The sequence below is a fragment of the Bordetella bronchialis genome, assembly GCF_001676705.1.
Classification (GTDB): Bacteria; Pseudomonadota; Gammaproteobacteria; order Burkholderiales; family Burkholderiaceae_B; genus Bordetella_C; species Bordetella_C bronchialis.
The window spans coordinates 3,299,690-3,413,827 of sequence record NZ_CP016170.1 but is presented as its reverse complement, the minus strand read 5'-3'; the positions used below and the strand labels follow the sequence as shown (position 1 = coordinate 3,413,827).

The window sequence follows — 114,138 nt, the reverse complement described above, 5'->3', positions numbered from 1 at the left end:
TACTGCGTGCGCGACGACTTCGTGCGCATCGCGGAAGGGCAGGCCGCGCTTGACCAGGTAATCGGCCAGGTCGGTGGCGGTGGCGTATCCCTGCAGCGCGGCGGCGCGCATGTTGTCGGCCTTGACCTTGATGCCGCCCACCATGTCGGCGAAGATGGTCAGCGTGTCGCGCAGCGTGTCCGCCGTGTCGAACAGGCCTTCCTTGTCTTCCTGGTTGTCCTTGTTGTAGGCCAGCGGCTGGCCCTTCATCAAGGTAAGCAAGGCCACCAGGTGGCCGTTGACGCGCCCGGTCTTGCCCCGCGCCAGTTCCGGCACGTCCGGGTTTTTCTTCTGCGGCATGATGGAGCTGCCGGTGCAGAAGCGGTCGGCCAGGTCGATGAAACCCACCCGCGGGCTCATCCACAGGACGAGCTCTTCGGACAGCCGGGAAACGTGGGTCATCACCAGCGCCGCGGCCGCGCAGAACTCGATGGCGAAGTCGCGGTCGGAAACGGCGTCCAGCGAGTTGCGGCACACGCCCTCGAAGCCCAGCGTGGAGGCCACGCGTTCGCGGTCGATGGGAAAGCTGGTGCCGGCCAGCGCGGCCGCGCCCAGCGGCAGGCGGTTGACCCGGCGCCGGCAGTCCTGCAGGCGTTCGGCGTCGCGGCCGAACATTTCGGCATACGCCAGCAGGTGGTGGCCGAAGGTAACCGGTTGGGCCACCTGCAAATGGGTGAAGCCCGGCATGATGGTATCGGCGTGCGCGGCCGCGACGGTCGCCAGCGCGTGGCGCAACTGGCGCAGCAGGTCCAGCGCGAGGTCGATTTCGCCCCGCAGCCACAGGCGGATGTCGGTGGCGACCTGGTCGTTGCGCGAACGGCCGGTATGCAGCCGCTTGCCCGCGTCGCCGACCAGTTCCACCAGGCGCCTTTCGATATTCAGGTGCACGTCTTCCAGGTCCAGTTGCCACTGGAAGGCGCCGGCGTCGATTTCCGTCAGGATCTGCGCCATGCCGCGCTCGATGTCGGCCTTGTCCTGGGCCGAAATAATGCCCTGGGCGGCCAGCATGTCCGCATGGGCCAGCGAGCCCTGGATATCGTGGCGCGCCAGGCGGCGGTCGAAATCCACGGATGCCGTGTAGCGTTTGACCAGATCGGAGACCGGCTCGGAGAACCGGGCGGACCAGGCTTGCGCCTTGTTGGCGAACTGGTCCTGGGAGGGGGAGGAGGGCGTCGACATAGTGAAGCGGATTATAGAGCCCGGCGTGGAGGGCGGTGGGATAATGCGGGCCGCCGGGCGCGCCGGTTGCTCAACGCCGGCTGCCCGGTGATGAGATAATCGGATCACGTCCAGACGGTCCCGGGGCCGTCTGTCACTCTCTAAACGGAAGTATTCCCATGAGCGCTCCCCGCGTCGCCATCGCCCAGATCAATTCTTGTGTCGGAGACTTGTGCGGCAATGCCGAGCGCGTCCTGCAGGCGGCTCGCCAGGCGCACCGGATGGGCGCCGACGTCCTGCTGACGCCGGAACTCGTCCTGACCGGCTATCCGCCGGAAGACCTGCTGCTGCGGCCGCAGTTCGTCTGCGAGCAACAGCAGCAGCTGGACGAACTGCGCCGCGAGCTGGCCGCGCTGAAAGGCCTGCACGTGGTCGTGGGCCACGTCGATGGCGATACCTGCGGCGCCAAGGCCTATGCCTTTGCCGACCGCAACGGCCGCCATCTTCTGTACAACGCCGCTTCGGTGCTGCTGGAAGGCCGCCTGCTGGGCACCTACCACAAGCGTGAACTGCCCAACTATTCGGTGTTCGACGAGCAGCGCTATTTCACGCCCGGCGGCCAGCCCTTCACCTTCGAGGTCAAGGGCACGCGCTTCGGCGTTGCCATTTGCGAGGACATCTGGTTCCCGCATGCGCCGCAGGCGGCCCGGGATGCCGGCAGCCAGGTGCTGCTGGTGCCCAACGCCTCGCCCTACAACACGGGCAAGCAGGCCGAGCGCATGGAAGTCGTGGCCGAATGCGCGCGCCTGAGCGGCGGAGCGGTCATCTACGCCAATATGGTCGGCGGCCAGGACGAACTGGTCTTCGACGGCGCCAGCTTCGCGGTGGACGCCCAGGGCCGCCCCTGCGCCCGCCTGCCGGAGTTCGAAGCCTGCGTGCATGCGGTGGACATCGGCCCGGACGGCGGCATCGTCCCCGTGGGCCCGCAGGCCGACCTGCAACCCAGCGGGGCGGAAGAGCAGGTCTGGAAGGCCCTGGTCATGGGCGTGCGCGATTACCTGGGCAAGAACCGCTTCCCGGGCGCCATCATCGGGCTGTCCGGCGGCATCGATTCGGCCGTGGTGCTGGCGATCGCCGTCGATGCCCTGGGCGCCGACAACGTCCGCGCCGTGATGATGCCGTCCCGCTATACCGCGGACATCTCGCAGACCGACGCGGCGGATATGGCCAGGCGGCTGGGCGTGCGCTATGACGTCATCGCCATCGGCGAGGTGGTCGACGGCTTCGAAACGGCCCTGGCGCCGCATTTCGCCGGCATGGCGCCCGACGCCACGGAAGAGAACATCCAGGCCCGCGTGCGCGGCACGCTCTTGATGGCGCTTTCCAACAAGACCGGCCGGCTGGTGCTGACCACCGGCAACAAGTCGGAGATGACCACCGGTTACTGCACCCTTTACGGCGACATGGCCGGCGGCTTCGCCGTCATCAAGGACGTGCCCAAGACCCTGGTCTACCGGCTGGCCAACTGGCGCAACCGCCAGAAGGAGATCATCCCGGAACGCATCATCACCCGGCCGCCGTCCGCCGAACTCCGCCCGGACCAGAAAGACCAGGACAGCCTGCCGCCCTACGACATCCTGGACGGCATCATGGAACGCTATATGGAGCGCAATATGTCGGCGGCCGATATCGTGGCCGCGGGCTATCCGGAGGATGCCGTCGAGCAGGTGGTGCGACTGATCCGCATCAACGAGTACAAGCGGCGCCAGGCGCCCCCGGGCCCCCGTATTACCCCTCGGGCGTTCGGCAGGGATTGGCGCTATCCTGTCACCAACGGCTTCCGGGAAACGATCTGAACCGCCGCCGCGGCGCCGCATGGCGGCGCCGGCGCGCGTCATCCCCGGACCAAGGCTGCAACCCATCCCACATAAATAGAACCTGAGGACTGCACGTGAAACAAGTCACCGCCATCATCAAACCTTTCAAGCTGGACGAGGTCCGCGAAGCCCTGGCCGAAGTCGGCGTCAGCGGCCTGACCGTGACGGAAGTCAAGGGCTTCGGCCGGCAGAAGGGACACACCGAGCTCTATCGCGGCGCGGAATATGTCGTGGACTTCCTGCCCAAGATCCGCGTGGAAGTGGTCCTGCCGGATGAAATGGTCGAGAACGCCATCGAAGCCATCGTCAAGGCCTCCCGCACCGGCAAGATCGGCGACGGCAAGATCTTTGTTACCGCCGTCGAGCAGGCCATCCGCATCCGCACCGGCGAATCCGACAACGAAGCCCTGTAATCGCCCGGCGGGCCCGCGTGCGCCGCGCCCCGGCGTGGCGGGAGCGGCTGCCCTGGCATCCATTCTTATGGAGTACCGCCATGCGTGACCTGGACAGGATAGGCGCCGATCGCGCCGTGCGCGAATTGTCGGGATGGACCGCCGTCGCCGACCGCGACGCCATCGCCAAGACCTTTGTGTTCGGCGATTTCAGCGCGGCCTTCGCCTTCATGGCGCGCGTGGCGCTGATGGCGGAAAAAATGGACCACCATCCCGAATGGTCCAACATCTACAACCGCGTCGAGGTCACGCTGTCCACGCACGATGCCGGCGGGGTGACCTCCCTGGACGTGCAGATGGCGCGCTTCATGGACCTGGTCGTGGGCGCCTAGCGCGGCGTTTCGCGCGTCTCGTACAGCGCGGCGTACTCCTTGAAGATCGAAGCGGTCAACGCCTGGCGCGCATGTTCGCGCCGTTCGATCATCCCCACGGCGCGCACGATCGGGCCGCTGCCGGCCGCGCCGATATCCTCCGGCAGGTCGAGCACGCGCAGATCCGCGGCGGTGCGCCATTGCGCCCACATCAGCTGCGGCAGCAGGCTGACGCCGACTTCCTGGCGCACGAGTTCCACCACGGTTTCTATGGCATTGAGCTCCAGGAATTCGTGTACGTGCACGTTCATGCGCCGCAATACGCGGTCGATCTGCAGGCCGGTGCGCTGGGTGCGGTCGAAGCGCAGGAAGGGATTCTGTTCCAGGACTTCCCGTACGGTGCGGCCGGGGGCCGTGGGCGCGGCCAGCACGACCAGGGGTTCCTCGTGCAGCGGCGTCCAGCGCATGCTGGCCATGCGCCGGCCGGATTCCACCACCAGCGCGGCGTCCAGTTCGCCGCTTTCGACCTTGCTGGCCAGTTCACCCGACTTGCCGGTGAACAGCCGCACGTCCAGGCCGTCATGCCGGCGCTTGAGCTGGGAAACGACCTTGGACAAGGCGCCCATGCATGAGACGATGGCGCCGAAGGCCACCGAGCCGGCCAGCTCGCCGGGCCCCGGCCTTTGCGGCAGCCGTATGCGGTCGTACAGGTCCAGCAGGTGCTTGACCTCCGGCAGCAGCTCCCGGCCGGCGGCGTTCAGCAAGGCCAGCCGCCCGCTGCGGTCGAACAGCTCGCGGCCGAGCTCCTCTTCCAGGGCGCGCATCTGGAAGCTGACGGCCGCCTGGGTCAGGGCGACGCGTTCGGCGGCTTCGGAAAACGAGCCGTAGCGGGCGACGGCCATGAAGGTGCGCAGGAAACGGATGGTGCTCATGGGAAGGGGAATGCCGGACCAGGCCGCGAAAAGGCGCCGCCGCCGGGGAGCGGCTAGGGGAATGCCCTGAGACACCGGACCGGCGTTTCCGCTATCCAGGGGCGGCGCGGGCTTATATAAAAGATTCTTTTGTGACGCGAAAAAAATTCAAATTGATCTAATTAAACCACGCGTGTACCTTGCTCGGTTTGGCCCCCGCCCGACCCAAATAGAGTGCGACCGACACCATGAAGACCTTCAACTGGGAAAACCCGTACCCGACCATCCGCGCTCCCCAGTTCGCGCGCAATTTCGTTTCCACGTCCCATCCGCTGGCCGCCCAGGCGGGCCTGCGCATGCTGCTCAAGGGCGGCAGCGCCGTGGACGCCGCCATCGCCGCGGCCGCGACCATCACCCTGACCGAGCCGGTTTCCTGCGGCCTGGGCAGCGATTGCTTTGCCATCGTCTGGGACGGCAAGCAGCTGCAGGGCCTGAATTCCTCCGGCGTGGCGCCGGCCGCCTGGAGCGTCGAGTATTTCAAGAAGAAGTACGGTACCGGCGCGGACGGCCTGGCCAAGCAACCCAAGCGGGGCTGGGACAGCGTCACGGTGCCCGGCGCGGTGGCCGGTTGGGCCGCCCTGCATGAAAAATTCGGCAAGCTGCCGTTCGAGCAACTGTTCGACCCGGCGATCGAGATCGCCGAACGCGGCTACGCCGTGCCGCCCATCGTGGGCCGCAAATGGAGCGCCGCGGTACCGGAGCTGCAGGACCAGCCCGGCTTTGCCCAGGCCTTCATGCCCAACGGCCGCGCCCCCAAGGTGGGCGAGCACTTCCGCATCCCGGAAGCGGCCTGGACGCTGCGCCGCATCGCGGCCAGCAAGGGCCGGGACTATTACGAAGGCGAGATCGCCGAGAAAATCGCCGCCTTCAGCAAGGAATGCGGCGGCGCCATGACGCTGGACGATCTGCGCAATTACAAGCCTGACTGGGTCAAGCCCATCTCGCGCGCCTACCGCGGCTATGAGGTCCATGAGATTCCGCCCAACGGGCAGGGCATCGCCGCCCTGATGGCGCTGGGCATCCTGGAAAAATTCGACGTCGCCGGCCTGCCGCTGGATTCGGTGCGCTCGCAGCACCTGCAGATCGAAGCGATGAAGCTGGCATTCGCCGACCTGTACAAATACGTGGCCGACCCGCGCAGCATGGAAGTCACCCCGGAGCAGATGCTGGACGACGCCTACCTGGCGTCGCGCGCCAAGCTCATCAGCATGGACAAGGCCACCGCTTTCGCGGCCGGGCGTCCCCATGCCGGCGGCACCATCTATCTGTCGGCGGCCGACGAAAGCGGCATGATGATTTCCTTCATCATGTCCAACTACATGGGCTTCGGCTCGGGCATCGTCGTGCCGGGTACCGGCATCAGCCTGCAGAACCGCGGCGTGGGCTTCTCCATGGATCCCAAGGCGGCCAATGTGGTCAAGGGCGGCTATCGTCCCTTCCACACGATCATCCCGGGTTTCCTGACCCGTGGCGGCAAGCCCGTCATGAGTTTCGGCGTGATGGGCGGCGATATGCAGCCGCAGGGCCACCTGCAGACCGTCGTGCGCATGCTGGACTATCATCAGAACCCGCAGGCCGCCTGCGACGCGCCGCGCTGGAAGGTCAATCGCGACTTCACCGTGGACCTGGAGTCCACCATGCCGGCCAGCACGGTGGAAGGGCTCAAGACGCTGGGCCACACGCTCAAGAGCGTCAACGATCCTTATATGGACTTCGGTTCCGGCCAGTTCATCTGGCGCATGTCCGAGGACGACAACGAACTCGGCTACGTGGCGGCCAGCGACAGCCGCCGCGACGGGCAGGCGGTCGGCTTCTGATTCCAAATGCGTACAAGCCCAACCAATAAGGGGAATGCAATGAAGAAACTGGGTACCGCCATGGGCACCGTGCTGCTGGCGCTGGCCGCCGGGTCCGCCGTCGCGCAAGAGCTGCGCATCGGCCTGCAGGAAGACCCGGACGTGCTGGATCCGGCGCGCGCCCGCACCTATGTGGGCCGCATCGTTTTCACGTCGCTGTGCGACAAGCTGGTGGACATCGATCCCAAGCTGCACGTTGTGCCGCAACTGGCCACGTCCTGGTCCTGGAACGCCGACAACACCGAACTGACCATGAAGCTGCGGGCCGACGCGCTGTTCCATGACGGCACCAAGTTCGACGCCGCCGCGGCCAAGGCCAACCTGGACCGCGCGCGCACGCTGCCCGACAGCTTCCGCAAGGGCGAACTGGCCTCGGTGCAGGACGTGCAGGCGCCCGATGCCCAGACGCTGGTGCTCAAGCTGAAGCAACCCGACGCCACGCTGCTGTACCAGCTGACCGATCGCGCCGGGATGATGCTGTCGCCCGCCATCTTCAACGACAAGGACACCAACGCGGTGGGCCGCAAGCCCGTCTGCTCCGGGCCCTACAAGTTCGTCGAACGGGTGCAGAACGACCGCATCGTGCTGGAGAAATTCGACCAGTACTACGACGCCAAGAGCTACCACTTCAGCAAGATCACCTTCCTGCCCATCCCGGACACGACGGTGCGCCTGCAGAACCTGCGTTCGGGCGGGCTGGACATCCTGGAACGCCTGAATCCCTCGGATGCGCCGGACGTCAAGAAAGACGCCAATCTGCATTTCTCGTCCGTGGCGGGCCTGGGCTTCCAGGAAATCGTGTTCAACCAGAACAACGGCGATCGCGCCAAGACCAATCCCTTCCGCGATCAGCGCGTGCGCGAGGCGCTGAGCCTGTCCATCGACCGCGACGCCATCAACGAGGTGATCGGCGGCGGCATCTACGAGCCCGCGAACCAGGCCTTCCCGCCGGCCAGCCCCTATCACAGCGACAAGTTCCCGGTGCCCAAGCGCGACGTGGCCAAGGCCAAGGCGCTGCTGAAGCAGGCCGGCGTGACGGAGGTCAAGGCGGAACTGGCGTTCGGCAACAACACCACGACCGCGGCCATCGCCGAAATGATGCAGGCCATGGCGCGCGAGGCCGGCATCGAGCTGAGCCTGCGTCCCACGGACTACGCGGCCTTGCTTACGCAGATGCGCGCCGGCAATTTCGAGGTGGCGCTGCGCGGCTGGTCGGGCCGGCCGGATCCGGACGGCAACGTCTATCCCTTCATTACCTGCAAGGGCGCGCTGAACGACGGCCAGTACTGCAACCCCAAGGTTGACGAACTCCTGAACGAAGCGCGCAAGGTGCCCGACGAAGCCAAGCGCAAGGCGCTGTACGAGCAGGCCGAGGCCATCATCCAGAAAGAGATGCCCGATGCCTTCCTGTATTTCCAGCCGTGGCCCTTCGCGATGCAGAAGAAGGTCAAGGGTTTCCTGCCGTATCCTGACGGAATGATCCGCCTGAAGAACGTAAGCTTCTCGAACTAAGGCGCATCCGGCCGGGCGGGGCGCGCGGGGCACCGGCCCCGGCGCTTCGCTCTTTGTGTTTTCGCGGTTTTCCTGTTTTATTCATGTTCAAACTCATCCTACGCCGCGTGCTCGTGGCGATCCCGACCCTTATCCTGGTGTCGATGATCGTCTTCCTGCTGCAGAAAGTGCTGCCGGGCGACCCGGTATTGACCCTGGCCGGCGAAGAGCGCGATCCCGCCGTGCTGGATTACCTGCGCGAAAAATACCACCTGGACGATCCCTTGCCCGTGCAATACGTGGCCTGGGTCAGGCAGGTTGCCACCGGCGACCTGGGCAAATCGCTGCGCACCGATGTGCCGGTGACCTCGCTGATCGCGCAGAAGCTGCCGGTCACCCTGCAGCTGGCGGCCATGGCGATGATCATCGCCCTGCTAGTGGGGATACCCACGGGCATCCTGGCGGCGGTGCGCAAGGGCAAGCTGCTGGAATACGGCGCCAACGTGGCGGCGCTTTCCGGGATGTCGATACCCAACTTCTGGCTGGGCATCATCCTGATCATGATCGTCTCCGTGCAGCTGCGGTGGCTGCCGGCCTCCGGCTATGTGTCGCCGTCGGAGAATTTCTGGCTGTCCATGAAGACCATGATCATGCCGGCCATCGTACTGTCCACCTCGCTGGCGGCCTACCTGATGCGCCATACGCGCTCCGCCATGCTCGAGGCGCTGGGCGCCGACTACGTGCGCACCGCGCGCGCCAAGGGTGTGTCGCCGCGCACGGTCGTGCTGCGCCATGCCTTGCGCAATGCCCTGATGCCCATCGTGACCCTGGTCACGCTGCTGTTCGGCGAACTGCTGGCCGGCGCGGTGCTGACCGAGCAGGTGTTCACCATCCCGGGCTTCGGCAAGCTGGTGGTGGACGCCGTGTTCAACCGCGATTACGCGGTGGTGCAGGGCGTGGTGTTGTGCGTGGCGGTGGGCTTCATCGTGATGAACCTGCTGGCCGATATTCTCTACATCGTTGTCAATCCCCGACTGAGGCATTCATGAGCGCAGTGATTTCCAGCGGCGCGATGCCCCGACGCACCAATCGGGCCTGGGCCAAGTTCCGCCGCAACCGCATCGCGATGATAGGCGCGGCCATCGTGCTGTTCTTTGTCGTCGTGGCCATCTTCGCGCCGCTGCTGGCCAACCACGATCCTTTCCAGACCAGCTTCACCGCCATCCGCAAGGCGCCTTCCGCCCGCTTCTGGCTGGGCACCGACGAATTGGGACGGGACATCTACACCCGCATGCTGTTCGGCGCGCGGGCCTCGTTGATGGCCGGCCTGGCGTCGGTGATCATCGCCATGATCGTCGGCGTGCCTTTCGGCCTGCTCTCCGGCTATTTCGGCGGCTGGATCGACAGCGCGATTTCCCGGGTGACGGAAGCGCTGCTGGCGATTCCCTTCCTGATCCTGGCGATCGCCCTGGCGGCCTTCCTGGGGCCCAGCCTGATCAACGCCATGATCGCCATCGGCGTGTCGGCCGCGCCCAAGTTCGTACGGCTGGCCCGCGGCCAGGTGCTGGCGGTCAAGAACGAGGACTACGTCGCCAGCGCGCGGGCCCTGGGCGCATCGGATACCCGCATCATCGTGCGGCACATCCTGCCCAACATCATGCCGCCGCTGATCGTGCAGGCCACCATCACCATCGCCACGGCCATCATCGCCGAGGCCAGCCTGTCCTTCCTGGGCCTGGGCCTGCAGCCGCCCAACCCGTCCTGGGGCTCGATGCTGAATACGGCCAAGAACTTCATGACCCAGGCACCCTGGATGTCGATTTTTCCGGGCTCCGCCATTTTCCTGGCGGTGCTCGGTTTCAACCTGCTGGGCGACGGTCTGCGCGACGCCCTCGATCCGCGCCAGGAGAAGTAAGCGCAATGGGACCGATGGAAACCAACCGCGTCGTTGAAGTCAACGACCTGACCGTGCGCTTCCAGACGCACGACCGCACCGTCGAGGCCGTGCGCAATGTGTCCTTCCACGTGGACCGCGGCGAAACCCTGGCCATCGTCGGCGAATCCGGCTCCGGCAAGTCCGTGACATCCCTGGCGCTGATGCGGCTGGTGGAGTACGGCGGCGGCCGCATCGTCAACGGCTCGATACGCCTGCGCCGCCGCAACGGCGAAATGCTGGACATGACGGCGGCCGACGAGAACACGCTGCAGCGCGTGCGCGGCGCGGACGTCGCCATGATCTTCCAGGAGCCGATGACGTCGCTGAACCCCAGCTTCACGGCAGGGGTGCAGATCGCCGAGGCCCTGCGCCTGCACCAGGGGCTGGATGCCGCCGCCGCGCGCGCCGAGACCTTGCGCATGCTGGAGCGGGTGCGCATCCCGGAAGCGAAATCCGTGCTGGATCGCTATCCGCACCAGTTGTCCGGCGGCATGCGCCAGCGCGTGATGATCGCCATGGCGCTGTCCTGCAAGCCGCAGCTGCTGATCGCCGACGAACCGACCACGGCACTGGACGTGACCATCCAGGCGCAGATCCTGCAACTGATCCGCCAGCTGCAGGAAGAGATGAACATGGGCGTGATCTTCATCACGCACGATATGGGCGTGGTGGCGGAAGTCGCCGACCGCGTGCTGGTCATGTACCGCGGCGACAAGGTCGAGGAGGGCGGCTCGGACGAGGTCTTCGCCGATCCCCGCCATGCCTACACCCGCGCGCTGCTGTCGGCGGTGCCGCGCCTGGGCGCCATGCAGGGCACCGACGAGCCGGCGCCGTTCCCGCTGCTGACCATGAGCGAAGTGCAGCAGGGCCAGGCCCAGCCCGGGCCGGAGCGCCGCGTGGTGGAAAGCACCGTGCGCCGCGACAACGGTCCGGTGCTCAAAGTGCGCGACCTGATCACGCGTTACGACATCGCGGGCGGCATCCTGGGGCGTGTGCAGCGCCGCGTGCACGCGGTGGAAAAGGTCAGTTTCGATCTCTATCCCGGCGAGACGCTGTCGCTGGTCGGCGAGTCGGGCTGCGGCAAGACCACCACGGGTCGCTCCCTGCTGCAATTGGTGCACAGCCAGGGCGGCACCATCGAGTTCGACGGACGCAATATCGGCGCGCTGCGCGGCGCGGCCATGCAGACGCTGCGCCGGCACATCCAGTTCATCTTCCAGGATCCCTTCGGCTCGCTGGACCCGCGCATGACGGTGGGCGATTCCATCATGGAGCCCCTGCTGATCCACGGCGTGGCCAAGGGCGCGAAGGCGCAGGAACGGGTGCGCTGGCTGATGGACAAGTGCGGCCTGGTGCCGGAGATGATAGGGCGCTATCCGCACGAGTTTTCCGGCGGCCAGCGCCAGCGCGTGTGCATCGCGCGCGCCCTGGCGCTGAATCCCAAGGTGGTCATCGCGGATGAGTCGGTGTCGGCGTTGGACGTGTCCATCCAGGCGCAGATCGTCAACCTGCTGCTGGACCTGCAGCGCGAGCTGGGCGTGGCCTTCCTTTTCATCTCCCACGATATGGCGGTGGTCGAGCGTGTCAGCCATCGGGTCGCGGTGATGTACCTGGGGCAGATCGTCGAAATCGGCCCGCGCCGCGCGATCTTCGAGAACCCGCAGCATCCTTACACCAAGAAGCTGATGGCCGCCGTGCCCATCGCCGACCCGCAGCGCCGGCATCGGCAGCGGTCATTGCTGGTGGACGAGATTCCCAGCCCGGTGCGCAAGGTGGGCGACGAGCCCGTGGTCGCGCCGCTGGTGGAAGTGTCGGCGGGGCATTTCGTCGCGCGCCACGCGGTGGGGGCGTACCCGGCGATGGCATAGCGGCTGGCGGGAGCAGGCGTCAGCCGGGGCGGCGTACCGCTCAGGCCAGGGCCTGGGCCTGCCGCAGCGCTTCTTCCATGGCCTGCGCCCTGCGGTCGGCGCCCATCTGCAGGCCCTCGGCGACCACGACCTGGGGCTCGGCGATGCCGATAAAGCCAAGCGCCGCGCGCAGATAGGATTCCCCATGTTCGGCGGCCGCCGCGGGCGACCCCGGCCCGTACATGCCGCCGCGCGATACCGCCAGGATCGCGCGTTTGCCGCCCGCCAGCCCCTGGACCCCGTTCGCGCCGTAGGAAAAAGTCTGGCCGGGCACCAGGATGCGATCCACCCATGCCTTCAACTGGCTGGGGATGGTGAAGTTGTACATGGGCGCGCCGATTACCACGATGTCCGCGGCCAGGAATTCATCCAGCACCGCCTGGCTGTCGTCCATCGCAAGGCGGGCCTGGGCTCCGAGGGCCCCGGCCAGGGAGGCGGCGATCGGATGGCTGGCTGGCAGATTCGCCAGGGAGAGATGGGGCAGGGGAGCGGCGTCCAGGTCGCGGTAAACGATATCCAGCTCGGGTATCGTATCGCGCAGCCGCTGTACGATGGCGGCGGACAAGCCGCGGCTGGCCGATTGTTCGCCGGTGATACTGGCGTCGATATGCAGTAGCTTCATAATGCGGAACATTCCAGGGTTGGTGTGGCGGCATGTTGGACGCGCAGGCCCCGGCCGGCAAGAAGGCACTTTTTTTATACCGAGGTACACGCAAGTGACCGATACCCCCGCCAATCACGATCCCGGCACGTGCGAGAAGGTGTCCACCGTCTTCTCGCGCATCGGCGAGCGCTGGTCCATGACCGTCGTGATGCTGCTGCACCAGGGCCCGCGCCGCTTCAGCGAACTCAAGCGCGGGGCAGAGGGCATTTCCCAGCGCATGCTGACCCTGACGCTGCGCAACCTGGAACGCGACGGCCTGGTCAAGCGCACCGTCTATGCCGAGGTGCCGCCGCGGGTGGAATACCAGCTCACCGAACTGGGCCGGTCCCTGTTCGCGCGGGTGCGGGCGCTGGGCCACTGGACGGAAGACCACCTGCACGAGATCGAGGCGGCGCGCAGCGATTTCGACCAGCGCGGCGCCGGCGGCCAGGAATCCGAGGCGCCCGCTACGCCTTATGCATCCCGCATACACCGCATCCAATAACACCGTATTCGACATTTGCACATAGACCATGGCATTGCGCGCGACCATCTACAAGGCGGATTTGAACGTGGCGGACAACGACCGCCGCTACTACGGCAGCCACGCCATCACCGTGGCGCGCCATCCGTCGGAAACCGACGAGCGCATGATGGTGCGCATCCTGGCGTACGCCTTGAACGCGGACGAGGCACTGGCCTTCACCAAGGGCCTGAGCGAGACCGACGAGCCCGACGTATGGCGCAAGGACCTGACCGGCGCCATCGACCTGTGGGTGGAAGTCGGCCAGCCGGACGAGCGCCGCATCCTGAAGGCCTGCGGCCGCGCCGGCCAGGTCCTGATCTACTGCTACGGCGGCCATGCCAGCCGCATCTGGTGGGACGGCGTGCGCGACCGCGTGGCGCGGGCCCGCAACCTGAAGGTGATCAATCTGCCCGCGCAGGACACGCAGGCGCTGGGCGCCCTGGCGGAACGCACCATGTCGCTGGACGTTAACGTGCAGGACGGCGAGGCCTACATCACCGCCGAGGGCGGCAGCGTCGCCATCGTGCCGGAGATCTGGCGGGAATGAATGGGTGACGGCGGGAATTGCGTGCCATTCATCCCGCTATTCCGCCGGCTGGCGCCATCCCGGGCGCGTCTATCATCCTGGGCATAGATGAGCATCAGCGCCGGAGGGCCGCGCCGCGATCGCGTACCCCGGACTTGCTTTCCATGCAAGGAGAGGGAAATGAGCGGTTTCGGATTGCAGGGCATCGCCTATGTCGGCGGCTTGCCGGCCACCCGGCAGAACAACGGCGCGGATACCGGCGCGGTGGATGGAGCCTTCGACAAGATCTTCAGGCAGGCGGCCGGCACCGGGGCCGCTTCCAATGCGGCGGCTTCCAGCCCGGACGCCGCCCGGCGCAGCCTGGCGGACCCGGACCAATGGGCCGCCGCGCATGGCGCGCCAGCGGGCAGCCCCGGCGCCAAGTCGCCCGCGGCGCAGCAGCTGTCGGAGTATCTGTCCATGCCGCTGGGCAAGCGCATGTTCTACATGATGCTGGCCAGCATGGGCATCAGCCAGGAACAGTACGAGTCCATGTCGCCGGACGAACAGGCGAAAGTCGCTGCCCAGGTGGCCCAGCGCCTGAAGGAAAACGCGGAGGCGCAAAAGCAGGCCGTGCCGGGCAAGGAAGAGGCCGCCAGCGTCTGAGCTTTGGCGGACGCTAGCGGGGCCGCCGGTCTCCCGCCTTTTCCCAGAACGAGGCCAGGAAGCCCTCCGCGACGAGCAGGGGCTGGCCGTGGCGCCAGAACACGGAGCGGCGGGCCAGGATGCGCGCGTCCCGGCTGCCCTCGCCCGAAACCATCAGGGGAAGGGCCATGGCCGGGCGCGCGTCCAGCGCGCGGCGGATATCCACCACCTTGCCATCGTCCGCTTGCGCGCCCGATCCGCGCGCGCCCGTGACGGCCAGCGCCGTCGCATGGAAAGGCACGCCCGGCGCCAGCCGCCGGCATTCGAAGGCGGAGCGCTGCACGGTGCGGTCGTGATACAGCATGTCGGCCAGGGGCCGAGAGCGCAGCCGCCGCATGCCCTGCCAGGTGGCGCGCGAGGCCGGCAGGGGCGTAAGGCTGCGCGCGACCACGCCCTGCACGCCGTCGATGGACATCAGGACTTCACGCACCCACACGAGCGTGCCGGGGACCAGCCGCATGGCCTGGGCTTCCTCGGCAGGGGCGGCCTGCGCGTATTCGGCCAGCACGCGCAGGCTGAAACCGCCCAATTGGCGCAGGCCGGCCGTCAGGGCGCCGGGGCGCAGGAGCCAGAATTTCTGGGTTCGGGTGCAGGAGGGCGGGGGTACCGGCATCCAGCCGGCGCTGCGGGGATGGAAGATTCTCATGGTGCCGTATTATCCCGCAAGCGCTTCGCGCCCGATGCGCCGCCGCCGCATCCGCCCGGCGTCCGCACACGCAAGCCGCTAGAATGACGGCTTTCGCCACGCTTTCCATGGAAAAAGTACGCATCTCCAAGCTCATGTCGGAACGCGGCCTGTGTTCGCGGCGCGAGGCCGACAGCTATATCGAGCGCGGCTGGGTGCGCGTGGATGGCGAAGTCGTTTCCGAACTCGGCGCCAAGGCCTATCCCAGCCAGACCATCACGCTGGAACGCGCGGCGCAAGCCCGCCAGCGCGAGCGCGTCACCATCCTGATCCACAAGCCCATCGGCTACGTCTCCGGCCAGGCGGAAGACGGCTACCGGCCGGCGGCGGCCCTGATCGACGCGCGATCGCGCGCGGCGGGCGACCGTTCTCCCCTGCGTTTCGATCGCAGCCATTTGCGCGGCCTTGCCGTGGCCGGGCGGCTGGATATCGATTCCACCGGATTGCTCGTCCTGACACAGGACGGCCGCATCGCCAAACAGCTCATCGGCGAGGACTCCGGCATCGAAAAGGAATACCTGGTGCGCGTGCAGGGCCGTCTGGGCGAGCAGGGCCTGGCCTTGCTCAACCACGGCCTGTCGCTGGACGGCAAGCCCTTGCGTCCCGCCAAGGTGGCGTGGCAGAACGACGACCAGCTGCGCTTTATCCTGAAGGAAGGCAAGAAGCGGCAGATCCGCCGCATGTGCGAGCTGGTCGGGCTGAAGGTCGTGGGCTTGAAGCGGGTTCGCATCGGCCGCGTCATGCTGGGCGACCTTCCCGTGGGCCAATGGCGCTACCTGCGCGAGGGCGAGCGCTTCTAGCGCCCGCCCGGCGCGTCCTCAGGCGACCGACATGTCCTGCACGTGGCGCAGCAGGACGCGCAGGAAGGCGGATGCCGCCGCGCCGGGCGTCCTGCGGGGATGCGTGACGCAGACCACCTGCCGCGTCAACCGGGGCCGCACGATGGCGTGGCTGCGCACGCGGCCCAGCGATATCTCGCTGCGCACGGCGACCTGCGGCAGCACGGACGCGAAATCGCTGCCGTGCACCAGCTTCAGGATGGCGCTGATGGAATCGATCTCCACCGCCGGGGCCAGGTCCACGTCTTCGGCCTGCGCGAAACTTTCGAGGATGCCGCGCAGCCCGTGCTGGCGCGTGGGCAGCACGAGCTTGAGCCTGGCCATCTGGCGCAAGGGCACTTCCGGCGGCAGCTCGGCGTGGTGGTTGCCGCAGACCAGCACCAGGCTTTCTTCCGCGATGGGCTCGGTGGCCAGCGCCAGGGGGCGGCGCGGCTTGTTGATGACGGCCGCGTCCAGCTGGCCGCCGGCGACCGCGTCGATCAAGCCGCCGCTGTAGCCGTCGACCAGCGCCAGCGCCACCTTGGGATGCATCTGCGTGAAGGCCATCAGCGCATCCACCATCACGCCCTGGGCGATAGTGGCGATCATGCCCACGCGCACCTGGCCGCTGAGCTCGTCGTCGCGCTGCATGACCTGTTCGCGGGCGCGGGCGAAATCGGCCAGCACCGGCATGAAGATGCGGTACATCTGCCGCGCTTCCGGCGTGGGCTGCATGCCGCTGGAACTGCGCACGAAAAGCTGGCGCCCCGTTTCCTGTTCCAGCTTGGCGATCTGCATGCTCAGGGCCGGCTGCACGATGTTGAGCCGGCGCGCGGCGCGCGTTACCGAGCCTTCTTCGTAAAGGCAAACGAAATACTGGATCTGCCTGAATTCCATCCCGGCTCCCTCCTGGTCGCTGTATCAGTAAATCTGATAGAGACAATAATTTAATATTAATTGACCTGATGTTGCACGGTTCCTAAACTTTCTTCGACCGGCCCGTTCGAGGCCGCGACCGAGGAGACCAGGAATCATGCAGCCCCAGCCGCGCCTTCACGAGACGACCGATACAACGGCGCCGGCCGTGACCGACGTGCAGGCCTGGGCCGTGTCGTTTCCCGTTCCGCCCGCGCACAGCGTGCGGCTGGGCGTGGGGCGCGCGCTCAAGCGCGACGCCGTCATCGTCAAGGTGACGACCGCGGACGGGCTGGTGGGCTGGGGTGAATCGCACCACGGCCGCGCGCACTCCAGCATCGCCCATTTCGTCAATCACGCCCTGCGCCCGATGGTGGTGGGCATGCAGGCGGCCGACGTCAATGGGATCTGGCAGCGCATCTACGCGGCGCAACTGGCCAGCCACGGCATCGGCGCCGGTTGCGCGATCGCCATGAGCGGCATCGACATGGCGCTCTGGGACATCCGTGCCAAGGCGGTGGGCTGGCCCTTGTACCGGCTGCTCGGCGGGGCCAGCCGGCGCATTCCGGCCTATGCCGGCGGGGTGGCGCTGGGCTGGCAGGAACCGGCCTCGCTGGTGGAAGAAGCGGCCGCTCATGTCGGCGCGGGCTATAAGGCCGTGAAGTTGCGCCTTGGCGACTCCGTCGCGCGAGACCTGGCGCGCGTGCAAGCCGTGCGCGACGCCTTTGGCGACGATCTCGTCATCCTGGCCGATGCCAACGCGGCCTATACGCTGGGCGACGCGCGCCAGGCCATCCCGGCGCTCGATGCGTTGGGCGTGGGCTGGCTGGAGGAGCCGTTTCCCGCGCACGACTACCGAAATTATGAAAGCGCGCGCGCCTATGGGCGCATCGCCTTCGCCGCCGGCGAGAACCACTACACGCGCTTCGAGTTCAGCCGCCTGGTGGACGACCGCGTCGTGGACATCCTGCAGCCGGATCTTTCTAAGACCGGCGGGATCACAGAGACCTTGCGCATCGCCGCGCTGGGCTCGGCCTACAAGCTGCCCGTGCATCCCCACTCTTCGATGACGGGCATCAATATGGCGGCCACGCTGCATGTGCTGGCCGCCATCGACCAGGGCGGCTACTTCGAGGCCGATGTGTCGCGCGGCAATCTGTTCCGCGATGCGCTCGTGAGCACGCCTTTCACCATCGGCGAGGACGGTTGCGTCGCGCCACCGCAAGGGCCGGGCATCGGCGTCGAGGTGGACGAGGACTTCCTGGCCGCCCATCCGCCCATCGAGGGGCCGGCCTACGCCTGACGCGTCGGTTGGATCAAAAAAAGAGAGGAGACCAGGCATGTATGCATCCCGGCGCAGACTTGCGTTGACCGCGGCCGTCCTTGGCGCGGGCTTGGCCCTGGCCATGGGCACTGTCCAGGCACAGGAAGACACTTATCCCGCCAAGGCGGTGCGCATCGTCGTGCCGTATCCGGTGGGCGGGTTCAACGACACGCTGGGCAGGCTGGTGGCCGCCAAACTGGCGCCGAAATACAAACAGCCGGTGATCGTGGAGAACAAGCCCGGCGGCGGCACGGTGATCGGCACCCAGTCGGTGGCGATGTCGGCGCCCGACGGCTACACGCTGCTGGTGGTGCAGTTTCCCTTTGCCTCGAATCCCTCGCTTTACAAGCTGCCGTACGACACCGAGAAGGCCTTCACGCCGGTGGTGCTCGCGGGCCGCTCGCCCATGATGCTGGTGACGCATGCGGGCAGTCCGCTGCATACGCTGAAAGACGTGCTGGCCGCCGCCAAGGCGCGTCCCGGGGGACTGAACTACGGCTCGTCCGGGCCGGGCTCGTCCAACCATCTGGCCATGGCCCTGTTCGAAAGCATGTCGGGCACCCGCATGACGCAAGTGCCCTACAAGGGCAGCACGCCCATGCTAACGGACCTGGCCGGCGCGCAGGTGGACCTGGCCGTGGACCTGCTGCCCAATGCGCTGCCATTCCTGAAGTCCGGCAAGGTGCGGGCGCTGGCGGTGGCCAGCGCGGCGCGCTCGCCGCTGATGCCCGAACTGCCGACGGCGGCCGAGGCCGGGCTGCCGGGCTATGAGGTCGAGTCCTGGCACGGCTTCGTGGTGCCGGCCGGCACGCCGCCCGCCATCGTCGACAAGTTGAACCGCGACCTGAACGAGGTGCTGGCCATGCCGGACATCAAGGAAGCCTTCGCCCAGCAGGGCGTGGTGCCCGACGGCGGCACGCCGGAGGACTTCCGCCGCTTCATCGCCACGCAGGTGGCCTTGTGGAAAAAGGTCGTGCGCGACGGCCATATCACGGTCGAATAAGGCGCCGGAACGCATCATGGAACACACGCAGGCAAGCAATCTGATCGACGGGCAATGGCGCGCCGCGCACGACGGACAGTGGGGCGACAGCCGCAATCCCGCGGACGGCGGCGTGCTCGGGCGCTATGCCGCGTCCTCGCGCGCGGACGCCGACGCGGCGATCGCCGCCGCGCGGCGCGCCTTCGACGGGCCTTCGTGGGCCCGCGATCCGCGCCTGCGGCAGATGGCCATGCTGCGCTGGGCCGACGCCGTGGAAGCGCGCGCCGACGCGCTGGCGCGGCTGTTGACGCTGGAAAACGGCAAGGTGCTGGGGCAGTCGCGCGGCGAGATCGCCGCGGCGGTTTCCGAGATCCGCTACTACGCCGGCCTGTCGCGCTATATGCCCGGCCATGTGTTCGAGGTGGAGCCCGGCGCGTTCTCGACACTGCTGAAGGAGCCGGCCGGCGTGGCGGGCATCATCGTCCCGTGGAATGCGCCGGCGGTGCTGCTGATCCGCTCGCTGGCGCCAGCGCTCGCGGCGGGCTGCACGGCCGTCATCAAGCCCGCGCCGCAGACGGCGCTGGTAAGCGCGGCCCTGGTCGCCGCCTTGCATGAAACGCCTGGCTTGCCGCCCGGCGTGGTGAACCTGGTCAGCGAGACGGGCCACGAGGTGGCGTCGCGGCTGGTGGAATCGCCCGACGTGGACGTCATCAGCTTTACCGGATCGAACGCCGTCGGCCAGCGCATCATGGCCGCGGCGGCGCCCACGATGAAAAAACTGTCGCTGGAACTCGGCGGCAAATCGGCCTGCCTGGTGTTCGAGGACGCCGACGTCGCCGCCGCCGCGCCGGCACTGGCCGCGGCCGCGACCATCATCAGCGGCCAGCAATGCACGGCCGCGCGCCGTGTGCTGGTGCACGCGCGGCACTACGACGCCATGAAGCACGCGCTGGCCGAGGCGCTGCGCGCCCAGCGCGTCGGGCCCGGCCTGTCCGAAGGCGCCAGCATGGGGCCGCTGATCGACGCGGCCGCCGCCGACAGCGTGGGCGCGCGCATCGCGCAGGCCGTGGATGCGGCGGACGAAGTCCTGCTGCGCGGCGAGCGGCTGGGCGGCGCGCTGGCAAACGGCGCTTTTCTCAGCCCCACGCTGGTCGCGCATCGGGATACGCATGCCTTCTTCATCCAGGAAGAAATCTTCGGACCGCTGGTCGTGATCGAACGCTTCGAGGACGAGGCCGAGGCGATCGCGCGCGCCAATCATTCCGAATACGGCCTGTCGGCCAGCGTTTGGACGCGCGACGGCGCCCGCGCCATGCGCGTGGCGCGCGCCCTGAAGAACGGCACGGTATGGATCAACGACCACAACAAGCTGTTCGCGGAGGCCGAGACCGGCGGCTACCGCCGCAGCGGCCTGGGACGGCTGCACGGCTACGACGCCCTGATCGATTTCCAGGAAATCAAGCACATCTACCAGCAGGTGGGGGTCGCCTGAGTACGGGCGGAAAAAGGAAACATCGGGCATCCCGATGAACAGCCATAACAAGGAGGGACGAATGCAATACCAGAATATCGCGCGCCGCTGCGGCGCCTTACTTGCCACGGCGTGCATGGCCGCGGCGACCGCCACGGCGGCGGCGGCGCCCGCCGCCGATGGCGCGGGCACCTATCCGGACAATGCCATGCGCATCATCGTGCCGTATACGCCAGGCGGCTTCAACGACACCATGGCGCGGGTGCTGGGCAAGAAACTGACCGAGGCCTGGCACCAGCCCGTCATCGTGGAAAACCGGCCCGGCGCCGGCACGGTGGTCGGCACCGAAGCGGGCGCCCGCGCGGCCCCGGACGGCTATACGCTGGTCGTGGTGGGATTCCCGCTGGTGGTGAACCAGTACATCTACCCCAAGCTGCCCTACGACACGCAGCGCGACTTCGTGCCGGTACTGCTGGCGGGGCAGACGCCCAACGTGCTGCTGGTGCGCGCGGAATCGCCCATCAAGTCGCTGCCCGACCTGGTGGCCCGGGCCAAGGCGAGCCCCGGCAAGATGAACTACGCGTCGGCCGGCAACGGTACCTCGCTGCACCTGGCGATGGAGTACTTCAAGAACGTGACCGGCACGGACATGAACCAGATTCCGTACAAGGGCAGCGCGCCCATGGTCACCGCCTTGCTGGGTGGCCAGGTCGACGTCATGTTCGACAACCTGCCCAATGCCTTGCCGCAAATCAAGGCGGGCAAGATGCGCTCGCTCGGCATTACCACGGCCAAGCGGCTGCCCTCGGTACCGGACATCCCGACGGTGGCCGAGCAAGGCTACCCCGGCTTCGAGGTCGCGGTCTGGTACGGCCTGGCGGTGCCGCGCGGAACGCCCACGGCCATCGTCGAGAAGCTGAACGCCCAGTTGAACAAGGCCCTGCAGGACGAGGACGTGAAGTCCGTCTTCGCCGCGCAAGGCGTACAGGTATTGGGCGGTTCCACGGCGGATTTCGAGAAGTTCTTCCAGGCGCAGGACGCCAAATGGGCGCCGGTGATCAAGAAGGCCGGCATCCGGGCCGAGTGAGCGCATCTCCATGACGGTTACCACCCTCGATCCCATCGCCGCACCCGAGACGGCGCCGCGGCCGCGCCGGCACCTGGGGCGCGCCGCCGCGCGCGTCGAGGACCGGGCGCTGCTGACGGGCCGCGGCGGCTACGGCGACGATGCGGCCCTGCGGCCGGGCACGCTGCACGCGGCGGTGGTGCGGTCGCCCCACGCGCATGCCCGGCTTCGCGCGGTCCGCGCCGCGCGCGCCGAAGCGATGCCAGGCGTGCGCGCGGTGTTGACGGGGGCCGACGTGCAGCGCTGGTCCAAGCCCTTTATCGTCGGCGTCAAGCAGCCGATGGACCTGTGGGCGCTGGCGGTGGACAAGGTGCGCTACGTGGGCGAGCCGGTGGCCGTCGTGGTGGCGGAAAGCCGCTATCTGGCGGAAGACGCGGCCGAGCTGGTGGAGGCCGATTACGAGCCGCTGGCGCCGGTGACCGACATCGAAAGCGCGATCGCGCCGGATGCGCCGGTCCTGCACGAGCAGGTGGGCAGCAATGTGGTGAGCGACCGCGCTTTCCGCTACGGCGACCCGGACGCGGCATTCGCGGCCGCGCCCCGCCGTATCGGGCTGACCTTGCGCTATCCGCGCAATTCCTGCACGCCCATCGAGACCGCGGTGGTGGTGGCGCAGTTCATTTCCGAACAGGACGGCTACGACGTCCAGTCCAATTTCATGGGGCCGTTCTCGCTGCATACGGTGATGGCGATGGCCCTGAAAGTGCCGGGCAACCGGCTGCGCCATCGCACCTTCGCCGACTCCGGCGGCAGCTTCGGCGTGAAGCAGGCGGTGATGAGCCCCATCGTGCTGATGTGCCTGGCCTCGCGCAAGGCCGGCGCGCCCGTGAAGTGGGTGGAGGACCGCCTGGAGCACCTGACGGCGGCGACATCGGCCACCGCGCGCTTGTGCCACGCGGAGGCCGCGGTCGACCGGGACGGGCGCATCCTGGCCCTGTCGCTGGACCAGCTAGACGATTGCGGCGGCTACCTGCGGGCGCCGGAGCCCGCCACCTTCTACCGCATGCACGGCTGCCTGACCGGCGCTTATGCGATCGAACACCTGCGCGTGCGCAATCGCGTGGTGCTGACCAGCAAGACTCCCACCGGCCTGGTGCGCGGCTTCGGCGGGCCGCAGACGTATTTCGTGCTGGAACGCCTGGTGCAGCGCATCGCGGTCGAGCTGGGCATGGATCCGCTGGATGTGTACCGGCGCAACTTCATCCCGCGCGACGCCTTTCCTTATCGCGCCGCGGCCGGGGCATTGATCGATTCGGGCGATTACCACAAGGCCCTGGACATGGCCGTGCGCGAAGGCGGGCTGGACGAGCTGCGCGCGCGCCAGGCGGCCGCGCGCGCCCAGGGGCGGCTTTACGGCATCGGTTTCGCCGCCATCGTCGAGCCCTCGATCTCCAATATGGGCTATATCACCACCGCGCTGACGCGCGAGCAGCGCGCCAAGGCGGGGCCCAAGAACGGCGGCATCGCCGCGGCCACCGTGGCCATCGATCCCTTGGGCGGCATTACCGTTACCGTGGCGTCCTCGCCGGCGGGGCAGGGACACCGCACCGTCTGCGCGCAGGTCGCCGCCGACGTGTTCGGCGTCGCCGTGGAAGACGTCATGGTGAATGTGGAGTTCGACACGACCAAGGATGCGTGGTCGGTGGCCGCGGGCAATTACTCCAGCCGCTTCGCCGGCGCGGTGGCGGGCACGCTGCACATCGCCTGCCAGCGTCTGCGCGACAAGCTGGCGCGCATCGCCGCCGGGACGCTGGCTTGCCAGCCGGCCGAGATCATGTTCGAAGACGGCAAGGTGTTTTCGCGCCATGCGCCCGACCGCGCGCTGCCGTTCGCGCGCTTCGCCGCCGGGCCGCACTGGGCGCCGGGGCTGCTGCCCGCGGGGGAGGCGCCCGGCCTGCGGGAAACGGCCTTCTGGACACCGCCCGAACTCACCGCGCCGGACGACGACGATCGCGTCAATACGTCGGCGGCGTATGGCTTCGCCTTCGACATCTGCGCGGTCGAGGTGGACCGCGATACCGGCCGGGTCCGCATCGACCGCTACGTCACCACGCACGATGCCGGCACCTTGCTGAATCCCGCGCTGGCCGACGGGCAGATACGCGGCGCTTTCGCGCAAGGCCTGGGCGCCGCGCTCATGGAGGAGTTCCGCTACGGCGGCGACGGCAGCTTCCAGTCCGGCACCTTCGCCGACTATCTGGTCCCGACCACGTGCGAAGTGCCCGAGCCGCTGATCCTGCACCTGGAAACGCCCAGTCCCTACACCCCGCTGGGCGCCAAAGGCCTGGGCGAGGGCAACAACATGAGCACGCCGCCCTGTATCGCCAATGCCGTGGCCGATGCGCTGGGCTGCGCCGACATCGAGCTGCCCTTGACGCCGGCGCGAGTGATGGCGCTGATCGGCATACAGGAACCGCCGCCGTCGGCCGCGGTGGCGGCGTCGCTGGATGCGTCGATGGGCGCCGGCGCGGCGCGCACGCCGGGCGACCCGGCAAACATGGGCGATGCCGCCCAGGGAACGGGACGGCCCGGCGGCAAGGATGCCAAGGGGGGCAAGGCCTTGGCCGCTCGCGGGGAGATCTTCTTGTCCGCCACGCCGGAGGCCGTGTTCGATGTGTTGATGGATCCGGCGGCGCTGGCGCGCGTCATTCCCGGCTGCCACGCCCTGGAGGAAGTCGGGCCGCACCGCTACCGCGCGGACGTGACGGTGGGCGTGGGCATGATCAAGGCGCGCTACGCCGCCGAAGTGGCGCTGAGCGACCTGGAGCCGCCACATCGCCTGAGGCTGGCGGGTTCGGGCCTGTCCGGCATGGGGGCGGCCCAGGGCAGCGGCGTGGTGTCGCTGGAACCGCGCGATGGCGGCTGCCTGCTGCGCTACGACTACGAAGCCCAGGTCTCGGGCAAGGTCGCGGCGGTGGGAGGCCGCATGCTGGAGGGCGCCGCCAAAATCGTGCTGCGCCAGCTGTTCGAACAATTGGGCCGGCAGGCCGCCGGCGGTGGGACCGCGGCGGCGCCACGCCCGTCATGGCTGCGCCGGCTGTTGCGCCGCCTGGGAGTATCGCGATGAAGCCCCCCGCCTTCGACTACCTGCGCGCCGACAGCGCCGAAGAGGCCGTGGCGCTGCTGGGCAGGCTGGGCGAGGATGCCCGCGTCCTGGCCGGCGGGCAATCGCTGATGGCGGTGCTGAATATGCGCCTGGCGCAGCCGGCCGCGCTAATCGATATTTCGCGCACGGCGGACCTGGACTACGTGCGGACGGAGGGCGGCATGCTGGCGGTCGGCGCCGCCGCGACGCAGGCCAGTGTGGAATGGCGCGCGACCCTGGCCCGCGAGGTCCCGCTGCTGCACCAGGCCTTTCCGTATATCTCGCATTTCCAGATCCGCAATCGCGGGACGGTATGCGGGTCCGTGGCCCACGCCGACCCCAGCGCGGAGCTGCCGCTGGCCCTGCTGGCGCTGGGCGGCGAAATCGTGCTGCGGCGCGCGGCCAAGCGGCGCACCGTGGCGGCCGAGGACTTCTTCCAGGGCATGCTGATGACGGCGCGCGCCCCCGACGAGCTGGTGGAGGAGGTGCGCTTTCCGCTGGCCGCGCCGGGGCAGCGCTGTGCCTTTGCGGAGTTTTCCGCGCGCCACGGCGATTTCGCCATCGTCGCGGTGGCCGCCGTGGCCGGCGCCGACGGCTTGCGCCTTGCGGTGGGCGGCGTGGCGGACCGCCCGCGGCTGGCACGCTGGCCGGCGGCGCTGCGCGGCGCGGACCTGGAAACCGCGCTCAACGATTTCGCCTGGCAGCTGGACGCGCAGGGCGACGCGCATGCCAGCGCCGGCTTCCGCCGCCATCTGGTCCGGCGGCTGGGCGCACAGGTACTGCGCCAGGTCATGGAGACATCGCATACATGAAGCAGATCGCCCGCGACAGCCTGCACACGGTGCGGCTGCAATTGAACGGCGTCGAACGCGGCGCGCCCTGCGCGTCCCGCACGCTGCTGTCGGATTTCCTGCGCGAAGGGCTGGGCGCGACCGGCACCCACGTGGGCTGCGAACACGGTGTCTGCGGCGCCTGCACGGTGCAGATCGACGGCGTCGCCGCGCGTTCCTGCATGACGCTGGCGGTGCAGGCCGAAGGCCGGCGCGTCGATACGGTGGAAGGGCTGTGCGACGCCGACGGGCCGCTCTCGGACCTGCAGGCCGCTTTCCAGCGCCACCACGCGCTGCAGTGCGGCTTTTGTACGGCCGGCATCCTGATGTCCTGCGACGACTACCTGCGCCGGCGCCCCGATCCGACCGAGACGGAAGTGCGCGAGATGTTGTCGGGACATCTGTGCCGCTGCACCGGATACACGCCCATCGTGCGCGCGGTGCTGGAGACCGCCGCGCGGCGCGGCGCCGGCAGGAGTGCGCAGGCGGCCTCCACCGCTTCGATTTCCGCCCCGCCGCCGGCCGGTGCCGCCGCTTCCGGCGCCGCGGCGGGTGCATCCCCGGCGGCCGCGCCATCGGGGACATCTGTTACGTCGTCCACGGAATCCTGACATGCTCGATCTGGGAAGAACTTTTCTGCAAAGCGTGGAGCGCAGCCCGCGCGCGCTGGCGCTCGTCGACGGCGACCTGCGCCTGGACTACGCCGCCTGGCACGACTGCATCGCCCGCACTGCCGCCGGCCTGCGACAGTTGGGGCTGGGACGCGGCGACCGGCTGTTGTCCGTGCTGCAGAACCGGCACCAGGCCGCCACGCTGCACTGGGCCTGCCAATTCATGGGCATCACCATCGTGCCGCTGAACTGGCGCGCCAAGCCGGAGGAGGTCGATTACTGCGTGACCGACGCGGAAGCCAAGGCGGTATTTTTCGAGCCGGCCAGCCAGGACGCCGTGCGGGGCAGCGTGGCGGCGCGGCCGCTGCCGCGCATCGCCGTCGGGATATCCGACGCCGGTGGCGCCGCGCTGGACAACGCCGGTGCCGAACTCTCCTGGGACAGCCTGCTGGACAACGCCGGCATCGCGCTGGAGCCGCAAGCACGAGCCGAAGACTACTCCCTGATGCTGTATACGTCCGGCACCACCGGCAAGCCCAAGGGCGTGCCCCGGCGCCACCGCCAGGAACGCGCGGCCGCGCTCGCGCACGTGGCGCAGAACCTGTACGGGCGGGGCGAACGCACGCTGGGCGTGATGCCGCTGTACCACACCATGGGCGTGCGCTCCCTGCTGGCCATGGCCCTGGTCGATGGCGTTTTCGTCTGCATGCCGCGTTTCGATACCGCGGGGGCGCTGGCATTGATCGCGCGCGAACGCCTGACCTGCCTGTACCTGGTGCCGACGCTGTACCACGACATGATGGTGCAGCGCGAACGGCAGGGCGGCGGCACGGGTCCCGGTCCGGACCTGGCGTCCGTCACCAAGCTGGGCTTCGCCGGCGCGCCCATGCAGGACGCGCTGCTGCAGCGCCTGCAGCGCGCCTTCCAGCCCCGGCTTTTCGTCAACCACTACGGATCTTCCGAGGTCTACACCTTTTCCATCGACCAGGACGCCCTGCGCAAGCCCGGCAGCGCCGGGCGCGCCGGCATCAACACCCGCCTGCGGGTGGTGCGGCTGGACGCGCGCGGTCCGCATGACCTGGCTCCCGTGGGCGAGGAAGGACAGATCATCGTGGACTTGAGCGGCGACGAGGCCTTCGAAGGCTATTGGAAGCGGCCGGACGCCGACGCCAAATCCCTGCGCGACGGCTGGTACTACACCGGCGACATCGGCTACCTGGACGCGGACGGCGATCTCTTCGTGACCGGCCGGGTCGACGACATGATCATCAGCGGCGGCGAAAACATCTCCCCGGTGGATATCGAATCGGTGATCTCGCTGTGTCCCGGCGTGGCGGAAGTGGCCGTGGCCGGCCTGCCGGACGAACGCTGGGGCCAGCGCGTGGTGGCCTTCGTGACGCGCAGCGACGCGCGGCCGTCGCTGGACGCGCAGGCCCTGGATGCGCATTGCCGGCAGTCGGACCTGCCCAACTTCAAGCGGCCGCGCGAGTACGTCTTCGTCGCCGAGATTCCCAAGTCGCCCGTGGGCAAGATCCTGCGGCGCAAGCTGGCCGCTGGCGAATACCTGGCCCCAGGCACGCCGTGCGCGCAAGCCGGCACGGCGCCATCCAACCCTGCCCGAGAGACATCATGAGCACCCGCGCATCTTCCACTCCTTCTTCCGGCGCACCGTTCACGGACCTGCGCCAGTGGCTGGCACATCTGGCCGGTACCGGCCGCGTGGCGGTGATCCGCGAAGGCGTGCCGCTGGAACACCGCCTGGCCGCCATCGCCAAGCGCCTGGATGGCAAGCAGGCGGCCTTCTTTCCCAGGCCGGGCGGGCATGCGATGCCCGTGGTGTCCGGTTTCATGGCGCGCCGCGCCTGGATCGCGGAGGCCATCGGCGTGCCGGAATCGCAACTGCTGCAACGCTTCCGCCACGCGGCCGAGCATCCCGTGCCGTGGAAGGAGATCCCGCAGGACCAGGCGCCCTGCCAGCAGGTCGTACACCGCGACCGCGATGCGCGCGAGGTCCTGCCGATTCCCACGCACAGCGAGCACGACAACGGGCCCTACATCACGGCCGGCCTGGTCATCGCGCGCAATCCGGTCACGGGCGTGCAGAATGTCTCCATCCACCGCATCCAGGTCCATGCCCCGGCGCGCATGGCGATCCTGATGCTGCCGCGCCACCTGTGGGCGTTCTACAAGGAAGCGGAGGCGCGCAAGCAGCCGCTGGAAGTGGCGGTCGCCATCGGGATCGATCCCCTGACCCTGCTGGCCTCGCAGGCCATCGCGCCGCTGGACAGCGACGAGATGGAAATCGCCGGGGCGCTGCACGGGGCGCCGCTGCGCATGGTCAAGTGCCGGACCAACGAGGTACGCGTGCCGGCGGACAGCGAGATCGTCATCGAAGGCCGCATCGTGCCGGGCGAACTGGAGCCCGAAGGCCCGTTCGGCGAGTTCCCCAAGTACTACAGCGCGCGCGAGGAGCGCGAAGTCATCACGGTGGATGCCATCACGCATCGCCGGGATCCCATCTACCACACCATCGTTCCCGCGGAAATGGAACACCTGCTGCTGGGCTCGATCCCGCGCGAGGCGACCTTGCTGGCCCATCTGCAGCGCAGTTTCCCCAATGTGCTGGACGTACACCTGGCCATCGGCGGAGTAGGGCGCTACCACCTGTATGTGAAGCTGCGCAAGACGCACGAGGGCCAGCCCAAGAACGTGATCTGCGCGGCCTTCGGCGCGCACTACGACATCAAGCAGGTCATCGTGGTGGACGACGATGTGGAGGTGCACGACCCGCAGCAGGTCGAATGGGCGGTAGCCACGCGTTTCCAGGCCGACCGCGACCTGGTGGTGATCCCGGGCGCGCAGGGTTCGGTGCTGGATCCTTCCACCACGGTCGGCTGGGACTACGCCGATGGCGAGACGGCGCCCGCGCACCAGCAGGGCATCAGCGCCAAGATGGGACTGGACGCCACGCGGCCGGTGGCCTACCACGAGCACGTGTTCACCAAGGTGCGCGTGCCCGGCGAAGACGACGTGGACCTGGCGGTGGAGATCGATGCGTCGGCGCGCGTGGACTTCGCCGCACCCGGGACGCGGCAATGACGAAGCGGCTGATCGTCGCGATCACGGGCGCCAGCGGGGCCGTCTATGGCGTGCGCCTGCTGCGGGTGCTGAAGGCGATGCCCGGCTGGGAGACCCACCTGGTGATGTCCGCCTCCGGCGCGCTGACGGCCGCCCAGGAGCTGGACATGCGGCGTGGCGAGATCGAAGCCCTGGCCGACGTCGTCCACAACGTGAAGAACATCGGCGCCGCGGTTTCCAGCGGATCTTTCCGCACGGCGGGCATGGTGGTGGCGCCGTGCTCCATGAAGACACTGGCCAGCATCGCGCATGGGCTGGCGGACAACCTGGTCAGCCGCGCGGCCGACGTCGTGCTGAAGGAACGGCGCCGCCTGGTGCTGATGGTGCGCGAGACGCCGCTGAACCTGGCCCACCTGCAGAACATGACCGCGGTCACGACCATGGGCGGGATCATCGTGCCGCCCGTGCCCGCCTTCTATGCGCGTCCCGCGTCGATCGACGATATGGTCGACCACACCGTCGGACGCGTGCTGGACCTTTTCGATATCGAACCCGCCGGCCTGGTGCGGCGCTGGGAAGGATTGCATCCTTCAGGCGCCGGCGACGCCACGGATACGGCCCTTTGAACACCTTGCCGAACCAGGAGACCGCTCCAATGCCGCAAATCAACCATCCCGCCCATGCGCTGCTCGAGGAATACGACGGCTTCCATGTCCACATCGATGCCGCCAGGGCGCGCGCCGACATCGTGCTGGAGCGGCCGCCTTTCAACATCATCTCCATGCGCGAACGCGACCAGCTGCGGCTGGTCTTCGAGGCCCTGGATGACGACGACCGCGTGCGCGTCATCGTGCTGCGCGCAGCGGGCGAGCATTTTTCCAGCGGCGGCGACATCAAGGGCTTCCTGGAAGCCTCGCCCGAGCACGTGTCCAAACTGGCCTGGAACATCGCCGCGCCGGCGCGCTGCGCCAAGCCGGTGATCGCCGCCAACCGCGGCTATTGCTTCGGCGTCGGCTTCGAGATCTCGCTGGCCTGCGACTTCCGCCTGGCGACCGAAACGACCCAGTACGCGCTGCCCGAACAGAAGCTGGGCCAGATTCCCGGCTCCGGCGGTTCGGCGCGCCTGCAGAAGATGGTGGGCATCACGCGGACCAAGGACGTGGTGATGCGCTCGCGCCGCATTTCCGGCCAGCAGGCCTATGACTGGGGCATCGCCACGGAGATCGTGCCCGACGGCGAACTGGAAGCGGCCACCGACCGCCTGGTGGCCGAGCTGGTGGGCTTTTCGCCCCTGGCGCAACGCACGGCCAAGAAGCTGCTGAACGACACGGAGGACGCCTCGCTGTCGGCGTCCATCGAGCTCGAAGGCCATTGCTATAGCCGGCTGCGCAGCAGCGACGATTTCCGCGAAGGCGTCGAGGCCTTCCACGGCAAGCGCGCGCCGGCCTTCCGCGGCAGCTGAACCGGCGCAGCGCGCCGTGCAAAGAGGAACTCGCATGCCCGTGGAATCGGCCCTGTCCATCGCCGACCTGGCGGACGCCGCCCGGCGCCGCCTGCCGCCCAGCATCTACGGCTACGTCAGCGGCGCCAGCGAGGATCACGCCTCGCTGCGCGCCAATCGCGATGCCTACGACCGCTGGCGCTTCCTGCCCCGACCGCTGGTCGACGTGTCGGTCCGCACCCAGGCGGTGGAGCTGTTCGGCGTGCGCTACGCGTCGCCCATCGGCATCAGCCCCATGGGCGTGGTCGGCCTGTGCGCTTTCGACGGCGACGTGGCGCTGGCCCAGGCGGCGCGCGCCGCGCAGGTCCCCTTCGTGCTCAGCGCGGCGTCCACGACGCCCCTGGAGCGGGTCGCCGCCGCCAATCCGGACATGTGGTACCAAGGCTACCTGCCCGCGCGCCGCGAGGTCATCGCGCCCTTGCTGCAAAGGCTGGAGCGGGCTGGCGTCCCGGTTCTGGTGGTGACGGTGGATGTACCCATCGCCTCCACCCGTGAGAACGAGCTGCGCAATGGCTTCAGCATCCCGCTGCGCCTGAGCCCGCGCCTGCTGTGGGGAGGCGCCATCCGTCCGCGCTGGGCGCTGCGGACCTTCGCGCGTACGCTGCTGCGCCAGGGTATCCCGCATTTCGAGAACTTCACGGCGGAGCGGGGCGGGCCCATCATCACCGCCGCGCGCGGCGACCACCGCGCCGGACGTGCCGCGATGACATGGCAGGAGATCGCCTGGATCCGCGATCGATGGCGCGGCCGCCTGCTGGTCAAGGGCGTGCTGCGCGCGCAGGACGCGGCCACAGCCCGCGCCCTGGGCCTGGACGGCATCTTCGTGTCCAACCACGGCGGCCGCCAACTGGACGGCAGCATCGCGTCGCTGGACGCGCTTCCCGCCATCGCCGCCGCCGCGCCGGGGCTGACGCTGATCCTGGACGGTGGCGTGCGGCGCGGGACGGACGTGTTGAAGGCCCTGGCCCTGGGCGCCGATGCGGCTTTCGTCGGCAGGCCCGCCCTTTACGGCCTGGCCGCCGGCGGGCAACGCGGCGTCGCCCACGCCCTGGAACTGCTGCGGCGCGAGATCGACGTCGACCTGGCCTTGCTGGGTTGCCCGGACGTGGCTGGCCTGGGGCAGGATTTCCTGTGCCGCGCCGATGTTCCGGCCTGGGCACCGGCACTGGGACCGGCATCGGCGCCGGCGCCGGCGCCCGCTTCCGCGCCGCATGGCGTCAGCCTGTCAGGGCCGCCGGCGGTCAGCCGCGACAATGCCGGCCATGCCGGCGCATCCAGTCTCGCCGACGGCCGCGACGCAAGCATGGCCCGCGACATCGCGGATAGCATCGAATGCGGCAGGCACCGCGGCAGCTCGGCGCACGACGCCGCGGATCCTGCATACGGCCGCACTGACTATTGAATGGAGAAGACGCAATGACTCCCACCTCGCCCGTATCCCGCACCGGCGGCCAGATCCTGATCGATGCGCTGCGCATCCATGGCGTCGACACGGCGTTCTGCGTGCCGGGCGAAAGTTTCCTGGCGGCCATCGACGCCTTCCACGACGCGCGCGATGCCATCCGGCTGGTGGTGTGCCGCCAGGAGGGTGGGGCGGCCCATATGGCGGAGGCGCACGGCAAGCTGACCGGCAAGCCCGGCATCTGCTTCGTCACGCGCGGCCCGGGCGCCACCAACGCGAGCATCGGCGTGCACACCGCGCGGCAGGACTCGACGCCGCTGATCCTGTTCATCGGCCAGGTCGCGCGCGACTGCATGGGCCGCGAGGCGTGGCAGGAGATCGACTACCGTCATATGTACGGCCACATCGCCAAGTGGGTGGACCAGATCGACAGCGCGGCGCGCATCCCGGAATACATCAATCGTGCATTCCATGTGGCGACTTCCGGTCGGCCCGGTCCGGTGGTGCTGGCCTTGCCTGAGGACATGCTGGCGGAAAGCGCGACCGTCGCCGACAGCCTGCCATTCCGTCGGGCGCAGGCCTGCCCGTCCGCCGAGGCGATGGGAGAGATGCGCGAGCGGCTGGCCCGAGCCCGGCGGCCCCTGGCCATCCTGGGCGGAGGCGGATGGACACGCCAGGCCAGCGAGGACCTGGCCACCTTCGCCACGGCCTACGACCTGCCGGTGGCCTGCGCCTTCCGGCGCCAGGACCTGCTGGACAACCGCCACGCGAACTACGTGGGAGAAGCGGGACTCGGCATGGATCCGCGTTTGGCGCAGCGCATCAAGGATGCCGATCTTATCCTGGCGATCGGCGCCCGGCTGGGGGAGACCACCACCAACGGCTATACCCTGCTGGACGTGCCCCGGCCCGCGCAAACGCTGGTCCATATTCATGCCGATGCGGAAGAACTGGGCCATGTCTACCATGCCGACGTCATCATGAACGCCGCGATGCCGGCATTCGCGGCTGCCGCGGCGGCGCTGCCGGCGCCCGCTTCGCCGGCGCCGTGGCGCGATTGGACGCGGCAGGCGCGCGAAGACTACCTGGACAATCTGCGGCCGGGACCGATGCCGGGGCCCGTCGATATGGGGCAGGTCATGGTCTTCCTGCGCGAGCAATTGCCGCCCGACACTATCGTGACCAACGGCGCCGGCAATTACACGCTATGGGTGCAGCGCTTCTACCAGTATCGCGGGTTACGGACGCAGCTGGCTCCGACGAGCGGAACGATGGGCTATGGCATGCCGGCGGCGGTGGCGGCCAAGCTGGCCCATCCTGACCGCACCGTGGTGTGCTTCGCGGGCGACGGGTGCTTCCTGATGAACGGGCAGGAGCTGGCGACCGCCGTGCAGTATGGGCTGAACATCCTGGTCATCGTGGTGAACAACGGGATGTACGGCAGCATCCGGATGCACCAGGAACGGCACTATCCGGGCAGGGTGTGCGCCACCGAACTGCAGAATCCGGATTTCGCGGCGATGGCGCGGGCCTATGGGGCACATGGAGAAGTCGTCGAGCGGACCGAGGACTTTCCTGCCGCCTTCGAACGTGCGCGGGGCGCGGGCAAGCCGGCTCTGCTGGAGCTGCGGGTCAGCCAGGATGCATTGTCGCCACGGCTGACGATTTCGGGATTGCGGGGGAAATAAGGCGGCGGTCGTGCTGATGCAGTGGCAGTGCGTTTCGGATTGCGGCCGGGCGGGGGGCGATGCTGATCCATTGGGGGCGTTGGGCAGGCAACGTTGCGTACTTATGGCGTCGGTTCGGGCTCTGTCGGCTGGCTAGGGTTTTTCGTGCTCGTGGTGTCCGTTTCTGGTCGTTGGCAGGCGATGGTTTTCGTGCTGGTGGCGTGTGTTCTGGTCGTTGGCAGGCGATGATTTTCGTGCTGGTGGCGTGTGTTTCTGGTCGTTGGCAGGCGACGGTTTTCGTGCTGGTGGCGTCCGGCGGAGGTGATGCCTGTCCGCGCCGGCCCGGTCAGTCGGTCCGGCCCGCCGGGGCCGGACACCGCGTCGCTCACCTCGTCCGCCGGGCGTTCGCCGGTAGTGGTTCTGGCCGATGGCGTCCGCGCCACGGCTCCCTTCGGTATCCGCTCGCTCTCCTTCCGACGGGCCGTCACGGACAGGCATCACCTCCGCCGGACTCCGCGGTGCCTTAATCGCGGATGCCGGGGCGGGTTGGGTTCTTGGCGCTACGTAGGATGGGGCGTTCGCCGATGGAAGGTCTTGCCTTGCCCGTCGTTTTTTGGCCGCCCTGCGCGGCCCAAAAACGTCTACGCAGGAGGAGCATGCGGTGGTTGCTGGTAAGGCCTCGGTTGCTGGTCAGGCCACGGTTGCTCGTAAGGCCACGGTTTCTGGTAATGCGGTGGCCGGGGAATCGGAGTGGAACCTAGGCCCGCGCGGGGGAGGGGTAACAAGTCGGTGTGGCGGGCCGCCAGCCGGCCCGCCACACCGTAGGCACCGTGCCTTGCCACGGATGCTGGCATGGGAAGGGCGTCGGAAATTTCGTTTGTTCCCTGGCCGCGTCGGTCATCGGACTGATGGTCTCTGGTGAAACCTGGATGCCGGACTGCTCAACCACGAAGCCCTGGATTGCGGCACCGTCATCTTGCGAGCCTCCAGCGCGATGGTCTTGCCATCGAAGCCAGTGACGCGAGGCTTGCGATTCGGAATCATGAGGAGCGCAAAACACAGGATTACTGACAGGCTCACAGGCTCACAGGCTCACAGGTCCACAGGCTCCGGCACCTCACCACAGACTCACGATCTCACAGACTCACACAGCCTCAGGCCTCAGGCTTCAGGTCTCAGGTTTCAGGCCTCAGGTCTCAGGTCTCAGGTTTCAGGTTTCGGGTCTCGGGTCTCAGGTCTCAGGTTTCGGGTCTCAGGTCTCAGGTTTCAGGTTTCAGGTTTCAGGTTTCAGGTTCCAGGTCTCAGATCCCAGGTCCCAGGTCTCAGGCCTCAGGTCTCAGGTCCCAGGTCTACGCTATCAAACTCTGGCGGACGCGCGTGATATCGACACAGCACATTGAAGCGGCGTAGGCGCGATACCGTTGCCGTATTGCTGATACACCCACGTCGGCACGACCGATTCGTCGATATGACGGAGTACGGCTCGTACCTAGCTCTCGGCCGCACCTATCCGGCATCCGTGGCAAGGCACGGTGCCTACGGTGTGGCGGGCCGGCTGGCGGCCCGCCACACCGACTTGTTACCCCTCCCCGCGCGGGCCTAGGTTCCACTCCGATTCCCCGGCCACCGCATTACCAGAAACCGTGGCCTTACCAGCAACCAAGGCCTTACCAGCAACCACCGCATGCTCCGCCTGTGTAGGCGTTTTTGGGCCGCGCAGGGCGGCCCGAAAACGACGGGCAAGGCAAGACCTTCCATCGGCGAACGCCCCATCCTACGTAGCGCCAAGAACCCAACCCGCCCCGGCATCCGTGATTAAGGCACCGCGGAGTCCGGCGGAGGTGATGCCTGTCCGTGACGGCCCGTCGGAAGGAGAGCGAGCGGATACCGAAGGGAGCCGTGGCGCGGATGCCGTCGGCCAGAACCACTACCGGCGAACGCCCGGCGGACGAGGTGAGCGAGGCGGTGTCCGGCCCCGGCGGGCCGGACCGACTGACCGGGCCGGCGCGGACAGGCATCACCTCCGACGGACGCCACCAGCACGAAAACCCTCGCCTGCCAACGACCAGAAACACACGCCACCAGCACGAAAACCATCGCCTGCCAACAACCAGAACGGACACCACGAGCCCAGAACCCACCGCTGGCTGACGCACTCGCCATCCATCCCCTGCACCCGCCGCCTCATTCAGGCAACGGCAGCGCCGTCTGATACTTCACCTGCTTCAGCGCGAACCCGGACCGGATGTTCTTGACGCCCGGTATCCGCGATAAATGGCTGACGATGAACCGCTCCAGCCCCCGCATATCCGGCACCACGACCCGCAGCAGATAATCCGCGTCCCCCGTCATCAGGTAGCACTCCATCACCTCCGGATAACCCGCCATCGCCTGCTGGAACCGCTCCAGCTCGGATTCGATTTGCTTCTCCAGGCTCACCTGGATGAACACATTCAGGCTAAGACCAAGCGTCAACGGATCCGCCAGGGCGACGTAGCCGCGGATCACGCCGGCCGCCTCCAGCGCCTTGACGCGCGCCAGGCACGGGGAGGGCGACAGGTGCACCCGCCGGGCCAGTTCCACATTCGTGATGCTGGCGTCGGTCTGGAGCACCTCCAGAATGCGCCGATCGGTGGCATCCAAAGCAGGTGACGGCATAGTGTGCCTCAGCTAGAAGAAGGTACAGCATTTTATGCTGTATCCACGCCCCGTACACGGATATTTCGAAGCCCTATGCCGGAGCCTCCGGTCTACGATGGCATGGGTAATTTAGTCCTACAACGAGCGACCTGGAGGCTGGCATGTTCGACACCGATACCGCGCCGAGCGCGAAATCCGCCGATTCGGACGGCACGGCCCGCTCAGCCGCTGCATCGGCGTCCGTTCCGGCCGGCGCCGCCACTCCCGCCCATGCCGGCATCAGCGCCGACAACAGCCCCGGTGCCGCTATTCCGCCGGACATCGACCCCGTCGAAACCGCCGAATGGCGCGACGCGCTTGCCTCCCTGGTCGGGGCAGAGGGCCCGGACCGCGCCGCCTTCGTGCTCGACGAACTCTTGCGGCATGCCGCCCGGCTGGGGGTGCGCGGCCACGGTCCCACCGCGTCCGCCTACCTGAACACCATTCCCGCCGAGCAGGAGCCGCCTTTTCCCGGCGACCTTCGCATCGAGGAACGCATCGCCTCCGTCAACCGGTGGAACGCGCTTGCCATGGTCGTGCGCGCCAATCAGGCGCATGGCGAACTGGGTGGGCACATCGCCAGCTATGCCTCCGCCGCCGACCTGTTCGAGGTCGGCTTCAACCATTTCTGGCGCGCGCCCACCGCCACCCATGGCGGCGACCTGGTCTACATGCAGCCCCATTCCGCCCCGGGCGTCTACGCGCGGGCCTTCCTGGAAGGCTTCCTGGGAGAGGCCGACCTGGCGCACTTCCGGCGCGAGATCACCGCGGCCGAACACGGCCTGCGCGGCTTGTCCTCGTATCCGCATCCGTGGCTGATGCCGGACTTCTGGCAGTTTCCCACCGGCTCCATGGGCATCGGGCCCATCAACGCCATCTACCAGGCGCGCTTCATGCGCTACCTGGAACATCGCGGCCTGGCCGCGCCCTCCGATCGCAAGGTATGGGGGATTTTCGGCGACGGCGAAATGGACGAACCCGAGTCCGTCGCCGCGCTGACCCTGGCCGCGCGCGAGCGGCTGGACAATCTGGTGTTCGTCGTCAATTGCAACCTGCAGCGCCTGGACGGGCCCGTGCGCGGCAACGGCCGCATCATCGACGAACTGGAAACCCTGTACGCCGGCGCGGGCTGGAACGTCATCAAACTGCTTTGGGGCAGCGACTGGGACCCCTTGCTGCGGCGCGATGCCGACGGCGCGCTCGCCCGTGCGTTTGCCCATACCGTGGATGGGCAGTTCCAGACCTTCGCCGCCAAGGACGGGGCATATAACCGCCGCCGCTTCTTCGGCCGGGACCCGGCGCTGGCGGCGCTGGTGGCCGACTGGTCGGACGAGGCCATAGACCGGCTGCGGCGCGGCGGACATGACATCGTCAAGATCCACGCCGCCTATCATCGCGCCGTCCGCCATGCCGGGCAGCCTACCGTCATCCTGGCGCAGACCAAAAAGGGCTATGGCATGGGCGAGGCCGGCCAGGGCAAGATGACCACGCACCAGCAGAAGAAGCTTGACGTACAGGCGCTGCTCGCGTTCCGCGACCGCTTCGCGCTGCCCATCGGCGATGCCGAGTGCGCCGCGCTGGCCTTCTACCGTCCGGATCCGGACAGCGCGGAAATGCGCTACCTGCGCGAGCGCCGCGCCGCCCTGGGCGGCTGTGTGCCGCGCCGGCGCGCCACGGCGCCTGTCCTCGATACGCCGCCCGCATCCGCCTGGGCCGCCTTCGCGCTCGCGCCGGGCGGCAAGGAAATGTCCAGCACCATGGCCATCGTGCGGATGCTGACCGGCTTGCTCAAGGACGCCGGCATCGGGCCGCGCATCGTCCCCATCGTGGCGGACGAAGCGCGCACCTTCGGCATGGCCAACCTGTTTCGCCAGGTGGGGATTTATTCCTCGCAGGGCCAGCTGTACGAGCCAGAGGACATCGGTTCGGTCCTGCACTATCGGGAAGCGCGCGACGGGCAGATCCTGGAAGAGGGCATCACCGAAGCCGGCGCCTTGTCGTCGTGGATCGCGGCGGGCACCAGCTACTCCGTGAACGGCCTGCCCATGCTGCCCTTCTACATCTACTACTCGATGTTCGGTTTCCAGCGGGTGGGCGACCTGATCTGGGCGGCCGCCGACCAGCGCACGCGCGGCTTCCTGGTGGGCGCCACGTCCGGCCGTACCACCCTGGGCGGGGAAGGGCTGCAGCACCAGGACGGCAGCAGCCACCTGGTGGCCGCCACCATACCCAACTGCCGGGCCTACGATCCCGCCTATGCCTACGAAGTGGCGGTCATCGTGGAGGCCGGCCTGCGGCGCATGCTGCACGAACAGCGCGACGAGTTCTACTACCTGACCGTCACCAACGAGAACCTGCCGCAGCCCGACATGCCGGCCGATGCCGATGCGCGCGCCGGCATCCTGCGCGGCATGTACCGGCTGCGCGCCGCGCACGGCAAGGCGGCGCTGCGCCTGGTCGCCGCCGGCCCCATCGTGCCGGAAGCCCTGGCGGCGGCCGAGCGCCTGCGGGCCGAGCATGGCATCGCCGCGGAGGTCTGGAGCGTGACCAGCTTCTCCGAACTGGCGCGCGATGCCCGCACGGTGGAGCGGTCGCGCCTGCTGGGCCAGGATCCGGCGCCTTCATGGATCGAGCAGCAGTGGGGCGCCGAGCCGCTGCCGGTGGTCGCGGCCAGCGACTACGTGCGGGCCGTGCCCGAACAGATACGGCCCTGGGCGGGCGGCCCCTACCGCACGCTGGGCACGGACGGCTTCGGCCGCAGCGACACGCGCGCGCGCCTGCGCGACTTCTTCGAGGTGGGCGCGGATTGGCAGGTCTTGACCGCGCTGGACATGCTGGGACACGAGCAGGCCGCGCGCGCATTGCGCGAACGGCTGGTCAGCCAGTACCGCGCGATCCCGCCCTGGGAGCACTAAGGCCTTGCCCAAGGCCATAACCCTGCGATAGCCAGGGGCGCGCGGGTTATTTCACTCGGTTTCAATGGCCGAGGCGGTGACGGCTTCCGCGCTATCCTTGCCCTGGCGCGACCATGCGTGTTGCAGGCGCTCGGTCAGGAACTCGACGAATATGCGGGTCTTGACCGGCAGCAGACGGGTTTCGGTCACCGCGTAGACAGGGAAGGGCCCGACCTCCCAATCCGGCAGCACGCGCTGCAGCCGGCCGGCCGCCACTTCCTGCGACGCGCTGACGTCGCTCAGCACCGCGATACCGGCGCCCAGCGTGGCCAGCCGCCGTATCATGCTGGCGCTGTTCAGCGAAAAGCGCTTCCCTGGATGAAATTCGATACGTTCGCCGTTCTTGTGCAGCGGCCAGGGCGTCACGCGGGCCCCCAGCGTCGCGCGGAACTCCATGCATTCGTGTGCCGTCAAATCGTGCGGGTGTCGCGGCACGCCGTATGCCGCCAGGTACGCCGGCGCGGCATACAGGTAGGCGGATATGGAGCCGAGCTGGCGCGCGATACGGGTGGCGGACCGCAGTTCGCCGATTTCGATCGCCACGTCGCAGGACTGGAACACCTTGCCCGCGTGCTCCGGCGCCGCCATGTCCAGGTGGAAGGTCACGGCCGGATGGCGGCGCGAAAACGCCATCAGCGATTCGGCCAGGAAATCGGTGCCGAAATCCACCGGCATGTTGACGCGCAGCGGCCCGGCGGGCGTGCTGGCCAGCCCCTGGATTTCCTCGTCGGCGATCTGCGCTTCCGCGACGATATGCTGGCAGCGCTCGAAGTAGTGCGAGCCGGCGTCGGTCAGCTCGACCTTGCGGGTGGTGCGGCTAAGCAGTTGCACGCCCAGGGACCGCTCCAGTTCGGCCACCTGGCGCGACACCGTGGATTTGGGGATGCCGAGCACGAGCGCCGCGCGGCTGAAGCTCTTGGCCCGCGCGACCTCGACGAACAGCTCCATAGTTTGGAGGCGCTTTGTCATGCCGTAATTGTCTCACCAATGGAACTATGTTTTTCGCCGCCCCGGTCTTTGTTACGCCGATGGAATAGTGCAAAATCTGGGCTTTTGCAATGCAGCAACGCGCGTCGGACGCCAGGCGCGGCGCGTCGCTGATCGCGACCTCGGTCGGCACGGCCGGCCCGTCCCTCTGTTTGGAATCAGGAAATGCACCCTATGAATAAGAAGACCGCCGGGCGCGCGGCCGCGGCGGCTGTCGTCGGCCTGCTCGTGCTTACGCTGGCCGCTTGCGGCAAGAAGGACAATGCGGCGCCGGCCGCGTCCAAGCCCACCGTCGGCGTGGTGACCCTGAACACCCAGCCGGTATCGCTGACCACCGAACTGCCGGGCCGGACCTCGCCTTACCGCGTGGCGGAGGTCCGGCCGCAGGTCAATGGCATCGTGCTCAAGCGCCTTTTCACGGAAGGCGGCACCGTCAAGGCCGGCCAGCAGCTGTACCAGATCGATCCGTCGCTGTACCAGGCCACGCTGGATAGCCAGCGCGCCGCGCTGGCGCGGGCCGAAGCCCAGGTCAAGAGCGCGTCCTTGCTGGCCGAGCGCTACAAGCCGCTGACCGAAACGCGCGCCATCAGCCGCCAGACCTATGACGACGCCGTCGCCGCGCGGGACCAGGCCAAGGCCGACGTCCTGGCCGCCAAGGCCGCGGTCGATACGGCCCGCATCAACCTGGTCTATACCAAGGTGCTGTCGCCCATCGACGGCATCATCGGCCGCTCCACCGTGACCGAAGGCGCCCTGGTGACCGCCAACCAGACGGCCGCGCTGGCGTCCATCCAGCAGATCGATCCCATCTACGTCGACGTGGTCCAGTCCAGCGTGCAGCTGCTGCGCCTGCAGGACCAGCTGGCCAAGGGCGAAATCAAGCGGGCGGCCGGCGAGCAGGCCGCGCAGGTCACGCTTACGCTGGAAGACGGCACGCAGTACAACCACGAGGGCAAGCTGCAGTTTTCCGAGGTGACCGTGGACCAGAGCACCGGTTCGGTCACCTTGCGGGCGGTGTTCCCCAATCCCGAGCACCGCTTGCTGCCGGGCATGTTCGTGCGCGCCAAGCTGGTCGACGGTGTCGCCACCGAAGGCCTGCTGGTGCCCCAGCGCGGCGTGGTGCGCAACCAGCGCGGCACGCCGACCGCCTACGTGGTCGACGCGCAGGGCAAGATCCAGGTGCGCGACCTGGTCACGGACCGGGCCATCGGCTCGAACTGGCTGGTCACCAGCGGCCTGAAGGCCGGCGACAAAGTCGTCGTAGAGGGCCTGCAGACGATACGGCCGGGCATGGAAGTGACGGCCAACGAGGCCGCGCCGCAACCGGCCTCCACCGCGTCGGCGCCGGCCGCTACGGTCCAGTAACGCCGGCAAGGAGTATCAAGCATGGCCAAGTTTTTTATCGAAAGGCCGGTGTTCGCCTGGGTGATCGCCATCGTCATGATGCTGGCGGGCGCCTTGTCCATCCTGCGCCTGCCGGTGTCCCAGTATCCCGCCATCGCGCCGCCGTCGATCAGCATCCAGGTCAACTACCCGGGCGCTTCGGCGCAGACCGTGCAGGACACGGTCGTGCAGGTGATCGAGCAGCAGATGAACGGCCTGGACGGCCTGGAATACCTGAATTCCGAAAGCGCGGCCGACGGCAGCGTGACCATCACGCTGACCTTCACGCAAGGGACGAATCCCGATACCGCCCAGGTCCAGGTGCAGAACAAGCTGTCGCTCGCGCAGCCGCTGCTGCCGCAGGAAGTGCAGCAGCAGGGCATACGGGTGACCAAGGCCACCAAGAACTTCCTGCTGGTGGCGGCGTTCATCTCCACCGACGGCAGCATGTCGCGCGCCGACCTGGCCGACTATGTCGCTTCCTATGTGCAGGACCCCATCAGCCGCACCAACGGCGTGGGCGACTTCCAGCTCTTCGGCTCGCAATACGCGATGCGCATCTGGCTGGACCCGGCCAAGCTGCTTAACTACAACCTGACCACGATCGATGTGGTCAACGCCATCGAGCAGCAGAACGTGCAGGTGTCCACCGGGCAACTGGGCGGCCTGCCGGCCGTGCGCGGCCAGGACCTGACCGCCACCATCATCGGCCCGAGCCGCCTGCAGACGCCGGAGCAGTTCGCCAATATCCTGCTCAAGGTCAACCCGGATGGTTCGCAGGTAAGGCTGCGCGACGTGGGCAGCGTGGGGCTGGGGGCGCAGGTGTACACCATCGACAGCCTCTACAACGGCAAGCCGGCGGCCGGCCTGGCCATCAAGCTGGCCAGCGGCGCCAACGCGCTGGACACCGCCGACGCCGTGCGGCATACCATCGACGGCCTGAAGCCCTTCTTCCCGCCGGGCATGGACGTGGTGTATCCGTATGACACCACGCCCTTCGTCAAGCTCTCCATCGAGGACGTCTTCAAGACCCTGGGCGAAGCCATCGTGCTGGTGTTCCTGGTCATGTACCTGTTCCTGCAGAACCTGCGCGCCACGCTGATTCCCACCCTGGCGGTGCCCGTGGTGCTGCTGGGCACCTTCGGGGTGCTGGCAGCCTTCGGCTATTCCATCAATACGCTGACCATGTTCGGCATGGTGCTGGCCATCGGCCTGCTGGTGGACGATGCCATCGTGGTGGTGGAAAACGTCGAACGCGTCATGGCCGAAGAGGGCCTGACGCCACGCCAGGCCACGCGCAAATCGATGGAGCAGATCACCGGCGCGCTGGTGGGCATCGCCATGGTGCTGGCTGCCGTGTTCATTCCCATGGCTTTCTTCGGCGGCTCCACCGGGGTGATCTACCGGCAGTTCTCGATCACCATCGTCTCGTCGATGGCGCTGTCCGTGCTGGTGGCGCTGGTCTTCACGCCGGCGCTGTGCGCCACGCTGCTCAAGCCCGTCTCCAAGGACCATCACGAAGCCAAGACCGGTTTCTTCGGCTGGTTCAACCGCGTCTTCAACCGCGGCAGCCACGGCTATGCCAACGTGGTCTCGCGGCTACTGAACCGCACGCCGCGGCTGATGCTGATCTATGCGTTGATCGTGGCGGGCATGGTGGTGCTGTTCACGCGCATCCCCACGTCCTTCCTGCCGGACGAGGACCAGGGCATTCTGTTCGTGCAGGTGGCCACGCCTTCGGGCGCCACCGCCGAGCGCACGCAGGTGGTGCTGGACGCCGCCACCAAGTATTTCCTGGAAGACGAAAAGGACACGGTGGCCTCGGTCTTCGCGATCAACGGCTTCAATTTCGGCGGCCGCGGCCAGAACGCCGGCCTGATGTTCGTCAAGCTCAAGGACTGGGGCGACCGTCCCAAGGCGTCGCAGAAGGTGGCCGCGCTGGCGCAGCGGGCGTCGGGGCATTTCGCCAAGACCATACGCGATGCCCAGGTGATCGCTTTCGCGCCGCCCGCGGTGCTGGAGCTGGGCAACGCCACCGGCTTCGACTTCCAGCTGATGGACCGCGCCGGCCTGGGCCACCAGGCGCTGCTGGACGCCCGCAACAAACTGCTGGGCGAGGCCGCCAAAAGCCCCATCCTGGCGGCCGTGCGGCCCAACACGGTGGAAGACGCGCCGCAGTATCGCCTGAACATCGACCGCGAAAAGGCCCGCGTGCTCGGGGTGTCCATCCAGGACTTGAACAGCGTGCTGACCACGGCCTGGGGCTCCACCTACGTCAACGACTTCATCGACCGCGGCCGCGTGAAGAAGGTCTACGTGCAGGGCATGCCCAGTTCGCGCATGCTGCCGGACGACCTGAACAAGTGGTACGTGCGCAATGCCCAGGGCGACATGGTGCCGTTCTCGGCCTTCGCATCGGCGGAGTGGAGCTACGGCCCGCAAAAGCTGAACCGCTACAACGGCGTGCCCGCCTACGAAATCCTGGGCCAGCCGGCGCCCGGCTACAGTACCGGCCAGGCCATGGCCGAAATGGAGCGCATCGCGGCCACCATGCCGACCGGCATCGGCTACGAATGGACGGGGCTGTCGTACGAGGAACGCCTGTCGGGTTCGCAGGCGCCGGCGCTGTACGCGATATCGTTGATCGTCGTGTTCCTGTGCCTGGCGGCGCTGTACGAAAGCTGGTCCATTCCCACGGCGGTGATGATGGTGGTCCCGCTGGGGATCATCGGCGCCCTGGCTGCCACGCTGTTGCGGGGCCTGTCCAATGACGTGTATTTCCAGGTGGGGCTGCTGACCACGGTCGGCCTGGCGGCGAAGAACGCCATCCTGATCGTGGAGTTCGCCAAGGAGCACTACGAATCCGGGGCCAGCCTGACGGAAGCCGCCATCCATGCCGCGCGCCAGCGCTTGCGGCCCATCCTGATGACGTCCATGGCCTTCATCCTGGGCGTGGTGCCGCTGGCCATCGCCAATGGCGCGGGCTCGGGCAGCCAGAACGCCATCGGTACGGGCGTGATCGGCGGCATGCTGACGGCGACCTTCCTCGCTATCTTCTTCGTGCCCACGTTCTTCGTGGCGATGCTGCGCCTGTTCAAGGTCAAGCGCCACAGCGAACGCGGCGACCCGCACGATCCCAACGATCCGAAACACGGCTCGGCGCAGTCCGCCCCGGCGGGGGGACATGCCGAATGACGACTTCCACAATGAGAACAATGCTGCGTTTTCCGCTGTCGGCCGCGTTTGTCGCGGTGCTGGCCGGGTGCACGCTGATGCCCGACTATGAACGTCCGGCGGCCCCCATCGATGCCGCCTATCCCAGCGGCCCGGCCTATCGGTCCGCCAACCAGGCCGCCGTTCCCCCGGGCGGCGTGCCGGCCGCCGACGTGGGCTGGCGCGATTTCTTCACGGATCCGGTGCTGCAGCGCGTGATCATGCTGTCGCTGCAGAACAACCGCGATCTGCGCGTGGCGGCGCTGAACGTGGAGGCGGCGCGGGCGCAGTATCGTATCCAGCGCTCCGAGCTGTTCCCCTCGGTGGCGGCCGGCGCGCAGGAATCGGCGCAACGCACGCCGGCGGACCTGTCGCCCAGCGGGCGGGCTTCCACCAGCCGCAGCTACCAGGTCGGCGCCAGCGTGGCGTCCTGGGAACTGGACTTCTTCGGCCGCATCCGCAGCCTGAACGAACAGGCCCTGCAGCTTTACCTGGCGCAGGACGAAACCCGCGTCGCCACCCAGCTTTCGCTGGTGTCGGAGGTGGCCACCGCCTACCTGACCCTGCGCAGCGACCAGGAACTGCTGCAGCTGACGCGCGATACCCTGAAAAGCCAGCGCGATTCCTACGAGCTGACCAAGCAGAGCTACGACAACGACATCGCGACCGCCCTGGACCTGAGCCAGGCCGAGGTCTCGGTACGGACGGCCGAGCGCAATCTGTCGCAGTTCGAGCGCCAGGTCGCGCAGGACATGAACGCGCTGGTGCTGCTGCTGGGCGACCCCTTGCCGCAGGACGTGCGCGCCATGCTGGAATCGCCGTCGGCCCTGAACGATTCCATGATGCCCACGACCTTGCCGGCCGGCCTGCCGTCCGAGCTGCTGGAGCGCCGCCCCGACATCCGCGCGGCCGAACACCAGTTGGAAGCGGCCAACGCGAATATCGGCGCGGCGCGCGCGGCGTTCTTTCCCATCATCTCGCTCACGGCCTCGGCGGGTACGGCCAGCGCCAGCCTGGGACGACTGTTCGACGGCGGACAGGGCGCCTGGAGTTTCGCGCCCCAAATCAGCATTCCGATCTTCACGGGCGGTTCGCTGCAGGCCAACCTGGATCTTGCCAAGGTGCAGAAGCGGATCGAGATCGCCAACTACGAGCGTTCTATCCAGTCGGCCTTTCGCGACGTTGCCGATGCCTTGGCCGGCCGCGGCACGCTGGACGACCAGATCCGTTCCCAGCAGTTGCTGGTCCAGGCCAACCAGCGGGCCTACGATCTATCGGAGCAACGCTTCCGCCAGGGCGTGGACAGCTATCTGAACGTGCTGGACTCGCAACGCGCCCTGTACGAATCGCAGCAGATCCTCGTGCAGACGCGGCTGGCGCGCCTGGTCAACCTGGTGGACCTGTACAAGGCGCTGGGCGGCGGCTGGACGGAGCACACCGTACAGGCGCAGCCCGCCGGGCAGCCGCAACCGGTCTCGGCCCCGGCGTCGATGTCCGGCGCCGCGGCGGCGCCGCGGCAAACCGCCGCGCAATAGGGCAGTGCGGGTCCGGCGCGCCGGGAGCGTACCGGCGCGCGGCGGATATCGGGGGACGTGGCCCCGCGGGGCCTTCTTGCCGCCGGCGTCCGGCAGGCGACGATCGGGATGTGGTACTTCAGGCTGCCGTGGAAAAACACGGGATCCGGGGCACGGGCATCCTCGTTCAGTCGGCCACGGCGTCCAGGGTGTAGCGGGCCCGTTCGTCCTGCGCCAGCCTTGCGGTCAGCCAGGGCAGGGCTTCCTTCAATTGCGCGGCCAGCGTCCATGGCGGATTGACCAGGAACATCCCGCTGCCGTGCAGGCCGTAGCCGTCGGCCGCGGGCTTCTTCACGGAAAGCGACACGTGCAGCCAGCGCTTGCCGGCCTTTTCGAGCTGGCGCGCCAGTTCCAGGGATTCGCGCCGCTGTACCTGCGGATACCAGACGGCGTAGATGCCGGTGGCGAAGCGCTTCAGGCCTTCTTTCAGCGCCTGCGCCACCCGCCGGTAGTCCTGCTTGTCTTCGTAGGAAGGATCGATCAGCACCAGCCCGCGGCGCGGTGGCGGCGGCAGTAAGGCCTTCATGCCCTCGAAGCCGTCGGTGTCGAAAATGGTGGTCTGGCGCAGGGCCAGGCCGCCGTGTTTTTCCAGGTTGCCCACCAGCACCTCGGCTTCCGTCGGATGCGCCTCGAAGAGCCGCAGGCGATCGTGTTCGCGCAACGCGTCCAGCGCCAGCCATGGCGAACCGGGATAGTGGCGCAGCCGGCCGTCGCGGTTGTAGTCGCGTATCCGTTCGACATAGCGGGCCACCAGGGCGGGCACGGCGGTTCCCGCAGCATCCCCGTCATCCCACAGGCGCCCGATGCCATCGGCGAATTCCGCATTCTTGCCGGCCCAGTCGCTATCCAGGCGGTACAGGCCGGCGCCGGCATGCGTGTCGATGACCCAATACGGGGTGTCTTTCTGCCCCAGGTAATCCAGCACGTGGATCAGGATGGCGTGCTTGAGCACGTCGGCGTGATTGCCGGCGTGGAAGGCGTGTCGATAGCTGAACAAGCGGGCTCTCCAGGCGGGCGGGCGCTCAAGCGTCCGGCCGGATGGCGGCCAGCTCGTCGGTGAAAATGCCGTCCACGCCCCAGTCCAGCAACTGGCGCGCGCGCGCCGGGTCGTTCACCGTCCAGGCCGACAGCCGGTAGCCGGCGCCATGCACCGCCTTGACCAGCTCCGGTGTGACGTCCTTCTGATTGACGTTGAAGCCGATGCAATCGTGCTGCACCAGGCGGTCGCGCCAGTCGCTGGGAATCTTGTCCACCAGCAGGGCGCGCGGCAGCTTGGGCGCCGCCACGTGCGCGGCGGCCAGGGCCTCTTCCGAGAAGGACGACAGCAGCGGCGGCACCGCGGCGCCTTGCCAGAGTTCGCGCGCCGCCAGGGCCACGGCGGTGCCGGTTTCGGTTTCCCGGCCGGGGCAGGGCTTGATCTCGACATTGCTGGCGATGCCGTTCGCCAGCGTGAATCGCGCGACTTCCTCCAGGGTAGGGATGCGCGCGCCGGCGAACGCCGGGGAATGCCAGGCGCCGGCATCCAGTGCCGTCAACTCGGCGAAGGTCATGCCACGCGCGGGGCCCTTGCCATTGGTGGTGCGGTCGACGTCGTCGTCGTGCAGCAGGACCAGGACGTTGTCCTTGCTGAGCTTGACGTCGTACTCGAACATCCGGTAGCCGTGCTCCGCGCCGGCGCGCATGCCGGCCATGGTGTTTTCGGGGGCCAGCCTGCCGCCGCCGCGATGGGCGATCAAGCGGGGGTAGGGCCAGGCGGGAAGAGGGGTATCCATGAATGCGATCCTGTGCGGTCTGGGTGCGCGATACGCCAAGGATACCGCAGCGTCTCGGCCCTTCCGGGAAGTGTTAAACTCCAGCGCGCTGATCCGGTCTAACCACTAAGAAAGCGAGGCGAATCCGGTTCGCTTTTTTTTTGGCGCCGGCCATGCGGTTTCTCGCGTGTCCGCCGCTACAGGGACTCCATGTTCGATTTCATCCGCAACCATCAGCGATGGATGCAGTTCATCCTGCTGATCCTCATCGTTCCGACGTTCGCGTTCTTCGGCGTGCAAAGCTACAGCAGCTTCATGTCGGAAGAGCCCAAAATGGCCACCGTGAACGGCAAGCCGATCACGCAGCGTGAATACGACCAGGCCCGGCGGGACCAGCTGGACCAGTATCGCCAGATGATGGGCGCGCAGTTCGACCCCGCCCTGTTCGATACGCCGGCCATGCGCCAGCGCCTGCTGGACCAGATGATAGACCAGCGCCTGCTGGCCGCCGCGGCCGCCGACAACCGTTTCTCGGTATCGGACGAGACGCTGCGCAATACCATTGCCTCCAACCCCGCGGTGCAGGACAACGGCAAGTTCTCGCCGGAACGCTATCGCGCGGTGCTGGCCGCCCAGGGGCTGTCGCCCGCGGCGTTCGAGGCCGGCCTGCGCCGCGACCTGGCGGTGGCCCGCGTGCTGAACCCGATTTCGGAGTCCGCTCGCCTGCCCGCCACCGTGGCCGGCGCCATCGAGCACGCGCTGACCGAAACGCGCCATGTGCTGACGCGGCGTTTTGCCGCGGCCGACTACAAGAAACAGGTGCAGGTCGCCGACGCGGACATCCAGCAGTGGTACGACGCCAATAAGCAGCAGTACCAGGTGCCGGACCAGGTGCAGGCGCAATACCTGGTGCTGGACGAGGCCGCCGCCAGCGCCGGCATCCAGGTCAGCGACGCCGACGTCGCCAGCTATTACGAACAGAACAAAAGCCGCTTCGGCCAGCCCGAGCGCCGCCGCGCCAGCCACATCATGATCAAGCTGGCGGCCGATGCCACGGACGCGCAGCGCAAGGCGGCGCGCGCCAAGGCCGAGGACGTCGCGCGCCAGGCGCAGGCCAATCCCGCTGCCTTCGCCGACCTCGCCAAGAAATATTCCGAGGACGCCGGCTCCAGCAACCGCGGCGGCGACCTGGGCTGGATCGGGCCCGGCATGCTCACCCCCGCCTTGCAGAAGGCGGTGGACGGACTGAACAAAGGCCAGGTCTCCGGCGTGGTGGAAAGTCCCTACGGCCTGCACATCGTGCAGCTGACCGACCTGCAGCCGGCCCAGACCAAGCCGCTGGCCGAAGTCCGCGACCAGATCGTCGCGGAAATCCGCAAGCAGATCGCCTCCTCGCGCTTCTCGGACATGGCCACCAAGCTGACCTCGCTGGTCTACGACCAGCGCGACAGCCTGCAGCCTGCCGCCGACGCCCTGGGCCTGAAAATACGCCAGGCCGGCGGCATCACGCGCACGGGCCTGCTGCCGCAGGAGCAGGCGGGCGCCGGCGCGGCCGCCGCCAGTCCCGATTCCGCGCTGCTGGACAATCCGCGCGTGCGCCAGGCGCTGTTCAGCCCGGAAGTCCTGCGCGACAAGCAGAATTCCGGCGTGATCGAGCTGGCGCCCGACACCATGGTGGTCGTGCGCGTGGCGGCCAATACGCCGGCCCACGTGCCCCCGCTGGATCAACTGAAGGACAAAATCCGCGAACGGCTGGTCGAAACGCGCGCCGCCGACGCGGCCGCCAAGGCCGGCGAACAGGCCCTGGAGGCCCTGCGCAAGAATCCCGCGGCGCCGGCCGAAGGCTTCGGCGGCGCGGTGGACGTATCGCGCCAGAATCCGCAGAACATGTCGCGTCCCGTGCTGGATGCCGTGATGCGCGCCCCCGCGGCGCCCCTGCCTTCCTACGCCGGCGCCCGCGACGGCAACGACTACGTGCTCGCGCGTATCGACAAGGTGGAGCCGGGCAAGGCCGATCCCGAAGCGCTGGCCAGCCTGACCCAGCAGTTGTCCGGCGCCTGGGGCCAGGCCGAGGACGAAGCCGTGCTGAAGACGCTGCGCCAGCAGTACAAGGTGGAAATCGCCCCCGAGGCCACGCGCGTCCTGCAAGGCGGCGACACGGAACAGCAGACGGGCTAAGGCCACGGCGCGCCGTGGCCGACGGGCCAGGGTCGCCGCGCCCCATCGCCGCATCCCATCATCGCAATCGCTGGCCGGATCGACGATCCGGCCAGTTCATTTTGGAAGCGGGCCAGGCGGCCGATCGATTCCTCATGCCGGTAACCCGCGCCGCGCCGGACGTCCGCGTCCGGCCTGGCCGCCGGTACGGCCCGCCGGCGATCAGTTCAGCATCGGCTTCAGGCCCGCCCACACGTTGTCCAGCAGCCGCGGCTGGCCTTGTTCATTGGGATGGATCCCATCGGGCTGGAACAGCGCGCGGTCGGTGGCGATGCCCTCCATCAGGAAGGGCACCAGGCCGGTGTTCTCGGCCTTGGCCACCTTGCCGAACAGGTCGCGGAATTGATCGGTATAGGCGCGGCCGTAGTTCGGCGGAATCTGCATGCCGACCAGCAGCACGGCGGCGCCGGCCTGCCTGGCCTGCCGTGCCATCGCGGTCAGGTTCTGCTGGGTCATCGCCAGCGGCAGGCCGCGCAGGGCATCGTTGGAGCCCAATTCCAGGATCACGATGGCGGGGCGGTGCTGCCGCAGCAGGGCGGGCAGGCGCGTCAGCCCGCCGCTGCTAGTATCTCCGCTGATGCTGGCATTGATCACGGTCCAGCCCGGATACTCCTGGGCCAGGCGCCGGCCCAGCAGCGGCACCCAGCCGGTCCCGCGGACGATGCCATATTCCGCGGATAGACTGTCGCCCACCACAAGTATCGTTTTGCCGCTGGTGGAACCCGCCGCGGCGGAGGCGGTCTGAGCGTAGGCGGCGGTGGCGGCCAGCAGGGTCAGTACAGTCGCGAACAATAAACGGATGAGCGGGCGCATGGATACGGGAAACGCGATAGAGGTGCGGGGGTTGGGCAAACGGGTTGCCGACGCGGGTGGCACACTGGCCATTCTGGATGGTATCGATTTTACGGTGCCGGCCGGCACGGCCCTGGCCATCACGGGCAGCTCCGGCTCCGGCAAATCGACCTTGCTGGGACTGCTGGCGGGCCTGGATGTTCCCAGCGCCGGCTCGGTGACGCTGGCGGGGCGCGACCTGTTCGCCCTGGACGAGGACGGCCGCGCGCGGCTGCGGGCCAATCACGTGGGCTTCGTGTTCCAGTCCTTCCAACTGCTGCCCAACCTGACCGCGCTGGAAAACGTCATGCTGCCCCTGGAGCTGGCGGGACTGCCGGCCCGCGACGCGGCGCGGGGCATGCTGGAACGCGTGGGCCTGGGCGACCGGCTGCACCATTACCCGCGGACCTTGTCCGGCGGCGAGCAGCAACGGGTATCGCTGGCGCGCGCCTTCGTGGTCAAGCCGGACCTGCTGTTCGCCGACGAGCCCACGGGCAGTCTGGACGCCGCCACCGGCGAGCGCGTCATCGACCTGATCTTCGAACTGCACCGCGAGCACGGCGCCACGCTGGTGCTGGTCACCCATGATCCCGGGCTGGCCGCCCGCTGCGAACGCCAACTGGTCCTGGCTGCCGGCAAGGTCATATCGGCGGCCTAAGGCCCGGCCCCGGGGCCGATCCCGGCTCGGGCGCGGGGCTGTCGGGCGCCGGGCTACCGGGCGCCGGGCTTCCGGGCGTCCGACTGCCGGGCGTCCGACTGCCGGGCACGGGGCCACCGTGGCCGGCGACGTCAGGCCGACGGCCGGATATTCTGGTTGTGGCGGAACAGGTTGTGCGGATCGTAACGGCTCTTGATCGCCACCAGCCGCGTGTAGTTCGCCCCGTAGGCCGCATTGATGCGCGTGGACTCTTCCTCCGTCATGAAGTTGACGTAAACGCTGCCCAGCGAGAATGGCGCCGCCGCGTCGAAGAAATCCCGCGCCCACCCGATGCAGGCCGCGTCGTCCGAGGCATCCTCCCAGCGTGAATGCACGTTGACGATGTAGCGGGCATTGCGATTGGGGTAGGCCATCGCGTCCGGCGCCACGCGTCCGGCCTGGCCGCCCAGTTGTCCCAGGAAGATCTCGCATTGGGGCGAGGGCAGCCGCGACGCCGCGTCCAGCAGCGCATCGAACAGATCGTCCGACAGTTCGCCGAAATCGTGGGATTTCCAGTAGTTCCGCGAGCCGGGCGCCAGCAGGGGGTCGAAGGCCTTCTGCCAGGCGGTGTAGGGCATGACGCCCAGGTGTTCGCCATGCGGTGTGCCGAACTGGCGTATGGGCTCCACCACCAGCGGACCGTTTTCCACCGGGCCGCTGTAGCACACGGCGAACACCGCCACGCCGCGGCCGTGCACCGCCGGCGGCAGGAAGGGCAGCGGCGGCGCCTGGCGCAGGACGGCCCAGACGGTCAGCTCCTCCGGCATGGCCTTGGCGGCCTCGCGATAGGCCTGCAGGGCCTCGCGCGCCTGCTCGATCGGCAGTACGACGAGCCCGCCGTAGATCTGCGGCCCGACCGCGTGCAACTGGAATTCGAACAGCGTGACCGCGCCGAAGTTGCCGCCGCCACCGCGGATCGCCCAGAACAGGTCTTCATGCGTGCCCGGGCTGGCGTGGACCAATTCGCCGTCCGCCATGGCGACGTCGGCGGATCGCAGATTGTCGATGGTCATGCCGAAGCGGCGGCTCAGCCAGCCGAAGCCGCCGCCCAGCGTCAGGCCCGCGATACCGGTGGTGGAATTGATGCCCACCGGCGTGGCCAGCCCGAAGGCCTGCGCTTCGTGGTCGAAATCTGCCAGCGTGGCGCCGGGTTCTACCCAGGCGCGCTGCGTCGCCGGATCGATATGGACGGACCGCATCAGCGACAGGTCCATCATGATGCCGTCGTCGCAGACGGCGCTGCCCGCGATATTGTGGCCCGCGCCGCGGATCGTCAGTGGAACGCCGTGCTCGCGCGCGAACAGGATGGCGCAGCGGATGTCGGCGACGCCCGCGCAGCGCACGATGGCCGCCGGGCGCCGGTCGATCATGGCGTTCCATACCTTGCGCACTTCGTTGTAGTCGGGATCGGCGGGCAGCACGACGCGCCCCCGCGTATTGGCCTTCAGGTCGTCTATGGCGGTGCTGGACAACGTGAACATGGAACCCCCTAGGCGGGGGCATGGATGGCCCTCGCCGGCGACAGGTGCCGGTGGCAGGCGCGTGGGCGAACGGCAAGCCTGGCGCCGGTGAAAGACGCGGCCACGCCGGCAGGGCCGCGCCGTAAAGGCCCGGTTGTCCGGGCGCGCGTATCAGGCGCGGGGCGGCGCTTCGGCCGGCGGCGTGCCGTCGTGGAACAGCGTGCGGATCTGCTGGCGCAGCTCCGGCGTATCGGTGTGGTGGTGTACGGTGCAGGCGTGCTGCACGGCCGCCTCCAGCAGTTCTTCGTCGTTGTCCGCCGATAGGGCGACGGTGCAATTCATTTCGCTGGGGAACTCGCGGCAATCGATGTATTTGCGCGTCATGGTCTGCTCCTCCGTGCGGGCGCCGTGCTTGGCGGCGTGTCGCGGGCGCCGGGCCAGGGTGCGGCGCGGCCCGCGAGCGATTTCTAGAGCAGAGTATAGGCGGGTGCCCGGACGCCGGATGCGCTCGCGCGGGCGTTTACCGCAAAGGGAGCAAACCGGCGAGGTCGGCGGCGCGACGGCCGGCGATCAGCGGGGCTTTGTGAAATGGATTGGCGCTTTCGGATCGTCCTGCAGGTTGGTGACCTCCTGCGGATCTCCGCGCTGGCCTCCCGGGACCCCCTGCACGTAGTATGCTTCCTCGCCACCTGTGGTACAGACGATATACGCCCGTACCGAACCCTGCCCGTCGGTGACGAGGTCGGCCACCTTGGTGCAGCCCGGATCGCTATACACCTGCAAGGGCAGGGGATTGTGCCACCAGTTCTTCGTGAGATTCTGATCGTCCTTGGTGTAGAACCGGAGCGTCACGATCTCGTTGGCCACCGGTTCGTCCAGACCCACAGTGACCGCATGGAACTCGACCACGACGGGATGCTTGCCGTCGGCGGGTTGATAATCCGTGATGACTTCGGGATTCACGGCTACCGGGATAGATTCTGGCATGATGGCGCTCCTTCGTCGCATGCGACACATTGGGCGGCCATTATCCGAGCGGTGGTGACGGGTGCGGCATAACTTCCTGAAAGCGATTGCATCGGCCGTTGGCCCGGTCAGGTTTCCCCGCCTGCCTTGCGCCGCGCCCGGCGCCATTCCACGACGCCTATCGTGATGCCGCTGCCGCAGATGATGGCGATTCCCAGCCACGTCAGGGCATCCGGGAAGTGGCCCCAGATGAGCCAGCCCGTGGTGGTGGAACTGACGATCTGCAGGTACGTGAAGGGCGCCAGCGTCGACGCCGCCGCCTTCCGGTACGCGGCGATCTGCAGCAGATGGCCCAGGCAGCCGGTCACGCCGGTGGAAACCAGTACGCACCAGTGCAGGGGATCCAGTTCGCGCAAGACCGGCAGGGCCGCGGGCAGGACATAGGGCAGGCTGAGCGACAGCACCACCGTGCCGACGCCGCCGCTCCAGATGACCGAAGTGAGCGGATCGTCCGCCGCCACGCGCCGGCTGGCGATGTATTGCACCGAGAAGCAGAAGGCCCCGGCCAGGCCGAACATCGTTCCCGTCGGATCGAGTCCGCCGCCGGGGCGGATGACGACCAGCACGCCCAGGAAGGCCACCCCGGCGGCGATCCAGCGCGACAGCCGCGGCGGCTCGCGCAGTACCCAGGGCGCCAGCAGCAACACGATCAGCGGCGCCAGGAAATTGATGGCCGTGGCCTCCGCCTGCGGCAGATAGCTCAAGGTGGTGAAGAACAGCAGCGTGGCGCCCAGCATGGCGCCGCCGCGCAGCATCTGTTCGCGCGGGCGCCGGCTGGCCAGGATGCCCCAGCCGCGGGCCGGCACGATCAGTCCCAGGGCCACCACGAAGTGGGCGGCATACCGCACCCAGGACAGCAGCAGCATCGGCACGCCCGCCGCCATTACCCATTTGCCGCTGGCGTCCAGGCTGGACAAGGCCCACATGGACAGCACCAGCAGTGCGACGCCCATCAGCGGCTGCGTGGACGCCGGCAGCGCCGCTCCGCTGGCCGGGACAGGGCCTGACCGCGCCCGTGACGACATAGGACTGATCTCCTTTTTTTGGCGCTCGCCATGATACGCTCACCGCGATCAATTTTCCTGATGGCCGGCGCCGCACCCCTCATGATCGACCTGCGCAACATCGAAACCTTCTTCTGGGTGGCCCGCCTGGGCGGCTTCCGCGCGGCGGCGGAAAAACTGAATGCCACGCAGCCCGCGATCTCGCAGCGTATCGCCTCGCTGGAGTCGGGCCTGGGCGTGCGGCTCTTCGAACGCGATTCGCGCGGCATCACGCTGACCGCCAAGGGCTACGAACTGCTTTCGCATGCCGAGCGCATGCTGCAAATGCGCACCGACATGCAGCGTGCCGCCGCGGCGCAGAACGTCATGAGCGGCACGCTGCGCCTGGGCGTGTCGGAGACCATCGTCCACACCTGGCTGCCCAGCCTCATGGAATACATGCATGAAGCCTATCCGGCATTGATGGTGGATATCCAGGTCGACACCAGCACGGCCTTGCGCACCCAGCTTGCCTCGCACCAGATCGACCTGGCTTTCCTGCTCGGTCCCATGGACGAGCCCCGGGTGGAGAACATCCACCTGTGCCGCTATCCGCTGGCCTGGATCGCCAGTCCGCAGTTGCGGCTGGGGCGCCCGCCGATCTCGCTGAAGCGGCTGGGCCGGTGGCCGGTCATCACCTATACGTCCAATACCGATCCGCATCGCGCCGTGCGCCGCATCCTGGTGGAAGGCGGCGTGCAGACCCCGCGGATGTACGGCAGTTCGGCCTTGAGCGTGATCGTGCGCATGACGCTGGACGGCATCGGTACCGCGGTCATCGCGCCGGTGATCCTGGGCCGGGAGCTCGCGCAAGGTCTGTTGCAGATACTGGATGTGCAGGCGCCGGAGCTGCCGCCGCTGAACTACACGGCCTGCTGGATGCAGGGCCCGGACAGCCATGTGGCGCGCACCGTGGCGCAGGCCGCGCAGTACATCGCCCGCGAGGACGCGGCGCGCCTCGCCGCCCATCCGGTGACGCTGGACCCGCCGCCGCTGGCCGTGCCGGGCCTAGGGATTACCCGGCGTGGCGCCGCCAAGGCCGAGAAATGAAGCAGGCCGCCGCGTCGCGCCCGCGGCCCTGTTTTCCCGGGCAAAACGGGCCCTGGCGCCTCCAGCGATAAGAATTTATGATCACGGTTCATCGGAACATGTGATTGGACAGTGCCGCGCGCGGTACGGTGCAATGCGGCGCAGATAAGAATTCACCACATCGCACGGGGAATCGAGATGTCCGCTCTTCCGCAGCAAACCGGCGCCGGCGCGCCGTCGGCTTCCTACCAGGCCCGCCTGGACGCGCGCTCCGGCGCCATGACGGGCCCCACGGCCAATGTGGCGCCCGGCCATGTCCAGGCCAATCTGGCCATCCTGCCCAAGGCGCTGGCCGATGAGTTCCTGCGCTTCTGCCTGCGCAATCCCAAGCCTTGCCCCATCCTGGCGGTCTCCGAGCCGGGCGATCCCGCTTTGCCGGAACTGGGCGTGGACATCGACATCCGCACCGACATTCCGCGCTATCGCGTATGGAAGGACGGCGTGCTCGTCGAAGAGCCGCTGGACGTCCGCCATGTCTGGCGCGACGACCTGGTGTCCTTCCTGATCGGCTGCTCCTTCTCTTTCGAGGAAGCCATGCTGGACAACGGCCTGCCGGTGCGCCACATCGAGCAGGGTCGCAACGTGCCGATGTACCGCACCAATGTGCCCACCGCCGCGGCGGGCCGCTTCTCCGGCCCGCTGGTGGTGTCGATGCGTCCGCTCAAGCCGGCCGACGCGATCCGCGCCATCCAGGTCACTTCGCGCTTTCCTTCCGTGCACGGCGCGCCGGTGCATTTCGGCGACCCCGCGGCCATCGGCATCGCCGATATCAACCGCCCCGATTACGGCGATGCCGTCGATATCCGCCCGGGCGAAGTGCCCGTCTTCTGGGCGTGCGGCGTCACGCCCCAGTCCGTGGTGGCCGCCGTCAAACCGGAATTCTGCATCACGCACGCGCCGGGCCATATGCTGGTCACCGACCTTATCAACAGCCGCGTCGCGGCCCTGTGATAGCCGCACGTCCCTGAAGTCGTTACCGATTCTGTCAGGGTTTGTTCGGGCGGTCTTGCGGCCATGCTGCGGATAAGCTTGCTGTCGGCAGTTTCCCTTTTTTGATTTGTCAGATCCCCAGGAGCAATTATGAAATTGAAGCTGATCGCGGGCGTGGCCGCGTGTCTCGCGCTGACGTTCGGGCAGCCGGCCGCCGCGCAAGAGAAGACCGTGCGCATAGGCGCCATCTATCCGCTGAGCGGCGCGCTGGCGTCGACCGGCGCGGAAATCAAGGCCGCCATCGAACTGGCGGTCGACATCGTCAACAATCCGCACCCCGAACTGAAAGGCCTGCCGCTGGCGGAGGGTTCGGGACTGCCCAAGCTGGGCGGCGCCAAGATCGAAGTCGTGTTCGGCGATTCGCAGGGCAAGCCCGAAGTGGGCCTGGCCGATGCGCAGCGCCTGATCCAGCAGGAAAAGGTGGTGGCCCTGACCGGCGCCTACCAGTCCGCCGTCACCAAGACCGCCAGCCGCGTCGCGGAACAGGCCGGCATTCCTTACCTGAACGGCGAATCCAGCAGCCCGGACCTGACCGAGCGCGGCTACAAGTGGTTCTTCCGTACCTCGCCCACGGACGACACGTTCATCGAAAACATGATGCAGTTCCTGGATGGCGTGAAGGACCAGCCGACCAAGCGCATCGCCGTGGTGTATGAAAACACCGACTTCGGCGTCAACACCTACAAGGCGCTGGAGAAATTCGCCAAGCAATACAAGCGCGAAATCGTCGCCAATATCGCCTATACCGCCGGATCCGCCTCGGTTACGTCCGAAGTGCAGAAGCTGGCCGCCGCCAAGCCAGATGTGGCGATCTTCGCCAGCTATACCTCCGACGCCATGCTGTTCGTGCGCACCATGCGCGAAGCCAAGTACGCGCCGCCGATCTTCCTGGCCAACGACGCCGGCTTCATCGATTCGCGCTTCGTGCAGGAAGTCGGTTCGCAGGTGCAGGGCGTACTGACGCGCGATGTCTGGAGCAACGACATCGCGGCCAGCCAGCCCATCCTGAAGAAGGTCAACGAGATGTACAAGGCCAAGACCGGCAAGGAGCTGAACGGCAACAACGCGCGTTCCATGCAGGGCGTGCTGGTACTGGCCGATGCCATCAACCGCGCCGGTTCCACCGATCCGGAAGCCATCCGCAAGGCCATTGCCGCCACCGACCTGGGCGCCGACCAGATCGCCATGCCGTGGTCGGGCGTGAAGTTCGACGACAAGGGCCAGAACAGCAAGGGCGCCGGGCTCATCCTGCAGATGAAGGGTCCCGGCTACCAGACCGTATGGCCCGCTCAATTCAATTCCGACAAGTCGCTGCCCGCGCTTCCCTTCGCCTGGAAGTAAGCGGCCGGCACGCTGGCGCAACGCAAGACACGGCGGGCCCGCGGGGGTCCGCCGCAGGAGTCCCGCATGTTTGAAGCGCTCTACGCCGGGCTATTCAATGGCCTGATCTATGCCGCCGTGGCGGTGGGCCTGGCCCTGATCTGGGGCATCACGGACGTCATCAATTTCGCCCATGGCGAATTCCTGATGCTGGCCATGTATGCCGCCTACTGGTTCTTTACCCTGGGTCATGTCGACCCCACGATGTCGGCGCCGCTGGTCGCCATCCTGCTGGGTTTCGTCGGTTTCCTGACGTATGCGCTGATCATCAAGCGCCTGCAAAAGGGGCCGCCCATGGCGGTGATCCTGGCCACCTTCGGCCTGGGCCTGGTGCTGCGGCAACTGGCCTTCATCGCCTTCACGCCCGACTATCGCAACCTGCCCGACACACTGGTGTCCGGCAGCGTGTCGCTGGCCGGCGTCTCGATCGGCCGGCCGCAGGTGATCACGGGCCTGGTCGCCCTGGTCGTCGTCATCGCCTTGTTCGTGCTGGTGTATCGCACGCGCTGGGGGCACGCCCTGCAGGCCGTGGCGGAGGACCGCAACGTGGCCGCGCTGGTGGGAATTTCGCCGGACCGCGTCAACGCACAGGTATGGATACTGGGCAGCGCCGCGGTGGGCCTGGCGGGCGCGCTGCTGACGACGTTCTTCTATGTGTTCCCTTCGGTGGGAACGGTATTCGGCCTGCTGGCTTTCGTGGCGGTCTGCATGGGCGGCTTCGGCTCCCTGCCGGGCGCTTTCATCGCCGGGATCCTGATCGGCATCATCGAGGCGATGACGGGCTACTTCGTGGCGCCCGCCTTGAAGACGGTTTCGGTCTTTATCCTGTTCATTCTGGTTCTCTGGTACCGGCCGCGCGGCCTGTTCGGGCGGTGGTGATATGAGTCACGTAAAACAAATGGATATGACGGCCGCCATGCCGGCGAAGGCCCGGCATTCGCGCGCGCCGCTGGTGGCCGCCTTCGTGGTCGCGGCGCTGTTCGCCGCGGTCCCGCTGTTCGTCACGGACCAGTTCACCATCCAGGTGCTGCTGCTGGTACTGCTGTTCGGCGCGCTGGGCGCCGCATGGAATCTGGTGGGCGGCTTCCTGGGCCGCATTTCCTTCGGCCATGGCGTGTTCGTCGGCGTGGGGGCGTACACCACCATCCTGCTGCTGCATCACCTGAAAGTGACGCCGCTGCTGGGCATTCCGGCGGGCGCGGCGATCTCGGCGGCGCTGGCCTGGGTCGTCGGCGGTCCCACCCTGCGGCTATCGGGCCATTACTTCGCGATGGCCACCATTGCGTTGCTGCAGATCGGCCTGCTGCTGATGATCAACTGGGATTGGGCGGGCGGCGCCGTGGGTGTGGAAGCGCCCATCGGGGACGCCCCGCTGATGCTGCTGTTCCGCACCAAGGTCCCGTATTACTGGATCGCGGTGGCGCTTGCCTTGCTCACGTTCCTGCTGACGTACTTCCTGGTGCATTCGCGTACCGGCTTCTACTGGCGAGCCATCAACGGCGACGAGGCCGCCGCCCGCAGCCTGGGCGTTCCGGCCGACCGCTACAAGATGCTGGCCTTCGTGCTGTCGGCCGCCGTGACCGGCGCCTGGGGCGGCTTCTTCGCCATGTACGTGGGCTTCATCGATCCGGAATCGACCTTCAGCCTGACCATGTCCGTGCAAGTGGTGCTGGTGGCCATCCTGGGCGGGGTGGGGACGCTGGTGGGCCCATGGATAGGCGCCGCGGTGCTGCTGCCGCTGTCCGAGGGCACGCGGGTGATGTGGGGCAGTTCCGGCCTGGGCCTGGATCTGCTGGTGTTCGGATTGGCCATTCTGCTGGTGACCCTGTTCCTGCCCGGCGGCCTGATTACCTTGAGGGGGCGCCGTGGCTCTGCTTGAAGTCAAACAACTGACCAAACGCTTCGGCGGGCTGGTCGCCAACAAGGACATCAGCCTTAGCGTCGAGTCTGGCGAGATCGTCGCCATCATCGGACCCAACGGCGCGGGCAAGAGCACCTTGTTCAACGGCCTGGTGGGCCATCACGAACCCACCTCGGGCAGCGTTTCCTTCAATGGCCAATCCATGCTGGGCCGCAAGCCCGAGCAGGTCGCCGCCATGGGCCTGGTGCGCACTTACCAGATACCGCGCAACTTCGGCCAGATGACGGTGCTGGAGAACACCATGGTAGGCGCGCTGCTGCGCCACCCGCGGCTGCAGGATGCGCGCGCCGCCTCGCGGAAGGTGCTGGAGCTGGTCGGCCTGGCCGACCGTGCCGACGTCAAGGCTTCCGGCCTGAACGTGGCCGGGCAAAAGCGCGTGGAGTTGGCGCGCGCCCTGGCGACGGAGCCGCGCATGTTGCTGCTGGACGAGGTCGCGGGCGGCCTGAATCCCACCGAAGCCATCGCGCTGGCGGAAATCCTGCGCGGCATTCACGCCGCCGGCGTGACCCTGGTCATCGTCGAGCACGTGCTGGAAGTGGTGATGCGCCTGGCGCAGCGGGTGCTGGTGCTGAACTTCGGCCAGACCATCGCGGAAGGGCCGCCGCAGGAAATCGTACGCAACCCCGCTGTGATCGAGGCTTATCTGGGGAGAAAGCACCGTGCCTGAGGCGATCCTGAAAGTCGATAACCTGCACGTCGCCTATGGTGGCGTGCAAGCCGTGCGCGGGATCTCGCTGGAGGTACGGCCGGGCGAGATCACCGCGCTGCTGGGCGCCAACGGCGCCGGCAAGTCCAGCACCCTGGCCGCCATCGTCGGTACCGTGCGTCCGGCGTCGGGACAGGTCACCTTCGATGGCCAGGAAATCACCGGCACGCGGCCGGAGAAGCTGGTCAAGCGCGGCATCGCCCTGATCCCGGAGGGCGCCCGCGTGTTCGCCCGCCAGCCGGTGGAGCAGAACCTGCGGCTGGGCGCCTACACCGTGGCCAGCGATGCGGTCTATCGCGAGCGGCTGGAGCATGTCTACCAGGTGTTCCCGCGGCTCAAAGAGCGGCGCACGCAGCTGGCCGGCACGATGTCGGGCGGCGAGCGCCAGATGCTGGCGATCGGCCGCGCGCTGATGAGCGGGCCGCGGCTGCTGCTGGTGGATGAGCCCAGCCTGGGCTTGTCGCCGCTGCTGGTCGAGCAAGTATTCGATGCGCTGGCCGCGCTGAACAAGCAGGCCGGGTTGTCGGTATTGCTGGTCGAGCAGAACATGAGCGCGGCGCTGGACGTGGCCGCGCGAGCGTATGTCATGCAAAGCGGGGCCATCGCACTGTCGGGCACCGCCGCGGAGCTTGCGGCATCGGATGAGGTGAGGCAGGCTTACCTCGGCATGTGAGCCTGTAGTCGTACCGAGGGCGGGGCCCGGGTGGGGGAGATGGTCCTTCAGCGGGCCCATCCGAAGGCTGGCTGCGGACTTTCGTTGAAATACTGTTGTTTGTAGGAATCGTTCCTATGTGTCCCCTTTATATTGATTTATAAATTTAACGGGGACGGCGATCTGTCTTGCGTCTACAATGGGCGCGACAACCCGTGAGGAGCAGTTCGAATGCAACAAAAGCTTACCCATGCCTTGCCGTCGTACCTGGATCCGAAAAATGTCGGTCCCTGGGGTATCTATCTGCAACAGGTCGACCGCGTCACGCCCTATCTCGGGGCGCTGGGCCGCTGGGTCGAGACGCTGAAGCGTCCCAAGCGGGCGCTCATCGTGGACGTGCCCATCGAAATGGACGACGGGCGTATCGCCCATTTCGAGGGCTATCGCGTACAGCACAACACCTCGCGCGGGCCGGGCAAGGGCGGGGTGCGCTTCCACCAGGACGTCACGCTGTCCGAGGTCATGGCGCTGGCCGCCTGGATGTCGATCAAGAACGCGGCGGTCAATCTGCCGTACGGCGGCGCCAAGGGCGGTATCCGGGTCGATCCCCGCGGGCTGTCCCAGGCGGAGCTGGAACGCATCACCCGCCGCTATACCAGCGAGATCGGCGTCATCATCGGGCCGTCCAAGGACATCCCCGCGCCGGACGTCAATACGAACGCCCAGATCATGGCGTGGATGATGGACACGTATTCCATGAACGAGGGCGCCACCGCCACCGGCGTGGTCACCGGCAAGCCGGTGGCCCTGGGCGGCAGCCTGGGCCGCGTGGAGGCCACCGGGCGCGGCGTGTTCGTCGTGGCCTGCGAAGCCGCGCGCGACCTGGGCTTCGACGTGAACGGCGCCCGCGTCATCGTGCAAGGCTTCGGCAATGTGGGCGGCACGGCGGCGCGCCTGTTCCACGGCGTGGGGGCCAAGGTGATCGCCGTACAGGACCACACGGGCACCATCTATAACGAGTTCGGCCTGGACGTACCGGAACTGCTGGTCCATGTGTCGCAGAACGGCGGCGTGGGCGGCTTCGAAAAAGCCCAGGCGCTGGATCCCGCGGAATTCTGGAAGCTGGAAACCGAGTTCCTGATTCCCGCCGCGCTGGAAGGGCAGATCACCGGCGCGAACGCCGCGGGAATCAATGCCAAGGTGGTGGTGGAAGGCGCCAACGGTCCGACCACGCCGGATGCCGACGACATCCTCTTCGACAAAGGCATCCTGGTCGTGCCCGACGTGGTGGCCAACGCCGGCGGCGTGACGGTCAGCTACTTCGAGTGGGTGCAGGACTTCTCCAGCTTCTTCTGGACCGAGGACGAAATCAACCACCGCCTGGAGCGCATCATGCGCGACGCCTACGCCGCCGTGTCGCAGGTGGCGCGCGAACACAAGGTGACGCTGCGCACGGCCGCGTTCATCGTGGCCTGCACGCGCATCCTGCAGGCCCGCCAGGTGCGCGGGCTGTATCCGTAAGCGGGCCGGCAAGGCTCCCTATCGTCGCGGCGGCGCCATGCAAGGGGCCGCCGCGACGCGGCCGCAGCGCCGAATTCCGGGCGTTCTCCAATTTTCCCTGCCGGACATGCTTGGGTTAGGGAGCAAGTACATCTGACTGGCGTTCGGCAAGAGATTTGTGTCACGTGACGGACGATCCCAAAGACGCCATCACTCGCCGTTACGGGAACACGGCCGATCGCTATCGACTCACTTCGGCCCTTCGGGTTCGCTGGGCCTCAGTGACCGCTATGAAGGTACAACGGCCGCCGCGCAGCTATACCAAACGATGATTGGCAGAGAATCGCGGCCGCTCCCTCATTGGCGTTGTCATGGCTCCTCTGGAGCCTAGAACGCTCATCCGCAGCTCGAACTTTTCAATCAGCGATAGCTTCTGATCGGATGCCCGATGGGACCCAATAAGAAAACAGGGGGCGTTGCCCCCTATACTGCCCCTATCTTCAATTGCAATGAACTAGAAGCGATGTGCGAGCCCAGCTATTTGCTTGGCGGTCGTCGCGATCTCCGTCGAGTCGCCGTTGCGCCAGTACACATCGTCTCCGTAGTACGAAAGCTCTTTTTGCGGCGGTACTGTGAATACGATCACCCCCAGTCCGTAGAACGAGTTGTAGTCAATGTGCGAAAGAATTGAGTCGCGAAGAGCAGAGGACAACGGCGATTTCTTGATCGCGTCCTTCCACTTCGTATAGTAGTCTTCGACCGAGAGCCCAAGCACTTTCGCTTCTCGAACTACACCGACAACATAACGTTTGCCGACTTTCTTTGGTTCGATGCCGTCCAACTGTTTGACCCTTGCCGCGTCGGCATCTTTGTCGGTCACTCCAATTAGTACTTTCCCATCGCGCTGCGGGCCGTTATTCGCTATGGCACACAACGTCTTGAGCACTTTCTCTATCAGAGCGTCATCTATTTTGCGGTCATCGCTGAGCAGCAACATACCCTGCTTCAATTCATAGTCAGAAAGTTCGATTTCCGATCGGCGGATGGTCGACTCAATATCGACTGTCGCGTGGCTGCCGTAAATCAGTTTGTCCACCTCGGCCTTGACGAAGCCACCAACAATCAGACCCTTGACCGTGTCGATGTTCTTGCGCCGTTCGGCAGTAGAGGTAGCGCCCCGACTTGTATCGATGCGATTAGATAATCCGGTGAGCCCCTTTTTTACAGCCGAGTGATCGGAGATGATCATGCCGCTTTTCACGATCAATTCGTGAAAAGCAATGAGGATTATCGCGAACACTGCTGGAAACGCGTTGGTTGTGCCCTTCATGAAGATGATATTTCGGAGCTTAGCCCGGCCATCTGTATTACAAACGGTGAGTATTTGATCGAGGCAGAACTTAAATTCTTGAGAAAATTTATCGGCGCCGTATACCTCAAGCGCGTTGTTCACTCTCTCGCTCTCGGGGGTTGTGGCGTCATAAATCGCGTCGAGCGCATCTTTTGAGCGCTCAATCAGTTCACCGCCGACAATGCATGCCGCGATATCAGCGATGCACTGCTCATCCATGCTATCCCGTAGGTCTGTTGAGCGAAGCACCCCTTGCTCGACCCACACCACTTCGTCAGCCTTGACCTCGTAACCGTGCTTTACCATGGGCAGGTCAATGCTGATGCTAGGCATTGACTTAAGAGGGAGTATGTCCGCCGAGGCGTCTCCTCGTACGCCGCAGGCTATCAGTCGGACCATCTGTGAGAACTCGTTTTCGACGCCAGCTTGGCGGCGTTCTTGGTCGCTCAAGCGATGTCCGTAAGTATTGATGCGCCCGAAGACATCATTTACCTCGTCGTCAGTCGCATTTCGCATGACCGAAAGTGCAAGCGTGTAGTCGAGAACGGCGCTTACATCCTTTTGACTGATCCAGTTCTGAGTGTCTGCGATGGAAAATAGACCCCCATCAGCATTGGCCTTCGCGGTCGGGAAATGCTTGACATCAAAATAATTACCATCCAGCGTCGAAAATCCAGTCTCAATAAAGGAAACAATGGCGTGTAATCGCTGGAGGCCGTCGATAATTTCATAGCCATCGCCCGATTTCCTCTCAGCGATTAGGATGGCCGGAATCGGGTACCGGTTTACAATTGACTCGATGAGGCGTTGCTTTTCTTCAAGCGTCCAAACTAGTTTGCGCTGATAGCGACGATTCACGAACAGCTTGTCCTCGCGATACATTGCGTACACTGACTGGATCGACGTCGGTTGGGATGCGAGCTCTGACATGGCGCCTCGGCGAGCAAAATAGGTATCTTAAACTATCCAACGTATCAACGCGCTAAAACCGCGATGTGCGGGTGGGGACCGCTCAGTCACCTATATCGGCCACCGCATGAGGTCCATGATAGACCCACAGAGCCGGCCGACGACGCGGCCCAACACCGTGGGCATTCGAACGTCAGTTATCTGAGGGAAGCCGCTGTTTGAGCGTCTTCCTGTGGGCACCGGCGAACGGCGGGAGATGGCCGAAAGCGGCCTATGAAGAAAGTTGCGCTCGTGGAAGTCCACGCAGCGCAACGAGCTACTCAGAGACGCACGACTAACGGACTACTGTATAACGGTAGACGTTAGTCTCCCGTTGCTGAAACCCCAGTTTTCTATACAGCTGGTTCGCTGCGACCCGAGATGGCCGCGACGTGAGGTCGATACTCACCACCCCCAATCCGGTAGCGTATTGGATGGCCGCTTGGCAGAGAGCTTTCCCAACACCGAGCCCACGAGAGTCGGGATCAACGATGACGTCCTCGATCCATGCTCTCCTACCTGTCGGAAGAAGAAAGCACGCCAATGTCAGCGTTCCCACTATGGCTTGAGAGCCGGATCTGGCAACGAATAGAACGGTCGCGGGCGACGCGGTTATCTCCCGAAGGCTTTCGGCAGAGATTGCCGGTGCGGACGACGATAGCTCGGGAAGCAACCGTTTCATGGCTTCGACGAGCTCCGGCGTAACCTCGAAGATCCTGGAGATGGAAATCGCCATTGCCGCCTCGGCTTAGCTATTGGACTCCCGCTAGACTAGCGTTTGTCTTCGAGTTGTCAATGCGCTGGGGCCCGCATCAAGTGTTTCAACGCGGTGGATTCCGACATCCGGCTCGCCGCTGTCGCCAGCCTGAAAAAACACGCCGCTTTCGCGCGCCGGCAGGATTCAGTTCCGGGCGGGGATGAACTCCGGACGCAGGATGCCGACCAGGTCCTTGTAGGGGATCTGCAGCTCCGGCTCCCCGTAGGAATAGGGCGCGATCGAGTACGCATCGTATTTGACCGTCATGCCTTCGCGGGTCAGGGCGAAATTGTCGTAGGGCTCGTAGGGCCACAGCTTGTTGTAGGCCGCCGGATCGCGCTTGTAGTCGTCGTTGGTCTTGAGCCAGCGCGCGTGCGCGGCCTTCAGCGCTTCCACGAACTGCGGGCCCCGTCCGGGCAGGATGGCTTCGCCCAGCGCCAGCACGCGCCCCTTGCTGCGCTGCCAGTTGATGTATTGGGTGGCCGGGATGGGGTGGGCCGCGCCGGTCACGTACTGGCCCGTGTGCAGCTCGATGGCGATGATGTCCCCGACCGTGTCCTTGACGCTGGCCTTGAACCAGGTCTCGTCGCGGGGTTGCGCCGTCTGGAAGAAGAACTGCGCGTATTCGTTCAGGGTTTCGTAGGGGCCGCGGCGGTTGCGGTCCACGCCGGTCATGTAGGCCAGTACGTGGTCGACCAGGGCGGTCAGCTTGGGGATCTCCGGAAACGCCACGGAATCCACCTCGATGCGCGGGCATTCGCCCTTGCAGCCGGGCTTGGTTTTCGTCCATTTGACGCTTTCGACCTTGACGTCGGCCGCGTCCGCGGGCTGCGCGCTGCTGGACGCCAGGCTGATATCGGCCGGTGGCGAACTGCCGCATGCGGCCAGCAGCGACAGCAGGCAGCAGGCGAGCAGGCCGCCGGCCGCCCGGCGGACCGTGGCGGTGCGCCGGTCCTGGCGCGGCAGCGTGCGGCTAGACGGCGTATCGTCGTGCAGGGACGCGTGGTGGGACTCGAGCATGGCGGTTCGGGGGTGTGGCGGGGTGAGGGAAGCGTCGGTCATTCAGGGGACCTGGTTCAGCCAGGACTCGGTGGCGAAGCGCTCGCGGGCCTGGCGGTCGGCCTCGGCCAGCTCGGCTTCGGCGATGGCGCCGGGGGCCAGGCCATGCCTGTCCTTGAACACTTCGATCATGCGGTCGATGATACGTTCCCGGTCCATGCCGGTCTGGGTCAGCAAGGGATCCACGCGCTTTTTCGCGCTGGTGGTGCCTTTGTCGGACAGCTTTTCGCGGCCGATGCGCAGCACCTGCACCATCTTGTCGGCATCGATGTCGTAGGCCATGGTGACGTGGTGCAGCACCGCCTTGCCGCGGCGCGCCTGGGCCGCCCCGCCGATCTTGCCGCCTTCGGACGTAATGTCGTTCAGGGGCTGGTACCAGGCCTTGATGCCCAGCGATTGCAGGGCCTCCAGGGTCCACTGGTCCAGGAAGGCATACGATTCCTGGAAGCTCATGCCTTCCACCAGCGACAGCGGCGCGTAGATGGAATACGTGATGGTGTTGCCCGGCTCCACGAACATGGCGCCGCCGCCGCTGACGCGGCGCACGACCTCCACGCCGTGGCGCCGCGCGCCGTCCGGGTCTACCTCGTTCCTGAGGGATTGGAAGCGGCCGATGACCACCGCGCGGGCGGCCCATTCCCAGAACCGCAGGGTAGGGGGACGGCGTCCCGCGGCCACTTCGTCGCAGAGTACGGCGTCCAGCGCCATGTGCTGCAAGGGCGTGCGCGGGCCTTCGCGTATCAATTGCCAGTCGTGGTCGCGCCATGTGGTGCGGCTCATGCGAGTGCCCTCCGTACCGCCACGGCCACCGCTTCGGGGGAAAAACCGAACATCTCGGTGCCGCGCGGCAGGGCCAGCGCCACGGCCAGCGCGATCTCCGCTTCGGTGGCCTGCGCGGACAGGCCGGTCAATGCGCGGTCGATCTCCGCCAGGGCTTCGGGCGGCTCCAGGAAAAAGTCGCCGCTGATGCTTACCTGTGCCAGGGCGCCGCCGTCCACCTGCACATCGGCCACGACCAGTTTGCCGCCCGGCACCTTGTATTCGCCATGCATGGAAATTCCTCGAACAAGCGCGCCGTCCGCGCGGACGGCATGCGCGTGCGTCGATGTTAAGGCATGCGACCGCTCGGTGGGGCCACGGCGGCGGGCCATGGCCGCCAATTCAGGGTCACGCCGGCGACCGCGAGCAGGATCAGCGCGATGCCGGCCGCCTGGGCTAGATCCAGGCGCTGCCCGAAGAACGCGTAGTCGACCAGGATGGCCACCGCGGGGTAGATGAAGGACAGGGCGGCAAGCAGCGAGGTGGCCAGCTTCTGGATGGCCGAGTACAGCAGGATGTACATCAGGCAGGTGTGCACTACGCCCAGGACTGCCAGGCAGGCCCACTGCGTCGGCAGGGTGGGCAAGGCGTGGAAGTCGGCCAGCGGCGCCAGCATCACGATACCGACCGCCGCCTGCACCAGGGCCAGCAGATGCGGCGGAATATGCGCCAGGCGCTTCACGATGATGGCGGTCACGGCATACAGCGCCCCGGCGCCCATGCCCAGCGCCAGGCCCAGCACGTGCCCGTCGTGCAAGGACAGCTGCGAACCGCGCAGGTCCAGCAACAGCAACAGGCCGCCGAAGGCCAGCACGGCCCAAGCGATCTTGCTGGCGCTGGGCCGCTCGCCCAGGAACAGGGCGCCCAGCCCCATCAGGAAGAAGGGCTGGAAGTTGTAGACCGCGGTGGACAGGGAAATCGAGGCCAGGCGATAGGCCGAGAACAGCAGCACCCAGTTCATGACCAGCGCCGCGCCGGCCGCCACGGCCATCAGGAAAGTGGTTCGGGTGAAGTGGCGCCGCGACAGCAGCCCGGCGGCATGGCAATACGCCAGCAGCGCCAGCGCGCCGAACACGCAGCGGAAAAACACCACGTTGAAGGGCGTTTGTCCCGATTCCAGGACGAAGAAACCCAGGGTGCCGGAAAGGGCCATGGCCGTGCTCATTTGCACGATGCCCAGGCGTTCGTTGGGAGTGGTCATGATGGCGATCCTCGCTCGTTTCGAGGAAAATTATCCCAGCCGGATCGGCGCGTTCACATATCGGAACCGCGCAATTTTCATCGATGTGCCTTCGTTTGGAGGAAAAATCATGCCTGTCGGCCTTAATAACCAAGAACCCGGCCTGGATGCGGTGGATCGCCGCCTGATCACGCTGCTGTCGGCCAATGCGCGGGCGTCCGTCGCCGAGCTGGCCAGGACGGTGGGCATGTCCTCGCCCAGCGTCTCCGACCGCCTGCGGCGCCTGGAAGAAACCGGCGTCATACGCCGCTATACGGTGGACATCGATCCGGCTGCCCTGGGCTACACGCTGGAGGCCATCGTGCGGGTGCGCCCCATGCCCGGCCAGTTGCGGCATGTCGAAGCGCTGCTGAAGGACATCCCGGAATTCGTCGAATGCGACAAGGTGACGGGCGAGGACTGCTTTGTCGCCCGCGTCGTCCTGCGCACGATCGGGCATCTGGACGAGATCCTGGACCGGGTCACCGAGTACGCCGAAACCAACACCGCCATCGTCAAGGACGCGACGCTGCGGCGGCGCCTTCCGCCGCTGGCATAAGCGGCGCGTTTCTCATCCGTAGCAATTTGTTTTTTGTAAATTGTAGACAATCTCAACCCGGCTCGATAGAATCTTCCGCAGGCAAGGTCATCAGCCACGACGCCGGCCCGCCGCCCATGGCGCGGATCGTCCCGTCGACACACATCGAGGTGTCCGATTGACTCAAGCAGATTCCACGTCCGGTCGTGGACCCGGTGCAACATCGCCCGGCGGCGCGGCCGGCGGCCCGGCGGCGGGCCACGTCCCGGACGCCGGCTATCGCGGCCCGCTCAGCGGCGTCAAGGTGCTCGATCTGAGCGGCTACATCGCCGGCCCGTACGGATGCGCGCTGCTGGCCGACCAGGGCGCGGAGGTCATCAAGGTCGAACCGCCGCAGGGCGACAACCTGCGCAACTATCCCTCCACGCTGGCGGCCGAAGGCCGGGCCTTCCTGGGCGTCAACCGCGGCAAGCTCGGCATCCGGCTGGACCTGAAGCATCCCGCGGGCAAGGACGTCCTGCTGCGGCTGGCGGAACAGGCCGACGTCCTGGTGCACAACTTCCGTCCCAGCGTGCCGCCCAGGCTGGGGATCGATTACGACACCCTGCGCGCCCGCAACCCGCGGCTGGTCTATTGCGCGCTTACCGGATACGGCGATACGGGTCCGCTCAAGGACAGCGCCGGCTACGACCAGGTACTGCAGACCATGACGGGGATCTGCACCTTCCAGGGGGCGCCCGGCGATGCCGAGATCGTCTATGGCTCCGTGGTGGATTACTACGCGGCCTCGCTGCTTGCCGGCAGCGTGGCCTCGGCCCTGTACCAGCGCGAGCGCACGGGGCAGGGCTCGTATGTGGGCGTATCGCTGCTGGGCAGCGCGCTGGCGATGCAATCGGCCCGCTTCATCTGGGCCGAGAACGAACCGCGCGAAGTCTGGCGCGATATGCGTTCCGGCGGCATCACCGGCCTGCATCCCACCCGCGAAGGCAGCATCTACCTGTCGGCGAACACGCCGCATTTCTGGGAGGCGCTGTGCGAACTGGTCGGCCTGCCGGAGATGGGCCGGGATCCGCGCTACGACAGCGTGCGCAAGCGCGCCGAACACGCGGACGAGATCGTGCCGCGACTGCGGCAGGCCCTGCGGGCCCACACAGCGCTGCAATGGCAGGAGATCTTCGGCGTGCGCGTCCCGTGCGCGCCGGCGCGTCCCATCGAGGACATGTTCGATCATCCGCAGGTCATGGCGCAGGACATGGTGCATACCTATCCGCATCCGGCCGTCGGCAGCTATCGCGGCCTGGCGCGGCCGGTGCAGTTCGGCAAGGGGCCGGTGGCGGCGCCGCGCGCCGCGCCCACGCTGGGACAGCATACCGAGCAGGTCCTGCGCGAGGGCGGCTGGACGGACGCGGAACTGGAACGACTGCGCGCCGCGGGCGTGCTGGGCTGATCGGGGTGGCGCCGCGCCGCATGCAGGCTGGCGCGGGCCGCATATGCCGGGACTCTACGCAAAGGCGGGCAGCATGACGGCGCTTTGGGAATCGTATCTGTCGGAACAGGACGCGGCGGTGCTGCGGCGCGGCGGCTTCGGCCGGCGCATGGGTTTCGGCCGGCATCCGGCCGTGGTGGTGATCGACGCGCAGAAATACATGGTGGGCGCGCTGGGCGAGGACGCCGATTGGCCAGCCAGCTGCGGCGACGCCGGCCGCGCTTCCGTGGCCGCCATCGCCCAGGTGGTGGGCGCGGCGCAGCAGGCCGGCGTGCCGTGCTTCTTTACCCGCTTCGAAGTCGATCGCGATGGCAGCGACATCGGCGGTTATCGCCGCAAGCGCGGCCTGCTGGACAGCGAACGCTGGTGCCTGGCCGGCACGGTGGGGGCGGAATTGGTGGATGTCCTGCATCCCGCCCCGGGCGACGTGGTCTTCGTCAAGAAAAAACCCAGCGGCTTCCACGGTACGCCCTTGCTCGGCTACCTGATCGACCGCGGCGTCGACACCGTCATCGTCATGGGCGGCGCCACCAGCAATTGCATCCGCGCCACGGTGTTCGATTCGGCCTCGTACAACTTCCGCACCATCGTGCCGCAGGAGTGCGTGTTCGATCGCATTCCGATTTCGCACGCCATCAGTCTGTTCGATATGAATCGCCAGTTCGCCGACGTGGTGCCCATGGCCCAGGTGCTGGCGTATCTGCGCCTGCCCGACGCGCAGCGCATGGATTTCGGCGCGCAGGCCGGTCCCTGATCCACCTCGCGGCGGCCCCCGCGCGCCGGGGCGTGCCGTCGCGTCCGGTCGTTCCCGCGCGCTCATGCCCCGATGCGGGCAAGCCGCCATCGCATGCGGCACACCATAACAAGACCAGGAGAGAGCAATCATGTCGGACCGTCTGTCATCCCCGCCTTCCGGCGCGGCGCCCGCGCCGCATGCCGGCCCCTGGTACCGCGACGTCTCCCGCGACGCCTGGCGGGTGCTGGCCTTGTCCGGCCTGGGCTGGCTGTTCGAGGTCTACGAGATATTCATTCTTTCGCTGACGGTCCCTGCCTTCATCGTCTACTTCGACCTGACACGCGCGGAGGCCGGCCTGATCGGCAGCCTGTCGGCGTTGGGCCAGATCGTGGGTGGCATCGCCTTCGGCTGGGTGGCGGACCGCTATGGCCGCGTGAAGACGCTGATCGTCACCATCCTGATCTACTCCGTGTTCTCCGGCGCCACGGCGCTGGCCGCGGGCGCCGCCATGGTCGCCGTCACGCGCGTGCTGGCCGGACTGGGCATGGGCGGCTCGTGGACGGCGGGCGCCGCGCTGGTGGCCGAGACCTGGAGGCCCGAGCACCGCGGCAAGGGAGGTGCCCTGATGCAACTGGGGCTGCCGCTGGGATCGCTGCTGGCCATCGGCATCGTGGCGCTGGTCAGCCATGCCGCGGGCGGCCTGGACGGCGGCGGCTGGCGCTGGGTCTATGCCATCGGCCTGCTTCCCATCGTTATCCTCTACCCGGTCGCGCGGCGCACGCCCGAATCGCCGGTGTGGCTGGCGCGCGTCAGGACGGGAGAACCGCGCGGCCGCATCGCGGACCTGCTGCGGCCCGAGAACGCCAAGGGCCTGGTCAAGGCCTTCGGTTTTATCTTTTTCGTGCAGTACGTGTATTGGGCCGTATTCACCTGGACGCCCACCTTCCTGGTCACGGTCAAGCATTTCAATTTCGTCCACAGCCTGGGGTTCACCCTGGCGCAGCAGCTGGGCTCGCTGATCGGCTTCCTGGTGTTCGCGACGCTGGTGGATCGGATCGGCCGCAAGGCCACGTTTTCGCTGTACCTGTTGATCGGCGCCATCGCCGTCATCGGCTTTGTCACCATCGAACAGGAGCGCCTGCTGCTGGTCGCCAGCTTCTTCACCGGACTGGGCATCACCGGCCTGTTCGCCGGCATGGGGCCCTTCGCCGCCGAACTCGTGCCGCGGACGGCGGCGCGCGGGTTCGCCATGGGGCTGGCCTACAACGGCGGCCGCATCGGCGGCATGATCGCGCCTTACCTGATCGGCGCGCTGGCCACCTCGGCCGCGGGCTTCAAGACCGGCATGCTGACCACGGTGGTGGCCTTCGTCCTGGCGTGGATGGTGGTGTTGATTTCGCCGGAAACCAAAGGCCAGCACATCAGCTGAGCCTCCACCGCGGTCCGCCGCATCCCGGAGCGACCCCAATGAGCGAAACGCCTTTTCCCCGTTATGCGGATCTGCCCAGGCCCGATGCCAGCGGACTGCCGCTGGCGTGGGGCGTGTGGGGCATGGGCGACCAGCTGGGAACCGTCAATCACATCGCGTCCGATACCGTCGCCGCCGCCGGCGGCCTGATCCGCGCGGGCCTGCGCTTCAACCTGAACCTGCCCATGCACATGCCGTTGGGCATGATAGGACAGGCCAGCCACAAGATACGGCGCGCGCCGCGCCAGACCCTGTTCAAGCTGGACTATGCCGGCCTGGTCGTGCGCGACGACAAGCTGGACGACTTCTATCCGCAGTCATCCACGCAATGGGACGGGCTGACCCATATCGCCGATCCGCTGCGCGGCTTCTACAACGCGGCGCAGGATGCCGACGTGACGCAGCGCGAGGGCACCCGCAACGGCATCGAACACCTGGCGCGTTTCGGCCTGGCCACGCGCGCCGTGCTGGTGGACCTGCCGCGCCACTTCGCGCGCATGGGGCGGCCCTGGAATCCCGGCGGCAGCATGGCGGCCAGCGCCGAGGACCTGCGGGCCTGCCTGCATGCGCAAGGCAGCGGGTTGCGGCCCGGCGACCTGCTGCTGGTGCGGACCGGTTGGGTAAGTGCGTTCCGCCATGCCCAGGACGACACGGCACGCGCCGCCTTGTTCGCCGGCCGCGATTACTCGGGGCTGTCCGGCGACGTCGATATGTGGGAATTCCTGTGGGACCATCGCGTCGCGGGGGTGGCCTCGGATGGTGTCACGGTCGAGCGCTGGCCCCTGGTGCCCGGCCAACCCAGCCTGCACCTGGCGATCGCCCGGCTGGGGCTGTTGCTGGGCGAGATGTTCGACCTCGATGCCCTGGCCGAGGACGCCGACCGCCATGGGCAACATGAGTATTTCTTTGTCTCGTCGCCACTGAACCTGCGCGGCGGCGTCGGTTCGCCGGCCAACGCCATGGCGATCCGCTAGCAAAGGGCAGGGCCATGCAATATTCGATGGACATTCCGGCGGATGCCTGCGACAGCCATCTGCATATCTTCGACCCGCGCTTCGCGGAGCAGCCGGGCAACGGCGCGCCGTTCCGGGACGGTACCGTGCGCGACTACCGCGCCGTGGCCGCGCGCATGGGCACGCGGCGGGCCGTCATCGTGCAGGCCAAGCGCTATGGCACGGACAACGCCTGCCTGCTGGATGCGGTGGCGCAATTCCACGGACAGGCGCGCGGCATCGCCGTCGTGGCGCCCGGCGTCGATGACGCCACGCTGCGCGCCCTGGACGCGGGCGGCGTGCGCGGCCTGCGCTTCAGCGTGTGGAATCCCGCCGATACCGTGATGACGGTCGACATGATCGATACATTGGCGCGGCGCATCGCCGGCCTGGGCTGGCACGCCCAGCTGCATATGTCGGGCGACCAGGTCGTCGCGCATGCGGCCATGCTGGCGCGCCTGCCGTGTCCCGTGGTGTTCGATCACATGGCGCGTCTGCCGCCTGGCCTGGGAGTGCGTCATCCGGCCTGGGGCATCGTGCGGGGATTGATCGATCGCGGCCGTTGCTGGGTGAAGTTGTCGGGCGCGTATCTGAACACATTGCGAGGCGGTCCGGACTATCCCGATGCCGGCGCCGTCGCGCGCGCCTTCGTGCAGGCGGCGCCGCAACGCCTGGTGTGGGGCAGCGATTGGCCCCACGTGACGGAACGCCCCCATGTGCCGCCCGATACCGTGAGATTGCTGGCCTTGCTGGCGCAATGGGCGCCGGACGCCGCCGTGCGGCATCGCATCCTGGTGGACAATCCGCGCGAGCTCTACGGCTTCGATTGACCGTTCAAACGCGTCGCGCCCTACGCCGCGGCGCTGCGTTGTTCCTGGTAGCGCACGGCGGCGTAGGCCTCGATGATGCTGGGCAGGTTCATGAGCACGTGCTCGCGCTTGAGCGCGGCGGCGTCCTCGAAGCGGCCGGCTTCCAGCGCCTGGATGATGCGCAGCATGTACTGGCGCGTGCGGCTTTCCTCCAGGCGGCGCGACAGCAGGTTGTAGCGCAGCGGCTCGGCGGTTTCGTTCAGCCGCGCCAGCGCGCCGCACAAGGGACGGTTGCCCGTATAAGCCGCGATGGCGTCGTAGAACCGCCGTATCTCCATCAGGTAGGCGCGCGGATCGTGCGCCTTGTACGCGGCCTCGAGTTGCGTGCGGCAGGACTTCAGCGTCTGCAGCAGCGGCCCCAGGTCGCCGGCGTCCGCCAATTGCTTGATGGCATAGGCTTCCAGCTCGGCGCGCAGCAGGTATTGGTCGCGTATCTCCCTGTCGTCGTAGAGCGTCACGCGGAAGCCGCGGCGCTGCATGTGCGTCACCAGCCCGGTCTGTTCCAGCAGGCGCAGCGCTTCCCGGATGGGTCCGCGGCTGGAGCCGAAGCGACGCTCCAGGTCCTGTTCCCGCAAGGGCTGGCCCGGCTGGAACGTGCCGTCCACGATCAGCGCGCGGATTTTTTCGCGCAGGAAGTAGGGGATGGTCTCCGGCGTGCGGTCCGTCATGCGGCGGCCTCCGCCAGGGCGTGCGCCACGGCCAGCAGCCGCGCTTCCGACAGCGGCCTGCCGATCAGTTGCGCGCCGATGGGCATGCCGTTGGCATCCTTGCCGATGGGCACGCTGAGCACGGGCAACCCCAGGTAATTGAAGGCCCGCGTCAGGCGCGTGATCGCCGCGACCACGCCGAAGACGCGGCCCTGGCCTTCCATATCGGCCTCGGCGCGCGTGGGCACCTGGATGGGAACGGTGGGACACACCAGCACGTCCGCCCGCGCCATCGGCCCCGCCAGCCAGGCTTCCAGCAGCTTGCCGCGGGCCAGCAGGGCCTCCGCGTAGCGCACCGCCGGTATGTGCAGACCCGGTTCGGTACGCGAGTACACGGCCTGGGAATAGCGTTGCGGCGTGCGTCGCATCCATTCGCCGTGCATCGTGGCGCCTTCGACCTTGGCGATCACGTCGCCCATCGCATAGCAGGCCGCCAGGTCGTCGAAGCGCGCACGGCCGCTCGGCCCGAACACCGCCGCGGCGCGTTGCATGTAGGCGTCGAGCGCGGCCGCGATGGCATCGTCGTAGGGGTCCAGGCCGTCCAGCAGCGCCACGCGGGTGCCGGCCGCGCCGCCGCCTATCGTGGCGGCGTAGTCGGGCACCGGCGCATCCAGGCTGGAGGAATCGTCGGCATCGTGGCCGGCCACCGCCTGCAGCAGCAGGGCGCAGTCCAGGGGGCTGCGCGCCAGCGGCCCGATGCAGTCCAGCGACCACGCGCGGGGAAAGCAGCCCTGGCGCGACACCAGGCCATAGGTGGGCTTCAGGCCGTATATGCCGTTCATCGAGGCCGGCAGGCGGATCGAGCCCCCGGTATCCGAACCGAGCGAACCGAACACCGCGCCGGACGCGACCGCCACGGCCGAGCCGCTGGACGAGCCGCCGGCGACCCGCGCGGGGTCGTGGGCGTTGCAGCAATCGCCCCAGTGCGGATTCTGTCCCGTTGGGCCGGAGACCATCTCGCTCAGGTTCAGCGGCCCCAGGTCCACGGCGCCGGCCGTCTCCAGCCGCCGCAGGACCGCGGCATCCGTGTCGCCGGGCGTGTCGGGAAAGACCTTGGAGCCCACCGTCATGGGCAGGCCGGCACGCGTGAAGCAGTCCTTGTGCGCAAGCGGAATCCCGTGCAGGGGACCGCGCCAATGGCCTTGCGCCAGTTCGCGGTCGCGCTCGCGCGCCTGCTCCAGCGCACGTTCGCCCCAGATGGCGATGAAGGGATTCAGGGTGGGCTGCACTTGCGCCGCGCGCGCCAGCGCCTGCCGTGTCAGGGTTTCCGCGCTGACGGTCCCGGCCCGTATCAGCGCCGAGGCCCGCGCCAGCGAGTCGTGGGCGGGAGCCGGCGACGGGCCGCCACGTGGCGCCGCATCGCGCATGCGGACTGTCGTGCGCGGATAGTCCTGCGGGTGGCTGCCGGGCACGATGCGGCCTTGCACGCCGGCCCGCACCGCATCGTTCAGGCGGAGGACCTCCGCGGCCACCTGAGCCGGATCGGTACGGGACACCATGCCGTGCAGGCGCGGCGTCATCGCGGCCACGGCGGATTGCTGTTCGGCCAGGCCGTCGCCGGCCGGTTCATGCAAGGGTTTCATGGAAGAGGGCATTCAGTTCTGGCGTATGCCGGCGCGCCGCGCGGTGTCCGTCCAACGCGCGAGGTCGCGCGCCAGGGTTTCCTGCAACGCCTGCGGCGAGGACGGCGTGGCCTGCGCGCCGGAGGTTTTCAAAAAGGCCGCGAAGGCCGGTTCCGCGGCGACCTGGGCGATGGCGCCGTTCATGCGGGCGAGTATAGCGGCCGGCAGATCGCGCGGCGCGAACACGCCCCACCACACATCCACCACGTAATCCAGGCCCGCTTCCTTGGCGGTCGGCACATCCGGAAACTCCGGATCGCGCCGCGCCGTGGTGAAGGCGAGCTTGGGCAGTTTCTCGGACGCCGTGCCGCGGATCGCCGCGATGGTCGTGATGATCAAGTCCAGGCGTCCGGCCAGCAGGTCGAGTTGCGCGGGCGCGATGCCGTTGTATCCCACCGCCTGCATCTTGATGCCGGCGATATTGCTCAGCAGCTCCGTGGCCAGCTGCGTACTGTCGCCCAGGCCGGCGCTGCCGTAGTTGATCTTGCCCGGATTGGCCTTGGCATATTCGATCAGCTGGGGCAGCGTCGTGGCGGGAAATCCCTCGCGCGTCAGCACCACGAAGGGCGCCGTGGCAACGCGCGACACCGCCGTGAAGGCCTTCAGCGGATCGTAGGGCGTGTTCTGCACAGCGGCCGTGGTGGCCAGCGAGCCGGACACGAACAGGAAGGTATAGCCGTCCGGCGGGGCCGTGGCCACGGCGTTGGCGCCGATCACGCCGCCCGCGCCGCCACGGTTCTCCACGACCACCGACTGTCCCAGTATGGGCGTCAGCCGTTCCGCCAGCTTGCGCGCGATGACATCGTTGCTACCGCCGGGCGCGAAGGGCACGATCATGCGTATCGGTCGGGTCGGCCATGCATCGGCGGCCTGCGCGGGCAGCGCGTGCAGGCCTGCCCACATCAGGGGCAACATCAACAGGGACTTCAGCGTGCGATGGATCATGGGGAGCGCTCCCGCATCGGCAGAGGATCGTTGCTGTACTTTCGCTTTGGCTGAACGCAGTCTATGCCCGACTTTGTTAATTGTCTACAATTCACAAAATGAGGATTTACCCGGCCTGCGCGGTCCGGGCGGACCACAAGGAGGACGGCACCATGCGCAGCAAACTATTCGTTCCGGCATCGCGACCGGAGCTTTATGCCAAGGCGCTGGCCAGCGCCGCCGACGCGATATCCCTGGACCTGGAAGACGCGGTGGAGGAAGGCCGCAAGGCCGAAGCGCGGGCCACGTTGTCGGCGTGGCTGCAATCGGCGCCCGCGGGCTTGGCCGGCAAGATCGCCGTGGTGCGTTGCAACGCGATCGATACGCCGCATTTCCGCGCGGATGTCGAAGCCGTCGCATGGCCGGCGCTGCGCCTGCTGAACTTGCCGATGGTGGAGCATCCCGATACCGTCCTGGCCGCGGTGCAACTGCTGGAACGCCTGGAAGACGAGCGTGGCATCCAGCGGCCCATCGGCATCCTGGCCAATATCGAGTCGCCGCGCGGATTGCGGCGGGCGGCCGAGATCGCTGGCGCGCATGCGCGGGTGTCGGGCCTGCAGATCGGCTTCGGCGACCTGTTGGCCCCCCTGGGCATACGCCAGGGACATCCGGCCATGGTGCAGCACGTGCGCATGCAGGTGCGCCTGGCCGCGGGAGAGGCCGGCATCGACGCCTACGACGGCGCTTTCGTCAATATCGCCGACCCCGACGGTTATCGCGCCGATGCGGCGGCGGCACGCGACCTGGGCTTCGCCGGCAAGAGTTGCATCCATCCCACCCAGGTCCCGCTCGCCAATGAGGTCTTCATGCCGGCGCGGGAAGACGTGGAGCACGCGCTGCGCGTGGTGCAGGCCGCGCGGGATTATCTCGCAAAGGGCACCGGCGCCTTCGTGGTGGACGGCCGCCTGGTGGACGGCCCTTTCATCGCGGGCGCGGAGCGACTGGTGGAAACCGCGCGCCGCGCCGGCATGATCCCCTAGGCTAGGTCCCGCATGCCGCCACGATGGCCGGCGCCAGGGCATCCGGCTTGACCGCCGGGCCATAGCGCCGGATCGGCTGGCCGTCGCGTCCCACCAGGAACTTGGTGAAATTCCACTTGATGGCCTGCGTTCCCAGCAGGCCCGGCCGTTCGCGCTTGAGCCACCGGTAAAGCGGATGGGCGCCGCCGCCGTTGACTTCTATCTTGGAGAACAGCGGGAAGGTGACTTCGTAATGCAGGCTGCAGAAGCGCTTGATCTCGGCTTCGTCGCCCGGCTCCTGATGCCGGAACTGGTCGCAGGGAAAACCCAGCACCGTGAAGCCGGCCTCGCGATGCTCGCGGTACAGCGCTTCCAGCCCCGCGTATTGCGGCGTGAACCCGCAGCGCGACGCGACGTTCACGATCAATACCACCTGTCCGGCGTAGTCGTTCAGGGAGCGTTGCACGCCATCGATATCGCGGGCGGAAAAGTCGGCAAGCTGGGTCATGGAACGCGCTTCTGGGAGTGATGTCGTCACGCTGGATCGCCGCATTGTAGAACGCGGCCACGGCGCCGGGAGGCGCGCCCGCGCAAGGGAATCGGCCGAGTAGCAAAGGCGCAGCCGGAAAGCGGTATCGTTGCGTACGAACGATGGAGGGAAGCGCCATGACGACGGGATCAATCACACAGCGCCTGGAAGCCATGCTGGCCGCGGGCCGCGATGACAAGCTGTTGCGTTATACCCTGGGCAAGGCGTACGCCGAGGCCGGCGAGTTCGACAAGGCCTGCGAGCACCTGGAAACTTCCGTGGCCTACGATCCGGACTACTCCGTCGCCTGGAAATGGCTGGGCAAGGCGCGCCTGGGCCGGGAAGACCGCGAAGGCGCGCGCGAAGCATGGGAGCGCGCCTCCATCGTGGCCGGTGCGCATGGGGATGCGCAGGTGGTGAAGGAAGTCGCCGTATTCCTGCGTCGCCTCGACCGTGCATGATGGCCGGTTCGCCACGCGCGGCGAACCGGTCGCGGCTTCGGCCATAGGTTTTCATCCACGCGGCTTATCGACGTGCGTGCTCGCCGCGACTATTACCCTGGCTTGCGATCTATTGCGAAGTCTGCGCGAACGTCCGTCCAGCGAGCCACCGCAAGCGGGTGTGCGGGGTTCCGCGAGTGTTGGAAGCGCGTCACAATAGGCGCCGCGCTCGCGTAGGTTTGAGCTGCAAAACGAAAACAGATGTGACCACTGGGCCCGCATCGCGAACAGTGCTGCCTCGCTGCGGCGCCGCCGCGCGCCGCGGGGCGGTCAAACCGTGAAACACGCGCCGCGCCGTACCATGTTGACGCTCTGGTAGTCGCGGATTTGTAATGCGCTGGGATAAGTACGGCCAGGCGCAATGGGATATCTGATGGATCTACGTCCGCCCTTCTTCAGAGGGGCTTCTTCCAGTCGTAAGTCAACGCACGGTGCCCTGGCTGCTTTGTGGCAGATGGCCGATATGCCGGAAGAGGCGCTCGGCTACATCGACCTGCCAGGCGCGGATCCCGTTCTTCCCTCGTCGTTTTCCGTGGGCATGGCCGCTCAATGCAGTATGGCGGCCGCGGCGCTGGCCGCCGGCGAAATCTGGCATATGCGCGGCGGCCGCCGCCAGCGCGTCTCGGTGGACATGCGGCACGCGGCGCAGGAAACGCGTGGCTATTTCACCCTTGACGGGGTGCAGCCCAGCAGCTGGGACAAGATCACCGGCGTCTACCGCTGCGGCGACGGCAATTGGGTTCGCATACACGCCAATTTCGCCCACCATCGCGACGGCGCCCTCGCGCTGCTGGGCTGTCCGACCGGCGCCACGGTGGAGCGCCGCGCCGTCGAACGCGCGCTGTCGCGCTGGAATGCCCTGGAGTTCGAACAGGCCGCCGCGGATGCCGGCCTGGTGGTCGCCGCCTTGCGTACCTTCGACGAATGGGACCGCCATCCGCAAGGCATCGCGGTGTCGCAGCTGCCGCTGGTTTCCATCGAACGTATCGGCGATGCGCCGGAACGCCCATTGCCGCGGTATGGCCACGACCCGCGTCCGCTGCAGGACATCCGCGTGCTTGACCTTACCCGCATCATCGCCGGGCCGGTATGCGGCCGCACGCTGGCCGCCTACGGCGCGGACGTGATGCTGTTGAACTCGCCGAACCTGCCGAACATCAACGCCATCGCCGAGACCAGCCGAGGCAAGCTCTCCGTGGTGGCGGACCTGGAGACCGCCAGCGGCCGCATCACGCTGGGCAATCTGCTGCGCAGCGCGCATGTCTTCGTGCAGGGCTACCGCCCGGGCGCCCTGGAGGCGCAGGGCTTCGGGCCCGAGGACGTGGCGCGCCTGCGGCCCGGCATCGTCTATGTATCGTTGTCCGCCTACGGCCATGTGGGCCCCTGGGCGCGCCGGCGCGGCTTCGACTCCCTGGTGCAGACCGCCAGCGGCTTCAACCATGCCGAAGCCCAGGCCGCCGGCCAGGAAGCGCCGCGTCCCCTGCCGGTTCAAATACTGGACTACGCCAGTGGCTACCTGATGGCCTTCGGCGCCCAGGCGGCACTGGCGCGGCAGGCCACCGAAGGCGGTAGCTGGCATGTGCGTGTCTCGCTGGCCCAGACGGCGCGCTGGTTGCGCGGCTTGCCGCGCGTCGCCAACGGCCTGGCGGCGCCCATGCCGGGACTGGACGGCTACCTGGAGGAAACCGCATCGGGATTTGGCCAGCTTGTCGCGGTGCGTCATGCCGCGCGGTTTTCCAGCACCCCCGCCAAATGGCTTCGGCCATCGGTGCCGCCCGGCACCAATCCAACGGTGTGGCCCTTCAATTAGCAGCTGTTACCTGCGGTAAACGTCCCCTGGCAGGGCGTCCGCGCAAGGGGTAGACTTGCGACCCCGCGCCGCGGCGCGTATTCGTACAGGTCCCGCCATGTCCACCACCATCTATCACAATCCACGCTGCGGTACCTCCCGCACCGTTCTGGAAGCACTGCGCCAGGCGGGCGTTACGCCCACCGTCGTGGAATACCTGAAAACGCCGCCGTCGCGCGAGACCCTGAAGGCCTTGATCGCACAGGCGGGCCTGAGCGTGCGCGATGCCGTCCGCGCCAAAGAGCCCATCTACCAGGAACTCGGCCTGGATGCGCCTGGGGTCAGCGACGAACGCCTGCTCGATGCGATGCTGGAGCATCCCGTCCTGATCAATCGGCCCTTCGTGGTGACGCCCCAGGGCACGCGGCTGTGCCGGCCCGCCGAAGTGGTGCACGAGATCCTGCCGGAATAGGACGGGCCTACTGCTGCGCCTTTTGCTGGCGCCATTGGCGCAGCGCGTCCAGCGTATTGGCGACGTGACGGTCGGGATTGCTGTCCGTGTAGGAATAGATCACACGGCCGGGCGGCACGATCACGTACGAGATGCGCTGCGCGCGTTCGGGGTTGCGGTCATGCACCGCGTCGTAGGCTTTCATGATGCGCTGGTCGGCATCCGCGGCGACCGCGAACTTGCTCTGGCAGGCGCTGACGGAAAAGCGCTGCAGCACGTCGATGCCATCCGATGACACGCCGATGACCCTGGCACCCAGTTCGCGGTATTGGTCCGTGGCCTCGGCAAAGTTATGCGCTTCGACCGTGCAGCCCGCGGTGAACGCGGCGGGGTAGAAGTACAGCACCACCGGGCCGGCGCGCAGCGCGTCGGCCATGGAAAACCTGAAAACTTCGCCGCCCATCGCGGCGGACGTGGAAAAGTCCGGCGCCGGTGCGCCGATCGGCAGGGCGCTGTGTGCGGCGGGGGCCGCCCAAAGGGCGGCGATCAGCGACAACGCGGCGGCGGATTTTTTCATGGCGGCCTCGGTTTCCGGTTCTAGCGTGGCGTCGGGCGTGGCTGCGACGCGCGCATCTGGCGATAGGCGTCCTGGCGACCCTGCACCTGGCGCGGCATTGCCTGCTGGCCCTGGATCTCCCGGCGCTGGGCATTGTAATGCCGGGCGAGATCCCGCTGGGTGTCGCGCTGCTGCGTTTGCCATTGTTGCCGCGATAGATTCTGCTCGCGCTGGCGCAGCCTTTCCTGCTGCGCGATTTGCCGTTGCTGCGCCGCCAGCTGCCGCGTAACGGCCTGCTGGCGTTGATAGTATTCCTGGCGCACGGCCTGTTGCCGCGCGTCGCCTTCCCGCTGGTTGCTGCGTTGCAGCTGTTGCCGGTATTGCTGCTGGCGATACTGCTGCTGTTGTTGCTGCTGGCGGAACTGCTGTTGCTGTTGCTGCTGCTGGAGCTGCTGCTGGCGGAATTGCTGTTGCTGTTGTTGCTGCTGCAGCTGTTGCTGGCGGTATTGCTGCTGCTGGAATTGCTGGCGCTGCTGGAACTGGTCCTGCTGCAGTTGGCGGTACTGGTCGCGCTGGTTCTGTTGCCGCTGTTCCAATTGCTGCTGTTGACGCTGCTGGAATTGCTGCTGCTGCAACTGTTGCCTTTGCTGCGACTGCTGTTGCTGCAGCTGTTGCTGTTGCCGTTGCTGCTGCAGGCGCAGCTGCTGCTGGAAGTCGATGTCCCCCGGCGCGGAAGGCAGCGGCGCTTGCTGCAATTGCCGCTGCTGGAACTGTTGTTGGTCTCCGCGCTGCTGCAACTGCTGTTGCTGCAGCTGCTGTTGCAGCCGGAGCTGCTCCTGCTGCATCTGCTGCTGTTGCTGCAGTTGCTGCGTATAGGTCGGCGCGGTTTGCGCCAGGCGTTCCCGCAACTGCTGCCTTTGTTCGCCGGCCTGCCGCGATTGGGTCCGCAGCCGGCGTTCCAGTTGGCGTTGTTGTGTTTCCATCTGCGCGACCTGGACGTTCTGGCCGGCCCAGGGCGGGTCGAGCGTGCCCCGCGGGCCGCCGCCCGGCCCCTGCGGTCCACCGCCCGGCCCCTGCGGGCCGCCGCCAGGACTCTTGGGGCCTCCGCCCGGACCCTGCGGATTGCCGCCCGGCCCATATGAACCCGGCCCTGGCCCATGGGACGGCGCACCAGGCCCATACGGACGCGGGCCGGCTCCCCATGGATTGCCGGATCCATACGCGTCGGGCCCGGCCCCGTGTCCGTTGCCGCGGCCCCCGCCCGCGCTCGCGCCGGGTGCGCGAGGATCGCGTCCCGGCGGGGATGGGGTCGCACCCTGCACGGGGCCCGGGGGCTTGCTCCAGCCGCGTGGCGTCCATTTGTTGTCCGGACTGCCCACGGGATGGGCCAAGGCCGGCTGGGGCGGCCGCCCGCGATTCACCGACATGTACTGGTCGCGGTCGCGTCCGGCCAGGCGGTTCAGGTCCGCCTGCGTGGGCAAGGGCGACGTATGCCGGTCATGCCGCGCGGCGTCTTCGCGCGGGTCGGGGCCGCGTTGCAGGCCGCCCGGCCCGCCGTAATAGCTGACCCGGGGACCGGCCGGCTTGCCGATAGGGTGGGGATGGCTGTAGACGTAGCGGGTCTTGCCGGGGAGTATGCGCGTCACGTCCCGGTTGTAGTAGAAGTGCCGGTCGCGCCAATAGCCGCCCACGTAGCCTCTGCCGTTGTAGCCGTAGCCGTAGTCGATGCCGCCGTAGTAGCCCACGTGCGGCCCCCAGTAGCCGCTGCGCCAGCGATACACCGGCGCGATGTAGACCCAGTAGCCCGGGGTCCAGAGCGCGCCGACGAAAGGCGCGAGTACCCAGGCGCCGGGTACCCAATAGAAGCCGTAGGCGTTGCGCGCCCAATAGCCCGGAACCCACATGTAGCCGTCGCCCGGCGCGGGCGGTTGCTCGTACGCGGGCAGGGGAGGCGGCGGTTCGGGGGAGCTGTCCAGGGCCGCCAGGTTCGCGTCCGCGGGATCGTTGCCGCCGTCGGCATTCTCGCCGGAGGCCGGTTGCGCCACGGCGGGGGCGGTGTAGGCTTGCCCGTCGGGCGACGCCGCCGCCTGGCCGGGCACGTCCTGGGGATAGGCGGCGCCGGCTGGATCCTGGGTATAGGCGCCGTTGCCCTGGTAGATGGGCGCCTGCGGTTGATAGACGGGGGCTTGCTGCCGGTATTCAGGCGCCTGCGGGGCTTGCGGAGGAACCGGAATCGCGGTCCCGCCCGGGACCGAGGTGGAATATTGGACGGCGCTGGTCTGCGCGCGCAGCGGCGCGACGCCCGACATGCCCGCCGAGACCAGCAGGGCCCCCATCGCCCAGCGCCCGATGCGCGGAGGAAAACTTGCGTCCATGACACCCCTCCATCTTCGCCCGCCTTGTCAGTAGCCGTAGTAGTAGTGATAGGGCGCCGGATAGTAATAGACCGGCGCGGGGCGGTGGTAGTAAGCCGGCCGCGCCGGCACGACCACACAGCCGCCCAAGGTACTGGTTACCGCCAAGACTGCAATCAGCTTCTTCATGCCTGACTCCTGTGATGCCGCCGCGATGCGCGACATGCGAGCCAGTGTAGGCATCCTGCCTTGTTCCGGATGGCTTTGAAATCGTTTTGAAATGCCTGCGGGGTTACGAATTCCTACGCCCGGTACAGGCTGTGTCGCCCCCGCCCGCAAGTGCATCCATGCGTGAGGCGCATCACACGGCATTGCATGTCCCCAGGCGGAAACCCGGGTTGCCGGAAACGTCGCGCGGCGATGTGCGAGGCCCATGAAAAGGCCCCGCGCCTGTACGCCGCGGGGCCCGGGGAGCGGCCGGTAGGCTCGGCGGACCGTCGGTCCGCGCAAAGAGGCGGGCGCTAGTTGAGGCGGCCGCTCGTGCCGCCCACGCTGAAGCGCCCCGCGCCCATCAAGGCGATGGCGACGGCGGTAAAGAAGAACATGCCTTGCAGTTCCAGCTGCCAGCCGCCCTGGCCATTGAGCATGAACAGTTGCGAGTGATGCACCAGGAAGATGGCCACCAGCATGTTGATGGCGATAAGCAGCGCGCCCAGTCGCGTGAAGAGCCCGGCGATGATCAGGATGGGCGCGATGACCTCGCCGACATACACGAAGTATGCCGTGAAGCCGGGCCAGCCCTGGGCCTGCACCATGCCCACGATGGACCCGACGCCGTGGGTCATTTTGGAGATGCCGTGCAGCAGGACGAGAATGCCAAGAGTCAGTCGAAGAATCAGTTTTGCTGCGTCGTCGTGTCGGTTCATTGAGTTGTTCTCTGTGGGTCGATGGGGGACGGCGCCTGTGCCGGTGGCACTACCCGGTGCATCCGCGCGGCGCCGGAACGAGCTCCACAATTATGACAAATCTTCTTGACGCTTTGACACCTATGGCCGGATCAGGGTGGATTTTCCAAAAAGGCTTTCGACCAGGTCCACGACGACCTCGGCCGTCTGGTTGCGCATATCCCTGGCCGGATTCAGCTCCATCAGGTCCAGCGAGGCCAGCCGTCCGGTGTCCGCGATCATCTCCATGCACAATTGCGCCTCGCGATAGGTCGGGCCGCCCAGGACGGGTGTCCCCACGCCCGGGGCGACGACGGGATCCAGGAAGTCCGCGTCGAAGCTGACGTGCAGGTGCGTGTCGCCGCCGATGCCCGCCAGGGCCATCTCCATGGTCTGGCGCATGCCGTTCTCGTCGATGTAGCGCATATCGAATACCTTGATGCCCAGCGCCCGCAACTGCTGTTTTTCCTCGGCGTCCACGCTGCGGATGCCGATCTGGCGGATCATGCCGGGGTCGGGAACGGCGGGGTGGCCGTCTCCAAGGCGGGTCAGCGTATCGGGCCCGTCGCCGCACAGGCAGGCGATGGGCATGCCGTGGATATTGCCGGTCGGGCTGATGATGTGGGTATTGGCGTCGGCGTGGGCGTCCAGCCAGAGCACCATCAGCGGCCGGCCTGTTTCGCGGCAGTGCTGGGCGACGGCGCTGATGGAGCCGATCGCCAGGCAGTGGTCGCCGCCCATCAGCACCGGGAAGCGGCCGGCGCGCCGCGATGCCAGGACGGCCTGGTAGACCGCCCGGTTCCATTGCACGACTTCGTCCAGGTGCCGCAGGCCGGCCAGCGCGGCGCTGGACGGGTTGGGCGGCCCGGAGAGGTTGGCCGTGTCGTTGACCGCCAGCCCGTGCCGGGCCAGGGCCGCCTGCAGGCCGGCCACGCGCAGGGCCTCCGGCCCCATCGACGCGCCCCGTATGCTGGCGCCGACGTCGGTGGGCGCCCCGATGAGATCGATCGTGTCCGTCATCCTTTGCTCCCGAAACACCCGCTCGCGGCTAACATGCGCGGTGAAGCCACATCGCCGTCCCGGCAGGATATCTACATGATCCTAATCGTATACGCCCATCCATATCCGCGGCATTCCCGCACCAACCGTGCCATGCTGCAAGCGCTGGAAGACCTGCCCGACGTGCGGGTCCGCTCGCTGTACGAGCGCTATCCGGACTTCGATATCGATGTGGCCGCCGAGCAGGCCGCGCTGGCCGACGCCAGCCTGGTCGTATGGCAGCATCCCATGCACTGGTACGGCACGCCGCCGCTGTTCCGCCAGTGGATGGACAAGGTGCTGGAACACGGCTGGGCCTACGGCGAGGACGGCGACGCGCTGCGCGGCAAGCCGGTGCTCTGGACCGTGACCACGGGCGGCGCGGCCGGCGATTTCACGCGCTGTGCCGACACGGACCTTGCCGTGCTGGGGCAGCCTTTGCGCAGCGCGGCCGAATTGTGCGGGATGCGGTGGCTGCCGCCCTATGCCGTGCATGGGGCCGTGACGCTGGATGGCGCGGAACTGGGCGCGGTGGCCGCGCGCTATCGCGAGCTCCTGTCCGGGCACGCGGCGCCCGCCCGCGCGGCCATGACGGAGGCCACCCATGGATAAGCAATTCCTGCTGGAAGGCCTGGAGTACCTGGCCGCCGCGGTGATCTTCGTGCCGCTGGCCATGCGCGCGCGCATGGGATCGGTGCTGGGCTATCTGATCGCCGGCTGCGTGATCGGCCCCTGGGGCCTGCGCCTGGTCGACGACCCCGAACAAATCCTGGGCTTCGCCGAGATCGGCGTGGTCCTGATGCTGTTCCTGATCGGGCTGGAGCTCGATCCGCGCCGGCTGTGGCGCATGCGGGTACCGGTGTTCGGCGGCGGCGCGCTGCAGGTCGGGCTGTGCGGCGCGGTGCTGGCGGCCTTCATGGCCTGGCTGGGGCTGGCCTGGCCCATCGCCGCGCTGGTGGGAATGACACTGGCCCTGTCATCCACCGCGGTGGCCATGCAGGCCATGGGCGAACGCAGCCTGCTCCAGACCACCTTGGGGGAGCGCTCGTTCTCGGTGCTGCTGTTCCAGGACCTGGCGGCCATTCCGATGATCGCCATGATTCCGCTGCTGGCCGGCGGCGAGGCGGGAGAGGGCGGCGATACGATAGGCCTGGCGGCCCTGAAGATCGTCGCCGCGCTGGCCGTGGCCGTGGTGGTGGGCCGCTATCTGGCGCGTCCGCTGCTGCGCTTCGTGGCCCGTTCCGGCCTGCGCGAGGTCTTCAGCGCGGTGGCGCTGCTGCTGGTGATCGGCGTGGGCGAGCTCATGGAACATGCGGGCCTGTCCATGGCGATGGGCGCCTTCCTGGCCGGCGTGCTGCTGGCCAGCTCGGAATACCGCCATGCGCTGGAAAGCGATATCCAGCCGTTCAAGGGCCTGCTGCTGGGGCTGTTTTTCATGGGCGTCGGCATGTCCATCGACTTCGGCACGCTGCTGGCCCAACCGCTGCTGATCCTGGGCATGCTGGCCGGCTTCCTGGTGCTGAAGTTCGCCGTGCTTTTCGCCCTGGGCCGCGTCTTCGGCGCAGCGCGCGGCCGCTGCCTGATGTTCGCCGCCTTGCTGGGGCAGGGCAGCGAATTCGCCTTCGTGGTGTTTTCCACGGCGCGCGCCGCCGACGTCCTGCCCGAAGACTGGTCGCGCGTCCTGACGCTGGTGGTGGCGCTGTCGATGGCCGCCACGCCGGTCATCCTGGCCGTGCTGGACGCCTGGGAACGCCGCCGGCCCAAGAGCACGCGGGCCGCCGACCGTATCGAGGACGACGGCGCGCGCGTCATCATCGCCGGCTTCGGCCGCTTCGGCCAGATCGCCGGCCGCCTCCTGCTGGCCAATGGGGTCAAGGTGGTGATCCTGGATCACGACCCGGACAATATCGACACGGTGCGCAAATTCGGCACCAAGGTGTTCTACGGCGACGCCACGCGGCCGGACCTGCTGGAAACCGCGGGGGCCGCGCGGGCGGAGCTGCTGGTCAACGCCATCGACAACGTCTCCGACAGCCTGCGCCTGATCGACGTCGTGCAGCGGGACTTTCCCAACCTGCGGGTGGTCGCGCGGGCGCGCGACGCCGTGCACTATTTCCAGCTGCGCAAACGCGGCATCGAAATCGTGGAACGCGAGCTGTTCGAATCTTCCCTGCTGGTCGGACGCAAGGCGCTGGAGGCCCTGGGCATGGGCGCCTACGAAGCCAAGGAGGTGGCCGACGCCTTCCGGCGCAACAACATCGACATGCTGGAGGAAACCGCCCCGCGCTTCGAGGACGACGGTTTCCGCATCACGGTAGCGCGGCGCGCGCAGGATACGCTGGAGAAATCGATCTCGCGCGACCGCGAGCTATCGCGCGCGGCGCACCGGGTCCCGTGGGGCGGCCAGCCGGCGCCGGAGCCGGAAGCGCAGGACCAGGCCGCCTGAGCCGGCCGCGGCGGCGCGAGCGGCCGCGGGCCCGCGATGCGCGTTCAGGTGCCCTGGATGCGCTTGCCGCTGTCGGGATCGAACCAGTGCAGCGGATGACGGCCGTCCGGGCCGATATTCATCTGGTCGCCGGGCTTGATGGTGGCTTCCTGCAGCTGGCGGGTGGTGCAGCGCACGACCACGTCGGCATCGCCGCAGCGTCCATGCACCAGCTGTTCCGAGCCCAGCGTTTCCACCATTTCGATTTCCACGCGCATGCCGGGGGCGTTCAGCACCATGTGCTCGGGGCGCAGGCCCAGCACGGCGGCACGGCCCCGTGCCGGGGCCGGCACGTCGGTGGGCTTGATCGCCAGGTCCATGCCGGCGGCGGTCTTGATCGTGCCGTCGCCCTGCACGTTCACCGGGATCAGGTTCATGGGCGGCGACCCGATGAAACCCGCCACGAAGGTCGAAGCCGGCCGCTCGAAGACTTCCATCGGCGTGCCGATCTGCTCCGGCACGCCCTTGTTCATGACGATCATGCGGTGGGCCAGGGTCATGGCCTCGACCTGGTCGTGCGTGACGTACAGGCTGGTGGTGCCCAGCCGCCGGTGCATCTTCAGCAGTTCCAGCCGCATCGCCACGCGCAGCTTGGCGTCCAGGTTGGACAGCGGTTCGTCGAACAGGAACACCTTGGGCTCGCGCACGATGGCGCGGCCCATGGCCACGCGCTGGCGCTGGCCGCCGGACAGCTGGCGGGGCCGCCGTTCCAGCAGGTGCCCGAGCTCCAGGATGTCGGCCGCGATCTCCACCCGGCGGCGGATCTCGTCCTTGGGCATTTTGCGGATCTTCAGGCCGTACGCCATGTTCTGGAACACGCTCATGTGCGGATACAGGGCGTAGTTCTGGAACACCATGGCGATATCGCGTTCGGCCGGCTCCAGGTCGTTGACGGTCCGGCCATCGATGGCGATCTCGCCGCTGGTGACGGTTTCCAGTCCGGCCACCATGCGCATCAGCGTGGATTTGCCGCACCCCGAAGGCCCCACGATGACGACGAATTCGCCGTCGGCGATGTCCACGTCTATGCCATGGATGACGGGAATGTTGCCGGCGTAGGTTTTCTTGACGTTGCGAAAGCTTAGAGTAGCCATACGTAGATTCGGTGAGTTGCGGCGGCGATCACTTTTCAGTGTCCACGAGGCCTTTGACGAACCACTTCTGCATCAGGATCACGACCAGCGCGGGAGGAAGCATCGCCAGCATGGCCGTGGCCATGGTGATATTCCATTCCGTGACGCTGTCGCCGCCACTGACCATGCGCTTGATCCCGATGACGATGGGATACATGTCTTCCTGCGTGGTGATCAGCAGGGGCCACAGGTACTGGTTCCAGCCGTAGATGAACTGGATCACGAACAGCGCGGCGATGCTGGTGCGCGACAAGGGCATCAGCACGTCGCGGAAAAACCGCATGGGGCCGGCGCCATCGATGCGCGCGGCCTCGACCAGCTCATCCGGCACGGTCAGGAAGAACTGGCGGAACAGGAAGGTGGCGGTGGCCGAGGCGATCAGCGGCAGCGTCAGGCCGGCATAGCTGTTCAGCAGGCCCAGGTCCGCCACCACCTTGTAGGTGGGCGCGATGCGGACCTCCACCGGCAGCATCAGCGTGACGAAGATCATCCAGAAGAAGAACATGCGCCCGCGGAAGCGGAAATACACCACCGCGAAGGCCGACAGCAGCGAAATCACGATCTTGCCGATGGAAATGGTCAGCGCCATGACCAGGCTGACCCACAGCATGCGGCCGACCGGCGCGCCGCTGGACCCGCCGCCCGACCCGGCGAACAGCGCCTGGATGTAGTTGCTGACGAAGTGCGAGCCGGGCACCAGCGACATCGGTGCGTTGGCCACTTCCTGCGCCGTCTGGGTGGACGCCACGAAAGTGACATAGAGCGGGAAAGCCACCACGGCCACGCCGCAGAGCAGTATCGCGTGGGCCAGGATATCCAGCCAGGGACGGCGCTCAACCATAAAGCCTCTGAATCAGTACTGGACCTTGCGGTCGATATAGCGGAATTGGATGACGGTAAGCGCCACGACGATAACCATCAGCACCACGGACTGCGCTGCCGAGGATCCCAGGTCCAGGCCGCGGAAGCCGTCGCTGTACACCTTGTAGACCAGGATCGCCGTGGAAGTGCCGGGACCGCCCTGGGTCGTCGTGTCGATCACCGCGAAGGTATCGAAGAAGGCATAGATGACGTTGACCACCAGCAGGAAGAAGGTCGTTGGCGACAGCAGGGGGAAGACGATGCTCCAGAACCGGCGCGTCGGTCCGGCGCCGTCGATGGCGGCCGCCTCGATCAGCGATCGGGGGATGGACTGCAGGCCGGCCAGGAAGAACAGGAAGTTGTAGGAGATCTGCTTCCAGACGGAGGCGATCAGCACCAGCAGCATGGCCTGCGCGCCGTCCAGGCGCGGATTCCAGGCCACGCCCAGCTTGGTCAGCGCCACGGCCAGGATGCCGACGGCGGGGGAAAACAGGAACAGCCACAGCACGCCCACCACGGCCGGCGCGACGGCGTAGGGCCAGATGAGCAGGGTTTTGTACAGGCCGGCGCCACGGATGACGCGGTCGGCCATGACGGCCAGCAGCAGCGACACCGACAGCCCGACCACGGCCACCAGCAGCGAAAACACCGCGGTGACCTTGAAGGAATCGATATAGGTGGCCTGCTTGAACAGGTCGGTGAAGTTCGCCAGGCCGGCAAAGGTAGAGGACAGGCCGAACGGATCCTCTACATGCAGCGATTGCCACATCGCCTGGCCGGCCGGCAGGAAGAAGAACACGACCGTGATGGCGAGCTGCGGCAGGAGCAGCAGATAGGGAAGGAGCTTGTGGCCGAAAACGACGCGTTTTTCCATGGTTGCCAGCTATCGCGGCGCGGGGTGGCCGCGGACGCATAAAAAACGTGAAATATTCCGGGGGTAAGCAATTCCCGAGCGCATCGTTCCGGCGCCGCGGATCGTGTCCTTGTAACGCCAAGTCGCGGCTGGGGCCGCGACTTGGTCTTACACGGTCCCGAAAAAGGCCGCTACTTTACACTTTTTTCGAATTTCTCGAGCAGGTCATTGCCGCGCTTGGCTGCCTCCTTGAGACCGGCTTCCGCGCCTACCTTGCCGGAAACGATCTGCTCGATCGTCGCGTCCTCGATCTCGCGGATCTGCGGCAGATAGCCCAGGCGCACGCCGCGCGACTGCGCCGTGGTCTGGACGTTCAGCTGCTTCACCCCGACATCGGTGCCCGGGTTCTGGTCATAGAAACCCTGCTTCTGCGTCAGCTCGTAGGCCGCCTTGGTGACCGGCACGTAGCCCGTCTGCTGGTGCCACTTGGCCGCCACTTCCGGGCTGGACAGGTACTTGAAGAACTTCGTCACGCCCTTGTAGACGTCGGGCTTCTTGTTGGCGAAGACCCACAGCGAGGCGCCGCCGATGATGGTGTTCTGCGGGGCGCCCTTGACGTCCGAGTAGTACGGCAGGGTGGACGTGCCGAACTTGAACTTGGCGTTCTTCATGATGTTGGCGCGCAGGCCGCTGGAGCCGGTGATCATCGCGCACTTGCCGGAAATGAACAGGGCGTTGGGATCGTCGCCGCGCCCGCCGTACATGAACTCGCCGTCCTTGGCCAGGTTGGCCAGGAACTGCATGTGCCGCACGTGCAGCGGGGAGTCGATGGCCAGCCGCGCGTCCAGGCCGCCGAAGCCGTTGTCCTTGGTGGCGTAGGGCACGTTATGCCAGGCCGAGAAGGTTTCCAGCTGCACCCAGGACGGCCACGAGGTGGTGTAGCCGCATTCCACGCCGGCCGCCTTCAGCTTCTTGGTGTCGGCCGCCAGTTCTTCCCAGGTCTTGGGCGGCTTTTCGGGGTCCAGGCCGGCTTTCTGGAAGGCGTCCTTGTTGTAGTAGAAGACCACCGTCGAGCTGTTGAAGGGCATGGATACCAGCTTGCCGTCCGGCGAGGAGTAGTAGCCCGCCACCGCGCCGATGAAATCCTTGGTATCGAGGGGTTCGCCCGCTTCCTCGGACATCTGCTGCACCGGCTTGATGGCGCCCTTGGCGTACATCATCGTGGCGGTGCCCACTTCGAAGACCTGCAGGATGTCGGGCGCATTGCCGGCGCGGAACGCCGCGATGCCGGCGTTCATCGACTCGCCGTAATTGCCCTTGTAGACGGCCTTGACCTGGTAGTCGGGGTTCTTCTTGTTGAAGTCGTTGACGATTTCGTTGACACGGTCGCCCAGCGCGCCTTCCATGGAGTGCCAGAACTGGATTTCGGTGGCCGCTTGCGCCGAGGTGGCGGCAAAAGCGGTAAGCAAGGACGCCGCGACGAGCGCGAGGCGATGGGATCGCATGGATGATTCCTCCGTGGATTGCGATGGCCGCTGACCCGGGTAGGGTGCAAGCAGCCCGACACCATATGAATTGTTTGTGACGAATTCGTGACTGTTACACCGCGACCTCGGGCTGTCAAATAGGGCTTGTCCTACAGCCGCCCCTGGCGTAAGGCCCAGCACCGCGGCGGACGTGGGGCCCAGCCGTCCCGTTTACAATCCTGCCCCATGGACAAGAACCTGCATATCGCCTTTATCGGCGGCGGAAATATGGCTTCCGCCCTGGGCGCCGGCATGGCCGGCAAAATCTGCCCGCCCGAAAACTTCCACGTCATCGATATCAATACGGACGCCCAGGCTGCCTGGGTGGCGCGCGGCGCCACCGCGGCCACGGCGCCCGACGAGCGGCTGGCGCGGTGCGATGTGTGGTTCTACGCGGTCAAGCCGCAGTTCATGCGCGATGCGGTCAAGGCCTCGCGCCCGTGGCTGCGCGCGGGCACGCTGGTGCTCAGCGTGGCGGCCGGCATCCGCGGCGATGTGCTGGCGGGCTGGCTGGGCGGCGATGCCGCTCCCTGGCCCAAACTGGTCCGCTGCATGCCCAATACGCCCGCCCTGGTGGGGGAAGGCGTGACCGGCATGCTGGCGCTGCCCGGTGTCGCGGCCCAGGAACGCCAACTGGCGGAAGCCATGCTCGCATCGGTCGGCAGGGTGGTATGGGTGGACGACGACGCCGCCATCGATGCCGTCACGGCCTTGTCCGGCAGCGGCCCGGCCTACGTCTTCCGCTTCATCGAGGCCTTGATCGAGGGCGGCCAGAAAGTCGGGTTGAACGCCCAGCAGGCCCGCGAGCTGGCGCTCGCCACCTTGTCGGGGGCGACGCGCCTGGCCCGGGAATCCGACGATCCCCCTTCCGTCCTGCGCGATCGCGTCACTTCCAAGGGCGGCACGACGGCGGCCGCATTGAAAGTCCTGGAAGATGGCGATTTCATGGGGCTGATTTCTTCCGCGATGCAGGCGGCGGCGCAGCGCTCCCGCGAGCTGGCCGACGATTTCGGCAAGGCCTGATGCCGTAGCGGGCGCGCGGTTCCGCCACCGGCGGCTCGCAGCCCGCCTCCATCGCGGCGGGGCGGCCCGGCGGCGTCCAACCCGGCCGGGAGATCGGTACCCACATGGCCTGCCTTATTCGTCGGAGACGGTGCCACTATCCAGGCCAGGCGCGAATTGCCTCATGCCCACCACGAAGTGCTCCAGCACGCCTACCGGCTCACGCCGGCCGAACGAGTAAGGGGGCAGGGTTGCCGCCTGATGCATCGCCGCCTCCCTGTTTATATAGTCCGCCAGGGCTTCCGATGGTAGCGGTGCGTTCATGGCGGCTTCGTATGGGGGCACGGGCGCGAGTCCGCCCGTGTCCACCGGCGGCGCGGCATTTGCCGCCGCGGCAGGCGCATGAGCGGGATTGCCGCCGGCGTGGCTGGCGCTGTTCTGCGCGTTGAGGACGGCGAGGGACCCTTGCCCGTCCGGGGGCGGTCCCGGCCGCGGGCGGATGTCGGCAGCCGCGAGCACGTTTTCGGCTGGCGCAGGCTGCCGATCGGCGGATAGTTCCTGCAACATGCGGTCCAGGGCCCTGCGCACCCGTCGATTTGCTCCATTCAATAGTCCACCGCGAGGCCGGGGCGGATCGCCGGCCGGGCGCCTGGGCACGTCGGCGGACGCATCGACAACGGTGTCCGCGGCCGCCCTTCGAGGCCGATCCAGCAAGGACCGCATCACCTGTTCAAGAATCGGCACGTTGAAGTGGCCGCTCGGGTCCGACATGCCGACCGGCTGGCCCATGCAATAGGCGTACGCGTTAAGGCCCGCCTTCGTGTATGGACTCCAGTCGTCGGGGGCGGTGAACCGCGCCAGGTAGGGCAGGTAGAGCCGGTAGCCGTTGCCCAGGGCATGCCCCCCGGTGTTGGAGTCGGCCGGATAGCCGGCATAGCCGGGATATGGAGGTTTCATCATGGTGCTACGGGCGCTTCACTGTCCAGCCGGCATGTCGTCGCCCTGTGGCGAGGGCAGGCCGGGGTAGGGGAGAGGCGCATAGCCGCCATATGGGAATCTCTGGCGATTCTCTTGCATGGAGATGTCGGCAGCCACATAGTCCCCGTAGCCGGGGGGCGGGTCGTCCAGGACCTTGGCAATCGACGCCTGCGATCCGCCTATCGCCGACGCGATGTTCCGGGCGCGGCTATGGCGTGGCCCGGGATTGCCCGGGCCACGGCGCTGCGCCTGGTGCACGGATAGGGCCTGGTCAGGAACGGGGGCGTTCGGCGGCGGGCCGCCATCGGCGGCGGACGCCGACGGGTTGCCCTCTTGCCACGCGGCGGACTGGCCGGGAATCGTCTCGTGGGCAGCCGCGGCGGCATCGTCCGGCGCATTCAGCGGCAAGGTAGGGCGCGTGCCCCTTCGGCGCGAGGCACGGCGCAAGACGGAGAATCGATCGATACGCCCGGCTTCCCGGTCGAAATCCCGGGAAGAGCGGAGCCCTGGCCCCGTGTCCCGCGCGGGAGGAGGGGCTTCGCCGAATTCCTCGCGCGCAAGGTCTTCCTCTGTTTCCTCCTGCAGAACGGGCAATACGCCCCTGGGTCGGCGCCCGTTTGCCCGATCGGCCAGCGCTGCGGTGTCGAAGGTAATGTCGAACGCCAGGTCCATATGTCCGCCCGGATCGGCCCGGCTGACCGGCTGGTCCCCGCAATAGGCATAGGGGTGCACGCCGGCAGGACCGAACGGGCTCCAGCTATCCGGCGCGGCGAAGCGCATCAGCCACGGCAGGTAGACGCGGTAGCCATTGCCCAGGGCATAGGCTCCCGCCGGGCCATCGGCCAGATAGCCGGCGTAGTGCGCGGATGGAATGCGAGCCATGTCTGTGCCCTGGTCGTGGGAATGCGGCTGCAAGCGCGCCGCGGCATGGGCAGCATAGGGGAAGTGGCGCGCCCGACGGGCACGCCACGCATAATGTTCTGCAACAGAACTGTGCGAGCCGCGGCGTTCCGGCGGCCGTGGCGCGGTCGCGCGGCAGGCCGGGCGGGTTACCAGCCTAGGCCTGTTCGAGCGGGTAGGGGAGCGGCCGCGGCTGTATCGCGGGGCCATCCGCGCTGCCCACGCGCAACTGCCCCGACGACAAGGCGCTTAGCGTGACTTCGAACAGGATCGCGGTGTTCGAGCCGTTCACGGCATCGACGACGCGTCCGCACGGTTCCTTGGGGTCGGCGGCGTCGTATACGTCCGTTCCCACGGCCACCGCGGCGGCTGCCGGTTCGACCACGATGCCATAGGCCATGCGTCGCTTGATCGTGCCGCGGTAATGGCTGCGGGCCACGACTTCCTGGCCGGGATAGCAGCCCTTGGTGAAGCTGACGCCCTGGAGCAGGTCCAGGTTCACCATTTGCGGCGTGAAAAGGTCCTGGGCCGGGACGCCCACCCACGGAATACCGGCCGCCAGGTCGGCGGCGTACCAAATGTGCGCATCCCCGTCGGCGAACGCGGCGCCGGAAGCCGCGGCGGCCTGTCGCTGCGCGTCCGTGGCGATCCACCACCAGCGCAGTCCGGCGGCGGACGGCGCGGCGATCCAGGTGCCGCTGGGCAGGTCGGCCCGGCGCCATGGTTCACGGGGCAGCCTGCCGCCGGCGCTGGCCTCCAGCGCGGCCGCATCGCCGTCCGTCCAGACGCCCGTCACCCGGGCCGGCGCGGTGGAGAGCGTCACTTTCGCGCGCAGCACGAACATGCGCAGGCGCTTGAGCAGCGGCTCGGCGACGTCGGCGCGCACCAGCGCATGCAGCCGCGCCGCCTGGGGATCGTCCGCGGCGGGGGCGGCCGGGCGCCACATCACCAGCGTGGCCAGCAGGCGGCCCTTGGCGGTGCAATAGCCGGCCAGGGCCGCGGCGTCGGGCGCCAGTCCCTTGACATCCTGGGTCAATTGGCCGTGCAGGAAGTCGATGGCGTCGGCGCCGCTGGCGGTCACCATGCACAGCAGCGGCAGATCGGCGCGGTAGATGCGAGTGTCCTGGGAGGGAGAAACGGCGGGTCGGTCGGTCATAAGGGTAGGGCGGAGGCAGGGCAGGCCGCGGCAGCGACATGGGATCCGGAAAGTCTCGATGATACCGCCGCGCGCTGGCCGGGCCGCGGTTCAGGCCTGTTGTCATCAGGGATTAGGGGACGGCCGCAGGTGGGTAAGGTGACGGCCGCAGGTCCCGGCCGGCGGCGGGTATCGCCGGCCTGCTCGCCGGCGAAGCCGGCCGATGTAATCCTTTAAACTGCTGGGTCTCATGAAGAAGCGATCCGCCTTAACCCTTCTGCTTTCCTTTCTGCTCGTCCTGGTGCTGGCCGCCGCCGCGGCATGCGGCGGTGCCTGGTACTGGATGCATCACGCCCTGCGCCTGCCGGCGGAGCGGGTGGACTTCGTCGTCGATCCGGGCAGCAGCCCGCGCATGGTCGCGCGCACGCTCAACGCCGCCGGCGTGCCGTTGTGGGAGGACGGCTTCGTCTGGATGGCGCGCCTGAGCGAGCGGGACAAGCTCATCAAGGCGGGCGGCTACCAGGCCATCCAGGGCGATACGCCGTGGCGGCTGCTGGAACGCCTGGCGCGCGGTGACATGACGCAGCGCCAGATCACCCTGGTAGAGGGCTGGACCTTCAAGCAGATCCGCCAGGCGCTGCGCGAGAATCCCGACATCAAGCAGACCCTGGGCGATGTCGACGATGCGGAGCTGCTGCGCCGGCTGGGTTCGGACGCGCCCAGCATGGAAGGGCTGATCTTTCCCGACACCTATGTGTTCACGCCCGGCAGCACGGATTTCGACCTGCTGCGCCGCGGCTACCAGGAAGGCCAGCGCATCCTGGCCAGGACCTGGGCCGAGCGGGATCCCGATCTGCCGCTGGCCACGCCCTACCAGGCGCTTATCCTGGCGTCCATCATCGAAAAGGAAACCGGCGATACGGCCGACCGCGGCCGCGTGGCGGGCGTCTTCATCAACCGCCTGCGCGAGGGCATGCCGCTGCAGACCGATCCCACCGTGATCTACGGCATGGGCGACACCTACCAGGGCCGCATCCGCCGCCGCGACCTGCAGGCCGACACGCCCTGGAATACGTACACCCGCCCGGGCCTGCCGCCCACGCCCATCGCCAGCCCGGGCCGCGCCGCGCTGTTGGCGGCGGTGCGGCCGACCCATCACAATTACCTGTACTTCGTCTCGCGGGGCAACGGCACCAGCGAGTTCTCCGCGACGCTGTCCGATCACAATCGCAACGTCTCGCGCTACATATTGGGCAAGGATCGCGCGCCATGACGCCACGTGGAAAATTCATCACCCTGGAAGGCGTGGACGGCGCGGGCAAAAGCACGCACACGGAATGGCTGGCGGAAACGCTGCGCGGCTACGGCGTGGCGGTGGTGACCACTCGCGAGCCGGGCGGCACCGCGTTCGGCGAGCGGCTGCGCGACCTGGTCCTGCACGAGGCCATGGGCCTGGATACCGAGACCCTGGTGATGTTCGCGTCGCGCTGCGAGCATATCCGGCAGGTTATCGAGCCGGCCCTGGCGCGTGGCGACTGGGTGGTGTGCGACCGCTTCACGGACGCCACCTACGCCTACCAGGGCGGCGGGCGCCAGCTGGGCGTGGCGCGCGTGGCGGCGCTGGAGCAGTGGGTGCATCCCGGCCTGCAACCCGACCGCACCTGGCTTTTCGACGTGCCGCTGGAAGTGGCGCGCGCGCGCCTGGCCGATGCCCGCAGCCCCGACCGTTTCGAAAGCGAGGGCGCGGCGTTCTTCGAGCGCACCCGCGATGTGTATCTGTCGCGAGCCAGGCAGTATCCCTCGCGCATTCATATCGTGGACGGCAGCCGCGACATCCCGACGATACGCGAGCAGCTGCGGGCGGAGATCCGCGCTTTGGTGGACGCGGCGCGATGAGCCTGGCGCAATTCCTTCCCTGGCAAAGCGACACCGCGCGCGCCTGGCTGGGCCAGCGCGAGCGTTTCGCCCACGCCTGGCTGATCCACGGATTGGCCGGTATCGGCAAATTGCAGTTCGCGGCCGCCGCGGCCGCCAGCCTGCTGTGCGAATCGCCGCGGCAAGGCCTGGCTTGCGGCGAGTGTGCCGCCTGCGCCTGGGTGGCCAGCGGCAATCATCCCGACCTGCGGCGCATCCGGCCCGAAGCCGTCGCGCTGGAAGAGGGCGCCGAGGCGGCCGCCGACTCCGAAGACGGGGATGCGGCGGCCGGCGCCGGCGCGGCCGGCGGGACCGCCAAGCGCGCGCCGTCCAAGGATATTCGCGTGGACCAGATCCGCGGGCTGGAATCCTGGTTCAACACGGCCACGCACCGGGGCGGCTGGCGGGTGGCGCTGCTGTATCCGGCGCAGTCCCTGAATGTGATCTCGGCCAATGCCCTGCTGAAGGTCCTGGAGGAACCGCCCCCCCACACGGTTTTCCTGCTGGTGGCCGATGCGCCCGATCGCCTGCTGCCCACGCTGCTGTCACGGTGCCGGCGGCTGCCGCTGCCCGCGCCTTCGCCCCAGGACGCGCTGCAGTGGCTGCAAGCCCAGGGCATCGAGGACGCGGCATCCTGGCTGGCGGCCGCTGGCGGCGCGCCGCTGGGCGCGCTGCGCCTGGCCCGCACGGAAGAAAGCGCCTGCCCGCCGTGGCTGGAGCAGCTTGCCGGCCCGCTGTCGCAAGGGCAGTCGCCGGACGTCGGCGCGCTGGCCGACGTGCTGGACAAGCTGCCGGCGGCGCAGTGGATCGATGCCCTGCAGCGCTTCTACGTCGACCTGATGCTGGCCGGCGCCGGCGCGCCCTCCCGTTATTTCCCCGCCCTGGCCGCGGCCGTGGCGCGTACGGCGGCCCGCGCCGATCCGGCCAGGCTGGCCGAAGCCGGGCGCTGGCTGACCCGCCAGCGCGCGCTGGCCGGACACCCCTTGAACGCCAAGCTGTTCGCCCATGCCGCGCTGCAACGCGTGGTGCTATCCTGCCAGGCTTGATACCGTCGCAACCCATGTACGTCGATTCGCACTGCCACCTGAACTTCCCCGAACTGGCGGAAAACCTGCCGGACATCCTGGATCGCATGGCGGCCAACCAGGTCACCCATGCCCTGGTCGTCAGCGTCGCCATGCCGGATTGGCCCGGTTTGATGGCCCTGGTCAAGCCGCACCGCAACCTGTGGGCGTCCGTCGGCGTGCATCCCGATTACGAGGAAACCCAGGATCCGTCCGCGGAAGAGCTCGTCGAGCTGTCCGCCGATCCCAAGGTCGTGGCCATCGGCGAAACCGGCTTGGACTATTACCGGCTGAGCGAACCGCTGGACTGGCAGCGGGACCGTTTCCGCACGCATATCCGCGCGGCCCGCGATGCGGGGCTGCCGCTGATCGTCCATACGCGGTCCTCGGCCGAGGACACCCTGCGGATCCTGCGCGAAGAGCGCGCCGAAGAGGTCGGCGGGGTCATGCACTGCTTCACCGAATCCTGGGATGTGGCGCAGGCCGCGATGGACCTGAACTTCCACATCTCGCTTTCCGGCATCGTTACCTTCAAGAACGCGGCCGTCCTGCACGACGTGGCGGCGCGCATGCCGCTGGACCGGCTGCTGATCGAAACGGATTCACCGTATCTGGCGCCCGTGCCTTATCGCGGCAAGGTCAACGATCCCTCCAAGGTGATCCACGTCGCCGAGAAAATCGCCGACCTGCAGGGCCGGCCGGTTGCTGAGGTGGCGCATGCGTCCACCGAGAATTTCTTCCAGCTTTTCAGCAAGATAGATCGGTGATCTAAGGTTTTGCCTGAATTGTCCGGCATCGCGATCACGGACTGTGGCCCGGATCCGTCAGAACTTCATCCAATGCCTTCGGATGTTCCCATAAGGAGCTGATATGAAAGGAAAAGTTTTCCCGGGATCGCGCTCCGCACTGACGCTTGCCGCCGCGGGCCTGGTGGCGCTGGCCCTGGCGCCGGCCGTCCACGCGGAAAATCCCGCCAACGCCCCTGTGGTGGTGGCGAACGACCGCGCCGACGATATGCGCGCATTGCTGGCGCAGGGCTGGGATCCGAACACGCGCATCAAGGGTCAGCCGGCCATCATGCAGGCGGTGCGCGACGGCGCCTGGCATGTCTACGATGTGCTGGCCGCCGACCGTCGAACCGATGTCAATGCCAGCAACGATCATGACGAAACGCCCCTGATGTACCTGGCGATCCAGGGCCAGACGGACCGCGCGAAGGCGCTGATCGCCCGTGGCGCGCAGGTCAACCGGCTGGGGTGGACGCCCTTGCACTACGCGGCGTCCAAGGGCCAGATGGACGTCGCCCAGCTATTGCTCGCGCATCGGGCCATTGTCAATGCGCCGGGGCCGGATGGCACCACGCCGCTGATGATGGCGGGGCTTTCCGGCAGCCGTGACATGGTCGACCTTCTCCTGAAGGCCGGCGCCGATCCCACGACGCACAACCTGCAGGGATTGGACGCGGCCGCGTGGGCCTCGTCGGCCAGGCATCAGGAGTTGGCGACCTACCTGAGCCAGGCTTCGTCCGAGCTCCAGGCACGGCGCGATGCGATGGCGCGGGGGGTGGGTGCCGCGGGCGGCGCGCCCGCAACGGCCGCGACGCCGGGGGCCGCGAGCCCGGCGCCGAATGCGCCCGCCGCCGATACGGCGTCCGGCACGCCGGCAACGGGCGCGGCGACCGTTCCGCCCGTGCCCGCGAATGCGTCGCCGGGCGGCGACGGCCAGGCCCAGCCCACGCTCAAGGGCGTGGAAGGGATCCGCCTGGATCCGAAAAACGGCGGCAGCGCGCGCTGAGTCGCCCCAGCGGGCGTCGGCCCGGCGCGGGCGCTCCGCGCCGGCGGCCCGGCGCTTTGCGGCGGTGCGGGGGCTGGCACATTCCGGCACTCCGACCACCGATGCCTTGCCGCCTTGCCGCCTTGCCGCCTTGCCGCCTTGCCGCCTTGCCGGCTCCCGGCTGCCGGCAGCCGGCTGCCGCCTACGGCCTGCCGCCTACGGCCTGCCACGAGGCTGCTTACCGCGTCGAATTCCCTTCCGACAAGTCGCCTCTCGGGGTAAACCCGGTTTGTTTGATATTTCGTTGATAATTTATCGACAAACTATTAGTATGCCGCCGTATCGCAGCACGACGGCGGCAGGCGCGTCCGGTCTCACGCGAGATGCCGCGTCGCGATGACCCCCGTCCACGCCTGGAATCCGACCCATGAGTGCTTCCCACGCCTCCAAGCCGCTGATCGCGGCGTCCTCGCATCTGGTCTCCGATCGCGCCCCGGACCTGTCCGCGGTCGAGTTCGGCCTGATGATCGCGGGGCATGCCTTCAACCGCTGGATCGTGCGCTGCATGGCGGCGGCCGGCCTGCCGGACCTGACGGCGATCGACGTCATCGTCCTGCACCACGTGCATCACCGCCAGCGGGGCAAGAAGCTGGCCGATATCTGCTTCACGCTGAATATCGAGGACACGCACATCGTCAATTATTCGCTGAAGAAGCTGGAGCGCCTGGGCGTGGTCCAGGGCCAGCGCAGCGGCAAGGAAGTCGTGTATTCCGTGACCGACAAGGGCAGCGAGGTCATCCGCCGCTACGTAGAGGTACGCGAACGCTGCCTGATCGACGGGCTGCCGGCGGCCAGCAGCGGCCTGGAGTTTTCCCAGGACCTGGCCAATCTGTTGCGCGGCTTGTCGGGGGTGTACGACCAGGCCGCGCGCGCGGCCACATCGCTGTAGCGCGGCGGGCCGGACGGCGGTAGTCCGCGATTCGGCTCGTCATCCGATGTCGGCCCGCGCTTCGCGCCACGCGATCAGAAATCCGCAATTCGCAATCCGCAATCCGCAATCCGCGATCCACGATCCACGATCCACGATCCGCAATTCGCAATTCGCAATTCGCAATTCGCAATTCGTCATCCGTAATCCGCAATCCGCAATCCGCAATCCGTAATCCGCAATCCGCAATCCGCAATCCGCATTTCCTATTCCGCAATCCAGCCCGCCCGACGTCGCAGGTGACGTCCGGCGAAAACCAGTATGGGAACCGTTATGAAGTGGCAATTCTGGGTAGACCGTGGCGGTACGTTCACGGACATCGTGGGCCGTCGTCCGGACGGCAGCACCACCACCATCAAGATGCTGTCGGAGAACCCCGAGCAGTATCGCGACGCCGCCGTGGCGGGCATCCGCAAGCTGCTCGGCCTGGCGCCGGGCGAGACGGTGCCCGCGGACCAGGTGGATTGCGTGAAGATGGGCACGACCGTGGCCACCAACGCGCTGCTGGAGCGCAAGGGCGAACGCACCTTGCTGGTCACCACGCGCGGCTTCCGCGACGGCTTGCGCATCGCCTACCAGAACCGTCCGCGCCTGTTCGACCGTAACGTGGTGCTGCCGGAGATGCTGTACGACGGCGTCGTCGAGGCCGTCGAACGGATAGGGGCCGCCGGAGACATCGTCACGCCACTGGACGAGGCTGCCCTGCGGCGGGACCTGCAGGCCCGCTACGATGAAGGCATCCGCGCCGTCGCCATCGTTTTCATGCATGCCTGGCGCGAGCCCCGGCACGAGCAACGCGCCGCCGAGCTGGCGCGCGAGGTCGGGTATACGCAGGTGTCGGTTTCGCACGAGGTCAGCCCGCTGATCAAGTTCGTCTCGCGCGGCGATACCACGGTGGTCGACGCTTATCTGTCGCCCATCCTGATGCGCTACGTGCAGCAGGTGGCCAGCGAGCTTCCCGGCATCCGCCTGATGTTCATGCAGTCCAGCGGCGGCCTCACGGATGCGCATCGCTTCCGCGGCAAGGACGCCATCCTGTCCGGCCCGGCGGGTGGGATCGTCGGCATGGTCCGTACCAGCGAACTGGCGGGCTTCCGGCAGGTAATCGGCTTCGACATGGGCGGCACGTCCACCGATGTATCGCACTATGCCGGCGAATTCGAGCGCGAATTCGAAACGCAGGTGGCGGGCGTGCGGATGCGCGCGCCCATGATGAGCATCCACACGGTGGCGGCCGGGGGCGGCTCCATCCTGCATTTCGACGGTGCGCGATTGCGTGTCGGGCCGGATTCGGCGGGCGCCAATCCCGGCCCGGCCTGCTACCGCCGCGGCGGCCCGCTGGCCGTGACGGACTGCAATGTGCTGCTGGGCAAGATCCAGCCGGACTTCTTTCCGCGTGTGTTCGGCCCCCAGGCGGACCAGCCCCTGGATCGCGAGGCGGCCGCGCTCGGCTTCGCCGAAATGGCGGTCCGGGTCAAGGCCGAGACCGGGCGGGAGATGAGCCCGGAGCAATTGGCCGAGGGTTTCCTGGAAATCGCCGTGGGCAATATGGCCGAAGCCATCAAGCGGATCTCGGTGCAGCGCGGACATGACGTGACGGAGTACGCCCTGACGGTCTTCGGCGGTGCCGGCGGCCAGCATGCCTGCCTGGTGGCCGACGCCCTGGGCATGACGACGGTGTTCGCCCACCCGCTGGCCGGGGTGTTGTCCGCCTACGGCATGGGGCTGGCGGACCAGACCGAAATGCGCCAGAAAACCGTCGAGCGGGTGCTGGACGATGCGCTGGTCGCGGCGCTGGGCCAGGAGCTGGACGCGCTGGCCCGCGACGCCGTGGCCGAACTGCGCCGCCAGCACGTTGGCGAGGACGCGATCTCCGTGCAGCGTCGCCTGCACCTGAAATATCGCGGCACCGACACCGCGCTGGAGGTGCCGTTCGCCTCCGCCGCCCAGGCGCGCGCCGACTTCGAGGCCGCGTACCGGCAGCGCTACTCCTTCCTGATGCCGGGCCGCGAGCTGGTCGTGGAAACCATTTCCGTGGAAGCCACCGGTGGCGGCGAGCCGGTGACGGAAGCGCCGGTGGACGCGCGTCGCGAGGGGCCGCTGGCGCCGCGCCGGCAGGTACGCATGTACAGCGGCGGCGCCTGGCACGACACGCCCCTGTACGTGCGCGACGACATGACGCCGGGCGACCTGCTGGACGGTCCGGCCATTATCTCGGAGAAGAACCAGACCACCGTGGTGGAGCCCGGCTGGCGCGCCGAGCTCACGCCGCGCGACCACCTGGTGCTGCGCCGCGTGCAGGCCCGGCCGCAGCGCCGCGCCGTGGGCACCGAGGCCGACCCCGTCATGCTGGAGGTGTTCAATAACCTGTTCATGTCCATCGCCGAACAGATGGGGTACCGCCTGCAGAACACCGCCTATTCGGTCAACATCAAGGAGCGCCTGGACTTCTCCTGCGCCATCTTCGACGACCGCGGCAACCTGATCGCCAACGCGCCCCATATGCCCGTGCATCTGGGCTCCATGGGCGAGTCCATCCGCACCGTCATGACCGCCAACGCCGACCGCATGAAGCCCGGCGATGCCTATGTGGTCAACGATCCCTACCATGGCGGCACCCATCTGCCGGACGTCACCATCATCACCCCCGTATTCGACCGGGCCGGGCGCGAGATCCTTTTCTACGTCGGCTCGCGCGGGCATCACGCGGACATCGGCGGCACCACCCCGGGGTCGATGCCGCCCGATTCGCGCACGGTGGAAGACGAGGGCGTGCTTTTCACGAACTTTCAACTGGTGCGGGACGGCGAGTTCCGCGAGCGGGAAGCGCGCGAGATCCTCGGCTCGGGCAAGTGGCCGGCCCGCAATCCGGACCAGAACATCGCCGACATGCGCGCGCAGATTGCCGCCAACGAAAAAGGCGTGCAGGAGTTGCTGCGCATGTGCGACCACTTCGGCCTGGACGTGGTGCGCGCCTATATGGGCCACGTGCAGGACAACGCCGAGGAGGCGGTGCGCCGCGTGATCTCGGTGCTGAAGGACGGCAGCTACGAATATCCCCTGGACAATGGCGCGGTCATCCGCGTCGCCGTCCGCGTGGACCGGGACGCCCGCAGCGCCGTGGTGGATTTCACCGGGACATCGCCCCAGCTGGACAATAATTTCAACGCGCCGGGCGCCATCGCCGTGGCGGCGGTGCTGTATGTCTTCCGTACCCTGGTCGACGACGAAATCCCCCTGAACGCCGGCGGGTTGAAGCCGCTGGAAATCATCGTGCCGCAGGGCTCCATGCTGCGTCCCAACCCGCCGGCCTCGGTCGTGGCGGGCAACGTCGAAACCTCCATGTGCATCGTCAATGCGCTGTACGGGGCGCTGGGCGTGCTGGCCGCCAGCCAGGGCACCATGAACAACCTGACGTTCGGCAATGCCCGCTACCAGTACTACGAAACCATCTCCGGCGGCACGGGCGCCGGCCCGCTGCGCATCGATGCGCCCCAGGACACCAGCCAGGGCTTCGATGGCCAGTCGGTGGTCCAGGCGCATATGACCAACTCGCGGCTGACCGATCCGGAGGTGCTGGAGCTGCGTTTCCCCGTGCGCCTGGAATCCTACGAAATCCGCCATGGCTCGGGCGGGAAGGGCCGCTACCGCGGCGGGGACGGCGGCATCCGCAGGCTGCGCTTCCTGGAACCCATGACGGCGGCCATCCTGTCGAACAACCGCCGCTACGCGCCCTTTGGCCTGCATGGCGGCGAGCCGGGACAGGTAGGCCGCAACTACGTGGAACGGGCGGACGGCCGCATCGATCCCCTGGGCCCGCAGGACAGCACGGAACTGCAGGCCGGCGATATCTTCGTCGTGGAAACGCCGGGAGGGGGCGGTTTCGGCAAAATTTAACGGTGTCGGATCATCCCGGAGGGGGTACAGGCGGGGCGGGCTGCGTTAACATCCCAGCCTTCGGCGTGTCGCCAACCTAACGGCACGCCCCCCAGCCCGTATCCCGGGCGAAGCTAAACAAAGGAGAGTCGAACATGCTCAATAAGAAATTCGCCGCCATGATGGCCGGGATGTCGGTGGCCTGGTTCGCCATGACCGCGCCGGCGGCCGCGCAAGGAAGCGACAGGCAGCTGGTGGTCGCGACGGACACGGCCTTCGTGCCGTTCGAATTCAAGAAGGGCGACACCTACACTGGTTTCGACATCGACCTGTGGGCCGCCATCGCCAAGCAGCTGAACGTCAAGTACAAGCTGCAGCCCATGGACTTCAACGGCATCATCCCCGGCCTGCAGACCAAGAACATCGACGTCGCGCTGGCCGGCATCACGATACGCGACGACCGCAAGCAGGTCATCGATTTCTCCGATCCCTACTACGAAAGCGGCCTGTCCATCCTGGTCAACGCGGACAATGGCAGCATCAAGAACGCGGCCGACCTGGGCGGCAAGACGGTGGCGGTCAAGACCGGTACGGCCACGGTGGACTACATGCAGAAAAACGTGCCGTCCGCCAAGCTCAAGCTGTTCCCCAATATCGACAACGCCTACCTGGAACTGGCCACCGGCCGCGTCGACGCCGCGGTGCACGACACGCCCAATGTCCTGTACTACGCCAATACCGCCGGCAAGGGGCGCGTGAAGGTCGTGGGCAACGTCAAGAGCGGCGACTACTACGGCATCGCCTTTCCCAAGGGCAGCCCGCTGGTCGCGGACGTCAACAAGGCCCTGGCCGCGCTAAAGGCCAACGGCCAGTACGAAGCCATCTACGTCAAGTGGTTCGGCAAGAAACCCGAGTAAACCCCGCCTTGAACGGTCGCCGGGCACGCCCCGCGCGTGTCATCCCGGCGACCCGTTGATTCTTCCATTCACCCGCTGCGGCTGCGCCGCTTACCCGGATCGCCGCGCCGATCCGCGGCACGGGTTCCTTCCTACAGGGGAAATATGTGAATTTCGATTGGTCTGTCGTGTGGGCCGCCGTGCCCAATCTGCTCGACGGAACGGTGATGACGATCAAGATCACCTTCTGGGGCCTGGTGGGCGGCTTCCTGCTCGGCGCCCTGGCGGGCGTGACGCGCGCCTACGCACCCCGGGCATTGGCCACCATCGCGCTGGTCTACGTTGCCGTGATCCGCGGCACGCCCATCGTGGTGCAGGTCATGTTCATCTACTTCGCCCTGCCGCTGATCGCCAGCGGACTGCGCATCGATGCCGAGATCGCGGCCATCCTGACCTTGATGATCAACTCCGGCGCCTATATCGCCGAAATCGTCCGTGGCGCGCTGCTGTCGGTTCCCAAGGGACTGAGAGAGGCCGGCCAGGCCATGGGCTTGCCCTTCCACAAGATCCTGGTGCACATCATCGGGCCGGTGGCGGTGCGCCGCATGATCCCGCCGCTGGGCAACCAGTGCATCATCAGTCTTAAGGATTCGTCGCTGTTCATCGTGATCGGCGTGGCCGAGCTGACCCGCCAGGGCCAGGAGATCATGGCCAGCAACTTCCGGGCGGTCGAAATCTGGTCGGCCGTGGCCATCATTTATCTGATCATCACGGGCCTGATGGCCGTCGGCCTGCGGTATGCCGAGAAAAGGATGCGCATCCTATGAGCATGGTTGAATTCAAGAACGTCAGCAAGCGCTTCGGCACATCCACGGTCCTGAACGGTATCTCGCTGAACATCGAGGCCGGCGAGGTCGTGGTCGTGGTGGGGCCGTCCGGATCCGGCAAGTCGACCTTCCTGCGCTGTATCAATGTGCTGGAAACCATCGACGAAGGCGATCTGCTGGTCGATGGCTACAGCGTCAAGGGCAACCCCGCGCAAGTCCGCGAAATTCGCCGCGAAGCCGGCATGGTGTTCCAGCAGTTCAATCTGTTCCCCCAGATGACGGCGCTGGAAAACGTCATGTTCGGCCCCGTCCATACGCGCGGCGTGCCGCGCGCCCAGGCGCGCGCCGAAGCCCAGGCGCTGCTGGCCAAGGTCGGGCTGGAACAACGCATGGACCACTATCCATCCGAGCTCTCCGGCGGGCAGCAGCAACGCGTGGCGATCGCCCGCGCGCTGGCCATCAAGCCCAAGCTCATGCTTTTCGACGAACCGACCAGCGCGCTGGATCCCGAGCTTCGGCACGAGGTCCTGAAGGTCATGCGCGACCTGGCGGAGGAAGGCATGACCATGGTCGTCGTGACGCACGAAATGGAGTTCGCCCGGCGCGTGGGCAGCCGGCTGCTGTTCATCGACGGCGGCAAGGTTGCGCATGACGGCTCGCCGGAAGCGCTGCTGTCCGATCCGCCCAGCCAGCGCCTGAAGGACTTTCTTCAGCACGTCGCCTGAGATCCCCCCACAAGCCGCCGCAAGGCGGCTTTTTCATGTTCACCCGGGACGGCGCCTATTTGCCGAAAGGCATGAAGTCACGCGTCAGGTCGACGACGACGGATGTCGTCATCACGCCGACGCCGGCCAGCGTGGGCGACCGCTCCACCGTCGCGGTGCGGAAAACGACCGGGCTGGGAACGGGCCACTTGTCTCCTTTGACGACGTCCATGGCGGTCTGCCACTGGCCATCCGTCGTGCGGACCCTTCGGTATATCGCCATGGCGGTAATGGTGGGAAAGCGGCCTACCTTCAGTTGCGACAGGTTCCAGTCGATGGTCACGTCATCGCAGGCGTCGTTGATATCGACGGGGTATGCATAGGGCTTGCCGGCCTCGATGACGATGGGATCGGTATAGGGGTTTTTCAGGCAGTTCGAACTGGAGAACTGCACATGCAGGTCGCGCCCCGTCAAGTTGTAGAAGAGGATATTGCCGGTTTCGGCCCAGGCGGGAGATAAGACGGTTGCCAGCGCGGCGGCAACCAGCTTCCTGTACAGGGACATGGACTGGCTCCGTATCCGGAAACGGGATTCCGAGCTCCCGTGGCACTCGATCCGGATCTTAATGAGATCGCGCGCCGAACGGACGGCTGGCCGGCGTAATGTACGGTTAGCAGGTATTCCGGGCGGCGGCATGCGCGCAGGGCAGGCCGGAAGCGCACTCGCTGGGCAGGCCCCATCGCGCGGGCCCCATCGTGCAAGGACCGCCACGCCGTGGACCGCCGGCAAGGTCTTCCAGCCGGCCTCAGCCCTTCACGCGCACGATCTTCTGCACCTGCGGCACATGCCGGATGGCGCGTATCACTTGCGCCAGGTGTTTGCGGCTATCGACCTGCACGGTGACGTGCAGGGACACCGTCGCCACCGCGTCGTCATGCATGGTCACATGCACGATGTTGGCATCCGTGGCGGTGATCTCCGCCGCCAGCCGGCCCAGCACCCCGCGTTCGTTGCGCGTGACGATATCCAGCCGCGTGGACAAATGCTTGGCGGTTTGGGTGTCCCAGGCCACATTGATCCAGCGCTCGGGTTCGCGCGCGCGCTGGCGTGCCGCGACGGGACAGTCCGCGGTATGGACGACCAGCCCATGGCCCAGCCGCATGCCGGCGATGATGGGGTCGCCGGGCAGGGGGCCGCAGCAGGGCGCCAGTTGCACGGCCTGGCCCTCGTTGCCCTGGATCAGGATGGGCGCGCTGCGCGCCGCCGTGATTTCGTCGACGGCGGCCGCGGTGGTGGCGATCAGTTCGTGTTCGGGCGCGAAGCGGCGGGCGACGACGGCCGCCAGGCGCTTGCCCAGGCCGATGTCGGCCAGGATTTCGTCGCGCGAGCTGGCACCGCTGCTGCGCGCCAGTTTTTCCCATTCCGGATCGTTGGCTGGCGGCAGGGACAGATGCAGTTCCTGCAGGGCCTGGGTGAGCAGGCGTTCGCCGAACGCGACGGATTCGGCGTACTTCACCGTGCGCAGGTAGTGGCGGATTTCCGAGCGCGCGCGGCCGGTGCGCACATAGTTGAGCCATTGCGCGTTCGGCCGCGAGGCGGGCGAGGTGATGATTTCCACCGTATCGCCGCTGGACAGCTCCGTGCGCAGGGGAATGAATTCGTTGTTGACCTTGGCGGCCACCGCCTGGTTGCCGATGTCGGTATGGATGGCATACGCGAAATCGACGGGCGTGGCGCCGCGCGGCAAGGAGATGATCTTGCCGTGCGGGGTGAATACATAGACCGCGTCCGGAAACAGGTCTACCTTGACGTGCTCCAGGAATTCGCTGGAATCGCCGGTCTGGCTCTGGATGTCCAGCAGCGATTGCAGCCACTGGTGCGTGCGCTTTTGCAGATCGTTCAGGGATACGTCCGCGCTCTTGTACAGCCAGTGCGATGCCACGCCTTCTTCGGCCACGTGGTGCATGTCGCGCGTGCGGAACTGGAATTCGACGGGCGTGCCGTACGGCCCCACCAGCGTGGTATGCAGCGACTGGTAGCCGTTGACCTTGGGGATGGCGATGTAGTCCTTGAACTTGCCCGGCACCGGGCGATACAGCTGGTGCAGGGTGCCCAGGGCCAGATAGCATTCCGGCAGCGTATGGACGATGACGCGGAAACCGTAGATGTCCAGGACCTCGGAGAAGGTCTTTTTCTGGTCGACCATCTTGCGGTAGATGCCGTACAGCGTCTTCTCGCGTCCGGTGACTTCGGCTTCGATGCCCGCTGCAGGCAGCGCCGCCCGCACGGCGTCCTCGATCTTGCCGATGACCTCGCGGCGGTTGCCGCGCGCGGCCAGCACGGCCTTGTACAGCACCTGGTAGCGGTTGGGATACATGGCCGCGAAACACAGGTCCTGCAGTTCGCGGAACAGCAGGTTCAAGCCCAGGCGGTGCGCGATGGGGGCGTAGATGTCCAGCGTTTCGCGGGCGATGCGCCGGCGCTTTTCCGGGGCGACCGCATCCAGTGTGCGCATGTTGTGCACGCGGTCGGCCAGCTTGATCAGGATGACGCGCACGTCGCGCGCCATGGCCAGCAGCATCTTGCGGAAGCTTTCCGCCTGCTGTTCCGCCTTGGTGGCGA

100 protein-coding genes (2 of these 100 only partly in view) are annotated in these 114,138 nt (G+C 67.4%); 62 read left to right on the top strand and 38 right to left on the bottom strand.

What is annotated here, in order from left to right:
- Window positions 1-1,218: the 5' portion of an argininosuccinate lyase gene (gene argH, locus BAU06_RS15080; RefSeq protein WP_066350816.1), read on the bottom strand. The gene continues 201 nt to the left of window position 1, outside the view; the window shows 1,218 of its 1,419 coding nt (coding positions 1-1,218); its start codon is at window positions 1,216-1,218; its stop codon lies off the left edge, out of view.
- Between the two features lie 158 nt (window positions 1,219-1,376).
- On the opposite strand from argH, the gene BAU06_RS15075 reads away from it, so the two are divergent.
- The 3 genes from BAU06_RS15075 (at window position 1,377) to BAU06_RS15065 (ending at window position 3,858) form a co-directional block, all read left to right on the top strand.
- The gene (locus tag BAU06_RS15075; protein WP_066350810.1) at window positions 1,377-3,053 is read left to right on the top strand and encodes an NAD+ synthase; all 1,677 of its coding nucleotides are present in this window, start codon (window positions 1,377-1,379) and stop codon (window positions 3,051-3,053) included.
- Between the two features lie 95 nt (window positions 3,054-3,148).
- Entirely contained in the window at window positions 3,149-3,487 is a 339-nt protein-coding gene (locus tag BAU06_RS15070) for a P-II family nitrogen regulator (protein ID WP_066350808.1), read from the top strand.
- 80 nt (window positions 3,488-3,567) lie between these two features.
- Window positions 3,568-3,858 (top strand): 4a-hydroxytetrahydrobiopterin dehydratase, encoded by a 291-nt coding sequence (locus tag BAU06_RS15065; RefSeq protein WP_066350797.1) that lies wholly within the window; start codon window positions 3,568-3,570, stop codon window positions 3,856-3,858.
- Here the strand turns inward: BAU06_RS15065 and BAU06_RS15060 are convergent.
- Window positions 3,855-4,769: a LysR family transcriptional regulator gene (locus BAU06_RS15060; RefSeq protein ID WP_066350787.1), complete on the bottom strand. Its 915-nt coding sequence runs from the start codon at window positions 4,767-4,769 to the stop codon at window positions 3,855-3,857. The two genes, BAU06_RS15065 and BAU06_RS15060, sit on opposite strands and share 4 nt — an antisense overlap.
- Window positions 4,770-4,996: 227 nt before the next feature.
- Between BAU06_RS15060 and BAU06_RS15055 the strand changes: the two genes are divergently transcribed.
- From BAU06_RS15055 to BAU06_RS15035, 5 genes are all read left to right on the top strand, one after another.
- The gene (locus BAU06_RS15055) at window positions 4,997-6,625 is read left to right on the top strand and encodes a gamma-glutamyltransferase family protein (RefSeq protein ID WP_066350782.1); all 1,629 of its coding nucleotides are present in this window, start codon (window positions 4,997-4,999) and stop codon (window positions 6,623-6,625) included.
- 39 nt (window positions 6,626-6,664) lie between these two features.
- Window positions 6,665-8,176, top strand: a complete 1,512-nt coding sequence (locus BAU06_RS15050) for an ABC transporter substrate-binding protein (RefSeq protein WP_066350779.1) — start codon at window positions 6,665-6,667, stop codon at window positions 8,174-8,176.
- An 83-nt stretch (window positions 8,177-8,259) separates the two neighbouring features.
- On the top strand, window positions 8,260-9,204 hold the full coding sequence (locus BAU06_RS15045; RefSeq protein ID WP_066350772.1) for an ABC transporter permease: 945 nt from the start codon (window positions 8,260-8,262) through the stop codon (window positions 9,202-9,204).
- On the top strand, window positions 9,201-10,070 hold the full coding sequence (locus tag BAU06_RS15040) for an ABC transporter permease (RefSeq protein ID WP_066350770.1): 870 nt from the start codon (window positions 9,201-9,203) through the stop codon (window positions 10,068-10,070). Before BAU06_RS15045 ends, BAU06_RS15040 begins: the two co-directional genes overlap by 4 nt.
- 14 nt (window positions 10,071-10,084) lie before the next feature.
- Complete coding sequence (locus tag BAU06_RS15035; protein ID WP_156770399.1) at window positions 10,085-11,959, top strand: dipeptide ABC transporter ATP-binding protein; 1,875 nt, start codon at window positions 10,085-10,087, stop codon at window positions 11,957-11,959.
- Between the two features lie 40 nt (window positions 11,960-11,999).
- Here the strand turns inward: BAU06_RS15035 and BAU06_RS15030 are convergent, their stop codons facing one another.
- Window positions 12,000-12,620: an FMN-dependent NADH-azoreductase gene (locus BAU06_RS15030; RefSeq protein WP_066350756.1), complete on the bottom strand. Its 621-nt coding sequence runs from the start codon at window positions 12,618-12,620 to the stop codon at window positions 12,000-12,002.
- Between the two features lie 94 nt (window positions 12,621-12,714).
- Here BAU06_RS15030 and BAU06_RS15025 point away from each other — a divergent pair, with 94 nt between their 5' ends.
- The 3 genes from BAU06_RS15025 to BAU06_RS15015 all read left to right on the top strand — a co-directional run bounded on the left by BAU06_RS15025 (window position 12,715) and on the right by BAU06_RS15015 (window position 14,338).
- Window positions 12,715-13,146: a winged helix-turn-helix transcriptional regulator gene (locus BAU06_RS15025; RefSeq protein WP_415834891.1), complete on the top strand. Its 432-nt coding sequence runs from the start codon at window positions 12,715-12,717 to the stop codon at window positions 13,144-13,146.
- Window positions 13,147-13,174: 28 nt separating this feature from the next.
- On the top strand, window positions 13,175-13,714 hold the full coding sequence (locus tag BAU06_RS15020; RefSeq protein ID WP_066350749.1) for a YaeQ family protein: 540 nt from the start codon (window positions 13,175-13,177) through the stop codon (window positions 13,712-13,714).
- Window positions 13,715-13,873: 159 nt separating this feature from the next.
- Window positions 13,874-14,338, top strand: coding sequence for a hypothetical protein (locus BAU06_RS15015; protein WP_066350742.1), 465 nt, complete (start codon window positions 13,874-13,876; stop codon window positions 14,336-14,338).
- Window positions 14,339-14,351: 13 nt separating this feature from the next.
- Here BAU06_RS15015 and BAU06_RS15010 read toward each other — a convergent pair whose 3' ends face one another.
- A complete protein-coding gene (locus BAU06_RS15010) occupies window positions 14,352-15,023 on the bottom strand; it encodes a chorismate--pyruvate lyase family protein (protein WP_066350735.1) in 672 nt (223 codons plus the stop codon).
- A gap of 107 nt (window positions 15,024-15,130) precedes the next feature.
- Here BAU06_RS15010 and BAU06_RS15005 point away from each other — a divergent pair, with 107 nt between their 5' ends.
- On the top strand, window positions 15,131-15,862 hold the full coding sequence (locus tag BAU06_RS15005) for a pseudouridine synthase (protein ID WP_066359105.1): 732 nt from the start codon (window positions 15,131-15,133) through the stop codon (window positions 15,860-15,862).
- Between the two features lie 18 nt (window positions 15,863-15,880).
- Here the strand turns inward: BAU06_RS15005 and BAU06_RS15000 are convergent, their stop codons facing one another.
- Window positions 15,881-16,777, bottom strand: a complete 897-nt coding sequence (locus BAU06_RS15000; RefSeq protein WP_066350728.1) for a LysR family transcriptional regulator — start codon at window positions 16,775-16,777, stop codon at window positions 15,881-15,883.
- A gap of 136 nt (window positions 16,778-16,913) precedes the next feature.
- On the opposite strand from BAU06_RS15000, the gene BAU06_RS14995 reads away from it, so the two are divergent.
- The 13 genes from BAU06_RS14995 (at window position 16,914) to BAU06_RS14935 (ending at window position 33,893) form a co-directional block, all read left to right on the top strand.
- A complete protein-coding gene (locus BAU06_RS14995) occupies window positions 16,914-18,098 on the top strand; it encodes a mandelate racemase/muconate lactonizing enzyme family protein (protein WP_066350723.1) in 1,185 nt (394 codons plus the stop codon).
- A 37-nt stretch (window positions 18,099-18,135) separates the two neighbouring features.
- A complete protein-coding gene (locus BAU06_RS14990; protein WP_066350719.1) occupies window positions 18,136-19,122 on the top strand; it encodes a Bug family tripartite tricarboxylate transporter substrate binding protein in 987 nt (328 codons plus the stop codon).
- 16 nt (window positions 19,123-19,138) lie between these two features.
- Window positions 19,139-20,593, top strand: a complete 1,455-nt coding sequence (locus tag BAU06_RS14985; RefSeq protein WP_066350715.1) for an aldehyde dehydrogenase family protein — start codon at window positions 19,139-19,141, stop codon at window positions 20,591-20,593.
- A 61-nt stretch (window positions 20,594-20,654) separates the two neighbouring features.
- The gene (locus BAU06_RS14980; RefSeq protein WP_066350711.1) at window positions 20,655-21,659 is read left to right on the top strand and encodes a tripartite tricarboxylate transporter substrate binding protein; all 1,005 of its coding nucleotides are present in this window, start codon (window positions 20,655-20,657) and stop codon (window positions 21,657-21,659) included.
- Window positions 21,660-21,669: 10 nt separating this feature from the next.
- Window positions 21,670-24,765, top strand: a complete 3,096-nt coding sequence (locus BAU06_RS14975) for a xanthine dehydrogenase family protein molybdopterin-binding subunit (protein WP_066350706.1) — start codon at window positions 21,670-21,672, stop codon at window positions 24,763-24,765.
- Window positions 24,762-25,595 (top strand): FAD binding domain-containing protein, encoded by an 834-nt coding sequence (locus tag BAU06_RS14970; RefSeq protein WP_066350699.1) that lies wholly within the window; start codon window positions 24,762-24,764, stop codon window positions 25,593-25,595. The genes BAU06_RS14975 and BAU06_RS14970 overlap by 4 nt, the downstream gene beginning before the upstream one ends.
- On the top strand, window positions 25,592-26,224 hold the full coding sequence (locus tag BAU06_RS14965) for a (2Fe-2S)-binding protein (RefSeq protein ID WP_082988252.1): 633 nt from the start codon (window positions 25,592-25,594) through the stop codon (window positions 26,222-26,224). The genes BAU06_RS14970 and BAU06_RS14965 overlap by 4 nt, the downstream gene beginning before the upstream one ends.
- A 1-nt stretch (window position 26,225) precedes the next feature.
- Complete coding sequence (locus BAU06_RS14960) at window positions 26,226-27,857, top strand: AMP-binding protein (RefSeq protein ID WP_066350693.1); 1,632 nt, start codon at window positions 26,226-26,228, stop codon at window positions 27,855-27,857.
- Window positions 27,854-29,323: a UbiD family decarboxylase gene (locus BAU06_RS14955; protein WP_066350686.1), complete on the top strand. Its 1,470-nt coding sequence runs from the start codon at window positions 27,854-27,856 to the stop codon at window positions 29,321-29,323. Before BAU06_RS14960 ends, BAU06_RS14955 begins: the two co-directional genes overlap by 4 nt.
- A complete protein-coding gene (locus tag BAU06_RS14950; RefSeq protein ID WP_066350679.1) occupies window positions 29,320-29,928 on the top strand; it encodes a UbiX family flavin prenyltransferase in 609 nt (202 codons plus the stop codon). The genes BAU06_RS14955 and BAU06_RS14950 overlap by 4 nt, the downstream gene beginning before the upstream one ends.
- Before the next feature lie 29 nt (window positions 29,929-29,957).
- Complete coding sequence (locus BAU06_RS14945) at window positions 29,958-30,764, top strand: enoyl-CoA hydratase/isomerase family protein (protein WP_066350674.1); 807 nt, start codon at window positions 29,958-29,960, stop codon at window positions 30,762-30,764.
- A 34-nt stretch (window positions 30,765-30,798) separates the two neighbouring features.
- Entirely contained in the window at window positions 30,799-32,205 is a 1,407-nt protein-coding gene (locus tag BAU06_RS14940; protein WP_066350666.1) for an alpha-hydroxy acid oxidase, read from the top strand.
- A 14-nt stretch (window positions 32,206-32,219) separates the two neighbouring features.
- Window positions 32,220-33,893, top strand: a complete 1,674-nt coding sequence (locus BAU06_RS14935) for a thiamine pyrophosphate-binding protein (protein WP_066350664.1) — start codon at window positions 32,220-32,222, stop codon at window positions 33,891-33,893.
- Between the two features lie 2,163 nt (window positions 33,894-36,056).
- On the opposite strand, the gene BAU06_RS14930 is transcribed toward BAU06_RS14935, so the two are convergent.
- Window positions 36,057-36,530, bottom strand: coding sequence for an Lrp/AsnC family transcriptional regulator (locus tag BAU06_RS14930; RefSeq protein WP_066350656.1), 474 nt, complete (start codon window positions 36,528-36,530; stop codon window positions 36,057-36,059).
- A 143-nt stretch (window positions 36,531-36,673) separates the two neighbouring features.
- Here BAU06_RS14930 and mdeB point away from each other — a divergent pair, with 143 nt between their 5' ends.
- Window positions 36,674-39,466 carry an alpha-ketoglutarate dehydrogenase gene (gene mdeB, locus BAU06_RS14925; RefSeq protein ID WP_082993706.1) on the top strand — a complete coding sequence of 931 codons (2,793 nt, stop codon included), beginning with the start codon at window positions 36,674-36,676 and terminating at the stop codon, window positions 39,464-39,466.
- A 51-nt stretch (window positions 39,467-39,517) separates the two neighbouring features.
- Here mdeB and BAU06_RS14920 read toward each other — a convergent pair whose 3' ends face one another.
- Complete coding sequence (locus BAU06_RS14920; protein WP_066350653.1) at window positions 39,518-40,453, bottom strand: LysR family transcriptional regulator; 936 nt, start codon at window positions 40,451-40,453, stop codon at window positions 39,518-39,520.
- A gap of 213 nt (window positions 40,454-40,666) precedes the next feature.
- On the opposite strand from BAU06_RS14920, the gene BAU06_RS14915 reads away from it, so the two are divergent.
- The 3 genes from BAU06_RS14915 to BAU06_RS14905 are packed head-to-tail and all read left to right on the top strand — an operon-like array spanning window position 40,667 to window position 46,623.
- Window positions 40,667-41,857: an efflux RND transporter periplasmic adaptor subunit gene (locus tag BAU06_RS14915; protein WP_066350644.1), complete on the top strand. Its 1,191-nt coding sequence runs from the start codon at window positions 40,667-40,669 to the stop codon at window positions 41,855-41,857.
- 21 nt (window positions 41,858-41,878) lie between these two features.
- A complete protein-coding gene (locus tag BAU06_RS14910) occupies window positions 41,879-45,070 on the top strand; it encodes an efflux RND transporter permease subunit (RefSeq protein ID WP_066350641.1) in 3,192 nt (1,063 codons plus the stop codon).
- Complete coding sequence (locus BAU06_RS14905) at window positions 45,067-46,623, top strand: efflux transporter outer membrane subunit (protein ID WP_082993704.1); 1,557 nt, start codon at window positions 45,067-45,069, stop codon at window positions 46,621-46,623. Before BAU06_RS14910 ends, BAU06_RS14905 begins: the two co-directional genes overlap by 4 nt.
- 166 nt (window positions 46,624-46,789) lie before the next feature.
- Here the strand turns inward: BAU06_RS14905 and BAU06_RS14900 are convergent, their stop codons facing one another.
- Window positions 46,790-47,659 carry a 23S rRNA (adenine(2030)-N(6))-methyltransferase RlmJ gene (locus BAU06_RS14900; protein ID WP_066350637.1) on the bottom strand — a complete coding sequence of 290 codons (870 nt, stop codon included), beginning with the start codon at window positions 47,657-47,659 and terminating at the stop codon, window positions 46,790-46,792.
- Between the two features lie 25 nt (window positions 47,660-47,684).
- Window positions 47,685-48,434: a glycerophosphodiester phosphodiesterase gene (ugpQ, locus tag BAU06_RS14895; RefSeq protein WP_066350630.1), complete on the bottom strand. Its 750-nt coding sequence runs from the start codon at window positions 48,432-48,434 to the stop codon at window positions 47,685-47,687.
- A 189-nt stretch (window positions 48,435-48,623) separates the two neighbouring features.
- Here ugpQ and BAU06_RS14890 point away from each other — a divergent pair, with 189 nt between their 5' ends.
- Window positions 48,624-50,591 carry a SurA N-terminal domain-containing protein gene (locus tag BAU06_RS14890; protein WP_066350626.1) on the top strand — a complete coding sequence of 656 codons (1,968 nt, stop codon included), beginning with the start codon at window positions 48,624-48,626 and terminating at the stop codon, window positions 50,589-50,591.
- A 201-nt stretch (window positions 50,592-50,792) separates the two neighbouring features.
- Here BAU06_RS14890 and BAU06_RS14885 read toward each other — a convergent pair whose 3' ends face one another.
- Window positions 50,793-51,443 carry an arylesterase gene (locus BAU06_RS14885; protein WP_066350624.1) on the bottom strand — a complete coding sequence of 217 codons (651 nt, stop codon included), beginning with the start codon at window positions 51,441-51,443 and terminating at the stop codon, window positions 50,793-50,795.
- Here BAU06_RS14885 and BAU06_RS14880 point away from each other — a divergent pair.
- Window positions 51,442-52,119 carry an ABC transporter ATP-binding protein gene (locus BAU06_RS14880; RefSeq protein ID WP_066350623.1) on the top strand — a complete coding sequence of 226 codons (678 nt, stop codon included), beginning with the start codon at window positions 51,442-51,444 and terminating at the stop codon, window positions 52,117-52,119. The two genes, BAU06_RS14885 and BAU06_RS14880, sit on opposite strands and share 2 nt — an antisense overlap.
- Window positions 52,120-52,250: 131 nt before the next feature.
- On the opposite strand, the gene BAU06_RS14875 is transcribed toward BAU06_RS14880, so the two are convergent.
- The 4 genes from BAU06_RS14875 to BAU06_RS14860 form a co-directional block, all read right to left on the bottom strand.
- Window positions 52,251-53,639 carry an FAD-binding oxidoreductase gene (locus BAU06_RS14875; protein WP_066350622.1) on the bottom strand — a complete coding sequence of 463 codons (1,389 nt, stop codon included), beginning with the start codon at window positions 53,637-53,639 and terminating at the stop codon, window positions 52,251-52,253.
- A 150-nt stretch (window positions 53,640-53,789) separates the two neighbouring features.
- Entirely contained in the window at window positions 53,790-54,002 is a 213-nt protein-coding gene (locus tag BAU06_RS14870) for a DUF1059 domain-containing protein (protein WP_066350621.1), read from the bottom strand.
- Window positions 54,003-54,188: 186 nt separating this feature from the next.
- On the bottom strand, window positions 54,189-54,605 hold the full coding sequence (locus tag BAU06_RS14865) for a hypothetical protein (protein ID WP_156770238.1): 417 nt from the start codon (window positions 54,603-54,605) through the stop codon (window positions 54,189-54,191).
- Between the two features lie 107 nt (window positions 54,606-54,712).
- Entirely contained in the window at window positions 54,713-55,669 is a 957-nt protein-coding gene (locus BAU06_RS14860) for a DMT family transporter (protein WP_066350617.1), read from the bottom strand.
- A gap of 81 nt (window positions 55,670-55,750) precedes the next feature.
- Between BAU06_RS14860 and BAU06_RS14855 the strand changes: the two genes are divergently transcribed.
- The 8 genes from BAU06_RS14855 (at window position 55,751) to BAU06_RS14820 (ending at window position 63,946) form a co-directional block, all read left to right on the top strand.
- Complete coding sequence (locus tag BAU06_RS14855) at window positions 55,751-56,737, top strand: LysR family transcriptional regulator (protein WP_082988247.1); 987 nt, start codon at window positions 55,751-55,753, stop codon at window positions 56,735-56,737.
- A gap of 177 nt (window positions 56,738-56,914) precedes the next feature.
- Window positions 56,915-57,727 carry a putative hydro-lyase gene (locus tag BAU06_RS14850; protein ID WP_066350615.1) on the top strand — a complete coding sequence of 271 codons (813 nt, stop codon included), beginning with the start codon at window positions 56,915-56,917 and terminating at the stop codon, window positions 57,725-57,727.
- Window positions 57,728-57,856: 129 nt separating this feature from the next.
- Window positions 57,857-59,107 (top strand): ABC transporter substrate-binding protein, encoded by a 1,251-nt coding sequence (locus BAU06_RS14845; protein ID WP_066350608.1) that lies wholly within the window; start codon window positions 57,857-57,859, stop codon window positions 59,105-59,107.
- A 66-nt stretch (window positions 59,108-59,173) separates the two neighbouring features.
- Window positions 59,174-60,025 carry a branched-chain amino acid ABC transporter permease gene (locus BAU06_RS14840; protein ID WP_066350599.1) on the top strand — a complete coding sequence of 284 codons (852 nt, stop codon included), beginning with the start codon at window positions 59,174-59,176 and terminating at the stop codon, window positions 60,023-60,025.
- Between the two features lie 25 nt (window positions 60,026-60,050).
- Window positions 60,051-61,025 (top strand): branched-chain amino acid ABC transporter permease, encoded by a 975-nt coding sequence (locus BAU06_RS14835; RefSeq protein WP_415834892.1) that lies wholly within the window; start codon window positions 60,051-60,053, stop codon window positions 61,023-61,025.
- Window positions 61,012-61,734 carry an ABC transporter ATP-binding protein gene (locus tag BAU06_RS14830; protein ID WP_066350590.1) on the top strand — a complete coding sequence of 241 codons (723 nt, stop codon included), beginning with the start codon at window positions 61,012-61,014 and terminating at the stop codon, window positions 61,732-61,734. Before BAU06_RS14835 ends, BAU06_RS14830 begins: the two co-directional genes overlap by 14 nt.
- Before the next feature lie 4 nt (window positions 61,735-61,738).
- The gene (locus BAU06_RS14825; RefSeq protein WP_066359097.1) at window positions 61,739-62,446 is read left to right on the top strand and encodes an ABC transporter ATP-binding protein; all 708 of its coding nucleotides are present in this window, start codon (window positions 61,739-61,741) and stop codon (window positions 62,444-62,446) included.
- Between the two features lie 210 nt (window positions 62,447-62,656).
- On the top strand, window positions 62,657-63,946 hold the full coding sequence (locus BAU06_RS14820; RefSeq protein ID WP_066350584.1) for a Glu/Leu/Phe/Val family dehydrogenase: 1,290 nt from the start codon (window positions 62,657-62,659) through the stop codon (window positions 63,944-63,946).
- A gap of 493 nt (window positions 63,947-64,439) precedes the next feature.
- Here BAU06_RS14820 and BAU06_RS14815 read toward each other — a convergent pair whose 3' ends face one another.
- From BAU06_RS14815 to BAU06_RS14795, 6 genes are all read right to left on the bottom strand, one after another.
- Window positions 64,440-66,206 (bottom strand): GmrSD restriction endonuclease domain-containing protein, encoded by a 1,767-nt coding sequence (locus BAU06_RS14815; RefSeq protein ID WP_066350576.1) that lies wholly within the window; start codon window positions 66,204-66,206, stop codon window positions 64,440-64,442.
- Window positions 66,207-66,519: 313 nt separating this feature from the next.
- Complete coding sequence (locus BAU06_RS26245) at window positions 66,520-66,906, bottom strand: GNAT family N-acetyltransferase (RefSeq protein ID WP_231934103.1); 387 nt, start codon at window positions 66,904-66,906, stop codon at window positions 66,520-66,522.
- A 219-nt stretch (window positions 66,907-67,125) separates the two neighbouring features.
- Window positions 67,126-68,001, bottom strand: a complete 876-nt coding sequence (locus tag BAU06_RS14810; protein ID WP_082988242.1) for an RsiV family protein — start codon at window positions 67,999-68,001, stop codon at window positions 67,126-67,128.
- Window positions 68,002-68,043: 42 nt separating this feature from the next.
- Window positions 68,044-68,820: a lipoate--protein ligase family protein gene (locus BAU06_RS14805; protein WP_066350565.1), complete on the bottom strand. Its 777-nt coding sequence runs from the start codon at window positions 68,818-68,820 to the stop codon at window positions 68,044-68,046.
- Window positions 68,817-69,092, bottom strand: coding sequence for a biotin--protein ligase (locus BAU06_RS14800; protein WP_066350562.1), 276 nt, complete (start codon window positions 69,090-69,092; stop codon window positions 68,817-68,819). Before BAU06_RS14800 ends, BAU06_RS14805 begins: the two co-directional genes overlap by 4 nt.
- A 56-nt stretch (window positions 69,093-69,148) precedes the next feature.
- Window positions 69,149-70,060: a DMT family transporter gene (locus BAU06_RS14795; RefSeq protein WP_066350559.1), complete on the bottom strand. Its 912-nt coding sequence runs from the start codon at window positions 70,058-70,060 to the stop codon at window positions 69,149-69,151.
- A gap of 109 nt (window positions 70,061-70,169) precedes the next feature.
- On the opposite strand from BAU06_RS14795, the gene BAU06_RS14790 reads away from it, so the two are divergent.
- From BAU06_RS14790 to BAU06_RS14765, 6 genes are all read left to right on the top strand, one after another.
- Window positions 70,170-70,637: an Lrp/AsnC family transcriptional regulator gene (locus BAU06_RS14790; protein WP_066359087.1), complete on the top strand. Its 468-nt coding sequence runs from the start codon at window positions 70,170-70,172 to the stop codon at window positions 70,635-70,637.
- Window positions 70,638-70,920: 283 nt separating this feature from the next.
- The gene (locus tag BAU06_RS14785; RefSeq protein ID WP_066350556.1) at window positions 70,921-72,063 is read left to right on the top strand and encodes a CaiB/BaiF CoA transferase family protein; all 1,143 of its coding nucleotides are present in this window, start codon (window positions 70,921-70,923) and stop codon (window positions 72,061-72,063) included.
- A gap of 73 nt (window positions 72,064-72,136) precedes the next feature.
- Window positions 72,137-72,856 carry a cysteine hydrolase family protein gene (locus BAU06_RS14780; protein WP_066350553.1) on the top strand — a complete coding sequence of 240 codons (720 nt, stop codon included), beginning with the start codon at window positions 72,137-72,139 and terminating at the stop codon, window positions 72,854-72,856.
- Window positions 72,857-72,986: 130 nt separating this feature from the next.
- Entirely contained in the window at window positions 72,987-74,267 is a 1,281-nt protein-coding gene (locus BAU06_RS14775) for an MFS transporter (RefSeq protein WP_066350537.1), read from the top strand.
- Between the two features lie 38 nt (window positions 74,268-74,305).
- Window positions 74,306-75,280: a cyclase family protein gene (locus BAU06_RS14770; protein WP_066350530.1), complete on the top strand. Its 975-nt coding sequence runs from the start codon at window positions 74,306-74,308 to the stop codon at window positions 75,278-75,280.
- A 14-nt stretch (window positions 75,281-75,294) separates the two neighbouring features.
- The gene (locus BAU06_RS14765) at window positions 75,295-76,128 is read left to right on the top strand and encodes an amidohydrolase family protein (protein WP_066350527.1); all 834 of its coding nucleotides are present in this window, start codon (window positions 75,295-75,297) and stop codon (window positions 76,126-76,128) included.
- Window positions 76,129-76,148: 20 nt separating this feature from the next.
- On the opposite strand, the gene BAU06_RS14760 is transcribed toward BAU06_RS14765, so the two are convergent.
- Genes BAU06_RS14760 through BAU06_RS14750 form a run of 3 tightly spaced genes read right to left on the bottom strand, consistent with a single transcriptional unit; the run spans window position 76,149 to window position 79,441 of the window.
- On the bottom strand, window positions 76,149-76,835 hold the full coding sequence (locus BAU06_RS14760) for a GntR family transcriptional regulator (RefSeq protein WP_066350524.1): 687 nt from the start codon (window positions 76,833-76,835) through the stop codon (window positions 76,149-76,151).
- Window positions 76,832-78,457, bottom strand: a complete 1,626-nt coding sequence (locus BAU06_RS14755; RefSeq protein ID WP_197509303.1) for an amidase — start codon at window positions 78,455-78,457, stop codon at window positions 76,832-76,834. Before BAU06_RS14755 ends, BAU06_RS14760 begins: the two co-directional genes overlap by 4 nt.
- A gap of 12 nt (window positions 78,458-78,469) precedes the next feature.
- The gene (locus tag BAU06_RS14750) at window positions 78,470-79,441 is read right to left on the bottom strand and encodes a Bug family tripartite tricarboxylate transporter substrate binding protein (RefSeq protein WP_082993701.1); all 972 of its coding nucleotides are present in this window, start codon (window positions 79,439-79,441) and stop codon (window positions 78,470-78,472) included.
- A gap of 152 nt (window positions 79,442-79,593) precedes the next feature.
- On the opposite strand from BAU06_RS14750, the gene BAU06_RS14745 reads away from it, so the two are divergent.
- Window positions 79,594-80,460: an HpcH/HpaI aldolase/citrate lyase family protein gene (locus BAU06_RS14745; RefSeq protein ID WP_066350522.1), complete on the top strand. Its 867-nt coding sequence runs from the start codon at window positions 79,594-79,596 to the stop codon at window positions 80,458-80,460.
- Between the two features lies 1 nt (window position 80,461).
- Here BAU06_RS14745 and BAU06_RS14740 read toward each other — a convergent pair whose 3' ends face one another.
- Complete coding sequence (locus tag BAU06_RS14740) at window positions 80,462-80,947, bottom strand: glutathione peroxidase (protein WP_066350515.1); 486 nt, start codon at window positions 80,945-80,947, stop codon at window positions 80,462-80,464.
- Between the two features lie 158 nt (window positions 80,948-81,105).
- Between BAU06_RS14740 and BAU06_RS14735 the strand changes: the two genes are divergently transcribed.
- From BAU06_RS14735 to arsC, 3 genes are all read left to right on the top strand, one after another.
- Complete coding sequence (locus BAU06_RS14735) at window positions 81,106-81,429, top strand: tetratricopeptide repeat protein (RefSeq protein WP_156770235.1); 324 nt, start codon at window positions 81,106-81,108, stop codon at window positions 81,427-81,429.
- A 400-nt stretch (window positions 81,430-81,829) separates the two neighbouring features.
- Window positions 81,830-83,278 (top strand): CoA transferase, encoded by a 1,449-nt coding sequence (locus BAU06_RS14730; protein WP_066350511.1) that lies wholly within the window; start codon window positions 81,830-81,832, stop codon window positions 83,276-83,278.
- Window positions 83,279-83,375: 97 nt separating this feature from the next.
- A complete protein-coding gene (gene arsC / locus BAU06_RS14725) occupies window positions 83,376-83,729 on the top strand; it encodes an arsenate reductase (glutaredoxin) (RefSeq protein ID WP_066350509.1) in 354 nt (117 codons plus the stop codon).
- Between the two features lie 7 nt (window positions 83,730-83,736).
- Here the strand turns inward: arsC and BAU06_RS14720 are convergent, their stop codons facing one another.
- The 5 genes from BAU06_RS14720 to rocF all read right to left on the bottom strand — a co-directional run bounded on the left by BAU06_RS14720 (window position 83,737) and on the right by rocF (window position 88,582).
- Window positions 83,737-84,285, bottom strand: a complete 549-nt coding sequence (locus BAU06_RS14720) for a peroxiredoxin (protein ID WP_066350499.1) — start codon at window positions 84,283-84,285, stop codon at window positions 83,737-83,739.
- Window positions 84,286-84,305: 20 nt separating this feature from the next.
- On the bottom strand, window positions 84,306-86,639 hold the full coding sequence (locus tag BAU06_RS26885; protein ID WP_066350497.1) for a YXWGXW repeat-containing protein: 2,334 nt from the start codon (window positions 86,637-86,639) through the stop codon (window positions 84,306-84,308).
- Window positions 86,640-86,666: 27 nt separating this feature from the next.
- Window positions 86,667-86,807: a hypothetical protein gene (locus BAU06_RS26880; protein WP_197509301.1), complete on the bottom strand. Its 141-nt coding sequence runs from the start codon at window positions 86,805-86,807 to the stop codon at window positions 86,667-86,669.
- A 332-nt stretch (window positions 86,808-87,139) separates the two neighbouring features.
- Window positions 87,140-87,544, bottom strand: a complete 405-nt coding sequence (locus BAU06_RS14710; RefSeq protein WP_066350496.1) for a DoxX family protein — start codon at window positions 87,542-87,544, stop codon at window positions 87,140-87,142.
- Between the two features lie 120 nt (window positions 87,545-87,664).
- A complete protein-coding gene (rocF, locus tag BAU06_RS14705; protein ID WP_066350494.1) occupies window positions 87,665-88,582 on the bottom strand; it encodes an arginase in 918 nt (305 codons plus the stop codon).
- Window positions 88,583-88,657: 75 nt separating this feature from the next.
- Between rocF and kefF the strand changes: the two genes are divergently transcribed.
- Both kefF and kefC read left to right on the top strand, forming a co-directional pair.
- Window positions 88,658-89,212, top strand: a complete 555-nt coding sequence (gene kefF / locus BAU06_RS14700) for a glutathione-regulated potassium-efflux system oxidoreductase KefF (RefSeq protein WP_066350492.1) — start codon at window positions 88,658-88,660, stop codon at window positions 89,210-89,212.
- Entirely contained in the window at window positions 89,205-91,046 is a 1,842-nt protein-coding gene (gene kefC, locus BAU06_RS14695; RefSeq protein ID WP_066350490.1) for a glutathione-regulated potassium-efflux system protein KefC, read from the top strand. The genes kefF and kefC overlap by 8 nt, the downstream gene beginning before the upstream one ends.
- A 44-nt stretch (window positions 91,047-91,090) precedes the next feature.
- On the opposite strand, the gene BAU06_RS14690 is transcribed toward kefC, so the two are convergent.
- The 4 genes from BAU06_RS14690 to ugpB all read right to left on the bottom strand — a co-directional run bounded on the left by BAU06_RS14690 (window position 91,091) and on the right by ugpB (window position 95,437).
- The gene (locus BAU06_RS14690; RefSeq protein WP_066350486.1) at window positions 91,091-92,179 is read right to left on the bottom strand and encodes a sn-glycerol-3-phosphate import ATP-binding protein UgpC; all 1,089 of its coding nucleotides are present in this window, start codon (window positions 92,177-92,179) and stop codon (window positions 91,091-91,093) included.
- Window positions 92,180-92,207: 28 nt separating this feature from the next.
- Window positions 92,208-93,059: a sn-glycerol-3-phosphate ABC transporter permease UgpE gene (gene ugpE / locus BAU06_RS14685; RefSeq protein WP_066350484.1), complete on the bottom strand. Its 852-nt coding sequence runs from the start codon at window positions 93,057-93,059 to the stop codon at window positions 92,208-92,210.
- A gap of 12 nt (window positions 93,060-93,071) precedes the next feature.
- Window positions 93,072-93,953 (bottom strand): sn-glycerol-3-phosphate ABC transporter permease UgpA, encoded by an 882-nt coding sequence (gene ugpA / locus BAU06_RS14680; protein ID WP_066350482.1) that lies wholly within the window; start codon window positions 93,951-93,953, stop codon window positions 93,072-93,074.
- A 170-nt stretch (window positions 93,954-94,123) separates the two neighbouring features.
- Complete coding sequence (gene ugpB, locus BAU06_RS14675; RefSeq protein ID WP_066350480.1) at window positions 94,124-95,437, bottom strand: sn-glycerol-3-phosphate ABC transporter substrate-binding protein UgpB; 1,314 nt, start codon at window positions 95,435-95,437, stop codon at window positions 94,124-94,126.
- A 207-nt stretch (window positions 95,438-95,644) separates the two neighbouring features.
- On the opposite strand from ugpB, the gene proC reads away from it, so the two are divergent.
- A complete protein-coding gene (gene proC, locus BAU06_RS14670; protein ID WP_066350479.1) occupies window positions 95,645-96,481 on the top strand; it encodes a pyrroline-5-carboxylate reductase in 837 nt (278 codons plus the stop codon).
- 114 nt (window positions 96,482-96,595) lie between these two features.
- On the opposite strand, the gene BAU06_RS14665 is transcribed toward proC, so the two are convergent.
- From BAU06_RS14665 to ygfZ, 3 genes are all read right to left on the bottom strand, one after another.
- Window positions 96,596-97,420 carry an RHS repeat-associated core domain-containing protein gene (locus BAU06_RS14665; protein ID WP_066350478.1) on the bottom strand — a complete coding sequence of 275 codons (825 nt, stop codon included), beginning with the start codon at window positions 97,418-97,420 and terminating at the stop codon, window positions 96,596-96,598.
- A gap of 15 nt (window positions 97,421-97,435) precedes the next feature.
- Window positions 97,436-98,320 (bottom strand): RHS repeat-associated core domain-containing protein, encoded by an 885-nt coding sequence (locus BAU06_RS14660; RefSeq protein WP_066350477.1) that lies wholly within the window; start codon window positions 98,318-98,320, stop codon window positions 97,436-97,438.
- 175 nt (window positions 98,321-98,495) lie between these two features.
- Window positions 98,496-99,494 carry a CAF17-like 4Fe-4S cluster assembly/insertion protein YgfZ gene (gene ygfZ, locus BAU06_RS14655; protein WP_066350471.1) on the bottom strand — a complete coding sequence of 333 codons (999 nt, stop codon included), beginning with the start codon at window positions 99,492-99,494 and terminating at the stop codon, window positions 98,496-98,498.
- A gap of 229 nt (window positions 99,495-99,723) precedes the next feature.
- Between ygfZ and mltG the strand changes: the two genes are divergently transcribed.
- The 10 genes from mltG to glnQ all read left to right on the top strand — a co-directional run bounded on the left by mltG (window position 99,724) and on the right by glnQ (window position 111,536).
- Complete coding sequence (gene mltG / locus BAU06_RS14650; RefSeq protein ID WP_066350470.1) at window positions 99,724-100,746, top strand: endolytic transglycosylase MltG; 1,023 nt, start codon at window positions 99,724-99,726, stop codon at window positions 100,744-100,746.
- Window positions 100,743-101,369 carry a dTMP kinase gene (gene tmk, locus BAU06_RS14645; protein WP_066350464.1) on the top strand — a complete coding sequence of 209 codons (627 nt, stop codon included), beginning with the start codon at window positions 100,743-100,745 and terminating at the stop codon, window positions 101,367-101,369. Before mltG ends, tmk begins: the two co-directional genes overlap by 4 nt.
- Window positions 101,366-102,433 (top strand): DNA polymerase III subunit delta', encoded by a 1,068-nt coding sequence (gene holB, locus BAU06_RS14640; protein WP_066350463.1) that lies wholly within the window; start codon window positions 101,366-101,368, stop codon window positions 102,431-102,433. Before tmk ends, holB begins: the two co-directional genes overlap by 4 nt.
- Window positions 102,434-102,447: 14 nt before the next feature.
- A complete protein-coding gene (locus tag BAU06_RS14635) occupies window positions 102,448-103,218 on the top strand; it encodes a TatD family hydrolase (protein WP_066350460.1) in 771 nt (256 codons plus the stop codon).
- 103 nt (window positions 103,219-103,321) lie between these two features.
- The gene (locus BAU06_RS14630) at window positions 103,322-104,245 is read left to right on the top strand and encodes an ankyrin repeat domain-containing protein (RefSeq protein ID WP_066350453.1); all 924 of its coding nucleotides are present in this window, start codon (window positions 103,322-103,324) and stop codon (window positions 104,243-104,245) included.
- A 406-nt stretch (window positions 104,246-104,651) separates the two neighbouring features.
- Complete coding sequence (locus tag BAU06_RS14625) at window positions 104,652-105,173, top strand: winged helix DNA-binding protein (protein WP_066350451.1); 522 nt, start codon at window positions 104,652-104,654, stop codon at window positions 105,171-105,173.
- 312 nt (window positions 105,174-105,485) lie between these two features.
- On the top strand, window positions 105,486-109,109 hold the full coding sequence (locus BAU06_RS14615) for a hydantoinase B/oxoprolinase family protein (RefSeq protein ID WP_066350445.1): 3,624 nt from the start codon (window positions 105,486-105,488) through the stop codon (window positions 109,107-109,109).
- 134 nt (window positions 109,110-109,243) lie between these two features.
- Window positions 109,244-110,005, top strand: a complete 762-nt coding sequence (gene glnH, locus BAU06_RS14610) for a glutamine ABC transporter substrate-binding protein GlnH (protein ID WP_066350440.1) — start codon at window positions 109,244-109,246, stop codon at window positions 110,003-110,005.
- 146 nt (window positions 110,006-110,151) lie between these two features.
- Window positions 110,152-110,811 (top strand): glutamine ABC transporter permease GlnP, encoded by a 660-nt coding sequence (gene glnP, locus BAU06_RS14605; protein WP_066350437.1) that lies wholly within the window; start codon window positions 110,152-110,154, stop codon window positions 110,809-110,811.
- On the top strand, window positions 110,808-111,536 hold the full coding sequence (glnQ, locus tag BAU06_RS14600) for a glutamine ABC transporter ATP-binding protein GlnQ (protein ID WP_066350434.1): 729 nt from the start codon (window positions 110,808-110,810) through the stop codon (window positions 111,534-111,536). Before glnP ends, glnQ begins: the two co-directional genes overlap by 4 nt.
- Before the next feature lie 55 nt (window positions 111,537-111,591).
- Here the strand turns inward: glnQ and BAU06_RS14595 are convergent, their stop codons facing one another.
- Together BAU06_RS14595 and BAU06_RS14590 are read right to left on the bottom strand one after the other, a co-directional pair.
- Window positions 111,592-112,080 (bottom strand): hypothetical protein, encoded by a 489-nt coding sequence (locus BAU06_RS14595; protein ID WP_066350432.1) that lies wholly within the window; start codon window positions 112,078-112,080, stop codon window positions 111,592-111,594.
- A 241-nt stretch (window positions 112,081-112,321) separates the two neighbouring features.
- Window positions 112,322-114,138 carry the 3' portion of a RelA/SpoT family protein gene (locus BAU06_RS14590; protein ID WP_066350426.1) on the bottom strand. The gene runs 484 nt beyond the window's last position, so only the last 1,817 of its 2,301 coding nucleotides appear in the window; its start codon lies beyond the right edge, outside the window; it ends in the stop codon at window positions 112,322-112,324.

Coding starts and splice junctions, on each gene's coding strand:
- BAU06_RS14905 (WP_082993704.1), top strand. CDS start 45,067: ATGACGACTTCCACAATGAGAACAATGCTGCGTTTTCCGCTGTCGGCC.
- BAU06_RS14665 (WP_066350478.1), bottom strand. CDS start 97,420: ATGATGAAACCTCCATATCCCGGCTATGCCGGCTATCCGGCCGACTCC.
- BAU06_RS14810 (WP_082988242.1), bottom strand. CDS start 68,001: ATGCTCGAGTCCCACCACGCGTCCCTGCACGACGATACGCCGTCTAGC.
- BAU06_RS14720 (WP_066350499.1), bottom strand. CDS start 84,285: ATGAAAAAATCCGCCGCCGCGTTGTCGCTGATCGCCGCCCTTTGGGCG.
- BAU06_RS14945 (WP_066350674.1), top strand. CDS start 29,958: ATGCCGCAAATCAACCATCCCGCCCATGCGCTGCTCGAGGAATACGAC.
- BAU06_RS14920 (WP_066350653.1), bottom strand. CDS start 40,453: ATGGAGCTGTTCGTCGAGGTCGCGCGGGCCAAGAGCTTCAGCCGCGCG.
- BAU06_RS14880 (WP_066350623.1), top strand. CDS start 51,442: ATGGATACGGGAAACGCGATAGAGGTGCGGGGGTTGGGCAAACGGGTT.
- BAU06_RS15015 (WP_066350742.1), top strand. CDS start 13,874: ATGAGCGGTTTCGGATTGCAGGGCATCGCCTATGTCGGCGGCTTGCCG.
- BAU06_RS14745 (WP_066350522.1), top strand. CDS start 79,594: ATGCGCAGCAAACTATTCGTTCCGGCATCGCGACCGGAGCTTTATGCC.
- ugpB (WP_066350480.1), bottom strand. CDS start 95,437: ATGCGATCCCATCGCCTCGCGCTCGTCGCGGCGTCCTTGCTTACCGCT.
- BAU06_RS15040 (WP_066350770.1), top strand. CDS start 9,201: ATGAGCGCAGTGATTTCCAGCGGCGCGATGCCCCGACGCACCAATCGG.
- BAU06_RS14730 (WP_066350511.1), top strand. CDS start 81,830: ATGGGATATCTGATGGATCTACGTCCGCCCTTCTTCAGAGGGGCTTCT.
- BAU06_RS14735 (WP_156770235.1), top strand. CDS start 81,106: ATGACGACGGGATCAATCACACAGCGCCTGGAAGCCATGCTGGCCGCG.
- BAU06_RS14865 (WP_156770238.1), bottom strand. CDS start 54,605: ATGCCAGAATCTATCCCGGTAGCCGTGAATCCCGAAGTCATCACGGAT.
- BAU06_RS14765 (WP_066350527.1), top strand. CDS start 75,295: ATGCAATATTCGATGGACATTCCGGCGGATGCCTGCGACAGCCATCTG.
- BAU06_RS14915 (WP_066350644.1), top strand. CDS start 40,667: ATGAATAAGAAGACCGCCGGGCGCGCGGCCGCGGCGGCTGTCGTCGGC.
- BAU06_RS14660 (WP_066350477.1), bottom strand. CDS start 98,320: ATGGCTCGCATTCCATCCGCGCACTACGCCGGCTATCTGGCCGATGGC.
- BAU06_RS14935 (WP_066350664.1), top strand. CDS start 32,220: ATGACTCCCACCTCGCCCGTATCCCGCACCGGCGGCCAGATCCTGATC.
- BAU06_RS15075 (WP_066350810.1), top strand. CDS start 1,377: ATGAGCGCTCCCCGCGTCGCCATCGCCCAGATCAATTCTTGTGTCGGA.
- BAU06_RS14975 (WP_066350706.1), top strand. CDS start 21,670: ATGACGGTTACCACCCTCGATCCCATCGCCGCACCCGAGACGGCGCCG.
- BAU06_RS14815 (WP_066350576.1), bottom strand. CDS start 66,206: ATGTCAGAGCTCGCATCCCAACCGACGTCGATCCAGTCAGTGTACGCA.
- BAU06_RS15010 (WP_066350735.1), bottom strand. CDS start 15,023: ATGAGAATCTTCCATCCCCGCAGCGCCGGCTGGATGCCGGTACCCCCG.
- BAU06_RS14870 (WP_066350621.1), bottom strand. CDS start 54,002: ATGACGCGCAAATACATCGATTGCCGCGAGTTCCCCAGCGAAATGAAT.
- BAU06_RS14855 (WP_082988247.1), top strand. CDS start 55,751: ATGATCGACCTGCGCAACATCGAAACCTTCTTCTGGGTGGCCCGCCTG.
- BAU06_RS15030 (WP_066350756.1), bottom strand. CDS start 12,620: ATGAAGCTACTGCATATCGACGCCAGTATCACCGGCGAACAATCGGCC.
- mdeB (WP_082993706.1), top strand. CDS start 36,674: ATGTTCGACACCGATACCGCGCCGAGCGCGAAATCCGCCGATTCGGAC.
- BAU06_RS14790 (WP_066359087.1), top strand. CDS start 70,170: ATGCCTGTCGGCCTTAATAACCAAGAACCCGGCCTGGATGCGGTGGAT.
- proC (WP_066350479.1), top strand. CDS start 95,645: ATGGACAAGAACCTGCATATCGCCTTTATCGGCGGCGGAAATATGGCT.
- BAU06_RS14835 (WP_415834892.1), top strand. CDS start 60,051: ATGACGGCCGCCATGCCGGCGAAGGCCCGGCATTCGCGCGCGCCGCTG.
- BAU06_RS14990 (WP_066350719.1), top strand. CDS start 18,136: ATGTATGCATCCCGGCGCAGACTTGCGTTGACCGCGGCCGTCCTTGGC.
- BAU06_RS14890 (WP_066350626.1), top strand. CDS start 48,624: ATGTTCGATTTCATCCGCAACCATCAGCGATGGATGCAGTTCATCCTG.
- BAU06_RS14970 (WP_066350699.1), top strand. CDS start 24,762: ATGAAGCCCCCCGCCTTCGACTACCTGCGCGCCGACAGCGCCGAAGAG.
- BAU06_RS14775 (WP_066350537.1), top strand. CDS start 72,987: ATGTCGGACCGTCTGTCATCCCCGCCTTCCGGCGCGGCGCCCGCGCCG.
- BAU06_RS14710 (WP_066350496.1), bottom strand. CDS start 87,544: ATGAACCGACACGACGACGCAGCAAAACTGATTCTTCGACTGACTCTT.
- BAU06_RS14910 (WP_066350641.1), top strand. CDS start 41,879: ATGGCCAAGTTTTTTATCGAAAGGCCGGTGTTCGCCTGGGTGATCGCC.
- holB (WP_066350463.1), top strand. CDS start 101,366: ATGAGCCTGGCGCAATTCCTTCCCTGGCAAAGCGACACCGCGCGCGCC.
- BAU06_RS14755 (WP_197509303.1), bottom strand. CDS start 78,457: ATGAAACCCTTGCATGAACCGGCCGGCGACGGCCTGGCCGAACAGCAA.
- ugpA (WP_066350482.1), bottom strand. CDS start 93,953: ATGGAAAAACGCGTCGTTTTCGGCCACAAGCTCCTTCCCTATCTGCTG.
- BAU06_RS15005 (WP_066359105.1), top strand. CDS start 15,131: ATGGAAAAAGTACGCATCTCCAAGCTCATGTCGGAACGCGGCCTGTGT.
- BAU06_RS15060 (WP_066350787.1), bottom strand. CDS start 4,769: ATGAGCACCATCCGTTTCCTGCGCACCTTCATGGCCGTCGCCCGCTAC.
- BAU06_RS15045 (WP_066350772.1), top strand. CDS start 8,260: ATGTTCAAACTCATCCTACGCCGCGTGCTCGTGGCGATCCCGACCCTT.
- BAU06_RS14860 (WP_066350617.1), bottom strand. CDS start 55,669: ATGTCGTCACGGGCGCGGTCAGGCCCTGTCCCGGCCAGCGGAGCGGCG.
- arsC (WP_066350509.1), top strand. CDS start 83,376: ATGTCCACCACCATCTATCACAATCCACGCTGCGGTACCTCCCGCACC.
- BAU06_RS14630 (WP_066350453.1), top strand. CDS start 103,322: ATGAAAGGAAAAGTTTTCCCGGGATCGCGCTCCGCACTGACGCTTGCC.
- BAU06_RS15035 (WP_156770399.1), top strand. CDS start 10,085: ATGGAAACCAACCGCGTCGTTGAAGTCAACGACCTGACCGTGCGCTTC.
- BAU06_RS15055 (WP_066350782.1), top strand. CDS start 4,997: ATGAAGACCTTCAACTGGGAAAACCCGTACCCGACCATCCGCGCTCCC.
- BAU06_RS14850 (WP_066350615.1), top strand. CDS start 56,915: ATGTCCGCTCTTCCGCAGCAAACCGGCGCCGGCGCGCCGTCGGCTTCC.
- BAU06_RS14940 (WP_066350666.1), top strand. CDS start 30,799: ATGCCCGTGGAATCGGCCCTGTCCATCGCCGACCTGGCGGACGCCGCC.
- BAU06_RS26245 (WP_231934103.1), bottom strand. CDS start 66,906: ATGAAACGGTTGCTTCCCGAGCTATCGTCGTCCGCACCGGCAATCTCT.
- BAU06_RS14965 (WP_082988252.1), top strand. CDS start 25,592: ATGAAGCAGATCGCCCGCGACAGCCTGCACACGGTGCGGCTGCAATTG.
- ugpE (WP_066350484.1), bottom strand. CDS start 93,059: ATGGTTGAGCGCCGTCCCTGGCTGGATATCCTGGCCCACGCGATACTG.
- BAU06_RS15050 (WP_066350779.1), top strand. CDS start 6,665: ATGAAGAAACTGGGTACCGCCATGGGCACCGTGCTGCTGGCGCTGGCC.
- BAU06_RS14805 (WP_066350565.1), bottom strand. CDS start 68,820: ATGAGCCGCACCACATGGCGCGACCACGACTGGCAATTGATACGCGAA.
- mltG (WP_066350470.1), top strand. CDS start 99,724: ATGAAGAAGCGATCCGCCTTAACCCTTCTGCTTTCCTTTCTGCTCGTC.
- BAU06_RS15000 (WP_066350728.1), bottom strand. CDS start 16,777: ATGGAATTCAGGCAGATCCAGTATTTCGTTTGCCTTTACGAAGAAGGC.
- BAU06_RS14885 (WP_066350624.1), bottom strand. CDS start 51,443: ATGCGCCCGCTCATCCGTTTATTGTTCGCGACTGTACTGACCCTGCTG.
- BAU06_RS14985 (WP_066350715.1), top strand. CDS start 19,139: ATGGAACACACGCAGGCAAGCAATCTGATCGACGGGCAATGGCGCGCC.
- BAU06_RS14635 (WP_066350460.1), top strand. CDS start 102,448: ATGTACGTCGATTCGCACTGCCACCTGAACTTCCCCGAACTGGCGGAA.
- BAU06_RS15020 (WP_066350749.1), top strand. CDS start 13,175: ATGGCATTGCGCGCGACCATCTACAAGGCGGATTTGAACGTGGCGGAC.
- BAU06_RS14740 (WP_066350515.1), bottom strand. CDS start 80,947: ATGACCCAGCTTGCCGACTTTTCCGCCCGCGATATCGATGGCGTGCAA.
- BAU06_RS14840 (WP_066350599.1), top strand. CDS start 59,174: ATGTTTGAAGCGCTCTACGCCGGGCTATTCAATGGCCTGATCTATGCC.
- BAU06_RS14995 (WP_066350723.1), top strand. CDS start 16,914: ATGCAGCCCCAGCCGCGCCTTCACGAGACGACCGATACAACGGCGCCG.
- rocF (WP_066350494.1), bottom strand. CDS start 88,582: ATGACGGACACGATCGATCTCATCGGGGCGCCCACCGACGTCGGCGCC.
- BAU06_RS14750 (WP_082993701.1), bottom strand. CDS start 79,441: ATGATCCATCGCACGCTGAAGTCCCTGTTGATGTTGCCCCTGATGTGG.
- BAU06_RS14950 (WP_066350679.1), top strand. CDS start 29,320: ATGACGAAGCGGCTGATCGTCGCGATCACGGGCGCCAGCGGGGCCGTC.
- tmk (WP_066350464.1), top strand. CDS start 100,743: ATGACGCCACGTGGAAAATTCATCACCCTGGAAGGCGTGGACGGCGCG.
- BAU06_RS14930 (WP_066350656.1), bottom strand. CDS start 36,530: ATGCCGTCACCTGCTTTGGATGCCACCGATCGGCGCATTCTGGAGGTG.
- ygfZ (WP_066350471.1), bottom strand. CDS start 99,494: ATGACCGACCGACCCGCCGTTTCTCCCTCCCAGGACACTCGCATCTAC.
- BAU06_RS14800 (WP_066350562.1), bottom strand. CDS start 69,092: ATGCATGGCGAATACAAGGTGCCGGGCGGCAAACTGGTCGTGGCCGAT.
- BAU06_RS26885 (WP_066350497.1), bottom strand. CDS start 86,639: ATGGACGCAAGTTTTCCTCCGCGCATCGGGCGCTGGGCGATGGGGGCC.
- BAU06_RS14795 (WP_066350559.1), bottom strand. CDS start 70,060: ATGACCACTCCCAACGAACGCCTGGGCATCGTGCAAATGAGCACGGCC.
- ugpQ (WP_066350630.1), bottom strand. CDS start 48,434: ATGGATACCCCTCTTCCCGCCTGGCCCTACCCCCGCTTGATCGCCCAT.
- BAU06_RS14875 (WP_066350622.1), bottom strand. CDS start 53,639: ATGTTCACGTTGTCCAGCACCGCCATAGACGACCTGAAGGCCAATACG.
- BAU06_RS14690 (WP_066350486.1), bottom strand. CDS start 92,179: ATGGCTACTCTAAGCTTTCGCAACGTCAAGAAAACCTACGCCGGCAAC.
- BAU06_RS14770 (WP_066350530.1), top strand. CDS start 74,306: ATGAGCGAAACGCCTTTTCCCCGTTATGCGGATCTGCCCAGGCCCGAT.
- glnQ (WP_066350434.1), top strand. CDS start 110,808: ATGAGCATGGTTGAATTCAAGAACGTCAGCAAGCGCTTCGGCACATCC.
- BAU06_RS14980 (WP_066350711.1), top strand. CDS start 20,655: ATGCAATACCAGAATATCGCGCGCCGCTGCGGCGCCTTACTTGCCACG.
- BAU06_RS14615 (WP_066350445.1), top strand. CDS start 105,486: ATGAAGTGGCAATTCTGGGTAGACCGTGGCGGTACGTTCACGGACATC.
- kefC (WP_066350490.1), top strand. CDS start 89,205: ATGGATAAGCAATTCCTGCTGGAAGGCCTGGAGTACCTGGCCGCCGCG.
- glnH (WP_066350440.1), top strand. CDS start 109,244: ATGCTCAATAAGAAATTCGCCGCCATGATGGCCGGGATGTCGGTGGCC.
- BAU06_RS14780 (WP_066350553.1), top strand. CDS start 72,137: ATGACGGCGCTTTGGGAATCGTATCTGTCGGAACAGGACGCGGCGGTG.
- BAU06_RS14845 (WP_066350608.1), top strand. CDS start 57,857: ATGAAATTGAAGCTGATCGCGGGCGTGGCCGCGTGTCTCGCGCTGACG.
- BAU06_RS14960 (WP_066350693.1), top strand. CDS start 26,226: ATGCTCGATCTGGGAAGAACTTTTCTGCAAAGCGTGGAGCGCAGCCCG.
- BAU06_RS14955 (WP_066350686.1), top strand. CDS start 27,854: ATGAGCACCCGCGCATCTTCCACTCCTTCTTCCGGCGCACCGTTCACG.
- BAU06_RS14760 (WP_066350524.1), bottom strand. CDS start 76,835: ATGACGGACCGCACGCCGGAGACCATCCCCTACTTCCTGCGCGAAAAA.
- kefF (WP_066350492.1), top strand. CDS start 88,658: ATGATCCTAATCGTATACGCCCATCCATATCCGCGGCATTCCCGCACC.
- BAU06_RS14625 (WP_066350451.1), top strand. CDS start 104,652: ATGAGTGCTTCCCACGCCTCCAAGCCGCTGATCGCGGCGTCCTCGCAT.
- BAU06_RS15065 (WP_066350797.1), top strand. CDS start 3,568: ATGCGTGACCTGGACAGGATAGGCGCCGATCGCGCCGTGCGCGAATTG.
- BAU06_RS26880 (WP_197509301.1), bottom strand. CDS start 86,807: ATGAAGAAGCTGATTGCAGTCTTGGCGGTAACCAGTACCTTGGGCGGC.
- BAU06_RS14820 (WP_066350584.1), top strand. CDS start 62,657: ATGCAACAAAAGCTTACCCATGCCTTGCCGTCGTACCTGGATCCGAAA.
- BAU06_RS14595 (WP_066350432.1), bottom strand. CDS start 112,080: ATGTCCCTGTACAGGAAGCTGGTTGCCGCCGCGCTGGCAACCGTCTTA.